The sequence below is a fragment of the Phytopseudomonas dryadis genome, assembly GCF_004327355.1.
Taxonomy (GTDB): Bacteria; Pseudomonadota; Gammaproteobacteria; order Pseudomonadales; family Pseudomonadaceae; genus Aquipseudomonas; species Aquipseudomonas dryadis.
In genome coordinates this window covers 1-112,769 of the sequence record NZ_QJUM01000007.1, presented here as the reverse complement: position 1 = coordinate 112,769, position 112,769 = coordinate 1, and the positions used below count along the sequence as shown (strand labels likewise).

The window sequence follows — 112,769 nt, the reverse complement described above, 5'->3', positions numbered from 1 at the left end:
TGGTCGAGGTAGCCGTCCTCGATGAAGCGCAGTTCGCCCAGCTCGGGGATCTGATCCGGCGAGGTGACCACGGTGAAGCCTCCGGCCTCGCGCTGGCCGAGCCACTTCTCCTGGTCGTCCGACAGATTCTTCTCCGTCCAGGCCGGCGCCCCCGGGACCTCGCCAGCGTCCATCTTCTGCTTGGCCACCTGGTGCAGGCGCGGATTGACGCCGGCATGCACGAGCACCTGATCGCCGTTCTTCATGGTCACCAGCAGCAGGTCATCCCACAGCATCAGGCGGTGGCCACTGGACGACAGCCATTCGCTCTCGACGTTGGCGATGTCCTTCTCCTCCCAGCGGTGGTTGCTTTCCGCCAGCGGCGGCTTGCCGTTCAGATAGGGGCCGCGGTACTCCTTGTAGGCGGCGATGGCGTCTTTATCGAGCTGTCCGCCCTTCTTCTGCGCCTCGCGCAACAGATCGTCGAACTCGTCATTGCCGGTCTGCCCGGGAACGCGTTCGGGGACAGAAGTTTCGATCTTGCTCATCGCAATTGGCACTCCATCTCATATCGGTGGACAAGGTCGCAAAACCGGCATGCGCTCCTTGTAAGCCAAAGAATGGCTATGGCAAATCTGCATGTGCCGGCAGGGCGAGGGTAGGCCGGGAAACGACGCGGCCCGGGCGATACACCCGATTTGTTTCATTCAAGCAATCGCGGTATCGATGCAACAACCCGAGCGCAACGGATTTCGCAGCTTTTCACAGTGCCTCATGCCCCTTCACGGAGCACGGGACGCCGCCTGGTCTCTCGCCGAGGCCGGCAACGAATCACCTCAGCGACATCAGGAGTGACGGCATGCCACAGCTGAACGCCTTTTTCGCCCTCCGGGCATACGGATTTCCGAACACCTTCCCGGTCGATATCCGAGATACCGAACGTCGCTCCCCCTCCCCGCAAAACCGGCCATTGACAATCAAGCAGTTAGCGAACCGATCGAGCGCACGCCGGGCGGCACGCTAATTGCGACTACATGGCCATACCTCTGATCGACACCGCTTTGTAGCGAAGCGGTGATACACAACAACAAACACGTTTGGGGGATTTCTTCTTGCCTATCCAATCTGCCGCAATGGCCCGTCCCGTCAGCAGGCCGCCAACCGGGCGGCACGACGAGCCGGTTCCAACTCCACCGCTGCCGCGCCCATGCGCGCAGCCGATGTCGTTGCGAAAACAACCATAATCCTCGAGGGACCATAGGCATGTACTCGACCACACTCGCTTCCATCACACCGGGCAAAGTGCCATTCGAGCGACCTCCGGTCGCCGCCGACGGCGCCCTGCGCTTCGGTTCGTTCGTCCTCTACCCGCGCCAGCACCTGTTGCTCAAACACGGTGAGCCGGTCAACCTCGGCAGCCGCGCCCTGGACCTGCTGATCGCCATGGCCTCGCGCTCCGGCGAGTTGCTGGAGAAGGCGGAACTGATCGCCTGCGCCTGGCCCAAGGTGATCGTCGAGGAGTGCAACCTGCGCGCCCAGATCGTCACCCTGCGCCGTGTGCTCAGCGAGGAAGAAAAGGGCTTCGAATACATCGTCACCGTGCCGGGGCGCGGCTACCGCTTCGTCGCCCGCACCGAACCGTGCGAGACGCCGCTGCAACCCGTCGCCTTCGACGAGCGCAAACAGGCGCTGCCGAGCCTGATCACTCAGCCACTGGGACGCGACAGCATCATCCAGCACCTCTGCGAACAGTTGCAGGAGGCACGCCTGGTATCGCTGGTCGGCCCCGGCGGCATCGGCAAGAGCACCGTGGCCCTGGCCGTGGCCAATCGACTGGAAGAGCGGCTGCCCCAGGGCGCCTGCTTCGTCGACCTCAGCGCCGCGACCGACGAGGCGCAGATTCCCCTGGCCCTGGCCGCCGCCCTGGGTCTCGAGCCCGGCGGCGACGATCCGCTGCGCGACGTGGTGCACCACCTGCAGCAACGTCGCCAGTTGCTGGTGCTGGATAACTGCGAGCAGGCGCTGGACCGCACCGCACAGGTGGTGGAAACCCTGCTCAAGTGGACATCCGAGTGCGCCATCCTCACCACCAGCCGGGAACCGCTGCACACCGAAGGCGAGCAGGTCGAGCGCCTGGAGCCGCTGCGACTGCCGGGCCTGAACGAACGGCCGGACAGCCGGCAGGCCCTCGCCTACCCGGCCATCGCCCTGTTCGTCGAGCGGGTGCAGGCCTATGACACCGCCTTCGTCCTGAACGACGCCGACGTCGACGACGTGATCGCCATCTGCCGCAAGCTCGACGGCATCCCCCTGGATATCGAGATCGCCGCCACCCGGGTCAGCGCCTTCGGCCTGGCGCCGCTGGCCGAACTGCTCGACGGCGACTTCCGCCTGCAGATGGAAGGCCGGCGCACGGCGCCGCCGAGGCATCGTTCGCTGCGCGCCACCCTCGACTGGTCGTACCGGACCCTGCAACCGGCCGAGCAGGCCATGTTGCGCCTGGTGTCGATCTTCAACGGCACCTTCACCCTCAACGCCGTGCGCGCCATCGTCGAAGGCGATGCGCAATTCACCGGAGACCCCCTGCCGCTGATCGAAAGCCTGGTGGACAAGTCGCTGCTCATCGCACACAAGGACGATGGCCTCAAGTACTACCGGATGTCCAAGACCGAGCGCCTCTACGCCCTGGAAAAACTCGAGGCGACCGGCAGCACCCAGCGCATCGTGGCGCGCCACGCGGCCTATGCCCTGGCCGTGGTGAAGAAGGCGGCCTGCCAGCTCGACGCCGTGGCCCCGGACGCCTGGAAGACCCTCTACGGCGCGGAAAGCGACACCATCCGCTCGGCCCTGACCTGGGCCTGTTCCACCGATGGCAATCAGTCGCTGGGCCTGGAGCTGACCCTGGCCGCCCTCGGCCTCGGCCCCTACCGCGAGCGCTCGCCGCGCGCCCACAGCGAAGTGGTACGCCCACAACCGCTGCTGCAAAAGCTGCGCTGAGCGGAAACAGACCGGGACATCGTCGGTGGACGGCGGCCACCACGACAGATCCTGACGGTCCGCCAGGCAGCCGGGTACAGGCGGCACCCGCCCCCTCGACGCGAATGGTCGAAAAAATCATCCTTGCGCCGCAAGCCCGAAGGCCAGTCCGTTAAGCGTTTGGCCCGCAAAACGGCGGTTCGCCCTGGCCCTGTGGGAGCCGCGACCCCGCGGCGATTGCTGGCCGTGACACGCTTTGTGCGATGGCCACGGCGTCTTCGCTGGCGCGGCCCGCCATGGCCGGCGCCGCTCAGATCAGCCGCGCCGCCACCAGGGCATCGGCCACCGACTGGAAAGTGTTGGCCGGGATCGGCTCGCCGATCACCGCGCGCTTGGCGATCGCCGCGGCCAGGGTGGCATCGGCGCTGCGCGGCAGGCCCAGGGCCAGCGACTGCGCCAGCAACGCCCCCGAGTCGGCCGCCGCCGCGCTGCACACCACCACCGGCACCGGGGTTTCGCCACGCACGTAGCGCACGCCGATCAGCCAGCCGCCTTCCACGCCGATCATCAGGGTGGCGTGCGCGAGGCCCACGCGGCGGCTGCTCAGGGTCTGCATCTCGCGGCGCTGGCGCTGGCGTTCACGCTTGATCAGCGGGTCGCCATCGACGTCCTTGCGTTCGCGTTTCTGCTCGCTGCGGGTCATGCGCATCTCGCGCTGGAACAGCCAGCGCTGCATGAGCACGTCGACCACGCCGATCACCAGGTAGGTCACCACCACCGTGGCCACCAGTGGCTTGAGCAACAGGAAGAACACCGACTCGATGCAGCCGGCGCCGCAGCGCGAGGATTCCATCAGCGCCTGCAGGGCGATGCGCCCGACCACGTAGAAGGCGATCGACAGCACCAGCACCTTGAACACGCCCTTGAGGAACTCCACCAGGTTGCGCATGGAGAAGATGCGCTTGGCGCCCTGGATCGGGTCGATGCGGCTGATGTCCGGCTTGATCGGTTCGCCGGAGAACAGCACGCCGCGCATGGTCACGATATTGGTCAGGATGACGCAGGCCACGGTCACCCCGAGGATCGGCAGCGCGGTGCGCAGCAACACCTGCTGGGCGCCGTCGAGCAGCCGTGGCCAGACCGTGGCGAAGGGTTCGACGTAGATGGTCGCGGCCAGCTCCAGCAGGGCGCGCACCCGCGCTTCGGCGACCGTGGCGAGGAAGGCGATGCACACCGTGCAGCCGAGTAGCACCACCGCCGAGACCATGTCCTGGCTCTTCGACACCTGGCCCTTTTCCCGGGCCTCGCGCAGCTTCTTGTCGGAGGCCGGCTGGGATTTCTCCTCGCTGCCGCTATTGCCCGCCACTAGGGCTCACCAAAGCCGGAGAGGGTCTTGAGCACCTCGACGGTGCCGCGGAACTCGGCCAGTTGCTCGAGCATCAGCGGGATCAGGAAGCCGCAGTAGATGACCATGAGAAAGGTGAAGATCAGGTTCTTCACCGACAGCGACAGGTCGAAGATATTCATCTGCGGCGCCATCCGCGACAGGTAGGCGAGCATCATGTCGGCCACCAGCAGGGCGATGATCAGCGGCGCCACCATCAACACGCCGATGCGCATCACCTGGTCGAGGATCGCCAGCACCGCATCCAGCGCCGAGACCGCGATCAGCGGCGTGAAGTCGGTGACCGGCCACAACTGATAGCTGTGGTAGAAGCCGTCGACCATCAGGATGAAACCACCGGACATGAAGAACAGGGTGATCAGGGTGACGCTGAGCAGGGTCGCGGTGACCCCCGCCTCGCCGGCGCCGGAGGGATCGACCAGTTGCGCCATGGTCGAGCCGCGCTGCAGGTCGACCAGCTCGCCGGCGACCTCGGCGGCCCAGAACGGGATGCCGAACAGCAGCCCGACGGTGACCCCGATGAGGAATTCCTTGATCATCAAGCCGGCGAGAAACAGGCTGCCGTAGTCCTGCAGCGCGGTCAGCGCGGAAAAGGTCGGCAGGAACATCGGCGTGGAAATCGCCACCGCCACGCAACTGCGCAGCATCCCGGTCAGGCCCAGGCGGTTGAACGCCGGGGTGATCATCACCAGGCCCAGCGCCCGGCACACCGCCAGCGCCGCCGCGCTGATCACCGGATAGGCGATCTCGGCGATGCTCAGGCCGAGTTCGGCATCCATGGAACTAGCGCGTCCAGGCGGGGAAGTTGTCCAGCACGTGGCCGGCCAGCGCCGCCACCTGGGCCGCCAGCAAAGGCCCGACGAGAATCAGCACCAGCATCACCGCGACCAGCTTGACCGCCTGCGGCAGGGTCTGGTCCTGGATCTGCGTCAGCGCCTGCAACAGGCCCACGCCGAGGCCGATGAGGATGGCCACGCCCAGCGCCGGGGCGCTGAGCAGCAGCACCGTCATCAGCGCCTGCTTCATCAGCGAAAGAAACACGTCCTGGCCCATGGCTCACCCGCCTCCGTAACTGAGGATCAGACCGTGCATCAGCCGCGACCAGCCGCTGACGGCGACGAACAGGAATATCTTCAGGGGAATCGAGATCAGGGTCGGCGAGACCATCATCATGCCCATGGCCATCAGCACGTTGGCCACCAGCAAGTCGATCACCAGGAAGGGGATGTACAGCAGGAAGCCGATCTCGAAGGCGCGGGTCAGCTCGGAACTGACGAAGGCGGGTATCAGCACCACCAGGTCGTCGTTGCGCAGCTCGGCGCGGGCCTGCTCCGACCACACGCTTTCCGTGGCCTGGACGAAGAACTCGCGCTCGGAGGGATTGGCGAAGCGCGACAGGTGCGTCTGCAGCGGCGTGCGCAGCGCATCGCCGAGATCGCGCAGCTCCTCGGTGTTCTGCAGGTTGATCGAACGCCCCTCCACCTCGCGGTACATCTCGCCGATCAGCGGCGTGGTGACGTACACCGCGAGGATCAGGGCGATGCCGTAGAGCACCAGGTTCGGCGGCGTCTGCTGCACGCCCAGGGCGTTGCGGATGAGAAACAGCACCACGGAGATCTTCAGGAAGCCGGTAAGCGTCACCACCGCCAGGGGAATCAGCCCGATCGTGGTGACGACCAGGATGATTTCCAGCAGATTCGGCTGGTAATCGGTCATAGGCTGGCAAAGCGCGTCAGGCGCACACCCAGGCCGCTGCCGATGGCCACCAGCTCGCCGCGACCGACGCAGCGGCCGTTGACCACCAGCTCGACGACCTCGCCGTCCTGCTCCGGCAGCGGCAGCACGCTGCCCTCGCCCAGCCCGCGCAATTGCGCCAGGGACAGTTCCAGGCTACCGAGCTGACACACCACCTGCAGCGGTACGTCGTCCAGTTGCCCCTCGTCGGCGTCTGGCCTCATGGCATTCTCCCTCGTCGGATTGATCGGTTTCAGGGCGTCGAGCAGGCGCAGGCCGTCGTCCTCGCGGCGCACCCGGGCCTGCCAACGCTCGGCCAGGCTCAGCCGCGCGTCCGCTGCCGGCGGCGTGTCGAGCATCACTACGTCGCCGGGGTTCAGGCTGCGCAGCTCGGCCAGGCTCAGGTGCTGGCGACCGGCTTCCAGGCGCACCGGCAAGCGCAAGGCCGGCAGCCCATGGGCGGCCTCGGGCAGATGCCGCTCCAGCAGCTCGGCGACACGCTCGGCCGCCGCCGTGCTCAGGGCCAGCGTCAGGCTACCGAGCGGCTGCTCGTCCAGGGTCAGGCGCAGGCCGATGCGCAACGCGCAGGGTTGCCCCCGGGCGACGAGGGTCAGTTGGTTGCCAAGCTCGGCTTCCAAGGGCTCCAGCAACGGCAGCAGGGCCTGCTCCAGCAACACGCCCTGCAGCAGCGCGGGCAGGCTGGCGAAGGGACGCTGCAGCGCCAGCGGGGCCAGCAGGCGCTGCAGCAGGGCCGGCTCGAGGCGCACACTGGCCGCCGCCTCCCCCAGTAGCAGCGGCAGCTCGAATTCGCCGTCGGCATCCGCCGCGGGGGTGACGAGTTCGAGGCGCAGCGCCTGCTCGCCCAGGCGGCCCTGCCAGGCCTGGCGACGACGCAACAGGCGATTGTGCAGATCGATATGCTCGGGATCGACGCGCGGCAGCTGCAACGCGGTGCAAGGCGGCACCGCCGCAGGCGCTAGCGTGGCGTGACAGGTCATGGCTGTTGCCCTCCCGGCATGCGCGGCCGGTCTTCGCCCAGGCTCTCCTCGACGGCCTCGGCAGCGCGCTGCTGCACACGAACCGCGCGTTGCAGCATGGGCTGCAGCGCCTCGCACTGGCGCTGGCGCAGGTACCAGTGTTGCTGTGCCTGGTCACGCTGCAACTGCAGCCCGCTCAGCTCGGCGGCCACGGCGTCGGCATGGCAGGCCAGACGCGCGCGCTGCGCCTCGAGCGCGTCGAGCAGGTCCAGGGCGGCGCGGTAGCGGCCTACCGGCAACGCGCCGGCGGCGAGCAGCGCCTGCAACTGCCTGGCTTCGCCTTCGAGCAGATCCAGCGCCGCGCCGGCCTCGGCCCGGGCCCGGGCGACGCGCTCGCCCGCCTCGCGGCACCGCTGTTGCCAGTTACCCAGTTGCAGCTCGGCGCGGCGCTCGCGCAGGCGCCGCAGTTGGTCGAGTTGCCGCAGTGCAGTGGCGCCACTCATGCCAGCACCTGGCGCAGGCGCTCGAGGGTATCGCCCAACGAGCTCGGCTCGGCCGCGTCCTGGCGCAGAAAGCCTTCGATCTGCGCCTGGCGGGCGATGGCCTCGTCCGCCAGCGGATCGCTGCCGGCCACGTAGTCGCCGGTGCGCAGCAGCAGTTCGATCTCGGCATGCCGCGCCATCAGCGCCCGCAGGTGGCCGGCCAGGCGGCGCTGCTCGGGGTCGACCACGCGATCCATCAACCGGCTGCGGCTGTGCAGCACATCGATGGCGGGAAAGTGGTTGCGCTGGGCCAGCTCGGCGCTGAGCACCAGGTGGCCGTCGAGGATCGAGCGCACTTCCTCGGCGACCGGATCGAGGGAGGCGTCGCCCTCGGTGAGCACGCTGTACAGGGCGGTGATGCTGCCCGTGGCCGCCGGGCCGGAGCGCTCCAGCAAGCGTGGCAGGGCGGAAAACAGCGACGGCGGATAACCGCGCCGGGTCGGCGGCTCACCGATCGCCAGGCCGATCTCGCGCTGGGCCCGGGCGAAGCGGGTCAGGCTGTCGAGCAGGAGCAATACGTGGCGGCCCTGATCACGGTGGTATTCCGCCTGGGCGGTGGCCACCAGCGCCGCCTTGACCCGCTCGGTGGCCGGGCGATCGGAGGTCGCCACCACCGCCACGGTACGCGCCCGCGCTTCGGCGCCGAGGTGCACGTCGAGCAGCTCACGCACCTCGCGGCCACGCTCGCCGATCAGGCCGATGACGATGACCTCGGCTTCGCTACGCCGCACGATGCTCGCCAGCAACGACGACTTGCCCACCCCGGGTTCGCCGAAGATGCCCAGGCGCTGGCCACGGGCCACGGTGAGCAGACCGTCGATGGCGCGGATGCCCAGGGGCATGGGCCGTTCGATCAATTGCCGGGTGAAGGGCGCGGGCGGCTCCGCCTGCAACGGGTAGCGCAGCAGGCCGGTGGGCGCCGGGCCGCCATCCAGGCAATCGCCCAGCGGGCCGATGACCCGGCCGAGCAGGGCATCGCCCACCAGCACCGCCTGGCTTTCGCCGGTGGCGACGATCTCGGTGCGGGTGGACAGCCCTTCCAGGGAACCGACCGGCGCGAGAATGGCCTGGTCACCGTCGAAACCGACCACCTCGGCATTCAGCACCCGGCCGCTGGCCGGGTCGCTGAGACGACACAGTTCGCCGATGCCGACGTTGGCCACGCTGGCCTGGATCAGGGTGCCGCGGATACTGCGGATACGCCCGCGCAACGGTCGCGGCTGGGCCTCGCCGAGGCGGGCGCTGAGCGTCGGCAGCAGGGCATCGAGGGAAGCGTTCATGGGCCGACCTCCAGGCGATCGGGCAGCAGCGCCTGACGCAACCCCTGCAGTTGCGCCTCCAGGCCCAGCTCGACGCTCGCCTGCGGGCTGCTCAGGCGCGCCTGCCCCGGCGCCAGCCCGGGGTCGCCCTCGACCTGCAGACGCTCGCCGAGATCGAGCAGGTGCGCGCGCACGGCATCGACCTGGGTCGGCTCGACCTGCAGGGTCAGGCGCTGCTCCTGGCGGAACGCGTTCAGCGCCTGGCGGGTGCAGTGGGCCAGGCGGGTGTCGTCGGCCAGCTCGCCGATCACCTGGCGCGCGATGCCCAGGGCCAGATCGGTCATCTGCGTCTCCAGGCCGGCCAGGTAGGCATCGACCTGCAGCGAGGTGCGCGCGAGCAGCTCGCTGGCCTGGCGCAGCCCCTCGTCGCGCCCGGCGTCGAAGCCTTCGCCGCGCGCCTGCGCGCGAACCTCGGCGAGCTCGCCGCGGGTGCGCTCGGCCTCTTCCTGCGCGGCACGCAGGAAGGCATAGCCGTCGATCCACTGCTCGGCCTGTTCGGCGCGCAGGATGCGCTGTCCGGGTTTGCCCGGCAGCGCGCTCATGCGGCGCCCTCGACAGCGCTGCCCGGCAGTTGCGCCGCCACCCGGCGAACCAGTTGCGGCGCGGACGGCGGGCCTTCCGCCAACCGCGCCGGCACCTCGAAACGCAGGCGCAGCCAGGCCTGCAGCGCCGGCGCCTGGGCGTCGAGCCAGGCACTCACACAGGCCTCGCCGTCCTCCTCGATCGCCGCCAGCAGCGCATCGCCCTGCAGCCGCGCATCGCCGCCAGCGAAGGCCTCGCGCTGGGTGACGGCGAAAGCGAAGACCTCGTTGCCGAGACGCGCCTTGAGCGCCTGCACCACACTGCCGCGGATTTCCCGCGACAACGCCGTCGCGTGCCAGCAGGCACCGCAGAACAGCGGCAGGCGGGCGAAACGCTCGGGCGGCAGCAACAGCACGGCGAGATCGGCGTCCTCGACCTGGTCGCCCGCCTCGGCCAGGGGCAGCAAGCCGTAGTAGGACGCCAGCAGTTCGCCGATACGCCCCTGGAACCGTGGTTGGCGCAGCAGCGCGGCGACCTGCTCACCGTTCACCGCGCCGAGCAGGCCCGCCTCGATGCATTCGTCACGCACGAACTGCAGCGGTTGCGCCAGTTGCGCGCGCCATGCCTGGCGCAGCCCCTGGCTCATGGGTTTTCCTTCAGCAGGTAGGTGGCCTGGCCCTGGCGTTCGCGCCACAGGTACCAGCCGAGGGCGCCGCCCATGCCCAGCAGCAGGAGCAGCCCGCCGAAGAACAGCAGGCGGGCCCGTGCCACGCTGGCGTCGAGCATCCACATGCCGAGAAAGGAGCTCAGGGGCGGACGGGCGTCGTCGCGCACGCTGCGCATCGCCGCCTTGATCGCGGTCACCGAGACCCCTTCGTAGCCCAGGCCGGAAATGCTGTTGGCGACCAGGGTCTTGATCTGTGGAATCAGTTGGTCGACGTCGGTGTCCGGCTCGTAGCGGATCAGCACCGAGGCCGAAGAGGGTGAAATCACCCGCTTGAGCAGGTCGTTGTCGGGCAGCACCACGTGCACCCGGGCCGACAGCACGCCATCGATCTGCGACACGGTATGCGACAGTTCCTCGCTCAGGGCGTAGACCATCTGCGCCCGCTCCTGCACCGGCGAGGACACCAGGCCGTTGTTCTTGAACACCTCGCCCATGTTGGAAAACTGCTGCTGCGGCAGGCCGGCCTCGTCGAGCAGGGCGACCGCCTCGGGCAGGCGCGACTCCGGCACGCTGACGGTGATGCGCCCGTCCTCCTGCACCTTGCGCTGGGCGGCGATGCCCTCGCGCAGCAGCGCGGCGACCATGCCGTTGGCTTCGCGCTCGCTGAGGTTGGTGTACAGGGCGGTGCCGTCACAGCCCTGCAACAACGCGACCAGGAGCAGAACCGGGATCAGGGCCAGGACGCGCATCGGTCACTGGCCCCTGAGCAAGGTATTGGCGGAGCCGGAAATCTGCGTGGCGCCGCGCACCACCATCTGGGTCTCGATGGAATAGTCGAACACCCGGCTCAGCGAACCGACCAGGCGATCGATCTGCGCCTCGTTGACCTTGCCCGGTTCCACGCCGGCGCCCTTCTCCACCGGAGATGCGCTGGCGTAGGGCGTAACGCGATCCACCGCGGCCTTTTCGGAAAAGCCGCGGGAGCGGTCGATGAAGCCGTTGAGGCGCTCCATCAGGTTTTCGCCGATCTGGTTCGGGCTGGCGCCCTGGGGCATGCCCTTGGCGTTGTTCGCCATGTGCTCGAACAGGTTCTGCGACGCCTGGGCCATGTCCGGCCCGGCGGCTGACGGTACCGCTGTCGCTACTGCTGCGCTCGCTGTCATGACCGTTCCCCGACCTTATTCTTCGTCGTCCGCGGTGGCTTCCTTGAGGATTTCCTGGGCCCTCGGCATGACGATGAACTGGCCGCCGAGGATGATCGCCTGGGTGATCATGTCGTTGGTCAGTTGCTCTTCGGCCTGGGCGCTTTCCAGCGCCGCATCGAACTCGGCCTCGGGAGTGTTCTGCGCGTTGCCGTTACCATCTACTGAGCCGACTGCCATGGGGATTCTCCTACTGGTTTGTTGCTACCTGGGTTATCGGAAACGGGTGAACGACCCCTTCCGGCCATCCACGAAGACTTCGCTTGCAGCTCTCCTCCCCTATTCGGCAGGAGTGTCCTTGACCACCTGGATACCGGCACTGCCGCGAAACACCCGTACACCGCGCTCGCGCACCACCACCGGCTCAGCGGCGACGGGCCGCTGCAACCGATCGATCCGTTGCTGGACCAGCGCCATGTAGGGCGGCGGTCCGGAAATCAACAGGCCATCGCCGTGGAAACTGCTGCGCAGGGACAGGTGCTTGCCCGACACCCCGAGTTCATCCAGCGAGCTCTGCAGTTCCTCGAGTTGGAAGCCGCCGGGCTCGAACTGGCGGATCTCGATCTCCTCCTCGCTGTTCACGTGCAGCATGTTGCCATCGAAAAACCAGGTCAGGCCGCTGCTGCCGCACAGCGCCTCGAGGAACTCGCCGGCACTGTCGCCACGCAGGTTGCTCTGGGCGCGCCCCTTGACCCTGGGCGAGATCGCCATCGGCAGGCCGAGGTTGCGGCCGAAGGCTTCCAGGGCGCCGCGCAGATCCTGATTGATCACCACATAGGCATAGGGCTGCGTGTACCAGTCGGCCTGCACCTCGGCGCGTGCCACACTCGCACTGCCGGCCAGCAGCAACGCCGCCAACAGCAGCGAACGCCTGACGCCGCCACTATCGGGGCAGCCGCGACGCGGAAACAACAGGCGCCGCGGAAAAATCACAAGATTTCTCAACCAGGCCACATACCGCGATCCGGGCAGACCGATAGAATGGCCCGCACATGCCGGTTCAACCCAGGAGCTCAACCTTTGCCACATACCCCCGTCAGCCGCCTGTTGCTGCTCGCCAGCCTCGCCCTCGGCAGTGCTTGCAGCAGTACCGCTCCTTCCACCACGGCGGTCGGCGACGACGCCTACCAGCGCCTGATGAAGCTGGCCGCGGACGTCGATGCGCGGGGCGACAGCGGCACCGCCGCGACCCTCTACCAGCGGGCCGCCGAACAACCCGGCGCGGGGTTCGAGGCCTGGCACCAGCTGGGTCGCGCGCGCCTGGACAGCGGCGACGCCGCGGGCGCCGAACAGGCCTATCGCAAGGCCCTGGCGCTGCAGCCGGACACCCCCCAGGGCCTGCTCGGCCTGGGCACCGCGCAATTGCGCCTGGGCTACCCGGAGCGGGCCCAGCCGCTGCTCGGCGCAGCCGCCGAGAGCCTGCGCGACGATGCCCGGGTGTTCAACCGCCTGGGTGTCGCCGAGGCCCTGCTGGGCAATACCGCGGCCATGCAGCGCGCCTTCGCCCGGGCACGCCTGCTCAGCCCCGACGACCTCGACGCACGCAGCAACCTGGCCCTGGCCTACGCCCTCAACGGCCAGACCCAGGCGGCCCTCGAGGAGATCGACGGCCTGGACCGCGAGCCCGCCGCGCAAGCGCGGCAGCAGCGCAACGTGCTGCTGATCCGGGTGCTGGCCGGGCAGAACGGCGAACTGGCCAAGGTGCGCCTGGACGACACCAACGCCGCCCAGCGCCAGGCGTTGATCGCCGAAGCCAGGCGCATCGCCGCCATCGAGGATGCGGCCGAACGCGCCCGGGCCCTGGGGCTGGCCGACGAGCGCTGAGTTCATTGCCCGCCTCCGGTGGCGCTCTGCGCCTGCTGTTCCTGGCGGCGCCGACGCTTCTCGTCGGTTTCGTAGCCTTCCAGATAGGACTGCGCCGCACGCCCCACCGGCGCGGCCAGGGTCGGCCCGGTCTGGCGGCCCTGCAGCAGATCGGCGCGGCGCTCGACCATCTGCAGCAGATTGGCGGCGTTGGCGCAGCCGGGCGCCAGGCGCAGCAGGGCCTGCTCATCGGGCGGAGCGTCCGCGTCGGCTACCCGCCGACAGGCATCGGCCACCAGCACGGTCTGCCCGTTGGCATCGGTGACGGCCTGGTAGCGATGCGAATAGGGCGGCGCCTCGAGCTCGGTCTGGCAGGCGCCGAGCAGCAGGCAGGTGGCCAACAGCGGCAGTCCGGCGCGGATCATCGCGGTACTCCCTTTCATTGCAGGTGGAAGCCGAAGGCGCCGCTGCCCGTGGAGCTGGCGACGCGGCTGGCGGGCGTACGGTCCAGCGGCGTGAGCAGGGCCTGGGTCTGCACCGGCTCGACCAGGTACGGGGTGATGAGGATCACCAGTTCGGTTTCGTTGCGCTGGAAACGCTTGGAGCGGAACAGGTTGCCGAGGATCGGCATGTCGCCGAGCAGCGGCAGCTTCTCCACGTCCTGGGCGTTTTCGCGCTGGAACAGGCCGGCGATGGCGAAGGTCTGCCCGCTGCCCACCTCGACCCGGGTGTCGGCGCGCCGTACGCGGAACGAGGGCACGCGGAAACCGGACACTTCCAGGGTGCTGCCGCCCATCAGGCTGCTGACTTCGGGGCGGACCTGCAGGCCGATGCGGTCATTGGGCAGCAGGGTCGGGCTGAACAGCAGGGAGACGCCGTAGGACTTGTACTCGATGCCGACCAGGTCGCTGTTGACCGGCACCGGCACCGGCACCTCGCCGCCGGCGAGAAAGCTCGCCGTCTCGCCGGTCATGGCGGTGATGTTCGGCTCGGCGAGAATCTCCAGCACGCCATGGCTCTGCAGCGCCTCGAGCACCGTATCGATGTTGAAATGGCCACTGTTGAGGCCGATGCCGATCAGGTTGGAAGCGCCGCTGGCCGCTTCCGCCGCCAGGTTGCCGCCGGTCAGCAGGCCGAAGGAGAAGGTGCCGTTGTTGAACAGCGCGTTCCAGCTCACCCCGTAGCGCAGCAGCTCCTCGCGGGACACCTCGGCGAAGCGCACGCGGATGTTGATCTGCGCCGAGCCGCCGTAGGTGGCGGTATTCACCGCGCCCTGCCAGTCCTGGCCGCTGGGGTCGAGCAGGGCGTTCAGATCCAGCGCCTCGCCGACATCGCGCACCTGGCCGCGGGCGGCCAGGCGGTTGCCGACGCCGGCCACCTCGGTGGCGCTCTGCGGATGGCGCGCACGCAGGGCGCTGCTCAGCGGCCGGGCGTTGCTGCCGACGTTCAGCTCGACGCTGGCGATCTCGCGATCGTCGCTGCCCAGGGCCACCAGTGTGGTGTGCCCGGTACGCTTGCCGAACACGTAGATCACCCCCGGCGAGATCACCTGCAGGTCGGCGATGCCCGGCTCGGCGATCATCACCGAATCCACCGGCTGGCCGAAGCGCATGATGCGCCCTTCGCCCGAGGCCAGGTCGATGCTGCCGCCGCTGGGCAACTGCGCCAGCGCCGGCCACGGCAGCCAGCAGATCAGCAGTAGCAGCGAACGCTGCCAGCCAGCCCTCACGAGGCACCCGCCAGGGACGCCGCCGGCGCCGTTTCCAGCGCTTCGGCGCGCGCCATCGAGGACGGGCTGATCACCTTGATCGCCTGCAGGCTGTATTCCGGAGCCAGTTCGGTAAAGGACAGCACGGCCATCTCCAGTTCGTCGCGAATACACAGGCGCAGGATTCTGCGGCGCAGTTCGGGGTGCACCACCAGGGTGGGCCTGAGGGTGTCGGGCAACTGCGCGCAGTGCTGGCGCAGCGCCTTGAGCAGGCCGCGGGTGACCTCGCGGGCGCGGATCTCGCCACGCCCGGTGTCCTGCTGGCGGGCCGCCTCGAGCAGTTGCGTTTCCAGGCCGGAGCCGAGGACGAAGGCGGCGATCACCCGGTTGCCGTCGGCATGCTGGTGGCTGATCTGCCGGGCCAGGGCGCCGCGCAGGTAATCGCTGAAGCGCCCGACATCGCCTTCGCGGGGGCCCCACTCGACCATCGCTTCGAGCAGCGCGCGGCGGTTGCGGATCGACACGCCCTCGGCCACCAGGCGGCGCAGGGCCTCGGCGATGCGCTGCAGGGGCACCACGCGCAGCGCTTCCTTGACCAGCTCGGCGTGGCTGTCTTCGAGCTGGGCGAGCAGTTGCCGGGTTTCCTGGATGCCGAGGAAATCCCCGGCATAACGGCGCATGGCCCGCGCCAGCACCTCACGCAGGATTTCGTCGGGGCGCAGGTAGCCGATGCCCGCCTCGTCCAGCTCGGCCTGCCGCGCGGCGTCGACCCAGACCCCGGGCCGCGCGCTCAGCGGCGAGGCCTTTTCCTCGCCCTGGATGTCCAGCAGTTGCAGGTGCAGCGGGTCGTCGCGCAGCAGCACCTGGGCGCTGGACAGTTCGCCCTGGTCCACCGGCACGCCTTCCAGCTCGATGCGGAAACGGCCACCGGCGGCGCCCATGTCGATCTGCACGGCCGGCAGCGGAAATTCGATGCCCAGTTCATTGTGCAGGTCGTGGCAAAGCTCCTCGAGACGCTGCCTGAACGGCTGCCGCGGCGCCACCTCGGCCAGCGCCGGCCCCAGGGACAGCAGGATGCGGCTGTCGCTCGGCAGCGGCGCCGTCTCCGCTTCTTCGGCGGGCTCGCGGTCCTGCGTGGTTTCGCTCGGCGCGGCTGGCGCCGCCTCCGCGGCGGCCGCCAGCCGCTCACGCTGGTGACGCCGCGCCAGCAGCCAGGCGCAGGTGCCGAGCACGGCGGCCAGGCCGAGGAACACCGCCGCCGGGAAGCCGGGAATGAACGCCACCGCGGCGAGGATCAGCGCGGTCAGGCTCAAGGCCCGCTGGCTGGCGCCCATCTGGCGGATGATCTCGGTGCCCAGGTCGGCCTCCTCGGCCTCGTTGTTGACCCGGGTGACCACGGTGCCGGCGGCGACCGCGATCAGCAGCGCCGGGATCTGCGCGATCAGGCCGTCGCCCACGGTGAGCAGCGAATAGGTGTGCCCAGCCTCGGCGAACGACATGCCACGCGACAGCATGCCGATCAGCAGGCCGCCGATCAGATTGACGAAGAGGATGATCAGGCCGGCGATGGCATCGCCCTTGACGAACTTCATCGAGCCGTCCATGGCGCCGAACAGCTGGCTTTCGCGCTGCAGGTCGGAACGCCGGCGACGCGCCTCGCCGGCGTCGATGTCGCCGTTGCGCAGGTCGTTGTCGATGCTCATCTGCTTGCCGGGCATGGCATCCAGGCTGAAGCGCGCGGCCACTTCGGCGACCCGTTCGGCGCCCTTGGTGATCACCACGAACTGCGCCACGGTGATGATCAGGAAGATCACCAGGCCGACCACCACCTCGCCGGCGATGACGAACTTGCCGAAGGCCTCGATGATGTGCCCGGCATCGCCGTGCAGCAGGATCAGCCGCGTGGTGCTGATCGACAGCGCCAGGCGGAACAGCGTGCTGAGCAGGATCAGCGCCGGCAGCGCCGACAGCTCCAGGGGCTTGCTGATGTAGAAGGCGACGATCAGCACCAGGATGCTCAAGGCGATGCTGATGCCGATCAGGGTATCGACCAGGTAGGTCGGCAACGGGATGATCATCATCACGATGGCCATCATCATGAACGCCACGATCACCACTTCGGTGCGTTGCGCGGCCATGCCCGCCAGGGCGCTGAGACGGTTCATCATAGGGCTTGCTCCAGACGTGCGCGGCGATAACGGGCAAAGCACTCACGCGCGGCGGCGGGCTGGCCGGCCCGCCACAGGGCGCGGCTGCGCAACAGCAGCCCGGTCGGCGACTCGCCCTCCAGGGCCTGCAGGCGATCCAGGGTCAGCAACGCCCGCGCGCCATCGCCGGTGGCGGTGAAGGCGGCCACCAGGCGCCGCAGCAGGGCACCGTCATCGGGGTCGATCTGCACCGCCAGCAACAGCAATACCAGTGCCCGCGGCGCCTGCCCGACGCGCAGATAGAGGTCGCCCAGCCCTTGCAGCAGATGGGCGGCGTCGCGATCGTCGCGCGGCATCATTCGCCCACCTCCACACGCTGCCGATCCAGCGCCTGGCGGGTGTCGATCTCCTCGCGCAGCAGGGCCATGGCCAGGGTTCGGGTTTCCCCCTCCAGGTCCAGCGAGGGCAGGATGCGTTCCAGGATGTCCTCGAGGATCTGCACCGGCCGCGAGCCGCAGAACAGGCTCGGCTCCACGCCGCCGGCGTGCGCCAGCCCCTCCAGCTCACCGCGCAGCGAGTGGCCGACGGCGTTGCGCGGGGCCCCCGGCTCGCGTACCGGGGGCAGGCCGACGACGGGGTCCGACGGCGCAACCGGGGCGGCATGGGCACTGCGCTGGGGCGCCAGCTCACTGCCGGAAACCAGCGGGCGCGTGTCGATCTTCATCGGTCAGCCCTCAGGCGTTTGCGGCGACTCGAGGGTCAGGGCGAAACGCTCGGCACCGAGCGCCAGCACCACCTGCCCGGCTTCGATGCGCTCGATCTTCCAGCCGCCTTCCAGCGGTGCCCCGGGGTACAGACGCGCCCCCGAGGCATTGATCACGTAGGGCTTCTCGCCGAACCACACGGCCTGGAAGTTGAGGCGTGGCCGCGCCGCGCTTTCGCGCACGTGGACATCGCCACGCAGCACGTACTGGCGGCCGTAACGGCCGTCGAAATACTGCTGCAGGGCGACCCAGTCCTGCTCCTGGCCGGCCTCGACGGTGCCGCTGGCCTGCAACTGGCCGACGCTGACGCTCAGTTGCAGGTTGTTCAGCCCGGCCGCTTCGGCCTGGCGGGCGAGATCGGCACGGGCCAGTTCCAGGGAGGCGCCACGCGTGCGCGCCTCCGGCTCGGCCAGCTCGCCGGCCACCTGCACCCGCATGGGCTCGGCCTCGAGCAGAGGGCCGTCGCGCAGCATCGCCAGGGCCCCGGCGCAGATGAACATGAAGGCCGCGGCGATGCCCCACTGGGCCTTGCCATACCAGACCGGATTGGCACTGGCGGCGCCGCGCGCGGTCTCGGCCAGGCTCAGACGGGCCTCACCGATACGCAGCTCCAGGGGCAGCCTGCCACGGTAGCCATGGCCGCGTGGCAACAGGGTCTCGCGCCCGGCCCGGAACACCCGGACATCGCCACCGCAGGCCTCGACGCCGACCTGGCGCCCGGAAAAACGCAGAATCAGGTGGCGTTCGGCGACGTCGGCGTCGCTGAGCACCAGGCTCGAGGTCTCGTCGGAGCCGATGCTGCAGACCGCCTCGTCGAGCACCAGGGAAACGCCGCGGTGAACGCCGGCGGTAACCTCCAGCCGGGGCAGGTCGCCACTGTTCGATGTGGACGGATGAGAGGCCATCGCTGTCATTTGACTCACCCAGTTGCGGCTCGCGGAAAGGATCGAAAATCGTTTGGCTGGCCGGTGCCCGGCGACGACAAGGGCTCAGCCGGAGTTCGGCGCAGACACAGGTCGCAGGCGACGCGAGCGCCGCCTGCGAACCCGGGTCAGTTCTGCGGACGCTGTTTGGTGGCGTCGAGTTCGGCCTTCTTGGCCGTGGTGATTTCAGTGATCTTGGCGGACTTCTCGATCGCCATATCGAACACCGCCGACATCTTGTCGATGGCGGCGTCTGCGTTGCCACTGCTTACTGGAGGAGTCTCAGCCATGGGATATCTCCGAACGAAATCAAGGGAAGTTGGCGGGCACCACAGCGGTGCGACCGGTTTCAGGAAAGCCACCTCGACGAGCGGGCTTTCCTGCAACGACTCGAAGCCTAGGGAGTGATCGCCGGGCGGTGTTGTTAAAGGTTGTTAAAGCTTGTTGGGATACGCCTCACATGGCGAAAGACGTGCGGATCGAGCGGATTTCCGGTATCGCTATGGCAAAAGGCTTACACGACAATGCGCAGGTTCGCTCTCGCCGACAAATCAATGACGCCGTAATCTGGACTCATTCCTGCAGCACAGGACGTGCTCAGGGTCATGGATGACGTGACCATAGCCAGGATGGCGGCCGACAGGATGTTGGCATTGGTCAGTACAAAACCCGCTTCGGCGGGTTTTTTATTACCCGCAAGAAATGCCGCGCATCAGGGCAGATCGCGCACCATCACCAGTGTCCGCTCGTCACCGTGCACGACCTCGCCATCCAGACTGGCCGTGCCGACGATGGCGTTATCGAGCTCGGCCACCCACACCTGGCGGAGCGCAAGCAGTCGTGCCACGCCGGCTGCGGTAAAATTGCCCGCTACGCGCTCGATCACCGCCAGCGCATCGCGTTGGCGCAAGGCCTGGACGATGACCCCGCTGATCGCTGCGGCGTGCGCACCGTCGGCGGCCCGCACGCGCAGGTCACTCATCCGCGGCCCGCAACGGCGGCCGGCGACGCTCACCCAGCTGCTGCAGCGTCCATCCCGACAGGCCGGCGGATACCACCTCGAACAGCGCAGCCCAGAGGTTGAAGGTCTGCTGCGCGCCGCCATCGAGCCACAGACCGGTGAAACGTCCCAATGCCAGGCTGAGGTAGAGCACCAGCAGCAACAGCAGAGCCGGGCGAGTCAGTTCACGCCGCCACAGGCCAAGCCCGAGAAAAACCGCCACGCCGATCGGCAAGGTGCCGTAGTGGGCGCGTACATCGGTCACCGCCGAGGCTTCCATCAGCAACATGCCGCTCATCGCGCCCATCTCGTGGGGGCGCAGAAAATAGGCGATGCCAAACCCGGCGAGCACCAGCATCTGCACAGCGAGCAATACACGGGCAATCGACATGAACAGGCTCCTTCCGGCGCTATGATCAGGTGAGCATAGGCCACCTGGCGCCTCGTTCGGCGCCGGCGCTTCGATCAGGCCTCCTGCCTCGCCGCCGGACGAGCAACGCATCCGCCGATGAGGCCGCGTACCAGACCATGGGCGAGCGGAAAGATCAGTGGCTAGAGCCAATGGCGCTTCCCGGCGCTATGCTCGCCCAACGTTCAGCAAGGATTCCCAGCATGCGCCCACTGTTTCTGCTCGCCGGCCTGTTCGCCGGTATCGTCCAGGCCGCCGAGCCCCTGACCATCGATGTGCACCGCGACGCCAACTGCGGCTGCTGCAAGGGCTGGATCAGCCACCTGCAGGCCAACGGCTTCCAGGTCAACGACCATGTCGAAAGCGACATGCAGGCCGTCAAGCAGCGCCTGGGCGTACCGCAACACCTGGGCTCCTGCCACACCGGCGTGATCGACGGCAAATTCGTCGAAGGCCATGTGCCGGCGGCGGACATCCTCAAACTGCGCCAACGCGCCGATCTGCTCGGTATCGCCGCACCGGGCATGCCCACCGGCTCGCCCGGCATGGAACGCGGCGACATCCGCGATGCCTACCAGGTCATCGGCCTGGACGAACAGGGTGGCGAAAGCGTGGTCAGCAGCTACCCGGGCAATTGAGCCCAACCGCAACAACCCGCAAGGATATCGACATGCGCTGGAAACGAGCACGACGCAGTGACAACGTGGTGGATGCCCGCGGCCGCGGCGGCGGCATGCGCTTCGGCGGTGGTCGCGGCCTGAGCCTGGGCGGCATCGCCGTGGTCGTGGTGGTCGGGCTGCTGCTGGGTCAGGACCCGTTGCAGATCCTCGGCCAGTTGGCGGGCCAGTCCACGCCCTACTCCAGCAGCCAACCGCAGCAGACCGCCGGCAACGACGAACAGTCGGAATTCGTCCGCGCGATCCTCGGCGATACCGAAGACACCTGGCGCGACATCTTCCAGTCCGCCGGGCGCCAGTATCGCGATCCGACCCTGGTGCTGTTCGACGGTGGCGTGGAATCCGCCTGCGGCTTCGCCAGTTCGGCGGTCGGCCCGTTCTATTGCCCGGGCGATCAACGGGTCTACCTCGACCTGAGCTTCTTCCGCGAGCTGGAACAGCGCTTCGCCGCCGCCGGCGACTTCGCCCAGGCCTATGTCATCGCCCACGAAGTCGGCCATCACGTGCAGACCCTGCTGGGCGTCTCGGCCAAGGTCGATGCCGCCCGCCAGCGGGGCGAGAAGCTGGAGGGCGCCAACGGCCTGCTGGTACGCCAGGAACTGCAGGCCGACTGCCTGGCCGGGGTCTGGGCGCACAATGCCCAGCGGCGCCTGGACTGGCTGGAGCCGGGCGACCTGGAGGAGGCCTTGAACGCGGCCAACGCCATCGGCGATGACCGCTTGCAGCAACGGGCACGCGGCCAGGTGGTGCCGGACTCCTTTACCCATGGCACCTCGGCGCAGCGCACGCACTGGTTCAAGGCCGGCTTCGACAACGGCCAGGTCGGCGCCTGCGACACCTTCGCCAGCGCACGCCTGTGAACCCCGGCACAATGCCTGATGCCAGTCAGTCAAGCGTTTGGCCCGCAAAACGGCGGGTTGCCCTGGCCCTGTAGGCGCTGCGACCTCGCAGCGAATAGCGGTCACACCACGGATTTTGCGGGATGACCGCATGCGTATCGCGCCGAGGTCGACGCTCCTACACGGGCGGCGGGCGTTCCCAGTTCCTAGAAAACCTTATAGGCACAACGCCTCCAGCGAAGCGCGAAACCCACCGGCCGCAGCCCAGGCCGCAAGCCAGGCGACGGTCGGGCGACGCGGTGGTTGCCTGGCGGTGACGCCCATCACCCCTGGCAGCGGCTGACAGCCGATGGGGTTATGGCTGTACGGGGCCCAGGCGCGCCGGGCATACTTGGCACCTTTTCGTACAGGGTTACCCTTCCATGCGCATTCTGGTTACCGGCGGCGCGGGCTTTATCGGCTCGGCACTGATTCGCCACCTGCTGAACGACACCGAGCACCAAGTGCTCAACCTCGACAAGCTGACCTACGCCGGCAATCTCGAGTCGCTGCAGTCGGTCGAAGACAACCCGCGCTACAGCTTCCTGCAGGCCGATATCGGCGATCAGCCGGTCGTGGCCGATGCCCTGCAGCGCTTCCAGCCCGACGCCATCATGCACCTGGCCGCCGAGTCCCACGTCGACCGCTCCATCGACGGCCCGGCCGCCTTCATCCAGACCAACATCGTCGGCACCTATGCCCTGCTCGAGGCCACCCGCGCCTACTGGCTGGGCCTGGACGAGCAGCGTCGCCAGGCGTTTCGCTTCCACCATATTTCCACCGACGAGGTATACGGCGACCTGCATGGCGTCGACGAGCTGTTCACCGAGCAGACGCCCTATGCGCCCAGCTCGCCCTACTCGGCGAGCAAGGCGGCATCCGACCACCTGGTGCGCGCCTGGCAACGCACCTACGGCCTGCCGGTGCTGCTGACCAACTGCTCGAACAACTACGGCCCCTACCACTTCCCGGAAAAGCTGATTCCCCTGGTCATCCTCAACGCCCTGGATGGCAAGCCGCTGCCGGTGTACGGCAACGGCCAGCAGGTGCGCGACTGGCTGTTCGTCGAGGATCACGCCCGGGCCCTGCTGCAGGTGGTCAGCCGTGGCCAGGTCGGCGAGACCTACAACATCGGCGGCCATAACGAGCAGAAGAACCTGGACGTGGTGCAGGCCATCTGCGACCTGCTCGACGAATTGCAGCCGCGGGCGGCAGGCTCCTACCGCGAACAGATCAGCTTCGTCACCGATCGCCCTGGCCACGACCTGCGCTACGCCATCGACGCCGGCAAGATCGAACGCGAGCTGGGCTGGACCCCCGAGGAAACCTTCGACAGCGGCCTGCGCAAGACCGTGCGCTGGTACCTGGACAACCTGCACTGGTGCCGCCGTGTACAGGACGGCAGCTATCAGCGCGAACGGCTGGGCGCGCCCCAGGAGCACAGGCAATGAAAGGCATCATCCTCGCCGGCGGCTCCGGCACCCGCCTGCACCCGATCACCCTGGGCGTGTCCAAGCAGTTGCTGCCGATCTACGACAAACCGATGATCTACTACCCGCTGTCGGTGCTGATGCTCGCCGGCATCCGCGAGATCCTGATCATCTCCACGCCCCACGACCTGCCGCAATTCGAGAAGATGCTCGGCGACGGCAGCCAGTTCGGCCTGCAGCTGAGCTATGCCGAACAGCCGACGCCAGACGGCCTGGCGCGGGCCTTCGTCATCGGCGAACGCTTCATCGGCGACGACTCGGTGTGCCTGATCCTCGGCGACAACATCTTCCACGGCCAGCACTTCACCGAGAAACTGCTGCGCGCCGCGGCGACGGACAAGGGCGCCACGGTGTTCGGCTACTGGGTCAAGGACCCCTCGCGTTTCGGCGTGGTCGAGTTCGACGAACAGGGCCAGGCCATCTCCATCGAGGAGAAGCCCGAACAGCCGCGCTCCCACTATGCGGTCACCGGGCTGTACTTCTACGACAACGACGTGATCGAGATCGCCAAGGCGGTCAAACCCTCGCCGCGCGGCGAACTGGAGATCACCGACGTCAACAACGCCTACCTGCAGCGCGGCGACCTGCGCGTCGAACGTTTCGGCCGCGGCTTCGCCTGGCTCGACACCGGCACCCACGACAGCCTGCTGGAAGCCTCGCAGTACGTACAGACCATCGAACATCGCCAGGGCCTGAAGGTCGCCTGCCCGGAAGAGATCGCCTACCAGCAGGGCTGGATCGATCGCGATCGGTTGCTCGCCCAGGCCAAGGCCTTCGGCAAGACCGGCTACGGCCAGTACCTGTTCAGCCTGGCAGAGGACAAGTAATGCAAGTCATCGAAACCACACTGGCCGACGTGTTCATCCTCGAACCCAAGGTGTTCGGCGACGATCGCGGTTTCTTCTACGAAAGCTTCAACGCCCGCGCCTTCCAGGAGGCCACCGGCCTGCAGCGCGACTTCGTCCAGGACAACCACTCGCGCTCGCAGCGCGGCGTGCTGCGCGGCCTGCACTACCAGGTGCAGCAGGCCCAGGGCAAGCTGGTGCGGGTCACTGCCGGCGAAGTCTACGACGTCGCCGTGGACCTGCGCCGCCGGTCGCCCACCTTCGGCCAGTGGGTCGGCGTGCACCTGTCCGCCGACAACAGGCGCCAGATGTGGATTCCGGAAGGCTTCGCCCATGGTTTCCTGGTGCTCAGCGAATTCGCCGAGTTCCTCTACAAGACCACCGATTATTACGCCCCCGCCCATGAGCGCTGCATCCGCTGGGACGATCCGCAACTGGCCATCGACTGGCCGCTGCAGGGCACGCCGCTGCTTTCCGGCAAGGATCAGCAGGGCCTGAGCCTCGAGCAGGCGCAGGTATTCCCATGAAGGTGCTGCTACTCGGCCAGCACGGCCAGGTCAGCCGCGAACTGCAGGCGAGCCTGGACGCACCGCTCGAGCTGCTGGTGCTGGGCCGCGAACGACTGGATCTGGCGGGCGAGGCCCGGCATATCCGCCAGCGCATTCGCGAGCTCCGCCCGCAACTGATCATCAACGCCGCCGCCCATACGGCCGTCGATCTGGCCGAAAGCGAGCCCGCAGCGGCCTTCGCGATCAATGCCAGCGCCCCCGGCGTATTGGCCGAAGAGGCCGCCGACCTCGGCGTGCCGCTGATCCACTACTCCACCGACTACGTGTTCGACGGCAGCAAGGCCGGCGCCTACGTCGAGAACGACGCACCCAACCCGCTCAGCGTCTACGGCCGCAGCAAACTGGCCGGCGAGCAGGCCATCGCCGCCGTCGGCGGCGCGCACCTGATCCTGCGCACCAGTTGGGTGTATTCCCTGCACGGGCGCAACTTCCTGCTGACCATGCAGCGCCTGCTGCAGGAGCGCGAGGAACTCAAGGTGGTCGCCGATCAGATCGGCGCCCCGACTTGGGCCGGCGATATCGCCGCGGCCAGCGGCCAGTTGATCCAGCGCTGGCGCAGCGGCCAGGCCGGCCCCTGGGGCCTGTACCATTTCACCGCCCGTGGCGAGACCTCCTGGTTCGGCTTCGCCGAAGCCATCGCCGCGTACCTGCGCGCCCAGGGCAAACAGGTCGCCGCGTTGACGCCCATTCCCAGCAGCGACTACCCGACCCCGGCCCCCCGCCCACTCAACTCGCGCCTGGATGGCTCGCACCTGGAGCGGCAATGGGGCGTACGCCTGCCAGACTGGCAGGCGGGTCTGGAGCAGTGCCTGGGCAGTTCACACTAGGCTGGAGGCTGGAGGCTGGAGGCTGGAGGCTGGAGGCTGGACAGGTTTTTGCTCGGGCCCTGCCCCGTCAAGCTTTTTCGTCCAGCCTTCAGCCTCCAGCGCTCTTATCGGCTCCTGGCCTTTAACGCTGTTAACGGCCCCAGGCTTTTGCCCCCATAATGCCCGGGTCTCCCATGAACACGATTCCCACGACGATGCCCAAACGCCCCCGCTGGCGCAGCCTGGCGTTACTGGCCCTGCTGCTGATCCCGCTGCTCTGGCCCTTGCAGCACCTGGCCGAGCGTTACTACCGCGCCGAGCTGACCGAGCAGAACCGCCAGACCCTCGACCTCTACGTCGCCAACCTGCTCGGCACCCTGCGCCGCTACGAAGTGCTGCCGCAGATTCTCGGCGACCTGCCGGGCCTGCGTACGGCGCTGGACAACCCGGGCGACACCCAGGCCCTGCTGACGGCCAACCAACTGCTCAAACGCGTACGCCAGCAGACCGGTGCCGACGTGATCTACCTGATGAACCCGGCCGGCGTCACCCTCGCCGCCTCCAACTGGGATCAGCAGGACACCTTCGTGCAAGGCAACTTCGCCTTCCGCCCCTACTTCCAGGAGGCCCTGGCCGGACGCCTGGGGCGCTTCTTCGGGCTCGGCACCACCTCGGGCAAGCGCGGCTACTACTTCGCCGCCGCCGTGTACGACGAAGCGCAGAAGATCGGCGTACTGGTGATCAAGGTCGACCTCGACCACACCGAAAGCCTATGGGGCACCACCCCGGAACAATTGCTGGTGACCGATGCCAACGGCGTGGTGATCCTCACCTCGCGCCCGGACTGGCGGTTTCACGCCAGCCGTCCGCTGGACAAGGCCGAGCGCGCCGCGATCGCCGCCATTCAACCCTACCCGACCCAGTCGCCGCCGCCCCTGCTGCTCAATGCCGAGGCCTGGCTGACCCAGAGCCGGGTACTGGAGGAAACCGGCTGGAGCGTCAGCATCCTCGCCCCGCGCGTGATCCTTGACCGCTCCGTACGCACGGTGGTGGCCATCGGCGGCGCCACCGTGCTGGTCCTGATCCTGCTGCTCGGCCTGCTGATGCAGCGGCGCCGCCACTACCTCGACCGCATCGCCCTCAACACCCGCGCACGCCAGGAGCTGGAGCTGCGCGTGCAGGAGCGCACCCAGGACCTGGAGCGCCTCAACAGCCGCCTGAAACAGGAAGTGCTGGAGCGCGAACAGGCCCAGCAGGAACTGGTACGGGCCCAGGACGAACTGGTGCAGGCCAGCAAGCTCTCGGCCCTGGGCACCATGAGCGCGAGCATCAGCCACGAACTCAACCAGCCCCTGGCGGCCATCCGCAGCTATGCCGAAAACGCCGGCGTGCTGCTCGACCATGCGCGCACCCTCGACGCCCGCGCCAACCTCAAACTGATCAGCCAGCTCACCGAGCGCATGGCCTCGATCATCGCCCACCTGCGCGCCTTCGCCCGGCGTGACCGGCATGCGCCGGAGAGCGTGGCCCTGCAGCCGGCCATCGACGACGCCCTGGCGCTGCTGGCCAAACGCCGGCGGGCGATGGACGTGGAATTGATCCGCGACCTGCCGGACGCGACCCTCTGGGTACAGGCGGGCGAAACCCGTCTGCGCCAGGTGCTGAGCAACCTGCTGGCCAATGCCCTCGACGCCCTCGGCGAACGCCCGCAGCCGCGTCGTATCTGGATCAGTAGCGAGACCGGCGACAACCTGGTCGAGCTGCACCTGCGCGACAATGGCCCTGGCTTCTCCGAGGCGGCCCTGGCCCATGCCCGCGAGCCGTTCTTCACCACCAAGACCAGCGCCCAGGGCCTGGGCCTGGGCCTGGCCATCTGCGACACCCTGATGCGCGCCCTCGGCGGCGAGTTGCTGCTGAGCAACCACCCCGACGGCGGCGCTCACCTGATCCTGCGCCTGCGCACCGCCGAAAACGGCGTCAACTTCCAGCCGCCAGAGGACTTTGCCGTATGACCACCATCGATGCCCGGACTCAGGTGCTGCTGATCGACGACGACCCCCACCTGCGCCAGGCCCTCAGCCAGACCCTCGACCTGGCGGGACTGAAGGTCGCCACCCTGGCCGATGCCCAAGGCCTGGCCGGACGCATCGAACGGGACTGGCCCGGCGTGGTGGTCAGCGATATCCGCATGCCCGGCGTCGATGGCCTGGAACTGCTGCAGCAACTGCACGAACAGGACGCCGAGCTGCCCGTGCTGCTGATCACCGGTCACGGCGACGTGCCCCTGGCGGTACAGGCCATGCGCGCCGGCGCCTACGACTTCCTGGAAAAGCCCTTCGCCAGCGAAGACCTGCTGGAAAGCGTGCGCCGCGCCATCGCCCTGCGCCGCCTGGTGCTGGACAACCGCAGCCTGCGCCTGGCCCTGGCCGACCGCCAGCAACTGTCGGCGCGCCTGGTCGGGCAGTCACCGGCCATGCAACGCCTGCGCGAACAGATCGGCGCCCTGGCCAGCATCAGCACCGACGTGCTGATCCTCGGCGAAACCGGCGCCGGCAAGGAAGTGGTGGCCCGCGCCCTGCACGACCTGTCGCACCGCCGCGACGGTCCGTTCGTGGCGATCAACGCCGGTGCGCTGGCCGAGTCGGTGGTCGAAAGCGAGCTGTTCGGCCACGAGCCCGGCGCCTTCACCGGGGCGCAGAAACGCCGTATCGGCAAGTTCGAGTTCGCCAACGGCGGCACCCTGTTCCTCGACGAGATCGAGAGCATGAGCCTCGAGGTACAGGTCAAGCTGCTGCGCCTGCTGCAGGAGCGGGTGGTCGAGCGGCTCGGTGGCAACCAGCTGATCCCGCTGGACATCCGCGTGATCGCCGCGACCAAGGAAGACCTGCGCATGGCGGCCGACCAGGGCCGTTTCCGCGCCGACCTGTACTACCGCCTCAACGTCGCGCCGCTGCGCATTCCGCCGCTGCGCGAGCGTGGCGAGGACATTCTGCTGCTGTTCCAGCACTTCGCCAGCACCGCCAGCGCCCGCCACGGCCTGCCGGATCGCGAACTGCAGCCGGGGCAGCGCGCCATGCTCCTGCGTCACCCCTGGCCGGGCAACGTGCGCGAACTGCAGAACGCCGGCGAACGCTTCGCCCTGGGCCTGGATCTGGGCCTGGAACTCTCCATCGACAGCCAGTTGCACAGCGCGCCCCTGAGCGGCAGCCTCAGCGAGCAGGTCGAAGCCTTCGAGCGGGCACTGATCGCCGCCGAGCTGACCCGCTCACACAACTCCCTGCGCAGCCTGGCCGAGGCCCTCGGCGTGCCACGCAAGACGCTGCACGACAAACTGCGCAAGCACGGCCTCAACTTCGCCGACGCTGGCGGAAGCTCGCCAGACGATATCGAGTGAATAGGCGGATTTATGCCGATTGCTTCCCGCATTCCCTGAAGCCCTCGTGAAAGCCGGCGAAGGCACGGCTGACGGCGTGTCTCGGCGACATTCAACAGTCCTTGCCGGACAAGGCTTTGCGCCGGACGCAAAGCTGTCCCGCGCGTTTTCGCCGCAGGCTGGCACAGCGTTTGCTCTAATCCCGATCAGCGAAAAACAAGTACAAGTCCAGGCTCATCGCTGCCAACCGATCCGGCCGCTCTCCACGGCAATCCTCGACTTGCTCTTGTTCGCTCGCTTCAGCGCCCCCGGCGCGAGGCATGCCATTCGACAACAAGATATCCAACAACAAGAGGAAGCATCCGCATGTTCAACTTCACCGCCAAGGCACTGGTCTGCGCCCTGTCCCTGAGCATCGCCGGCCTGGCCCAGGCCGCCGCTCCGATCTCCATCAAGTTCTCCCACGTGGTTGCCGAACACACCCCCAAAGGCCAGGGTGCCCTGCTGTTCAAGAAGCTCGTCGACGAGCGCCTGGCCGGCAAGGTGACCGTGCAGGTCTACCCGAACTCCTCGCTGTTCGGCGACGGCAAGGAAATGGAAGCGCTGCTGCTCGGCGACGTGCAGATCATCGCGCCGTCCCTGGCCAAGTTCGAGCACTACACCAAGCAGATCCAGATCTTCGACCTGCCGTTCCTGTTCGACGACATCAACGCGGTGGATCGCTTCCAGCAGAGCCCGGAAGGCAAATCCCTGCTGACCTCCATGGAAAGCAAGGGCATCACCGGCCTGGGCTACTGGCACAACGGCATGAAGCAGCTGTCGGCCAACAAGGCGCTGCATGAACCCAAGGATGCCCGCGGCCTGAAATTCCGCGTACAGGCTTCCGCCGTACTCGACGAGCAGTTCAAGGCCCTGCGCGCGGCGCCGCGCAAGATGAGCTTCGCCGAGGTCTACCAGGGTCTGCAGACCGGCGTGGTCAACGGTGCCGAGAACCCCTACTCGAACATCTACAGCCAGAAGATGCACGAAGTGCAGAAGTTCATCACCGAATCCGACCACGGCGTGCTGGACTACATGGTGATCACCAACACCAAGTTCTGGGACGGCCTGCCGGAAGACATCCGCACCGAGCTGACCGCGATCCTGGCCGAAGTCACCGTCGAGGTGAACAAGCAGGCCGAGGCGCTGAACCAGAACGACAAGCAGCGCATCATCGACGCGGGCACCACCGAAATCATCACCCTGACTCCCGAGCAGCGTGAACTGTGGCGTGAAGCCATGCGTCCGGTGTGGAAGAAGTTCGAAGGCGAGATCGGTGCCGACCTGATCAAGGCCGCAGAAAACGCCAACCAGGCCAACTGAGGCCGGGCCAACGGCCTGATCATCCGGCCGCGCCTATCTGGCGGCGACTCCAGAGCGGAGTCCGCCGCCCGCTTTACCGATAACGACATTCATCGCATGGCTGCAGCTTCGCTGCCGAGCCCTGGGTGCCACTGTCCCACTCGTCGCTTCGCGACCGCTCTACTGACGGAGATAATCCCATGCACGCTGTCGCTCGTGTCTGGAACCAGCTCGAGGAAGTAATGGTGGCATTCCTGCTTGCGGGCATGACCCTGGTCACCTTCTCGTACGTGATATTCAACAACCTCTACGGAATTTTCTATTCCCTGGGCGATACGCTGCCTTTCGCCAACGATGCCCTGTTCAGCATCGGCGACGGCATCCTCTACGTCGCCCAGGAAATGACCTGGAGCGTGGCCCTGACCAAGGCCATGTTCGGCTGGCTGATCTTCGTCGGTCTGGCCTGGGGCGTACGTATCGGCGCACACATCGGCGTCGATCTGCTGGTGCGCATGTTCAAGCCCTCCCTGCAGAAGGCCGTGGCGATCCTCGCCCTGAGCATCTGCCTGGCCTACTGCGTGCTGATGGCCTACTCCAGCGAGCAGTGGGTCGCCACTCTGTTCCGTGCCGGTATCGGCGCCGAGGATCTGGATCGCTTCGGCGTCCAGCAGTGGCACATCGTGATCATCGTGCCGATCGGTTTCACCCTGATGTTCCTGCGTTTCGCCCAGGTGCTGGTGCGTGTGATTCAGAACAAGCAACTGGGTTTTGGTGGCCACGGCGAAGTCGAAGACGCCATCAAACTCGCCGAAGAAACGGAGGCTAAACGATGACCATCGCATTTCTGTTCGTCGCCCTGTTCGCGCTGATGTTCATCGGCATTCCGGTGGCGATTTCCCTGGGTTTGTCCGGGGCCATGACCATCCTGCTCTTCAGCAACGACTCGGTGCGTTCGCTGGCGATCAAGCTGTTCGAGACCAGCGAGCACTACACGCTGCTGGCGATTCCGTTCTTCCTGCTCTCCGGCGCCTTCATGACCAGTGGCGGCGTGGCCCGTCGCCTGATCGATTTCGCCAACGCCTGCGTCGGTCATATCAAGGGTGGCCTGGCTATCGCGGCCATTCTGGCCTGTATGCTGTTCGCGGCACTGAGCGGCTCGTCGCCGGCCACGGTGGCGGCGGTCGGTTCGATCGTCATCGCCGGCATGGTGCGTTCGGGCTACAAGAAGGAGTTCGCCGCCGGCATCGTCTGTAACGCCGGTACCCTGGGTATCCTGATCCCGCCGTCGATCGTCATGGTGGTCTACGCCACCGCGACCGAAACCTCGGTGGGCAAGCTGTTCATGGCCGGTGTGGTGCCGGGCCTGCTGCTGGGCGTGTTCCTGATGGTCACCATCTACATCATCGCCCGGGTGAAGAACATGCCGTCGCTGCCGCGAGCGTCGATGGCCGAGATCATGGTAGCCGGGCGCAAGGCTGGCTGGGGCCTGGCGCTGATCGTGATCATCCTCGGCGGCATCTACTCGGGCATGTTCACCCCGACCGAAGCCGCTGCGGTGGCCGCGGTGTATGCGGCCTTCGTGGCGATCTTCATCTACAAGGACATGACCGTTCGCGAGTGCCCGAAGGTGTTCGTCGAGGCCGGCAAGCTGAGCGTGGTGCTGATGTTCATCATCGCCAACGCCATGCTCTTCGCCCACGTGCTGACCACCGAGCAGATCCCGCAGTCGATCACCGCCTGGGTGGTGGAGCAGGGCTTTTCGCCGATCGAGTTCCTGATCGTGGTGAACATCGTACTGCTGGTCGCCGGTACCTTCATGGAGCCGTCGGCGATCATCCTGATCCTGGCGCCGATCCTGTTCCCGATCGCCATGCAACTGGGCATCGACCCGATCCACCTGGGCATCATCATGGTGGTGAACATGGAGATCGGCCTGATCACGCCGCCGACCGGGCTCAACCTGTTCGTCACCTCGGCGGTCACCGGCATGCCGCTGACCCGCGTGGTGCGCGCGGTGTCGCCGTGGCTGCTGGTGATGCTGGCGTTCCTGATCCTGGTGACCTACGTGCCGTTCATTTCGCTGGGCCTGCCGAACTGGCTGGGCATGAACTGACGACTCTCGCGTTAAAACGAGCCCGGCCGATGTGCCGGGCTTTTTTGTCGCTGGAGGCTGGAGGCTGGAGGCTGGAGGCTGGAGGCTGGAGGCTGGAGGCTGGAGGCTGGAGGCTGGAGGCTGGAGGCTGGAGGCTGGACAGCGTTGTGGTCGGCCTCGCCACCGTCAAGCTTTTTCGTTCAGCCTTCAGCCTTTAGCGCCTTTATCGGCTTCTACCCCGCAGCCTGGCTTTTCGTCCAGCCTTCAGCCTTCAGCGCTCTTATCGGCTTCTAGCTCGTAGGCTCGTAGCCTGGGTCGATCCTGCAGTAACCTTGTATCAAGTCGTGACTTGCAAGTCATGGATCGCGTCAGCATAAGCATCCCGATAGCCGATCCTGCGCCTTTTGCCCGGCCTGGCGCACTCGCCTTGATCCGCTGACCCGGTACCCGTCCGCACCAGGCGCGTGCCGATCTAATTAGTTGAAGGAGTGTCTGCGTGAAATCTCGTCTGCCTGTGATCGTCGGTTTCGGTGGCTACAATGCCGCCGGCCGCAGCTCCTTCCACCACGGTTTCCGCCGCACCGTCATCGAGTCGATGGAACCCGCCGCGCGCGAGGAAACCCTCGCCGGCCTGGCCGTGATGATGAAGCTGGTCCGGGTCGTCGACGGCGTCTACCTCGATGAAGATGGCCAGACGCTGACCCAGGCCGAGATCGAGGCGCGCTTCACCCCGCAGATCCTGGCCTCGACCCTGGTGCGTCGCATCGACAAGCGGCACCTGGATGTCGATGCCGCGCCCTGGCAGAAGAGCCTGCCGATGGAAGCCGGCGAGACGCCGCTGACCTTCGTCACCCAGCGCAAGCACCTGCCCGAGCCGCTGCCGGCCAGCTGGAGCCTGGAAGAACTGGAAGGCAACCAGGTCCGCGTCACCCTGCTGCAAGGCTGCGAGGTGAAGGTCGACAGTTACCGCCCGCTGCCGGTCAAGTCCGCCGGCCAGTTGCCCAGCGGCTTCGAGCCCGGCGAGCTGTACAACTCGCACTTTCACCCACGCGGCCTGCAACTGTCGGTGGTCGGCGCCACCGATGCCTTGCGCTCCACCGGCCTGCCGTGGTCGCACATCCTCGACCATGTCCGCCCGGACGAAGTGGCGGTGTTCTCCGGCAGCATCATGAGCCAGGTCGACGAATTCGGCATCGGCGGCATGCTGCAGGCCCGCCTGCGCGGCAACCGGGTCACCGCCAAACAGTGTCCTCTGGGCCTGAACAGCATGCCGGCCGACTTCATCAACGCCTACGTACTGGGCAGTGTCGGTACTACCGGGGCGGTGACCGGCGCCTGCGCCACCTTCCTCTACAACCTGCAGAAAGCCATCGAGCTGATCAACTCGGGCAAGGCGCGGGTGGCCCTGGTCGGCAACAGCGAGGCCCCCCTGACGGCAGAGTGCATCGAAGGTTATGGCGCCATGGGTGCACTCGCCACCGAGGAAGGCCTGCGCAAGATCGAAGGCCGTGACGACGTCGACTTCCGCCGCGCCAGCCGTCCGTTCGGCGAGAACTGCGGTTTCACCCTGTCCGAATCCACCCAGTACCTGGTGCTGATGGACGACGAACTGGCCATCGAACTGGGCGCCGATATCCACGGCGCGGCCACCGACGTGTTCATCAACGCCGATGGCTTCAAGAAATCGATTTCCGCGCCCGGCCCGGGCAACTACCTGACCATGGCCAAGGCCGTGGCCGCCGCCTCCCAGCTGATCGGGCTCGACGGCGTGCGCCGGCACAGCTTCATCCATGCCCACGGCTCCAGCACGCCGGCCAACCGGGTGACCGAGTCGGAGTTGCTGAACCGGGTGGCGGCCGCCTTCGATATCCGCGACTGGCCGATCACCGCGGTCAAGGCGTTCGTCGGGCACTCCCTGGCGGCCGCCAGCGCCGACCAGGTGATTTCCGCCCTGGGCACCTTCAGGTACGGCCTGCTGCCAGGCATCAAGACCATCGACAAGGTCGCCGACGACGTGCACCAGGAGCGGCTGGCCATCAGCACCCGGGACCGCCGTTTCGACGAACAGACCCTGGACGTGGCCTTCATCAACTCCAAGGGCTTCGGCGGCAACAACGCCACCGGGGTGCTGCTGTCGCCACGCCTGGTCGAGAACATGCTGCGCAAACGCCACGGCGAGCAGGCCTTCGCCGCTTACCTCGAACGCCGCGCGGAGACCCGCGCCGCGGCCCAGGCCTACGACCAGCAGGCCCTGCGCGGCCAGTTCGACATCATCTACAACTTCGGCAACGACCTGATCGACGACCAGCAGATCGAGATCGGCACGCAACAGATCAAGGTGCCGGGCTTCGCCCAGCCCCTGGTGTACGCCAAGGACGAGCGCTACAGCGACATGCTCGACTGAAAGCCCAATACCGCCGCCCGTGTAGGAGCGCCGACCTCGGCGCGATGCGAGGGTGGCCATGCCGCAAAAATCGCGCTATGGCCACGATTCGCCGCGAGGGCGCGGCTCCTACAGAAAAGCGGCTATCCCATCCGGGTAGGAGCGTCGCCCTCGGCGCGATAGGGTTGTGGCCATCCAGTGGCATCTACGGCGCAGCCACCCGATCACCGCCAGGTCGCGGCGCCTGCAGGGCCAGGGCAAACCGCCGTTTTGCGGGCCAGATGCTCAACTGACCGGCATTCGCCGATCAGCCCAGGCGTTGCGCCTGCTCGAGCAGGGTGGAGCGCCATTCGGCGGCGGCCGGCAGGGCCAGGAAGAAGGGGTTGAGCAGCGACTCGCGGGCCTCGTAGCTCAAGGGCTCGCCCTGCAGGGTGAGCACCACGCCACCGGCGCCCTCGAGCACGCCCTGGGCCGCGGCGGTGTCCCACTGCGAGGTGGGCGCCAGGCGCGGGTAGCAATCGGCGCTGCCCTCGGCCAGCTGGCAGAACTTCAGCGAACTGCCGACACTGATGCGCTGCAACACGCCGCAACGCGCCTGCAGGGCCGCGAGCAGGCGCTCCTGCTCAGGGCTGCCATGGCGGCGACTGGCGACCACGGTGAGCCCCGTCGCCGGCGTCGCGCGCACCGTGATGGCCCGCCGCGCCCCGGAGGCCTCGGCACACCAGGCCCCCAGTCCGGCACCGCCGTAATAGCAGCGCCCATTGGCGGGAATACCGACCACCCCGAACACCACCCGCCCGCGCTCGATCAACGCGACGTTGACGGTGAACTCCTCGCTGTCGGCGATGAATTCCTTGGTGCCGTCGAGCGGGTCGACCAGCCACCAGCGCGTCCAGCCGGCACGCTCGTCCAGGGCGATGTCGGCCGCCTCCTCGGACAACACCGGAATCGAGGCATCCAGCGCCAGCAACCCCTCGGCCAGTACCTGGTGCGCGGCCAGGTCGGCGGCGGTCACCGGCGACGCATCGGCCTTCTCCGTGACCCGCACGCCCGTACGCCAGTACGGCAGGATCGCCGCGCCGGCCCGCGCGACCAGTTCCACCACCGCCGGCAGCAGGGGATGGCTCATGGCAGCAACTCGCCACGCTGCTCGAGCAGATCGCGCACCAGATAGAGCGCGGCCAGGGCCCGACCTTCGCTGAACTGCGGATGCTGGATCAGGCTCGACAGCTCGCGCAGGTTGACCTTGTCCACCCGCAGCGGCTCGGGCTCGTCGCCCGGCAGGCTCTTGGGGTACAGGTCGCGGGCCAGCACCACCTGGATCTTCTGACTCATGTAGCCCGGCGACAGGCTCAGTTCGGTCAGGTGCTCCAGCTTCTTCGCCGCGTAGCCGGCCTCCTCCTGGAGCTCGCGATTGGCCGCGTCGAGCACGTCCTCGTCCGGTTCGATCAGCCCCTTGGGCAGGGACAGCTCGTACTCGCCGGTACCGCCGCAGTATTCCTCGACCAGCACCACATGCTCGTTGTCGAGCAGCGCCACGATCATCACCGCGCCGTAACCCGAGCCCCTGCCGACCAGGCGCTCATAGGTGCGCTCGGCGCCATTGGCGAAGCGCAGCTGGATTTCCTCGACGCGGAACAAGCGGCTGCTGGCGACGATTTCTCGGGCGATGACAGTGGGCTTCTGACGCATGGGGCGTGTCCTTGGCGTGACCTGAACGGTTATCATACCGTGCCTTGTCCGATTCTCCGCCCAGGAGATTGCGTGACGACGACCGGCAGCGGATACAATCGCGACGCCGCGCACATCAGGAAGCCGCCAAGCCCATGATCCCCTTGCCCTGGCCCCGGATCGACACCGTCCTGCTGGACATGGACGGTACCCTGCTCGACCTGCACTTCGACAACCACTTCTGGCTGGAACACCTGCCCCAGCGCTACGCCGAGCACCACGGCATCAGCCGTGCCCTGGCCGACGCCGAACTGCAGCCGCTGTTTCGCCAGCACGCCGGCCAGTTGAACTGGTACTGCACCGACTTCTGGAGCCGCGAACTGGGCCTGTCGATCCGCGAACTCAAGCGCGAAGTGGCCGACCTGATCGCCCTGCGCCCCGACGCCGACACCTTCCTCGCCGCCATCCGCAGCGCCGGCAAGCGCGTGGTGATGATCACCAACGCCCACCGCGACTCGCTGTCGCTGAAGCTGGAGCGCATCGAACTGGCGCCCTATTTCGATCGCCTGATCAGCTCCCACGACTACGGTTTTCCCAAGGAGGACGGGCAATTCTGGTTCGCCCTGCAGCAGGACCTGCCCTTCGATCCGGCCCGCAGCCTGTTCATCGACGACAACCTGCCGATCCTGCGCAGCGCCCGACAGTTCGGCGTGGCCCACCTGCTGGCGGTCAGCGAGCCGGATAGCCGCAAAGGCGCGAAAGATACCGAGGAATTCACCGCGGTGCAGGATTACCGCGCTCTGCTGCAGGGCCTGTAAGAGCGACAAGCTTCAAGCCGCAAGCTAGAAGCTAGTTTGTAGGGTGGATGACGCTTTACCTACGCAGCCCGATCCACCCTACGACGGCTCTTTTTACGCACCATAAAGCTTCACCTCGTAGGATGGGTGAAACCCATCGGAATATTGATGGGTTTCACCCATCCTACGAGCTGCAGGGTCGCCTCAAGGACACCATCATTGAAACAGAGCAACGGCTAGTTTTCGTGGGAGGGGCTTTAGCCGCGAGCTCTTCGCGCTTCATCGATCCCATCGCGGCTAAAACGGATCGCCGCCCGGCCCCTCCCACGGTCACAGAACCTCATCCACGAATGGCCGTTAGCCAACGGGCGTCAGCGAGGCGCGAGCGGCTTATTGTGCGCACCAAAAGGCTTCAGCCTCGGCCCCGGTACGGTGCAATGACACCCAAGCCAATCGCCGAAAAACCAGATATAAAAACAAAAACCTTAAAAATCAATGTATTAAATTCTGGCACCGGTCTTGCTCTGACACCTCCCAACTTGGATACAAGATGGAATCTCAGAGCATGTCCAACGCCCCCATCGCCTTCACCCTCGCCGACTGGCAACAGGCCTACCGCGGCGCCGCACAGCCCGCCGACCTGTTGCACGCCCTGCTCGCGCACCTGGATCGCAGCGACAATGCCTGGATCGCCCTGGCCAGCGGCGCACAGCTCGACGCCCAATTGCACGAACTGCAGGGCCTGCTGGAAGCGGCCGGGGGCCAGCACGACAAGCTGCCGCTGTATGGCGTGCCCTTCGCCATCAAGGACAATATCGATGCCGCCGGCTGGCCGACCACCGCCGCCTGCCCCGAATTCGCCTATGCCGCCAAGCGGGACGCCACCGCCGTGGCCCGCCTGCGCGCCGCCGGCGCCGTCCTGATCGGCAAGACCAATCTCGATCAGTTCGCCACCGGCCTGGTCGGTACCCGCTCGCCCCATGGTGCCGTCGGCAACAGCTTCAACCCCGAGTATGTCAGCGGCGGTTCCAGCTCCGGCTCGGCCAGCGTGGTCGCGCGCGGCCTGGTGCCGTTCTCCCTGGGCACCGACACGGCCGGCTCCGGCCGGGTACCGGCGGGCTTCAACAATATCGTCGGGCTCAAGCCGACCAAGGGCTGGCTGCCCAACACCGGCCTGGTGCCGGCCTGTCGTACGGTCGATTGCATCTCGGTGTTCGCCCTCACGGTCGGCGACGCCGAAACCGTCGCCGACATCGCCGGCGGTTACGACGCCAAGGATGCCTACTCACGCATCAACCCCAACAGCGCCCCCGTCGGCATGAAATCCGCTCCGACTTTCGCCATGCCGGACAGCCTGGAGTTCTTTGGCGATACGCAGACTCAGGCGGTGTTCGAACAGGCACTGGAGAAGTTGCGAGCCCTGGGTGTGACATTGCAGCCCATCGACTTCGGCCCCTTCCGCGAGCTGGCCGAGCAGCTGTACTACGGGCCCTGGGTTGCCGAGCGCACGGTCGCGGTGGAGGGCGTGGCGCCGGAGCATATCGACCCGGTCGTGCGCGGCATCATCGACAACGGCCACAAGTACAGCGCCTGCGACGCCTACAAGGCCGAGTACCGGCGTGCCGAACTGAGCCGCGCGATCAATGACGCCCTGGCCGGTTTCGATGCACTGGTGGTACCCACCTCGCCGACCATCCGCAGTCTGGCCGAGATGCAAGTCGAGCCCGTGCTGTTCAACAGCCAGTTCGGCACCTACACCAATTTCACCAACCTCGCCGACCTGTCCGCCCTGGCCCTGCCCGCCGGCCTGCGTGAGGACGGCCTGCCCGCCGGTATCACCCTGCTCGCGCCGGCCTGGCACGACCATGCCCTGGCGGCCTTCGGCAAGCGCTGGCAAGCCAGCCTGGACCTGCCGCTCGGCGCCACCGGGCGGGCGCTGCCGCCGCAGCAGGCGAGCCTTGCAGCGTGCCCGGGCAGCGTGCGCCTGGCGGTGGTCGGCGCCCACCTGACCGGCATGCCGCTGAACTTCCAGCTGACCAGCCGCGCGGCGGTGCTGGTGGAACAGACCCTGACCTCCGCGGACTACCGCCTGCATGCCCTGGCCGGCAGCGTACCGCCGAAGCCGGGCCTGGCCCGCACGGCCGATGGCAGCTCGATCATCGTCGAACTATGGGACATACCGCTGGCACGCTTCGGCGAGTTCGTCGCCGAGATCCCGCCGCCCCTGGGTATCGGCAACGTGCAACTGGTCGATGGGCGCTGGGTGAAAGGCTTCATCTGCGAACCCTGGGCCTTGAGCGACGCCCGCGACATCACCAGCTTCGGCGGCTGGCGCGCCTTTGTCGCCAGCACGCGGACGTAAACCGCTGCCTCGCCCGCCGCGGCCGGGCCGCCCGGGGCCAGGCCCGCGAGATCCCGAGGTACACCAGCATGCAACTGGCCGGTTCCAGCCCAAGACGCCGCAAGGAACGCCCGGAAAACCTCGCCGGGCGCATCTACCTGCAGCTCAAGGACGACATTTTCGAGTTCCGCCTGCTGCCGGGCGACCGCTTCAGCGAAGGCGACGTGGCCGAACGCATGGCGGCCAGCCGCACGCCGGTGCGCCAGGCGCTCCATCGCCTGGAGCGCGAGGGCTACCTGGAGCTGTACTTCCGCAGTGGCTGGCAGGTCAGGCCATTCGACTTCGAGCATTTCGAGGAACTCTACGAGGTGCGCATCGTGCTCGAGCTGGAAGCGGTGAGACGGCTGTGCGTGCGCCCCATAGGCGAGCAGTCGCCTGCCCTGGAGGCACTGACGCGCACCTGGATGGTGCATCACGAGCAACGCCTGCATGACGGCGCCCTGGTTGCCCAGCTCGACGAGCGCTTCCACTGCCAATTGCTGGAGATCGCCGGCAACCGCGAAATGGCCCGATTGCACCGTGAGGTCAGTGAAAAGATCCGCATCATCAGGCGCCTGGACTTCACCCAGGCGCCGCGGGTGCACGCCACCTATGACGAACACGCGCGGATACTCGACGCGATCCTGGCGCGCCGCGGCGAAGAGGCACAGCTATTGCTGAGGACTCACATCGAGGTGAGCAAGGCACAAGTGCGCAAGATCACCCTGCACAGGTTGCACAGCGCCCGACAGCGGGCCATGCCGGCACCGCGGTGACCCGATGTCCCTCAATAACAACACAATCACTTAACCCGTTCGTGAATGGAGATCGCCCTATGCAACGTCGCAGCCTGATCAAGGCCTTCACCCTGTCCGCCTCCCTCGTCGCCATGGGCATGAGCTGGACGCTGCAGGCCGCCGAGACCATCAAGGTCGGCATCCTGCACTCGCTGTCCGGCACCATGGCCATCTCGGAGACCTCGCTGAAGGACATGGCGCTGATGACCATCGACGAGATCAACGCCAAGGGCGGCGTGCTCGGCAAGCAGCTCGAGCCGGTAGTGGTCGACCCGGCCTCCAACTGGCCGCTGTTCGCCGAGCGCGGTCGCCAGTTGCTGACCCAGGACAAGGTCGCGGTGACCTTCGGCTGCTGGACCAGCGTGTCGCGCAAATCGGTACTGCCGGTCTACGAGGAACTCAACGGCCTGCTGTTCTACCCGGTGCAGTACGAGGGCGAGGAAATGTCGCCGAACGTGTTCTACACCGGCGCCGCGCCGAACCAGCAGGCGATCCCGGCGGTGGAATACCTGCTCAGCGAAGACGGCGGTGCGGCCAAGCGCTTCTTCCTGCTCGGCACCGACTACGTCTACCCGCGCACCACCAACAAGATCCTGCGCGCCTTCCTGCACAGCAAGGGCGTGCAGGACAAGGACATCGAAGAGGTCTACACGCCGTTCGGCCACAGCGATTACCAGACCATCGTCGCCAACATCAAGAAGTTCTCCGCCGGCGGCAAGACCGCGGTGGTCTCCACCGTCAACGGCGACTCCAACGTGCCGTTCTATAAAGAGCTGGCCAACCAGGGCATCGAAGCCACCGACGTCCCGGTGGTGGCCTTCTCGGTGGGCGAAGAAGAACTGCGCGGTATCGACACCAAGCCGCTGGTCGGCCACCTCGCCGCGTGGAACTACTTCCAGTCGGTGGAGAACCCGGTCAACGAGCAGTTCGTCGCCAACTGGAAAGCCTACGCCAAGGCCAAGAAGCTGCCGAACGCCGACACCGTGGTCACCAACGACCCGATGGAAGCCACCTACGTCGGCCTGCACATGTGGGCCCAGGCGGTCGAGAAAGCCGGTACCACCGACGTCGACAAGGTACGTGAAGCCATGGCCGGCCAGGAATTCGCCGCGCCGAGCGGTTTCACCCTGAAGATGGACGAGAAGAACCACCACCTGCACAAGCCGGTGATGATCGGCGAAGTCCAGGACGACGGCCAGTTCTCGGTGGTCTGGGAAACCGACGGCCCGGTTCGCGCCCAGCCCTGGAGCCCATACATCGAAGGCAACGACAAGAAAGGCGACACCCCGGTGAAGTCCAACTGATCGATAGCTGAAAGCCAGAAGCTGGAAGCCGGAAGTCGATTGCCTGTCCTCCAGCTTCCGGCTTCGAGCTTCCGGCCCGCGGAGCTTTTATGCCAATTTACCTTCGGGTTCTGATCAGTCTGCTACTGCTGCTGCCCTTCACCGCCCAGGCTGGCGATGCGGCCGACTTCGTCGCCGGCAATGCTTCGCAGCAGGCCAAGCTGCTGGAAACCTGGGCCGCCGCGCCGGACAGCGCGCGCCTGCCGCTGCTCGAAGCCCTCAATCAGGGCCGCCTGGCCGCCGACAGCGACAAGACCCCGTTCATCGAGGAGGCCGACGGCTACCGTGCCGCCGAAGGCGACGGCGATCCCGCTGCGGCCCAGCCCACCGACACCCCGCGCAAACTGCGCCTGAACAATCGCCTGCGCGGCCTGGTGGCCGGCGCCCTGGCCAGCCACCGGCTGCTTGCCGAGGATGCCGGGCAACGCCTGGCCGCGGCGCGGCAACTGCAGAAGAGCGCCAAGCCGGCACAGCTGGCCCTGCTCGACGAACGCCTGGCGGCCGAGCAGGACGCCGCCGTGCGCGACGCCCTGACCCTGGCCCTGGCCAACCTGCAACTGGTCGACCCGAACCCGGCGGTGCGCCTGGCCGCCGTGCGCCTGCTCGGCGAAACCGGCGAGCCATTGGCCCGCACCCGCCTGGAGCTCCTGCTCGAGCCCGGCGTGGAGAGCGATGCCAGCGTACGCACCGCCGCGGAAACCAGCCTGGCCCAGGTCAAGCGCAAGCTGCTAGTCGGCGAACTGCTCGGCCAGGCCTTCAGCGGCATGAGCCTGGGCTCGATCCTGCTGCTCGCCGCCCTGGGGCTGGCCATCACCTTCGGCCTGCTCGGGGTGATCAACATGGCCCACGGCGAGATGCTGATGCTCGGCGCCTACTCCACCTACATGGTGCAGACCCTGTTCCAGCGCTTCGCCCCCGAGGCCCTGGCGCTGTACCCGCTGGCGGCGCTGCCGGTGGCGTTCTTCGTCACCGCCGTCATCGGCATGGCGCTGGAGCGCACGGTGATCCGTCACCTCTACGGCCGCCCACTGGAAACCCTGCTGGCCACCTGGGGCATCAGCCTGATCCTGATCCAGCTGGTGCGCGTGCTGTTCGGCGCGCAGAACGTCGAAGTGGCCAACCCCTACTGGCTGTCCGGCGGCATCCAGGTGCTGCCCAACCTGGTGCTGCCGTACAACCGCATCGTCATCATCGGCTTCGCCCTGTTCGTCGTCGTGCTCACCTGGCTGCTGCTGAACAAGACCCGCCTCGGGCTGAACGTCAGGGCGGTGACGCAGAACCGCAACATGGCCGCCTGTTGCGGCGTGCCCACCGGCCGCGTCGACATGCTCGCCTTCGGCCTCGGCTCGGGCATCGCCGGCCTCGGCGGCGTGGCCCTCAGCCAGATCGGCAACGTCGGCCCGGATCTCGGCCAGAGCTACATCATCGATTCGTTCCTGGTGGTGGTGCTCGGCGGCGTCGGGCAACTGGCCGGTAGCGTGATGGCGGCCTTCGGCTTAGGGCTAGCCAACAAGATCCTCGAGCCGCAGATCGGCGCCGTACTGGGCAAGATCCTCATCCTCGCGTTGATCATTCTGTTCATCCAGAAGCGTCCGCAAGGCCTCTTCGCATTGAAAGGACGGGTGATCGACTGATGAACCAACCCATGACCCTGACCCTGGCACAGAAAGCCGGCTCCACCCTGACCCTCGCCGTGCTCGGTCTGGTGCTCGCCGTGCTGGTGGCCATGCCGCTGCTGCACCTGCTGCCGGGCGACCACGCCCTGCACGTGTCGGCCTACACCCTGACCCTGGTCGGCAAGATCCTCTGCTACTGCATCGTCGCCCTCGCCCTCGACCTGGTCTGGGGCTATGCCGGCCTGCTGTCGCTCGGCCACGGCCTGTTCTTCGCCCTCGGCGGCTACGCCATGGGCATGTACCTGATGCGCGAAGCCGCCGGCGACGGCCTGCCGGCGTTCATGAGCTTCCTCGCCTGGACCGAGCTGCCCTGGTACTGGTACGGCACCAGCCACTTCCTCTGGGCCCTGTGCCTGGTGGTGCTGGCGCCGGGCCTGCTGGCCCTGGTGTTCGGCTTCTTCGCCTTCCGCTCGCGGATCAAGGGCGTGTACTTCTCGATCATGACCCAGGCCCTGACCTTCGCCGGCATGCTGCTGTTCTTCCGCAACGAGACCGGCTTCGGCGGCAACAACGGCTTCACCAACTTCCGCAGCATCCTCGGTTTCGAGATCACCGCGGCCAGTACCCGCGCCACCCTGTTCCTCGCCACCGTGGCCCTGCTGGTCGGCAGCCTGTACCTGGGCTGGCGCCTGGCGCAGAGCAAGTTCGGCCGGGTGCTGACCGCCCTGCGCGACGCCGAGAACCGCCTGATGTTCTGCGGCTACGATCCACGTGGCTACAAGCTGTTCATCTGGGTGCTCAGTGCGGTGCTCTGCGGCCTGGCCGGCGCCCTGTACGTGCCCCAGGTGGGCATCATCAACCCCAGCGAGATGGCGCCGACCCAGTCCATCGAAGCCGCCGTGTGGGTGGCCCTGGGCGGGCGCGGCACGCTGATCGGCCCGCTGCTCGGCGCCGGCCTAGTCAACGGCATGAAAAGCTGGTTCACCGTGGCCTTCCCCGAGTACTGGCTGTTCGCCCTCGGCGCCCTGTTCATCGTGGTCACCCTGTTCCTGCCCAAGGGCGTCATCGGCCTCATCAAGCGAGGGGAGAAATCATGAGAGTCGCTCCGATTCCCGAAGCCATGCTCGAACCGGTGTTCGACCCGGCCGGCAGCGGCCGTGACGCCATCGGCCTCGGCCAGAGCGCCGGTTCGGGCCTGAACGTCCGCCACGGCACCATCCTCACCCTGGAAGACATCAACGTCAGCTTCGACGGTTTCAAGGCGCTGACCGACCTGACCCTGTACATCGGCGTCGGCGAACTGCGCTGCATCATCGGCCCCAACGGCGCCGGCAAGACCACCATGATGGACGTGATCACCGGCAAGACCCGGCCGAACAGCGGCACCGCCTATTTCGGCGAAACCTTCGACCTGACCCAGATGAGCGAAGTGCAGATCGCCCAGGCCGGCATCGGCCGCAAGTTCCAGAAACCGACGGTGTTCGAGGCGCTGAGCGTGTTCGAGAACCTCGAACTGGCGCAGAAGACCGACAAGTCGGTATGGGCCAGCCTGCGCGCCCGCCTCAGCGGCGAACAGCGCGACCGCATCGACGAGGTGCTCGCCACCATCCGCCTGGAGGCCTCGCGCCAGCGCCCGGCCGGCCTGCTGTCCCACGGCCAGAAGCAGTTCCTCGAGATCGGCATGCTGCTGGTGCAGGACCCGCAGTTGCTGCTGCTCGACGAGCCAGTGGCGGGCATGACCGACGCGGAAACCGAATTCACCGCCGAACTGTTCACCTCCCTGGCACGCAAGCATTCGCTGATGGTGGTCGAGCACGACATGGGCTTCGTCGGCTCGATCGCCGACCACGTCACCGTACTGCACCAGGGCCGCGTGCTGGCCGAAGGCGCACTGCAGGACGTGCAGGCCAACGAACGGGTGATCGAGGTTTATCTGGGGCGGTAAAGCCGACAAAAACGCTGGAGGCTGAACGAGGGAGTCGCTTTTTCGTCCAGCCTTCAGCCTCGAGCCTCCAGCGGCTTTCAAAGGATTCAGAGCATGCTCAATGTCGAAAATCTGCATCAATACTACGGCGGCAGCCACATCCTCCGTGGCCTGTCCTTCGAGGCCAGGGTCGGCGAAGTCACCTGCCTGCTCGGACGCAACGGCGTCGGCAAGACCACCCTGCTCAAGTGCCTGATGGGGCTGATCCCGGCCAAGCAGGGCCAGGTCAACTGGGAAGGCAAACCAATCACCGGCTTCAAGCCGCACCAGCGCGTGCACGCCGGCATCGCCTATGTGCCCCAGGGTCGCGAGATCTTCGGCCGCCTCACGGTCGAGGAAAATCTGCTGATGGGGCTGTCGCGCTTCCCTGCCAGCCAGGCCAAGGAAGTCCCAACCTTTATCTACGAGCTGTTCCCGGTGCTGCTGGAGATGAAGCATCGCCGCGGTGGCGACCTGTCCGGCGGCCAGCAGCAGCAACTGGCCATCGGCCGCGCCCTGGCCAGCCAGCCACGCCTGCTGATCCTCGACGAGCCCACCGAAGGCATCCAGCCCTCGGTGATCAAGGAAATCGGCGTGGTGATCAAGAAGCTCGCCGCCCGTGGCGACATGGCCATCCTGCTGGTCGAGCAATTCTATGACTTCGCCGCCGAGCTGGCCGACCAGTACCTGGTGATGAGCCGCGGCGAGATCGTCCAGCAGGGCCGTGGCGAGACCATGGAGGCGGATGGCGTGCGCGGTTTGGTGGCGATCTAACCGCCGCCATCATGTCGGCGTAAAGGCGATAGCAGCCACAAGCTGCAAGCCTCAAGCTTCAAGTTAAAGGCAGAAGCGGCCGTTCGTAGGGTGGACGACGCTTCACCCGTCCACCGCTCCGCAATCGCAATGGTGGATGAAAAAAGCGTCATCCACCCTACGCGCTTGAGGCTGGAAAGCTGGACGAAAGAGCCTGTGCGGTTTGCTTGTCGTTCAGCCTCCAGCCTCTAGCGCTCTTATCGGCCGTCCGCTCCCGCCTTACAGCAGCCCTTCAATCGGCGAAATCCGGCTCCAGCCGGGCGATCTGGCGCTTGACGCTCTCCAGGTGCAGGCGCGCGCTTTCGGCGTTGCCTTCGAGCATGACCTGGCAGGCCTTGCGCGCCACCTCGTGGGGCACCGGTTTCAGGGGCCGGCCGCTGGCCATGGCCTTGAGCTGCACCTCGGCGGCGCGCTCCAGGTAGTAGAGGTCGTCCCAGGCCTCGGCGATGGAGGCACCCAGCACCAGCGGGCCGTGGTTCTTCAGCATCAGCACATCCGCATCGCCGGCGGCGCGGGCGATACGCTCGCCTTCGGCGTTGTTCAGCGCCAGGCCGTTGTAATGCTCGTCCACCCGCAGGCGCCCGTAGAACTTCAAGGCGGTCTGCCCGGCCCAGGCCAACGGATCGCCCTCGAGCATGCACAGGGCGGTGGCGTTGGGCATATGGGTGTGGAACGCCGCCTTGGCCCGCGGCTGCAGACGGTGCAACTGGGCGTGGATGAAGAACGCCGTGGCTTCCGGTGTGCCCTCCCCGGCCACCACACGGCCGTGGAAATCGCAGATCAGCAGCGACGAGGCGCTCACCTCGCTGAACGCCAGCCCGTTCGGATTGACCAGGAACAGGTCATCGTGACCGGGCACCACGAAGGAGAAGTGATTGCAGATGCCCTCGCCCAGGCCGAGGCGTGCGGCCATGCGCAAGCAGGCCGCCAGGTCGATGCGCGCCTGGCGAATCGCCGGGCTGTCGAGGGTGCCGGAGCGCTGATCGGCAGGGGTGGCGTTGACATCGAATACGTGAGCCATGGTCGCTGTCCTGTTGAGTGCGTGGACAAACCCTAACATCCTCGATCTGGCGCGCCAGTGACAGTCGCCGGGCGAACGTGGGGCCAGATGGCTGACCCGGCGATGCCAGCCATCTGGCCCTACTGCGGTGGGCCGCTTTGTTCCTATTGTGCATGACCTTGAAACCGCCGCCGGCCAAGCGACCGGCGCGCTTCGCCCATCACGAGGTCGCCATGAGCAGCCCAACGCAGATCAGCAACGACTATGTCCACGCCCTGGATCGCCAGTACGTTTTCCACTCCTGGTCGACCCAGGGCGCGCTCGACCCGCTGGTGATCGCCGGTGGCGCCGGGTGCACCTTGTGGGACTACGACGGCCGCGAGTACCTGGACTTCAGCAGCCAGTTGGTCAACACCAATATCGGCCACCAGCACCCCAGGGTGGTCGCCGCGATCAAGGCCCAGGCCGAACAACTGGTGACCATCGCCCCGGCCACCGCCAACCTGATGCGTGGCGAAGCGGCCAAGCGCATCCTCTCCCACGCGCCCGCCAACTTCAGCAAGGTGTTCTTCACCAACGCCGGCGCCGACGCCAACGAAAACGCCATGCGCATGGCCCGTACCTATAGCGGTCGCGACAAGATCCTCTCGGCCTATCGCTCCTACCACGGCAGCACCGGTTCGGCGATCGTCGCCACCGGCGATCCGCGCCGGGTGCCCAACGAGTTCGCCCGCGGCCACGTGCACTTCTTCAACCCCTACCTGTACCGCAGCGAATTCGACGCCGCCAGCGAAGCGGAGGAATGCAGCCGCGCCCTGCGGCATCTGCGCCGGGTCATCGAGTGCGAAGGGCCGGCCTCGATCGCCGCGATCCTGCTGGAAACCATTCCCGGCACCGCCGGCATCCTGGTGCCGCCCGAGGGCTACCTGAAAGGCGTGCGCGCCCTGGCCGACGAGTTCGGCATCCTGCTGATCCTCGATGAAGTGATGGCCGGCTTCGGCCGTACCGGCAGTTGGCTGGCCCTGGACAACTTCGCGGTGGTGCCGGACCTGATCACCTTCGCCAAGGGCGTCAATTCGGGTTACGTGCCGGCCGGTGGGGTGATGATCGCCCAGCCCATCGCCGAGTACTTCGACAGCCACTTCTTCCCCGGTGGCCTGACCTATTCCGGTCACCCGCTGGCCATGGCGGCCATCGTCGCCACCCTCGACGCCATGGCCGAGGAAGGCATGGTCGACAATGCCCGGCGGATCGGCCAGGAACTGCTCGGCCCGGGCCTCAAGGCGCTCGCCGGCAAGTACCCGCTGATCGGCGAGGCGCGCGGCATCGGCCTGTTCTGGGCGCTGGAATTCGTCGCCGACCCGGTGAAGAAAACGCCACTGGCGGCGCCGATCATGGCGCAGATGAAGGCCGCGCTGCTGGAGCGCGGGCTGCTGGCCTTCGTCGTGGAGAACCGCATCCACGTGGTGCCGCCGTGCATGGTCAATGCGGCCCAGGTGCAGCAGGCCCTGGCGATCTTCGACGAGGTGATCGGCGAATTCAGCCGCCGGCAGCCGTAGCTACCGTCACGCTGCTTGGCAGGCAAGAACACGCTCGACGCCAGTAGGAGCGTCGACCTCGGCGCGATGCGATGGCGGCCATCCCGTAGACTCCGTGGCGTGGCCACTATTCGCCGCAGGGGCGCGGCTCCTATGCGAACCTGGCCTCAGGCGCCTGGTCGCTCGCGGTATGGCGCGGGCTCTCGTCACTGCCGCTGCAGAACCTCGGCGAGGATACCGATGCCCGGCGCGATCAGCGGCACGTCGATGGCGTGAAAGCCCATGCGGAAGAAGCGTTGCGGCGGCGATTCGTTGAAGAAGAACTGCGCCCCCGGCTCGATCAGCACGCTCTGCTGGGCCGCGGCCCAGGCCAGCTTCTGGCTGTCGACGCCCGCCGGCGCGCTGAGCCAGAAGGCGCCGGCGCCGGCACTGCTGACATGCCGGCAACCCGCGAGCAGGCTATCCAGCGCCGCGTGCAGCGCCTCGCGGCGGCGCCCGTGCTCTTCGCGAAAACGCCGCAGGTGGGCGTCGTAGTGGCCCTGGGCGAGGAACTGGGCGAGCATGCGCTGGTTGTTCAGCGGCGGGTGCCGGTACATCAGCCGGCGCAGCGCGCGCAGCTCGTCGATCAGCTCGGCGTCGGCGACCAGGTAGCCCAGCCGCAGCCCCGGCGAAAAGGCCTTCGACAGGCTGCTCATGTACACCACCCGACCACTGCTGTCGCTGGCCTTGAGCGCCGGCTGCGCGTGGTTGTCGAGATTCAGTTCGGCGTCGTAATCGTCTTCGATGACGATCTGATCGTGCTGGCGGATCCGCTGCAGCAGCTGGCTGCGGCGTGCCGCGCTCATGCTCACCCCGGTGGGCACCTGGTGACCGGGCGTGACATACAGGTACTCGCAGCCGTCGAGGCGCTCGTCGACGCGCATGCCCTGCTCATCGACGTCCTGCAGGTGGATGTCCGCGCCCTGCAGGTCGAAGACGTTCCAGGCATCGCCGAAACCCGGGTTCTCCAGGGCCACGCGGGTGCCCTTGCCCATCAGCAGGGTCGCCAGCAGGTACAAGGCGTTTTGCGAGCCGAGGGTGATGAGGATTTCATCGGCGCCGGCCCAGATGCCGCGCTTGGGCAACACCCGGGTGCGCAGTTGCTCGATCAGCATGGCATCGTCCTGATCATGGCTGTCACGCAGCCACTCCGGGTTGCGCTCGCTGCGCATGCTGCTGCGCGAGACTTCACGCCAGCGCTCCAGGGGAAACAGGTCGGCGATCGGCTGGCCATAGATGAAGGGATAGGTGAAACGCCGCCAGTCGCTGGGGCGCAGCACGCCATGCCTCATACTCGGCTGCATCTTGAAGCGACCGCTCCATCCTGGTGCATCGACGGCCTGCGGGTTGGCGTCGCTGTGTGCCGGCGCCAGGCGCGCCAGCGCGACCTCACGCTGGCTGCCGCAGTAATCCGGGTGCAGGTAGTAGCCGCTGCGCGGGCGGCTGACCAGGTAACCGTTGTCGAGCAGGCTTTCGTAGACCAGGGCCACGGTGTTGCGCGAAATCGACAGTTGCTGCGACAGCCGCCGACACGACGGCAACGCTTCTTCCTGGGGAAATCCGCCGGCGAGGATGGCCGACACCAGCGACTCGCGCAGCTGTTCCTGCAGCCCGCGCTGGTGGTCGAAATCGAGGTGGAAGAAGTGGTCGATCATGGTCGCGGCCCACGGCATGCAGACCTGTCGACGAAGCAATTAGTGAGCCATGGCCAGGGGCGCGGACTGGCCAGGCGAATGTCCGCAACTGCACCTATCACCGGGTTCGACGCCTCTCTATGGTGAAAAACAGCCATCTGGCACGCCTGTCGCAAGTCCATCGCCCAGTCGACACACGGAGTTCCAACCATGACCCACGCACGCAACCAAGCAGCAACGCGCCTGAACGGACTCGGCCGCCTGAAGAAACTGGCCCTCGCCGGCCTGACCGGCTGCCTGCTGGCCAGCACGCTGAGCGCCCATGCCGATATCGCCGACATCGAGAAGCGCGGCTACATGAGTGTGGCCACCGAGGACGACTACGCCCCCTTCAACTTCATCGTCGACGGCAAACCCGAGGGTTTTCACAAGGAGCTGCTCGAAGACCTGAGGGCCTACGCGAAATTCGACGTACGCCAGGAAATCCTGCCCTGGACCGGCCTGCTCGCGTCCGTCGCCTCCGGCCAGTACGACATGGCTTTCACCGGCGCCCTGGTCACCGACGACCGCCTGCGCGTATTCAACTTCGCCCCGCCCTTCGCCTCGGCCCAGCACTTCTACGTCAAGCGCGCCGGTGACGAACGTCTCGGCGACATCGCCAGCCTGTGCGGCAAGACCGCCGGCCTGCAGGCCGGCAGCGCCCTGCTCGCACGCCTGCCGGAGCTGAAGAAGATGATGGCCGACGCCGGCTGCGAAATCGGCGATGTGGTCGAGTACCAGTCCTATCCGGAAGCCTATGCGGATCTGGCCAACGGCCGCCTGGACTACGTGATCAACGCGCTGATCTCGGTCAACGACCTGGTCAAGACCCGCGGCGACACCTTCGAGAAAGGCATCGCGGTATCCGGTGACGGCTTCGCCGCCTGGCCGGTGCCGAAGAAAAGTCCCGAGGTACTCGAGTTCCTCACCGGCTTCATGAACCACATCCGCGACAACGGTCGCCTGGCCGAACTGCAGAGCAAATGGTTCGGCGAAGCCTTCCCGGCCATGCCCAAGGAGCCGATCACCCAGGTCGATCAGTTCCACACGCTGGCCGGCATGGAATAAGCCGGCCGGACAGCTGGAGGCTGGAGGCTGGAGGCAAAGCATTGTGCGCGGTGTCGAGTCCGCGGGACAGCCACAGTTCTGCCTGCTGCCTGCGGCCGCTGGTTTCGTTTTCCACCACGTTGGCCCCCGCTTTGCTTCTGTTTCCAGGGCGAGCGGGCTGGACACCTCTGACACAACGGTTTGCCAGCTCGCACGCCTCACCCCGCCAGACACTCTCTCTTCGCCCAAGGAGCCCCCATGAACGGACAAGCCTGGCTATTGCTGCTGGAAGGTGCCTGGACGACCCTGTGGATCTCCGGCATCGCCATCGCCATCGGTGTTTTCGCCGGCCTCGGCATCGCCCTGCTGCGCATGGCCAGAATCCCCTTTCTCGAACAGCTGCTGGTGCTCTACACCAGCCTGGCCCGCGCCACACCGCTGGTCACCCTGGTGCTGTTCATCTTCCTGTCGGCGCCGATGTTCGGCGTCAACCTCGATCGCAACACGGCGGCGATCCTGGCCCTGACCCTCAACACCACGGCCTTCAACGCGGAGATCTGGCGCGCGGCGTTCATCAGTTTCTCCCGCGACCAGAAGGAAGCGGCCCTGGCCTGCGGCATGACCCATGGCGTGTTCCTGCGCCGCATCATGCTGCCGCAGATGCTTACCAGCAGCCTGCCCGGCCTGGTCAACGAAATGTCCTTCCTGATCAAGGGCAGCCCGGCCATCGCCATCATCGGCATCGTCGACCTGACCCGGGTGACCAACCGCATCGCCGCCGTCACCTACGACCCGTTGCCGCCGATCCTGGCCGCCGCGCTGCTGTACATGCTGATCATCGGCGTGCTGCTCAAGCTGCAGGCGATTGCCGAGAAGAAAGCCAACCGGCTGGCCATGTAAGGAAATTTCAGCATGACCGAATGGAGCATTATCTGGGACGCCCGCGAAGCCTTCTTCAACGGCTTCCTCAACACCCTGTTGCTGTTCGTCCTGTCCAGCGTCTGCGCTTTCGTACTCGGCTGCGCGATGCTCTACAGCCTGGAAGAACGTACGCCACTGTCGACCCTGGTGCGCTGGCTGGTCAACGGCATGCGCATGCTGCCGTTCCTGATCCTCGCCTACCTGCTGTACTACGGCCTGCCGCGCCTGGGATTGCGTCTGGATGCCTGGACGGCCGGCCTGATCGCGCTGATCGTCTACCACGGCGCCTACTTCGCCGAGATCCTGCGCGGTAGCCGCCTGGTACTGCCAGCGGGCCATGTCGAGGCGGCCATGGCCCATGGCTTCACGCCGTTCAAGCTGTTCATGCGCATCATCCTGCCGCAACTGGTGATCAAGACCCGGCCACTGCTGGGCAATCAGTTGATCATCGCCCTCAAGGACACCGCCTTCCTGACCATCATCACCGTGCAGGAGCTGACCGCCGCCGCCAACTCGGTGCAGGCCACCTACTTCATCCCCACCGAAGCCTTCTTGGTGGTCATCGTGCTGTACTGGCTCATCAGTATCTGCCTCGAACTGGCGCTCAAGTGGGCCGCACGCTTCGGCGCAAAACGAGGATTCGAACATGGCTGACATCCCGGCTGTACGCATTCACAACCTGTCCAAGAGCTTTTCCGACATCGAAGTGCTGCGCGACATCGAGCTGACCGTGAACAAGGGCGAGGTGGTCAGCGTGCTGGGCTCCTCCGGCTCGGGCAAGTCGACCATGCTGCGCTGCATCAACTGGCTGGAGGAGCCGGATCGCGGCAGCATCCACATCGCCGGCCAGCGCATCGGCGTCAACGAGCAGGCCGGGCGCAAGATGACCAACCGCGAACTGGCGGCCATCCGCGCCAAGACCGGCATGGTGTTCCAGGGCTTCAACCTGTGGCCGCACCTCAGCGTGCTGCACAACGTCATGGAGGCCCCGGTGCACGTCAAGGGCATGGCCAAGGAACAAGCCCGCGCCATCGCCATCGAATTGCTGGAAAAAGTCGGCATGGGCGACAAGCAGGACAGTTATCCTTACACCCTCTCCGGCGGTCAGAAGCAGCGTGTGGCGATTGCCCGCGTACTGGCCATGAGCCCGGAGGTGATCCTGTTCGACGAGCCCACCTCGGCACTCGATCCGGAGCGGGTCGGCGAAGTGCTGACGGTGATGAAGAACCTCTCCGCGGAGGGCTACACCATGATCGTGGTCACCCACGAAATGGAATTCGCCCGCGCGGTATCGGATCAGGTGGTGTTCCTGGAAAAGGGCAAGATCATCGAGAAATCCGCCCCGGAGAAATTCTTCAGCAACCCGGAGACGGAACGGGTACGCAAGTTCCTCGAACTCTCCGCCTGACGGACATGGGCCGCTGCGGCGGCCGTTACTGACACCCCTGACAAGAGGCAGAACATGACCAAGGTAGTTTTCATCACCGGCGCAACCTCCGGCTTCGGCCGTGCCACGGCACGCCGCTTCGCCGAAGCGGGCTGGGCGCTGGTGCTCAGCGGCCGTCGCCTGGAGCGCCTGGAAGCGCTCAAGGCCGAGCTCGAAAGCAAGGTACCGGTGCATATCGCCGCCCTCGACGTGCGTGACGCCACGGCCGTGCAGGCCCTGGTCGACGCACTGCCCGCACCGTTCGACAAGGTTCACGCGCTGATCAACAACGCCGGCCTGGCCCTGGCCCCGGAACCGGCGCAGAAGGTGGCGCTGGAGGACTGGCACACCATGATCGACACCAACATCACCGGCCTGGTCAACGTCACCCATGCCGTGTTGCCCAAACTGCTGGAAACCGGCAAGGGCGCCAGCATCGTCAACATCGGCTCGGTGGCCGGCGAATGGCCGTATCCGGGCGGCCACGTCTACGGCGCCAGCAAGGCGTTCGTCAAACAGTTCAGCTTCAACCTGCGCTGCGATCTGATCGCCACCGGCGTGCGCGTCACCGACATCGCCCCGGGCATGGCCGAAACCGAGTTCACCCTGGTGCGCACCAAGGGCAACCAGGCCGCTTCCGACGCCCTGTACAACACCACCACGCCGCTGACCGCCGAAGATATCGCCGAGCAGATCTTCTACGTCGCCACCCTGCCCGACCATATCAACATCAACCGCCTGGAAATCATGCCCAGCCGTCAGGCCTGGAGCCCGTTCGCCGTCGACCGCGACAAGTGACGGCAACGCCGGGCGCGCCCTGCGCCCGGCCTCCCTCTGGGAGCTGCCGCCACTCCATCCAGGATCGTTCAGTCAGGCAGAGCCGGGCCACGGCTCTAACAGGCCGTTGAAAAACGTAGGCGAGGCAGCCGATGCGAGGCAAAAACAGGCGAGAAAGCGGAGTTTACGTGCTGTAAATGAGCATTTTGATTGGACTCGCACACGAGCCTGTTTTTAACGAAGCAGCGGCAACGCAGGTAGTTTTTCAACAGCCTGCTAACGGCTGCGGCTCATCCGCGCCAGGCGCTGGGACAGCTCCTCGACGCCACGACCCAGTTCGCGCAAGGCCCCGGAGTCACGCGCCCCCTCTTCGCTGGCACCGTGGATACGCACCGCCAGTTCACTGATCTCATGGGTCACGTGGCTCTGTTCCTGGGCGGCCACCGCGATCTGCTGGGCGCGCTGGACGATGTCCTCGAAGCCGCTCACCGTCCCCTCCAGCGTGGCCGCAACGCCGTTGGCCTGCTCGACCGCCTCGCGGGTGCGTCCGACACCGGCCTGCATGGTGGCGACCGCCTGCCCGGAGGCCTCTCGCAACTGGCCGATCATGACCTGGATCTCGTTGGCCGATGCCTGGGTGCGTCCCGCCAGCGTGCGCACTTCGTCCGCCACCACGGCGAAACCACGGCCCTGCTCACCGGCGCGGGCGGCCTCGATGGCGGCATTGAGAGCGAGCAGGTTGGTCTGCTGTGAAATGGAGGTGATGACGTCGAGCACACTGCCGACGCGCTCGATATCCAGCCCCAGGCGAGCGATGGCCGATTCGGCCTGGCCGATCTCCTGCGCCAGCGCCTGGATCGACTCGCTGTTGCCACGCACGCTGCCCTGGCCCTGACGCGCCGCCAGCAGTGAGCGATCGGCCGTGTCCGAACAATCCGTGGTATTACCCGCCACTTCCTGCGCGCTGGCCGACATTTCGGTAATGGCAGTGGCCAGCAAGGCATTGTCCTCGCGCTGGGTCTCGGCACGTTCGGCGATCGTCACCGACAAGCGCGCCAGCTCCGAAGCCTGCCCCTCGAGCACCCGGGACTCCTCGGCGATATCGAGCAGCATGGCCCGCAGCGAACCGGCATAGCGATTGACTGCCGCACGCAAAGCGCCGATCTCGTCAGCCCGCTGCACCTGGAGTTCGGCGCCGCCGCCTTGGCCGAGCTGCTCGATCTGCCCGGTGGTCTCCTCGATCTGGGCGAGCAGGCGCCGACCGGCCAGCCAGGCCAGTCCCAGCAACAGGGCCAGCAAGGGCAGCAGGAACAGCAGGATCTCGCCCGTCAGGCGCTGGGACAGGCCGGTGACCTGACGCTCCGGCGTGACCAATCCCAGCTGCCAGCCGGTGTTGCCGAGGGGCTCGAAGCTGATGTAGGCAGGCCCCTGCAGTTGCTCGTCGCGCTCCAGCACCGAGGTCTGTTGCCCCGAACGGGCCGCCTGCAACGCCGCCTGCAAAGGCTGGATGGCCGGGTTGCGGGCGACCAGGGCGGCCAGGGTCGGTAGTTCGCCGGTCGCCTCGACCCCGGGGAAGAACAGGAGATTGCCCGCCTGATCGACGACGAAGGCGTAACCGCCAGTGACGTTGCCTTCGCGCTGCAGGAACTGCGCGAGGCCGTCGAGGCGCAGGTCGAGCGTCGCCACACCGGCGAACTGCCCCGCGATCCGGTAAGGCACGCTGCAGGTGGTCATGGCCACGCCCGTCACGCTGTCGAGGTAGCCTTCCGACCAGACACAACGACCAGCCGCGGCCGAGCGGGCCGCGCTGTACCAGGATTCGCCCTGATAGGCAGCGGCTGCGGCCGCGTTGTAGTCGTCGCTGTATTCGAGCTGACCACCGGCGTTACGCGCCCAGAAGAAACTGCGTCGCTGCACGCCGGCTTCGAATGCCCCCGGCTCGGGCCACAGGCCGCCCCCGGCGATGGCCTGGTCGCCCTGGCTGTCGATCACCCCGGGCAGGCTGTCGCGTACCAGTTGCGCGTCACGCGGCAAGGCCTCGGCCAGGTGCGCCAGGGCCGCCGTGGTGCCCTGAATCTCGCTCAGTTGCAAAGCGAGCTGGCGCGCCAGGGCAGCCGCCGCCTGCTCGGCGGCGGTGACCCCTGCCGCCATCAGTTGCGGCTTGCCGCGCAGGGTCATCACCGAATAGACCGCCAGACTGGTCAGGCTCAACAGCAGCAAGACTCCCCAGGTCATCCGTTTCGCCACGCTTACCGGTAGTAATGTCATGACAGGCTCCGATCGGTTTCCGGGCGTAAAGCAACTCAGCCGCTCTCGATCATCATAGCTGGGGCCGCCGCATGCGACGCCGACAATGGCTTGGCCGACCCCTTCCCGGCGCAGAATCCGCCGGGATGAGTCCCACGCCAGCGATGTCGCCATTTAGCCGGGCCAGCCGCTGGCAAGCACCAACTTGGCCACCTGATCAGGAATCAATGCACCACTACAGGGCAAAAACGAATCCGCCGTGCCCCGCGCCCGTCACTCGATGCGCCAGTGTGGGGCCAATGCCGGTGCACGGCCGCACAAGGCACGGCTATTGCTCGATAATCCACCATCGCCATCGTGCGCACCCGGATCGACCACCGCCCCAATGAATGCGCCCGCACCGCTGTTCACCCCCAACTGGCATGCCGAACTGCAGCTGGCCTATGCCCGTGTCGGCAACGCCACGCGTCCGGTGCTACGCCGCCACCAGGGCCCGCTACGGGTGCAGAAACATCTGTATGCCGAGGGCGAGCAGGTCTGCCAGCACATCATCGTCCACCCGCCCGGCGGCATCGCCGGCGGCGATCGCCTGCACATCGCGGCCCGGGTCGGCGAAAACGCCTGGGCACAGCTGACCAGCCCCGGTGCGGCCAAGTGGTACCGCGCCAACGCGCCGGCCCGCCAGCAGCTCGACCTGCAGGTCGAAGCGGGCGCCACCCTGGAGTGGCTACCCCAGGAAACCATCGTCTATTGCGCCGCCCAGGCCGAACTGCACACCCGCATCGACCTGCACGGCGATGCCCGCCTGCTGTACTGGGACATCGTCGCCCTCGGTCGTCCCGCCAGCGCCGAGCGCTTCGACCAGGGCCACCTGCACGCACACCTGGACATTCGCCGCGACGGCCAGCTGCTCTGGCACGAGCGCCAGCGCATCGGCGGCGGCGATGCCCTGCTCGACTCGCCCATCGGCCTGGACGGCTGGCCGGTATTCGCCACCCTGCTGATCACCGGAGAAGCCGATGCCGAACTGCTCGAACGCTGCCGCGAGCTGCCCACGGCGAATGGCACCCGGGTTCGCGGCGACCTCAGCCAGTTGCCCAGCCTGCTGGTGGCCCGCTGCCTGGCCCGGGAAACCTTGCACGCACGGGCCTGGTTGATCGATCTTTGGCACCTGCTGCGTCCGGCCCTGCTCGGCCGCCATGCCGTGCCGCCGCGTATCTGGAGCACCTAGGGGAAAATGTCCCCACACAAGAAAGCAGGATGGATTAGCCGAGGGCGTAATCCGTCGTTGCCAGTATCGGATCGCGCTTCGCCAGGCTGCGAGCCCCCGATCCAATCCACGAAATGGAGCACATGATGGACCTTTCACCCCGCGAAAAGGACAAGCTGCTGATCTTCACCGCCGGCCTGGTCGCCGAGCGGCGCCTGGCCAGGGGCGTCAAGCTCAACTACCCGGAAGCCATGGCCTACATCTCCGCGGCGCTGCTCGAGGGCGCCCGCGACGGCCGCACGGTGGCCGACCTGATGCACTACGGCACCACCCTGCTGGCGCGTGAGCAGGTGATGGAAGGCGTACCGGAGATGATCCCGGAAATCCAGATCGAAGCCACCTTCCCGGACGGCACCAAGCTGGTCACCGTCCACCAACCGATTGCCTGAGTGCCGCCATGCCTGCCCTTATCCGTGCTGCCGTTGCCGAAGACCTGCCCGGCATCCTCAGCATCTACAACGATGCCGTGCTCAACACCACGGCGATCTGGAACGAACAGCCGGTGGACCTGGCCAACCGCCAGGCCTGGTTCGAGAGTCGCGCCCGGCAGGGCTATCCGCTGCTGGTCGCGGTGAACACCGCGGGCGAGGTGCTCGGCTATGCCTCGTTCGGCGACTGGCGCCCCTTCGAGGGCTTTCGCCATACCGTCGAGCATTCGGTGTACATCCGCAACGATCAGCGTGGCCAGGGCCTGGGGCCCCTGCTGATGCAGGCGCTGATCGGGCAGGCGCGCGAATGCGGCAAGCACGTGATGGTCGCCGCCATCGAAAGCGGCAATCTCGCCTCGATCCGCCTGCATGAGCGCCTCGGTTTCGCCAGCACCGGGCAGATGCCGCAGGTGGGCTGCAAGTTCGGTCGCTGGCTGGACCTGACCTTCATGCAACTGACCCTCACCCCCGAACGGGGCGTGCCCTGATGCTGCAGCTGCTGTCGCTCGACGAACATGGCCTGGACGCACAGCGCCCGGGGCTGATCGCACTGCTCCTCGATGCCGTGGCCCATGGCGCTTCGGTGGGTTTTCTCGCCGACCTCGATGCCGCACAGGCCAATGCCTATTTCGACGAGGTGCGCCAGGGCCTGGGCAACGGCACGCAACTGCTCTGGATCGCCCAGGAAAACGCCCGCATTCTGGGCAGCGTGCAACTCGGCCTGTGCCAGAAGGCCAATGGCCTGAACCGTGCCGAAGTACAGAAACTGCTGGTGCTGAGCAGCGCACGACGCCGCGGCATCGCCGCCCTGCTGATGCAACAACTGGAGAGCCGCGCCCGACAACTGCAACGCGGGCTGCTGTACCTCGATACGGAAGCCGGCAGTGGCGCCGAGCCTTTCTACCGCGCCATCGGCTACCACTGTATCGGCGGTCTGCCCGATTACGCCTGCGGTCCCGATGGCCAGTATCGGGCCAACGCCATCTACTACAAGACCCTGTCGAGGAGAGACCGATGATTCCCGGCCAGTACCAGATCCAGGACGGCGAGATCGAACTCAACGCCGGCCGCCGTACCCTGTCCCTCAGCGTGGCCAACAGCGGCGACCGCCCCATCCAGGTCGGCTCGCACTACCACTTCTTCGAAACCAACGATGCGCTGATCTTCGATCGGGCCAGCACCCGGGGCATGCGCCTGAACATCGCCGCCGGCACCGCGGTGCGCTTCGAACCGGGCCAGAGCCGCGAGGTGGAACTGGTCGAGCTGGCCGGCGAGCGCCGCGTGTTCGGCTTCGCCGGTCGGGTGATGGGAAGGCTGTAAAGACGAAAAGAGCGCTGGAGGCCATAGGCCGGACGAGAGCCGCTTTTTCGTCCAGCCTCCAGCCTTCAGCCTCAAGCGAATTGGAAGGAGCTGAAAACATGAAGATATCCCGTAGCGCCTACGCCGACATGTTCGGCCCCACCGTCGGCGACAAGGTGCGCCTGGCCGACACCGAGCTGTGGATCGAAGTGGAGAAGGACTTCACCACCTACGGCGATGAAGTGAAATTCGGCGGCGGCAAGGTCATTCGCGACGGCATGGGCCAGAGCCAGCTCTGTGCGAAAGATGTGGTCGACACGGTGATCACCAACGCGCTGATCGTCGATCACTGGGGCATCGTCAAGGCCGACGTCGGCCTCAAGGACGGGCGCATCCAGGCCATCGGCAAGGCCGGCAACCCGGACATCCAGCCGGACGTGAGCATCGCCATCGGCGGCGCCACCGAAGTCATCGCCGGCGAGGGCATGATCCTCACCGCCGGCGGCATCGACACCCATATCCACTTCATCTGCCCGCAGCAGATCGAAGAAGCCCTGATGAGCGGCACCACCACCATGATCGGCGGCGGCACCGGGCCGGCCACCGGCACCTTCGCCACCACCGTCACCCCCGGTCCCTGGCACATGGCCAATATGCTCAAGGCCGCCGACGCCTTCCCGATGAATATCGGCTTCACCGGCAAGGGCAACGTGTCGCTGCCCGAACCGCTGATCGAGCAGATCGAGGCCGGCGCCATCGGCCTCAAGCTGCACGAGGACTGGGGCACCACCCCCGCCGCCATCGACAACTGCCTGGCGGTGGCCGACCGATACGACATCCAGGTGGCGATCCACACCGACACCCTCAACGAATCCGGCTTCGTCGAAACCACCCTGGGCGCGTTCAAGGGCCGCACCATCCATACCTACCACACCGAAGGCGCCGGCGGCGGCCACGCCCCGGACATCATCAAGGCCTGCGGCCTGCCCAACGTGCTGCCCAGCTCGACCAACCCGACCCGGCCGTTCACCCGCAACACCATCGACGAACACCTGGACATGCTCATGGTCTGCCACCACCTCGACCCGAGCATCGCCGAGGACGTGGCCTTCGCCGAAAGCCGCATCCGCCGCGAGACCATCGCCGCCGAGGACATCCTCCACGACCTCGGCGCATTCAGCATGATCAGCTCCGACAGCCAGGCCATGGGCCGCGTCGGCGAAGTGATCACCCGCACCTGGCAGACCGCCGACAAGATGAAGCAGCAGCGCGGCGCGCTGGCCGAGGACGCGCCGGGCAACGACAACTTCCGGGTCAAGCGCTACATCGCCAAATACACCATCAACCCGGCGATCACCCATGGCATCAGCCATGAAGTCGGCTCCATCGAGGTGGGCAAGTTCGCCGACCTGGTGCTCTGGCGCCCGGCCTTCTTCGGCGTCAAGCCGACCCTGATCCTCAAGGGCGGCGCCATCGCCGCCAGCCTGATGGGCGACGCCAACGCCTCCATCCCCACCCCGCAGCCGGTGCATTACCGGCCGATGTTCGGCAGCTATGCCGGCATGCGCCACGCCACCAGCCTGACCTTCATCAGCCAGGCCGCGGCGGATGCCGGCGTACCGCAGAAACTCGGCCTGCAGAAACGCATCGGCGTGGTCAAGGGCTGCCGCGAGGTGCAGAAGAGCGACCTGATCCACAACGACTACCTGCCGAACATCGAGGTCGACCCGCAGAACTACCAGGTCAAGGCCGACGGCCAGTTGCTCTGGTGCGAACCGGCCGAGGTGCTGCCCATGGCGCAGCGTTACTTCCTGTTCTGAATACGAGGAGCGCGAAGCGTAGGTTGGGCTGAGCGCAGCGAAGCCCAACACTCCGTGCATACGCTGCCCCCGGGCTACACTCCAAGGGTCACTCACTTCACCAAGGACGGTGAACATGCGCTATCGACGCACCTGGGTGCCGGGCGGCACCTACTTCTTCACGGTCAACCTGGCCGACCGCTCGCAGAATCTGCTGACAGAACGGATCGACCTGCTACGCAACGCCTTGCGCGAGGTGCGCAAAGGCCATCCCTTCGGCATACCCGCCATGGTTATATTGCCTGACCACCTGCACTGCATCTGGCGGTTGCCCGAAGGCGACTGCGCCTATGCGACCCGCTGGGCATTGATCAAATCGACTTTTTCACGGCAGTTGCAAAGCACGGAGCCGATCTCGCTGTCACGCCACCTGAAGCGTGAGCGCGCCATCTGGCAACGGCGTTACAAGGAGCACTGCATCCACGATCAGGACGATCTGCAACGGCATATCGACTACATCCACTTCAACCCGGTCAGGCATGGGTATGTCACCCATCCCGGTGACTGGCCGTACTCATCCCTTCACCGCCATATCGGGCAAGGGCTGGTCCCGGCAGACTGGACGGGGGAGATAATGGAGTCACAGCCGGGGCTGAACGCGGAGCAGTCCAGGAACAGGCCATTCGCTATCGTTGGCAGGCTGGATGAATAGGGCTGCGGCGCTCCGCATCGCGGCGCCAGTCTCGTGGGCAAATGTGAACGAGATCATCGCAACGACGACCCCAAGGCACTACCTTACCGAGCCAGTCGACCCGAGCGTAACGGTGGTCATCGTCCGGGGGACCTGGCGCCCCTGGTCCTGTCGACGGATTCAGCACATGGAAGAACGGAGCAACGAACGGAATGTCCAGCCCCTCCAGCAATCGCCTCAAGGCCTCGCTTTTCATCTTTGTCGGCGCGGTTCTCCTGATCATCGCCGCCTTCCAGGGCGTCTCACGCCTGCAATTCATAAAGATCGCGAGCACCACGGAAGGCCGGGTAAGCGCCCTCAATGCCGGCGGCTCCCACCCCCAGATAGACTTCATTGATCAGCGCGGCGAAGCTATTTCCTATGCTCAAGGCGGTTCATATTCGGCTATCGCACAGGGATTCAGGTCGAGGTTCTCTATCTGCGCGACAACCCGGCCAACACCGCCGTGGTGAAAGATATCGGCGCGCTCTGGGGAGCCGTCCTGCTGTTCGCTCTACTCGGCACAGGCTTCACCATCGCTGGCGCGGCCAGCCTGAAAACGCCTCCAGAAGCGGGGCACGATTGATCGCATAAGGACGTCTCCAGCCTTGTCGGACTTACCCGTGCTCCCAGTGCCTGGAACTATGTGAACGCCAGTGGCGCGCTCCTCGGCGTCCAGGCAGGTATTGGCGGCGGCTCAGCGCAACTGGCTGTCCTTGCTGCCACGGCGGTTGTAACCGCTGAATTTCGCCTGTTCCTCGTCCTGCTCGCTCTGGCAGGCGACGCACAGGCGCACCCCGGGAATGGCCTTGCGCCGGGCCTCGGGGATGGGCGCGTCGCAGGCTTCGCAATGGCTCAGGCTTTCGCCCTTGGGCAACTGGCTGCGCGCGCGCTGCACGGCATCCTCGATGGTGCTGTCGATCTGTTCCTGCACGGCGCCGTCTTGCGCCCAACCGGTAGCCATAACGTTCTCCCGTTCAAGGTGCCGAACCTGAAGATAGGAGCGGGCGAGCGGACTTGGCAAGCGGCGGCCGACGGCGTGCCTCGCACTGCCTCAGCCCGATGCCGCGTCGCTCACTCCTTGACGTTCATGAAGTCCTCGGCCCAGGCCATGTAGTCTTCGGGCTGGGTGTACTTGTGCGACAGTTCCGAGGCGCTCAGGTCGCTGGCCACGGCGTCGCGCTGCTCGCGCAGGCAATCGTAGGTGGCCTTGATCGCGGCGAAGTAGGCGGCATGTCCGTTGACCACGATACGCACGCCCAGGCTGGCCAGACGCGCGTTGTCGCGCAACTGCGGATTGCCATAGGTGACCAGCATCAGCGGTACGCTGAGGTGCTCGGCGATCCTTTCCAGATGGGCGAAATCCTCGACGCCGACCATGCAGATGCCATCCGCACCGGCCTGTTGATAAGCCACGGTACGGCGGATCACTTCGTCGATGCTGAGTACGCCGGCGTTGGTCCGGGCGATGATCGCCAGGTCCGGATCGACGCGCGCCTCGAGGGCCGCGCGTACCTTGCCGACGCCTTCGGCGACGCTGATCAGGTCGGTGGACTTGCGATTGAACTGGGCCGGCAGCAACGTGTCTTCAATGGTCAGTGCGGCGATACCGGCACGCTCCAGCTCGACCACGGTGCGCATCACGTTCAGCGCGTTACCGTAGCCGTGGTCGGCGTCGGCGATCACCGGCAGGCGCGAGACACGGCCGATGCGGGTGGCCTGTTCGACGAACTCGCTGAGGGTGATCAGGGCGAAGTCCGGCGCCGCCAGCACCTGCAGGGAAGCCACCGAACCACCAAGGATACCGACCTCGAACCCCAGATCGCCGGCGATGCGCGCCGACATCGGATCGAACACCGAAGCGGTGTGGTAGCAAGCATCGGAGGTGAGCAGGGAGCGGAAGGCGCGGCGCAATTCATGGTGGGAAGCACGTTGCATGTTCGGCATAAGGCATTGTCCAAAACGTCAGATGAATCGGGGCTGCACGAGCGGGGCCATTGAGCATGGCTCGTCTGTCTCGCTGCAGCCGGCAGAAACGAATACAAGCGCGCTGCTCCGCCCGGGAGACGCGCCGCGGGTAACGGCTCAGGTCGTGCCGGCGCACGTTCGCCATGCACTACAGGTGGAAAACCGCCAGGGGCCTCCGGTCGTGCCATATAGCAGCAATTATCCAGCCAACTCGGTGCCGGGCTTACGGCGGTTCGACGCCGGGTAGCCATTGGCGGAAAATCGCCGAAAAACTGCCATCGCGGCGCATTTCCGCCAACTGCTGCTGCCACTCGGCGATGATCGCCGGGTCGGTATCCAGGGAAAAGGCGATGTAATAAGCCGTCTCCATGAAGGGCATGTGCGGCTGCACGTCGGCGGGGGTGAGCCCGGCGGGGGCCAGCATGTCCTCGAGCAGTATGTCCTCCAGGGCGATGAGCTTGACCCGGCCATGGCGGAACATGCTGACCATGATATCGGGTGTCGGCACGCCATAGAGATTGTCCAGGCCCATGCGGCTCAGCACTTCGTAACTGTACCATTGCTTGGGCACCGCGAGCGGGCCGCTGGCCGCCACCGCGTCGAGGTCATCGATGCGCAACTGGCGTGCCTTGAGCGAGTAGAAACGCCCCTTGCCCTGCAGGATCGGCCCGACCCACTGGAAGCGCTTCTCGCGGTCGACGGTGCGCACCATGGCGAACAGGCCCACATCGGGCTCACGCTGGGCGATGCTGTAGGCGCGTGTCCAGGGCAACACCTGGATCGTCGCCGGCCGGCTGGTGCGCGCGATCAGGGCACGTACCACGTCGACCCCGAAACCACGCAACTCGCCGTCTTCCTCGAAAGCCGTAGGACGCGCGCTCTCGGTGAAGATGCGCAGCTCGGCGCAGACACCGCCGGCCCACAGCATCAGCCCGCAGAGCAACACAGCGTAACCATGCAACAGGGCCATCGGCCGCTCCCTTCGTGCTGCAGCTGGATCATCGATTGGCCACTGGCAATCAGGATGTCAGGGCTCTGTCGCCACTCTCGCAGCCCCTGGAAAGTGAAAAAACCAGACAGCAATATCAGCTAATCTACCGCAGTACGCGATCCATTTCAGCCACTAAGCAGGGCAATCTGCCATGTCACGAAAGCCGGCATTTAGCCCTAATGCCGATCGGATAAGTTTTTTGCAGGAGCAGAGCGGCAAACCGCCGCCCGTGCAGGAGCGTCGACCTCGGCGCGATGCGATGGCGGCCATCGCACGAAGCCTGTCACGGCCACCCATCGCCGCGGGGTCGCGGCTCCCACAGGGCCTGGCAAACCGCCGCTTTGCGGCCAAACGCTTGACTGACTGGAGTCAGGCACCAGCCCGGCAAATGCGCCACGGAACAACTTTGTCATGATCCAACCGACAATCGGGCTGGCAGAGCGGGGCCAGTCAGGCGATCATCGCGGTTCTTCTTCGCACACTGAACGACATGACCGACGCCACCCATACCCCGCCCGCGACACACAAACCGCGCCCGCTGATCGATCTGCTGATCAGCATCCTGATCCCGTCGCTGATTCTCATGAAGCTCAGCGGCGAAGCGCGCCTGGGCCCGGACGGTGCGCTGCTGCTGGCGCTGGCCTTCCCCCTGGGCTGGGGCGCCTTCGAACTGATCAAGTACCGCAAATTCAACTTCGTCGCCCTGCTCGGCCTGGTCAGCGTGATCCTCACCGGCGGCATCGGCCTGCTGCACCTGAACACCCAGTGGCTGGCGATCAAGGAAGCGGCGATCCCCGGTCTGATCGGCATCGCCGTGCTGGTATCGACCCGCACCCGCTACCCGCTGATCCGCACCATGCTGTTCAACAAGGCCGTGCTCAACGTCGACAAGATCCACGAGCGCCTGGAACAGGGCGGCCATACCGAACGCTTCGAGGCACGCCTGCTCAGGGCCACCTACTGGCTCAGCGGCACCTTTTTCTTCTCCTCGGCGATGAACTACGTACTGGCCAAATGGATCGTCACCAGCCCGGCCGGCAGCGAGGCCTTCAACGACGAGCTGGGGCGCATGACCCTGCTCAGCTACCCGATGATCGCCATCCCGTCGATGATCATGCTGATGGCCATCTTCTACTACCTGTGGCGCACCATCCACGGCCTCACCGGCCTCAAGCTGGAAGAGATCATGGCCAACGCCGAGGCGGACAAGCCATCCTGACGGCCTGGCGCCTTGCTGGATATCTACGCCTATCTGGGGCTGTTCGTCGCCGCGTTCGGCGCGGCGACGCTGCTCCCTTTGCAGTCCGAGGCGTTGCTGGTGGCGCTGCTGCTCGGCGCCGCCCAGCCGATCTGGGCACTGCTGCTGGTCGCCAGCGCGGGCAATGTGCTCGGTTCGCTGGTCAATTGGTGGCTCGGCCGCTATCTCGAGCGTTTTCGCGGGCGCCGCTGGTTCCCGGTCAGCGATAAACGTCTGCAGCAGGCCCAGGCCTGGTATGGCCGTTACGGACGCTGGTCATTGCTGCTCAGCTGGTTGCCGGTCATTGGCGATCCACTGACCCTGGTGGCGGGCATCATGCGCGAACCACTGTGGCGTTTCGTGCTGATCGTAAGCCTCGCAAAAACTACCCGTTATGCCGTGCTGGCCGCGCTGACACTGGGTTTGGCCGGCGGAAACGACACACTCGGTAACGGCCTGTAAAGCGGTGCCAGTTGAGCATCGGGCCCGCCTCCGTGATACTGCGCACCCTGTACACCTACATCGCGGCAGGATATGCCCCGGGATAAGGTATGAACGATGGTTGCGACAGCTCATCGAATGCAGAGCCGACTGTCCATAGAGACGTGAAACAGGGGATCGCAGTTGCAAGGTACCAAACCCACGATGAAACGCAGTGACCTGATCTGGACGCTGATCGGGTTGTGTGCCGTGGTGGCGTCCTGTTTCTTGCTCTACCGCGAAGTACGCAACATTTCCCTCGACGAGATCGCCGAAAGCCTCAAGGCCATTCCGCACCTCAACTGGCTACTCGCCGGTGCCGCCACCCTGGGCGCCTATTGCGCCCTGGCCTGGTACGACCGCATCGCCATCGCCCACCTGGGCAAGAAGATTTCCTGGCGCTTCATCACCCTCTGCTCCTTCACCACCTATGCCCTGGCCCACAACATCGGCGCCTCGGTGTTCTCCGGCGCGGTCGTTCGTTACCGCGCCTACCGGACCAAGGGCCTGACGCCCCATGAAATCGGCATTCTGATCGTCTTCTGTTCCTTTACTTTCGCCCTCGGCACCCTGCTGGCCAGCGGTTGTGTGCTGGTGCTGCAGCCGGATCTGATCCATCGCGTGCTGGACGTCACCCCGCTGGTTTCCATCGCCGTCGGCTCGTTCCTGCTGCTGCTGGTCGGCCTGTACGTGCTGGGCTCGTGGCTGCAGTTCAAACCCTGGAATTTCGGCAAGCTGCACGTCGAATACCCGCGCCTGCGCATCGTTGGCCGCCAGTTGCTGGCCGGCCCGCTGGAGCTGGCCTGCGCCGCGGCGATCATCTATTTCGCCCTGCCCGCCGCGTACAACCCGGGCTATCCGGTGGTGCTCGGCGTGTTCCTCGCCTCCTTCTCCCTGGCGCTGCTGTCCCATGCCCCGGGCGGCCTGGGCGTGCTGGAAGTCAGCTTTCTCGCCGCGCTGCCGGAGATTCCCGCCTCGGACGTGCTGGCCGCGCTGATCGTGTTCCGCGGCTTCTACCTGCTGCTGCCTTTCGCCCTGTCGCTGATCGTGGTGCTGGGCTTCGAGTGGGGCCAGTGGCGCCTCAAGCGCGACGACGCACAGACACCGCCCCTGCCCTGACAACCGGAGCAGCATTCCAGCGCGCACTGACATAGAATGCGCGGCCGTTTTTCCGGAACAGTGCGAGCATGTCTTTTTCCACACCCGCCCGCGCCTGCGGCATCGACTTTGGCACCTCCAACTCCACGGTAGGCTGGCTGCGCCCCGATAGCGACCCGTTGATCGCGCTGGAAGACGGCAAGATCACGCTGCCCTCGGTGGTGTTCTTCAATATCGAGGAGCGTCGTCCGGTCTACGGACGCCTGGCCCTGCAGGAATACCTCGAAGGCTACGAAGGCCGCCTGATGCGCTCGCTGAAAAGCCTGCTCGGTTCCAAGCTGCTGAAAAGCGAGACCACGGTGCTGGGCAGTTCGCTGCCGTTCAAGGACCTGCTCGGTTTCTTCATCGGCGAGCTGAAGAAACGCGCCGAAGCGGTCGCCGAGCGACCGTTCGAGGAAGTGGTGCTGGGCCGTCCGGTGTTCTTCGTCGACGACGATCCCGCCGCCGATCAGGAAGCGCAGAACACCCTGGTCGCCGTGGCGCACAAGCTCGGCTTCAAGGACGTGTCCTTCCAGTACGAGCCGATTGCCGCCGCCTTCGACTACGAATCGGGCATCCAGCGCGAAGAACTGGTGCTGATCGTCGATATCGGCGGCGGCACCTCGGACTTCTCCCTGGTACGCCTGGCCCCCGAGCGGCGCGCCCTGGCCGAGCGCCAGGACGACATCCTGGCCACGGGCGGCGTGCATATCGGCGGCACCGATTTCGACAAGCAACTAAGCCTGCAGGGCGTGATGCCGCTGTTCGGCTATGGCAGCCGGATGAAGAGCGAGGCGCTGATGCCCACCAGCTTCCACCTCAACCTGGCCACCTGGCACACCATCAACGCGCTGTACGCACCAGCCTCGCAGAGAGCGCTGCAGAACATGCGCTACGACATCGTCGAGCCGATCGGCATCGATCGTCTGTTCAGGCTGATCGAACAGCGTGCCGGACACTGGCTGGCCATGCAGGTGGAAGAGAGCAAGATCGAACTGACCGAACGCGCCAACCGCCCCATCGACCTGCAACGCATCGAGCCCGGCCTGGTGGCGGAGCTGACCCGCGAGCTGTTCGAAAGCGCCATCGAACCGCTGCTCGAGCGTATTCGCGGCAGCGTCACGCAGTTGCTCGGCAACGCCGGCGTGACGGTCGAGCAGGTCGACACGGTGTTCTTCACCGGCGGCTCCAGCGGCATCCCGGCGCTGCGCCAGAGCGTCGCCGCCCTGCTGCCCAACGCCCGGCATGTGGAAGGCAACAACTTCGGCAGCATCGGCAGTGGCCTGGCCATCGAAGCGAAGAAGCGCTACGGCTGACCGGCACCGCCGAAGGTACTGGGCCACAGGGGCGCGACTGTCTTATATTCTCGTGGCCCCTTGACCCTTGCCAGGACGTGCCTGAATGCACACCCTCGAACGCATCTATCCGCTGAACATGGATCGACAGCTGGCCGCCGACCAGGCCACGCTCGACCTGCACATCCAGCGCTACGAGTTCGCCAGCCGCTCGCTGCATGGCCAACGCGTGCTCGATATGGCCTGTGGTTGCGGCTATGGCAGCGCGCTGCTGGCCGAGCGACACCCGGACAAGCAGATCACCGGCATCGACCTCGATCCCGAGGCCATCGCCTACGCCCAGGCCCATTACCAGAAGCCCAACCTGCGCTACCTGTGCACCAATGCCGAAACCTTCGCCGACAACGAGGGTTTCGACAGCATCGTCAGCCTGGAAACCATCGAGCACCTGCCCGACCCGGTTCGCCTGGTGGACAACTACGTCAGCCTGTTGGCCAAGGGCGGGCGCATCATCGCCTCGGTGCCGACCACGCCAACCCTGGATGGCAACCCGCATCACCTTCACGACTTCAGCCCGCGCAGCTTCTTCAGGCTGTTCCGCCGCCATGGCCTGAAGCCCTGGGAACGTTTCGAGCAGATCCAGCGCTGGGAGTTTTCCGGGCTGTTCAAGAAGCCCAGGAAAGCCGCACGCCAGCACCGCTCGGAAGGCGTCGGCAACGCCGTACTGGCGTATTACCGCAGCCACCCGCTGTACCTGTTCAAGCGGCTTTTCTCGATCCTGCGTTACGGCGCCAGCAACCGCTATCTGACCTGCCGCTTCAGCCTCGACTAGGCTGTACGCCCGCAAAGGCCGATAGGAGCGCTAAAGGCTGGAGGCTGAACGACAAGCAAACCGCACAGGCTCTTTCGTCCAGCTTTCCAGCCTCAAGCGCTTTTGATCGAAGGCCGAAGGCCGCTTCGCCTTAACGCGGTGCAACGGGCTTCTTCACCGGCTTCTTGCCTTTGCCCTTAGCCCCGGCACGCTCCCTGGCAGCCTGCTGGTTGCGCGCCTGGGCGGCGGCCTTGGCCTGCTCGCGCTTGTCCCACGGATTGCCGCCATCGCTGCCGCGCGGCGGCAGGCCGGTGTGCTGGGTCAGGATGCGCGTACTGCCATTGCCGGCGGCGGCCTTGCCGAGCTTCTTGCTGCCGGCCGGGGTGGAGTTCTTGCGCCGTGCGCTCTGGTATTCGTCGACCTTGGGCTGGTAGGCCGGGATCAACTGGTGCTTGCCGTTGCCGATCAGGTCGGCACGGCCCATGCGCTCCAGGGCTTCGCGCAGCATCGGCCAGCCCTTGGGGTCGTGGTAGCGCAGGAACGCCTTGTGCAGGCGCCGCTGCTGCTCGCTCTTGACGATTTCCACGGCATCGCTCTTGTAGGTGACCTTGCGCAGCGGGTTCTTGCCCGAGTGGTACATGGCCGTGGCGGTGGCCATCGGCGACGGATAGAAGGCCTGCACCTGGTCGGCGCGGAAGTCATTGCGCTTGAGCCACAGGGCGAGGTTCATCATGTCCTCGTCGGTGGTACCCGGGTGTGCGGCGATGAAGTACGGGATCAGGTACTGCTCCTTGCCCGCTTCCTTCGAATACTTCTCGAACATGCGCTTGAAGGTGTCGTAGCTACCGATGCCCGGCTTCATCATCTTGTCCAGCGGGCCGCGCTCGGTGTGCTCGGGGGCGATCTTCAGGTAGCCGCCGACATGGTGGGTGACCAGTTCCCGTACGTACTCCGGCGACTCGACGGCGAGGTCATAACGCAGCCCCGAGGCGATCAGGATCTTCTTCACCCCCGGCAACGCGCGGGCCTTGCGGTACAGCTCGATCAAGGACGAGTGGTCGGTATTCAGGTTCTCGCAGATACCCGGGAACACGCACGACGGCTTGCGGCAGTGCTTCTCGATCTCCGGGTCCTTGCAGGCGATGCGGTACATGTTGGCGGTCGGCCCGCCGAGGTCGGAAACCACGCCGGTGAAGCCCGGCACCTTGTCGCGCATCTCCTCGATCTCGCGAATGATCGAGTCGTGAGAGCGGTTCTGGATGATCCGACCCTCGTGCTCGGTGATCGAACAGAAGGTGCAGCCGCCGAAACAGCCGCGCATGATGTTCACCGAGAAACGGATCATGTCGTAGGCCGGGATCTTCTCCTTGCCATAGGCCGGGTGCGGCACGCGCGCATAGGGCATGCCGAACACGTAGTCCATTTCCTCGGTGGTCATCGGGATGGGTGGCGGGTTGAACCACACGTCCACATCGCCGTGCCGCTGCACCAGGGCGCGGGCGTTGCCCGGGTTGGTCTCCAGGTGCAGCACGCGGTTGGCGTGGGCATAGAGCACCGGGTCGTTGCGTACCTTCTCGAACGACGGCAGGCGGATCACCGTCTTGTCGCGCTCCAGGCGCGGGTGCGCGAGCAGTTGCACCACCTTGGCTTCGTTCGGGTCTTCGACCGGGCCTGAGCCGGCCGCTCCCTTTTCCTGCTCGATGGCGCAGGCCTGGGTGTCCTGGGTGTTGACGTAGGGGTTGATGATCTTGTCGACCCGGCCCGGGCGGTCGATCCGCGTGGAATCGAGCTCGAACCAGCCCTGGGGCGTATCACGACGGATGAACGCGGTACCGCGGATGTCCGAGATGTCCTCGATCTTCTGGCCATAGGCCAGGCGCTGGGCGATCTCGACCACGGCGCGCTCGGCATTGCCGTACAGCAGGATGTCGGCGCAGGCATCGATCAGGATCGAATGACGCACCTTGTCCTGCCAGTAATCGTAGTGGGCGATACGGCGCAGCGAGGCCTCGATGCCGCCGAGCACGATCGGCACGTGCTTGTAGGCTTCCTTGCAGCGCTGGCTGTACACCAGGCTGGCGCGATCCGGACGCTTGCCGGCCAGGCCGCCGGGCGTATAGGCGTCGTCGGAACGGATCTTCTTGTCCGCGGTGTAGCGGTTGATCATCGAGTCCATGTTGCCGGCGGCCACGCCGAAGAACAGGTTCGGCTCGCCGAGCTTCATGAAGTCGTCCTTGGACTGCCAGTTGGGCTGGGCGATGATGCCCACGCGAAAGCCCTGGGCCTCCAGCAGCCGGCCGATGATGGCCATGCCGAACGAGGGATGATCCACATAGGCATCACCGGTGACGATGATGATGTCGCAGGAATCCCAGCCGAGCTGATCCATCTCTTCCCGGCTCATCGGCAGGAAAGGCGCCGGGCCGAAACACTCGGCCCAGTATTTGGGATAGTCGAACAGCGGCTTGGCGGCGTGCATGGCGATGACCATTTTTTTCTGCAATTTCACGGGGCGCGGAATATAGCACAAATTTTAACCAAACCCGACTGCCGCGCTGGGTCAAGAAAGTGCTTTCCGATGGCATGCAAAGTGAGTGAATGGCGGTCACCAATCGCTATACTCTCGAGCCAGACGACGGCGGTCGAACGACGGCCCACAAGGACCACAAGGAGCGCCTGCTTGCAGCGATTAGGGCCTGTTCGCGTTTCACTGTTCCTGGTACTGATGCTGGTCTGCCTGAGCGCCCCTGTTCGCGCCGAGCCGATCATCCTCGATGCACACAGCAGCGGCCTGTCCCTGAACGGGCACATCGAACTGCTCGAGGATCACGGTGCCCGGCTGCAGATCGCCGACATAGCCGACCCTGCCGTGCAGCAGCGCTTCGCCGCCGCCCAGGGCAAGGCCAGCGTCGGCCAGAGCCGCGACCCCTGGTGGATCAAGGTGACCCTGCAACGCCAGGAGGACGCGCCAAGGCAGTGGTGGCTCGAGGTCGCCTCCGTCACCCTGCTCGATCTGCAGCTGTACCTGCCCGATGCCGAGCAGGGCTGGCGCCTGCGTCAGTCCGGCGAACGGGTCGCCTTCGCCGAAGGCCGCGACCATGCCCACCGGCGCATGTTGTTCCAGTTGCCGGAACTCGACGAGCAACCGCTGACCTTCTACCTGCGCAGCTACGATCCGGCCGGCAACTCCTTTCCCCTGACAGTCTGGCAACTCGACGATCTGAACACCCGGGTCATAGACGAAAACCTCTGGCTGGGCGTGATCTATGGCGTCATCACCGCCCTGCTGCTGTACAACCTGTTCATCTTCTTCAGCCTGCGCGACGCCGCCTACTTCTGGTACGTGCTGACCACCGCGGGCGCCCTGCTGATGATCGTCAGCATGACCGGCCACGGCTTCCAGTACCTGTGGCCTGGCGCGGCGGTGCCCTTCTGGCTGGATCGCATCAGCCTCCCGGCGCTCTGGGGCTTCGGCGCCTGCCGCTTCACCCAGACCCTGCTGCAGACCCGCCGCCATGTGCCCTGGGCCCACCACCTGCTGAGCCTGAGCTGCCTGTTGTACGTCGTCGCCGTCCTGGTCGATGCCTTCGGCCTGCGCGGCTTCGGCGCCTGGGTGTTCGTCGTGCTGTCGCTGACCAGCATTCCGGCGGCACTGTGGGCCTCGGCGGTACGCTGGCGCCAGGGCTACTTTCCCGCCTGCCTGTATTTCTGCGGCTACGGCATGATCCTGGCCAGCGTCAATCTGCTGTTGCTGCGCGCCACCGGGATCATCCAGCCGGCCGCCTGGAACGCCTACGTATTTCCCATTGCGGTGGCGGCCGAATCGATCCTGTTCTCCTTCGCCCTGGCCTATCGCATCCAGTTGCTCAAGAACGAAAAGGCCGAGGCCCTGCAACAGGCGGATCGCGAAAAGACCGCGCGCCTGGCCCAGGTTCAGGCCAGCGCCGACGAACTGCAGATCGCGGTGGAACGACGCACCGCCGAGCTCAAGGCCACCAACGAGCGCCTCTCCCTGCGCGAGCGTGAGCTACGCCACGCGGCCTTCCACGACCCACTGACCGAGCTGCCCAATCGCCGCCACCTGATCGAGCGCTGCGAAAGCGCCCTGATCGACGCCCGGCGCCGGGACGAAGGCCTGGCGCTGCTGCTGATCGACCTGGACCATTTCAAACCCATCAATGACCGCCATGGCCACGATGCTGGCGACCTGATGCTGCAATCCATCGCCAGGCGCCTGCGCGAGCATGTGCGCGGCAACGATACCGTGGCGCGCCTGGGTGGCGACGAGTTCGCCGTACTGATCTGCGCCGAGGATGCCGAACGCCACGCCCACGAAGTCGCCGGGCGCCTGCTGGCCGAACTGGCCAGGCCGGTCGACTATCGCGACCGGCAACTGACCGTCACCATCAGCATCGGCGTGGCCCTGTACCCGCAGCACGCCGATCAGTTCGCCAGCCTGTACAAGGCCGCCGACGAAGCCCTGTACCAGGCCAAGGCCGCCGGGCGTTCGAGCACGGCGATCTATGGCAGGCCGCAGAGTGTCCCTCAACCGCCGACATAACGCCGCGGCACCCGGGCACTGATCCCGGCGAGCAGCGCCGCGGAACGGCAACCGACGGCGCGGGCCACCTCGTCCACCGGCAACAACGCGCCCCATAGCTGCACCTCGTCACCGACCCGCGCATCGGGCAGGGCGCCGAGATCGACGCAGAGCATGTCCATCGCCACCCGGCCGACCAGCGGCACGCGCCGCCCGCGCACCAGCAGCGGGGTACCGCCCGGCGCCTGCCCGGGGTAGCCGTCGGCATAGCCACAACTGACCACGCCGATGCGCGACGGCGCCGCACCTCGGCCAACGCAGCCGTCAGTTGCCAGGTCGCGCACGGCCATCAGCCGCGCGTTCAGGCTCAGCGCCGGCTGCAGGCCCAACTGCGCGGCGTCCCGGTCGGTGAAAGGCGACGCGCCGTACAGCATCAATCCCGGCCGGACCCAGTCCATATGCGCTGCCGGCAGGCTGAGCGTCGCCGCCGACGCGGCCAGCGAGCGCTGGCTGAACGGCAGGTCCAGCAGTTCCGCAACACACGCCATCTGCCGCGCGATAACGGCGTCGACCGGCGCTTCGGCACAGGCCAGCTGGCCGAGCAGGTTGACCTCGGCCACCTGCGGCGCGCCATGCAGACTCGCCGCGACCTCGCGGAGCGCCCAGGGCGCAAAACCTGGCTGACAGGGCTCGCTGCCCAGTGCCAGCCAGACCCGCAGCGGCTGCGACAGCGTCGCGCCGAGCAGCGCCTGAACCTGTTCACGGCTGTGCAACAGCAGATCCAGGCTCAGGTGTGCCGCCATCGGCAGCGCCTCGCCGGTGAAACAGCCTTGCAGCACCAGAATCCGGGCCTGCCCGTGCATGGCGCGCACCTCCGCCGCTTCCTCCAGCGTGGCCACGGCAAAGCCGTCGGCGTCGGCATGCAGCGCCGTCACCACCTCGCGCACGCCATGGCCGTAGGCGTTGGCCCTGACCACCGCGAACACCTTGCTCCCCGGCGCGCAGCGCCTGGCAACGGCATGGTTGTGGCGGATGGCGGCCAGATCGACAAGGGCGCATAGCGGGCGCATGGTGATGTCCTGCACATGAAAAACGGGGGCCCAGTGTGCGTCAGCGGGCGCTCGCGCTCATTGAGCGATGTCAGTTCGGCGGCGCGCTATTCGTCGTCGAACTGGTAGCTGCCCGGCGCCAGGTTCTCGAAGCGCGAATACTTGCCGAGGAAGGCCAGGCGCGCCGTGCCCAACGGGCCGTTACGCTGCTTGCCGATGATGATCTCGGCCACGCCCTTGAACTCGGTCTCGGGGTGATACACCTCGTCGCGGTAGACGAACAGGATGATGTCGGCGTCCTGCTCGATCGCCCCGGATTCACGCAAGTCGGAGTTGATCGGGCGTTTGTTCGGGCGCTGTTCCAGTCCGCGGTTGAGCTGTGACAAGGCGATCACCGGACAGTTGAACTCCTTGGCCAGCGCCTTGAGCGAGCGCGAGATCTCGGAAATCTCGTTGACCCGGCTATCGCCACTGGAGCCGGGAATCTGCATCAGTTGCAGGTAGTCGACCATGATCAGGCCGATCTCGCCGTGCTCGCGGGCCAGGCGCCGGGTGCGCGCGCGCATTTCCGACGGCGAGATACCCGCGGTGTCGTCGATGAACAGCTTGCGATCGTTGAGCAGGTTGACCGCCGAGGTCAGGCGCGGCCAGTCGTCGTCGTCCAGGCGCCCGGCCCGCACCTTGGTCTGGTCGATACGCCCGAGGGAGGCGAGCATACGGATGACGATGGATTCCGAAGGCATCTCCAGGGAATACACCAGGATCGACTTGTCGCTGCGCATCAGCGCGTTTTCCACCAGGTTCATGGCGAAGGTGGTCTTGCCCATGGACGGCCGGCCGGCGACGATGATCATGTCCGCCGGCTGCAGGCCGCTGGTCAGGTCATCCAGATCGGTGAAGCCGGTGGACAGCCCGGTGATCGCATCGCCGTTATTGAACAGCTCGTCGATACGGTCGATGGCCTTGACCAGGATGTCGTTGATGCCCACCGGGCCACCGGTCTTCGGCCGCGCCTCGGCGATCTGGAAGATCAGCCGTTCGGCCTCGTCGAGGATTTCCTCGCCGGTACGGCCTTCCGGCGCGTAGGCGCTGTCGGCGATCTCGTTGCTGATGCCGATCAGCTTGCGCAGGGTGGCGCGCTCGCGAATGATCTGCGCATAGGCCTTGATGTTGGCCACCGACGGGGTGTTCTTGGCCAGTTCGCCGAGGTAGGCCAGGCCGCCAACCTGGGACAGTTGCCCTTCCTTGTCCAGCTGCTCGGACAGGGTCACCACATCGAAGGGGTGGTTGCGCTCGGCCAGCTTGAAGATGGCGCGGAACACCAGGCGGTGGTCGTGGCGGTAGAAATCGCCATCGGAGACCTGATCGAGTACCCGTTCCCAGGCATTGTTGTCGAGCATCAGCCCGCCGAGCACCGCCTGCTCGGCCTCGATCGAGTGCGGCGGCACCTTCAGGGCAGAGGTTTGCAGGTCGTACTGTTCGGGAATGCTGATCTCGTTCATAAGGCTCTGGGCAGAATGCTTGCGTTGAAAAACAAAAGGCACGGCATCGCTTTCGCAATGCCGTGCCCGATGTTAGCGGGACTGCACCTGAGTGCAAGCCCGCCGAGCAGCTTACTTAGAGCCTTTCTACGATCTCGCGAGCTAGAGCCATGCAAGGCCTAGGCGGCCCCGCAAAAACAGGCGAGGATGCGGAGTTTACGAGCTGTAAATGAGCAATCCGAGCCTGTTTTTAACACCGCAGGGCCGACGCGCAGCAGATCGTAGATAGGCTCTTAGGCGGCTACCACTACTACCTTGACAGTCGCTTCGACATCGCTGTGCAGGTGCACGGCCACGTCGTATTCGCCGATCTGGCGAATGGTACCGTTGGGCAGACGAACTTCGGCTTTGGCCACTTCGACGCCGGAGGCGGTCAGGGCGTCAGCGATGTCGTGGGTGCCGATGGAGCCGAACAGTTTGCCTTCATCGCCCGCGGTAGCGGTGATGGTGACTTCCAGTTCAGCCAACTGAGCGGCACGAGTTTCAGCGGATGCTTTCTTCTCGGCAGCCAGTTTTTCCAGCTCGGCGCGACGGGCTTCGAACGCAGCGAGGTTGGCCTCGGTAGCGGCAGTCGCCTTGCCCTGCGGCAGCAGGAAGTTGCGGCCGTAACCAGCCTTGACGCTAACTTTGTCGCCCAGGTTGCCCAGGTTGGCGATTTTTTCCAGCAGGATCAGTTCCATTTGGTAATAACCTCTTAACTTTTAACCTTCACCGTTCGTGGGGCCCGAACCAGGCTTGCTCGCCAGGCGACCACGAAAATCAAACAGACTGTCGACGATGGCCAGAACCACCAGCAAGGGATAGGTCACCTGCATGAACAGCAGCAGCGTGATGTACAGCCCGACCAGCCAGAACCTGGACAGTCGCCCCTGCGCCACCAGCCCGTGCAACAGGGCTATGGCGGCGAACGCCAGCGGAACACTGCACAGCGGCGTCAGCATGGCCATCTCGATACCCAGACTGGGCCCGAGCAGCATGCCGGCCAGCAGCAACATCGCCAGCATCGGCGGGAATCTCAGTTCGCGAAACTCGGAACCGAAACCTCCCGGGTTGTACAACGACGCCTGCCAGAACCGCCCGAGCATCAGGCTAAGCAGGCTGACCACTTGCAGCAGAGCCGCCAGCAATCCGGTCAGTACCGGTGCGATGAGACTCTTCAGGCGCGCTTGATCGTCCACCGACATCTGCTGGTGAACCCCATCGAGCATCTGCGGCAGCAGCTTGTTCAGCTCCGCCGCCATGGCTTCGATGGGCTCGCGAAACGTAGCGCCCAATACCAGTCCATACACCAGGCCCAGCGCAATGCTGCACAGCAGCACGCGACTCCAGGGCCAATTGGCGCGCAACAACAGCGCCAACCCCAGCGCACCGAGCAGCACCAGAAGGGTGCGCGGTTCGCCGAAGTACCACCAGCCAACGGCTGGCAGCAAAGCCCAGGCGAGGATGCCGAGGGCATCGCTCAGACCACGCCGCAGGAGCACCAGGCAACCGGCGGCGGCACTTAACCAGAACAGCAGCGGCAATGCCGCGGAACCGACCACCACCAGGGTGGCCTGCATACGGCCGCGCATAATGAATTCAGCCAAGGCGCGCATGCGTTCTATCCCTTACTACTTGTCGATCGTCCGATCTCAGCGGCCGTGGCTGTCGGTGTAGGGCAGCAGGGCCAGGAAGCGGGCGCGCTTGATAGCGGTAGCCAGCTGACGCTGATAACGAGCCTTGGTACCGGTGATACGGCTAGGAACGATCTTGCCGGTTTCCGAGATGTAGGCTTTCAGGGTGTTGAGATCTTTGAAATCGATCTCTTTCACGTCTTCAGCGGTGAAACGGCAGAATTTACGACGACGGAAGAAACGTGCCATGGGATTGGCTCCTCAATAGATCCGTGGATTACTCGTCAGCGTTGTCGCTGTCGTTGTTGTCACTGTCATCGCCATCGTTGGATTCGGCGTTTTCAGGACGGTCACGACGCTCACGGCGCTCACTGCGGTTTTCTTCGGCCTTGAGCATCTCGGACTGACCGGTGACGGCTTCGTCGCGACGGATGACCAGGTTACGGATCACGGCATCGTTGTAGCGGAAGTTGTCTTCCAGCTCGGCCAGGGCCTTGCCGGTGCACTCAACGTTCAGCATCACGTAGTGAGCCTTGTGAACGTTGTTGATGGCGTAGGCCAGTTGACGACGGCCCCAGTCTTCCAGGCGGTGGATCTTGCCGCCGTCTTCTTCGATCAGCTTGGTGTAACGCTCGACCATGCCGCCGACTTGCTCGCTCTGGTCCGGGTGAACCAGAAAGATGATTTCGTAATGACGCATGAATGCTCCTTACGGGTTGTAGCCTGCCGCGAAATGCGATCAGGCAAGGAGTGAATGACTCTGTGGGTCTTGCCGCAAGCGGGGAGGCGCGCAAACGCCTGCCGTGACAGCAAGGGGCGACATTCTAGAGAAGCCCCCCACCTCACGCAAGGTGAACTGGTGAAAAAATGAGCAAGAAGCTGGAGGCTGGAGGCTGGAGGCTGGAGGCTGGAGGCTGGAGGCTGGAGGCTGGAGGCTGGACAGCGTTTTGCTCGGCCCTGACCCGGTCAAGCTTTTTCGTCCAGCCTTCAGCCTCCAGCGCTGTTCTCGGCTTCTAGCCTTTCTCGTTCAGCCTCCGGCTGCTTTTCGCTTCGCGCTCCTCTGGCGTAGCGCCTCGAACAGACAGACGCCGGTCGCCACCGAGACATTCAGGCTGCTGACGCTACCCGCCATGGGCAGCTTCACCAGGTAGTCGCAGTGCTCGCGGGTCAGCCGGCGCATGCCCTTGCCCTCGGCGCCCATGATCAGCACCGTGGGCCCGGTCAGGTCCTGCTGATACAGCTCCTGCTCGGCCTCGCCGGCCGTGCCGACCACCCACAAGCCGCGCTGCTGCAGCTTTTCCAGGCTGCGCGCCAGGTTGGTCACGGCCACCAGCGGGATGACTTCGGCCGCCCCGCAGGCGACCTTGCGCACCACCGGCGTCAGGGTCGCGGACTTGTCCTTGGGCACGATCACCGCCAGCGCCCCGGCCGCATCGGCGGTACGCAGGCAGGCGCCGAGGTTGTGCGGATCGGTGACGCCATCGAGCACCAGCAGCAAGGGTGGCCCTTCGGCACGGTCGAGCAGTTCCTCGAGCATGGCCTCGCCCCACACCTGGCTGGGGCTGACCTCGGCGACCACGCCCTGATGCACGCCCTCGACCCAGGCATCCATCTCGCGGCGCTCGCACTGGCCGACCGCGACCCGCGACCGAGCGGCCAGTTCGAGCAGCGGCTGCACTCGCGGATCGCTGCGCCCGTCGGCCAGCCAGACCTGCTTCACCCGCTTGGGGTGATGGCGCAGCAAGGCTTCGACGGCATGCACGCCGTAGATCTTTTCCAGCTGGCTCATGACTTGGTCTTGCCCTTCGACGGCCCCTTGCGCTGCCTGCTCGGCTTGGCGTCCTTGGCTGGCGCCTTGCCCGACTTGGATTCGGCCAGCAGGGCCTTTTTCACGTCGCGGCTTTTCTGCACGTCGGTGTTGCCCGGCGCGGCACCCCGCCCACCCTTGGCCGTGCGTGCGCTGTCGGCGCCCTCACGGCGCTTGCGCCCGGCCGGGGCCTCGGTGACGCTCTGCGCCATCTCGAAGTCGATCTTGCGCTCGTCCAGGTCGACGCGCATGACCTTGACCTCGACGCTGTCGCCCAGGCGGAAATTGCGCCCGGTACGCTCGCCGGCCAGGCGGTGGTGCACGGGATCGAAGTGGTAGTAGTCGCCCGGCAGCGCGGTGACGTGCACCAGGCCTTCGACGTAGATGTCCTTGAGTTCGACGAACAGACCGAAGCCGGTCACCGCGGTGATCACGCCCGGGAAGGTCTCGCCCACGCGATCCTTCATGAACTCGCACTTGAGCCAGTTGACCACGTCGCGGGTGGCCTCGTCGGCGCGCCGCTCGGACATCGAGCACTGCTCGCCCAGCTGCTCCAGCGCCGCCTCGTCGTACGGATAGATGCGTGCCTTGGGCATGCTTGCCGCCCCCACACGCTTGACATGGGGGGTGTCCTGCTTGGAGCGGATCACACTGCGAATGGCACGGTGGATCAGCAGATCCGGGTAACGCCGGATCGGCGAGGTGAAGTGCGCATAGGCCTCATAGTTGAGCCCGAAGTGACCCTGGTTGTCGGCGCTGTACACCGCCTGACTGAGCGAGCGCAGCATCACGGTCTGGATCAGGTGGTAGTCGGGACGCTCGCGGATGCTTTCCAGCAGCGCCTGGTAGTCCTTCGGCGACGGGCCGTCCTTGGACTTGCCGCGGTGCAGGGAAAGGCCCAGCTCGGTGAGGAACGCCTTGAGTTTTTCCAGACGCTCCGGCGGCGGGCCGTCGTGCACCCGGTACAGTGCGGGAATGCCGTGCTTCTGCATGAACGCCGCCGTGGCCACGTTGGCCGCCAGCATGCATTCCTCGATCAGCTTGTGCGCATCGTTGCGCTGGGTCGGGCGGATTTCGGCGATCTTGCGCCCGGAACCGAAGATGATGCGGGTCTCCTGGGTCTCGAAATCGATGGCGCCACGCTCATGGCGCGCCGCCAGCAGCACCTGGTACAGCGCATACAGTTGCTTGAGGTGCGGCAGCACGTCCTTGTACTCGCTGCGCAGGGCCTTGCCTTCGCTGCTCTTGGGCTGCTCGAGCATGGCACTGACCTTGTTGTAGGTCAGCCGCGCATGGGAGTGGATCACCGCCTCGTAGAACTGGTAGTCGGTCATCTTGCCGGTCTTGGAGAGGGTGATCTCGCAGACCATGGCCAGCCGATCCACCTGCGGGTTCAGCGAGCACAGGCCGTTGGACAGCTCCTCCGGCAGCATCGGGATGACCCGCTCGGGGAAGTACACCGAGTTGCCACGCACCTGGGCCTCGGCGTCCAGCGCCGAGTCGACCTTGACGTAGTGGGAGACGTCGGCGATGGCCACGTAGAGCTTCCAGCCACCGGAGAACAGCCGCCAGTTGCTGCCGTTCTTCTCGCAGTACACCGCATCGTCGAAATCGCGCGCGTCCTCGCCGTCGATGGTGACGAAGGGGATGTGGCGCATGTCGACGCGCTTTTCCTTGTCCTTCTCCTCGACTTCCGGCTTGAGCTTGCGCGCTTCCTTGACCACGGCCTCGGGCCAGACATGGGGAATATCGTAGCTGCGCAGCGCCACGTCGATTTCCATGCCCGGCGCCATGTAGTTGCCGACCACTTCGACCACGTCGCCCTGGGGCTGGAAGCGCGGCGTCGGCCAGTGGGTGATCTTCACCTCGACGAACTGGCCCTGCTTGGCTCCGGCATTGCGCCCCGGCGTGACCAGCACTTCCTGCTGGATCTTGGGATTGTCGGCGACCACGAAGCCGATGCCGCTTTCTTCGTAGTAACGGCCGACGATGCTTTCGTGCCCCCGGGAAATCACCTCGACGATGGCGCCCTCGCGGCGCCCCCGGCGATCGAGCCCGGAAACCCGGGCCAGCGCCCGGTCGCCATCGAACACCAGACGCATCTGCGCCGGGCTGAGGAACAGGTCGTCACTGCCATCGTCCGGCACCAGGAAGCCGAAGCCGTCACGGTGACCGCTGACGCGGCCCAGGATCAGATCGAGCTTGTCCACCGGCGCGTAGGTGCCGCGGCGGGTATAGATGAGCTGGCCGTCGCGCTCCATGGCGCGCAGGCGGCGGCGCAACGCTTCGGTCTGCTCCTCGGTGGTCAGGCCGAACTCATCGAGCAGTTGCTCGCGGTTGGCGGGAGAGCCGCGCTCGGCGAGGTGCTGCAGAATCAGCTCGCGACTTGGAATGGGGTTTTCATATTTTTCCGCTTCACGAGCGGCCTCGGGATCGAGGGATTGCCAATCGGCCATATAGAGGTCATTCACCTTATGTACAAATTCGGTTTGCCATGTGCCTATTGAAGCGCGAAAGCGCCCTCCGGGTCAGCTTTCGGCGACAATAATTTTTCACCAGCGGGGCTTTACAAGGCAAAAGCGCGACCGTATAGTTCGCGCCCACAGCGTCGAGCAGACGTTGTAACACGGAAACAGATGAGCAATCATCCGTTTCAGTGCCCAGGTGGCGGAATTGGTAGACGCGCTGGTTTCAGGTATCAGTGATCGCAAGATCGTGGAAGTTCGAGTCTTCTCCTGGGCACCAAACTCTAGAAGCACGATCTGATCGTGCTTCACAACGGATGCAACGCTCCGTGTCGGCAACGACGAAGATTGCACGCCCAGGTGGTGAAATTGGTAGACACGCCAGCTTCAGGTGCTGGTGACCTTACGGTCGTGGAAGTTCGAGTCTTCTCCTGGGCACCAATTGAAAAAACCGAGCCAATGGCTCGGTTTTTTATTGCCCGGAAGAAAGGCTGGACGCTGGACAGCGTTGTGCTCGGCCTCGCCACCGTCAAGCTTTTTCGTTCAGCCTTCAGCGCCTTTATCGGCTCCTACCCCGTAGCCTGGGTTGAGCGCAGCGATACCCAGGTGAACCCTTCCCGGGTGTCGCTCCGCTCGACCCGGGCTACCAGGCTCACTTGTCGCTTGAAGCTTGCAGCTTGCAGCTTGCCGCTGCTCCTTCAGACCTTGAACTGGCCCAGGCTGGCCTTCAACTGCCCTGCCAGGCCATCGAGCACTCGGCCGCTGGCGGCCGTCGCCGCCACCGCTTCGGCCGCGCGCTGCGCCTCGGCATGAATCACTTCGACCCGCCCGCGCACCGCATCGGCTCCTTCGGCCTGATGCGCCGCGGCCTGGGTCGCGGCGTTGATCGCGCCATGCACGTCCTCCACCGAGCTCTGCACCGCCTGCTGTATCCGCGCGCTCTCGCGCAGCGCCGCCAGGCCCTGGTCGGCCTGCTGGCCCGCCTGACCGATGGCGCCGACAGCTTCGCGGGCGCCCTGCTGCAAGGCGACGATATGCGACTGGATATCGCCGGTGGACTGCTGGGTCTTGCTGGCCAGCGCCCGCACCTCATCGGCCACCACGGCAAAACCGCGCCCGCTCTCGCCGGCGCGCGCAGCCTCGATGGCGGCGTTCAGGGCCAGCAGATTGGTCTGCTCGGCGATCGAGCGGATCACCGTCAACACCACCTCGATCTGCTCGCTCTGCTTGGCCAGGCGCTCGATCACCGCCGAACCGGCATCCACCCGCTGCACCAGTTCCTCGATGGAAGCGCCGACGCGCGTGCCGATGGCGGCATTGTCCTGGGTCGCCTGACGGATCGCCTCGACCCGTTGCAAGGCCTCCTGCATGGCGCGGCTTTCAGCCTGCGCCTCGTCCGCCATCGAGGCCAGGGCCTGCAGGCTGGCCGCCACTTCGTCACGCTGCCTTTCGGCCGCCGACTCCGCCGCCGCGCTGCGCGTCGCCAACGCACCGATTTCCTGCCCGGTACGCACCGCCACCTCGCCCGCCTCGCGCACGATGGGATGCAGCTTGGCGACGAAGCGATTGACCGCCGACGCCATCTCGCCGACCTCGTCACGGCTGTCCAGCTCGATACGCCGGGTCAGATCGCCCTCGCCGGCCGCCAGGTCATCCATGGCGTCGATCAGCGTACGCAGCCGCACCACCACCCGCCGACCGAGCACGATCGCCAGCGCCAGCAACACCCCCAGGCCGACCACCGCCAGCCCCAGGCCGATGCGCCAGCGCAGATTGCTCGCCGCCTCGCCGACCGCCGCACTGGTATTGGCCGACATGCCCTGGGCCGCCTGCTGAGCCGCGGCGAGGCGTGCCGTCAGCGCGGCGGCGCTATCGGTGGAGGCGCCCGCCAGGCTGTCCGCGACCAATTGCCCGCCACTGGCGATCAGCGCCTCGAAGCGTGCATCGACCGCCGCCAGCTCCGTATCGATGGAAGCGGTGGAGACGCCCATCAGCACCTTGCCGATCTCGACGCCATTGGGATTGATACTCGCCTCGACGAAGTACACCGCAGGATCGCTCTTGGCGGCGTCAAGCACCTTGTCCAGGGCGCGCTCACCGGCACCTTTCTCGAGCATGACCTTGATCTGCTCGTTCTGCCGGTTCAGATAGCGGGTCAGGTGGTTGCCTTCGGCATCGTCATAGATGACGAACAGGACATTGGGGTTACGCTGCGCCCGCCGGGCGAATTCCGACAGTGCCGGCGTATCGGCGTCCCACATGGCCCGCGGCGCCACGGCCGCGAGCAACTGCGCCAAATCATTGGCGGAATCCTTCAGGCCTTTCTCCAGACTGGCGCGCATCTGCGCCTGTTCTTCGCTCAGGCGCGCCGAGAGCCCGGCGGAAAGACTCTCGCGGGTACGCACGGAAAGCCCGCCCAGGCTGGCCGAAACCTCGCGATTGGCCTCTTCCAGTTCGGCGGAAAGGCGCCCGGCATCGCTGCCCAGCTGACGCTCCAGATCTGTCACTAGGCCCTCTACCGTGCCGCGGGTCAGCGCCAGCACCAGCAGCACCTGGACGAACAGCGCGACCCCCAATGCAACGAACACCGGCAGCAACAGACGGCTGCGCAACAGCGACAGAACAGCGAACACGGGCAAATCCTCCGACCGCCAGAGCTGGCGTCAACATCAAGGTAGGATCAAGATAAAGCAAGGCTCATGCCGTATGCCGGCATTTTGCCACGCTCGGCGAATTACCTTATCTCATATACGCGAACGGGCCGCACCCGGCGACCCGTTCGCTACACCCTGACTGCCCGCCGCGTATCCCCGCGTACGGGGATCGCGCCCGCCTCAGGCGAAGGGGTGACGCAGCACGATGGTCTCGTTGCGATCCGGCCCGGTGGAAATGATGTCGATGGGCGCGCCCACCAGTTCTTCCACGCGCTTGATGTAGGCGCGGGCGTTGGCCGGCAGCTCTTCCAGGGACTTGACGCCCAGGGTCGACTCGCTCCAGCCCGGCACTTCCTCGTACACCGGCTGCAGACCGAGGTAGCTGTCGGCATCGGTCGGCGCATCGACCAGCACGTCACCGTTCTGATCCTTGTAGCCGACGCAGATACGGATGCTCTCCAGGCCGTCGAGCACGTCCAGCTTGGTCAGGCACAGACCCGAGATGCTGTTGATCTCGATGGCGCGACGCAGGATCACCGCATCGAACCAGCCGCAGCGACGGGCGCGGCCGGTGGTGGCGCCGAACTCGTGGCCACGCTTGGCCAGGAACGCGCCGGTCTCGTCGAACAGCTCGGTGGGGAACGGACCGGAACCGACCCGGGTGGTGTAGGCCTTGGTGATGCCGAGGATGTAATCCAGGTACAGCGGACCGAAACCGGAACCGGTGGCGATACCGCCGGCGGTGGTGTTGGAACTGGTCACGTAGGGGTAGGTGCCGTGGTCGATATCCAGCAGCGAGCCCTGGGCGCCCTCGAACATGATGTCCTTGCCGGCGCGACGCAGTTCGTGCAACTCGGCCGTGACGTCGACCATCATCGGCTTGAGCTGCTCGGCGTACGCCATGCACTCGTCGAGCGTCTGCTGGAAGTCGATGGCCGGCTCTTTGTAGTAATTGACCAGCACGAAGTTGTGGTAGTCGAGCAGTTCGCCGAGCTTGGCGGCGAAACGCTCGCGGTGGAACAGGTCGCCGATGCGCAGGCCGCGGCGCGCCACCTTGTCTTCGTAGGCCGGGCCGATGCCGCGACCGGTGGTGCCGATCTTGTGCTCGCCACGGGCCTTCTCGCGCGCCTGATCCAGCGCCACGTGATAGGACAGGATCAGCGGACAGGACGGGCTGATGCGCAGACGCTCGCGTACCGGCACGCCCTTTTCTTCGAGCTTGACGATTTCCCGCATCAGCGCATCGGGAGCGACCACCACGCCGTTGCCGATCAGGCATCGCACGCCTTCGCGCAAGACCCCGGAAGGAATCAGGTGCAGTACGGTCTTCTCACCGTCGATCACCAGCGTGTGGCCCGCGTTGTGCCCACCCTGGTAGCGCACGACAGCCGCCGCGTGCTCGGTCAGCAGATCGACGATCTTGCCTTTGCCCTCATCACCCCACTGGGTGCCCAGGACGACGACATTCTTACCCATAACACTTGTCCTCTTCGCGCAAGCTTGATGCCGGCCATGGCCGGCGAAAGTAATTCAGGATAGACGACCGCGGCGGCCCGTCAGGCCAGGGCCAGCACTTGCCAGCGGCCGTCCTGCAACAACAGCTGGCGGTCGCAACCGGCCGCGTCGGCATCGGCGAGCGCCTGGCCGGGCAGCGCCTGCACCACCCGCACCCCCTCGCCACGCAGACGCCGCACCGCCTGCCACAGATAGACATCATGACTGTCCGGCGCCCAGACGCCGCCCGGCTGCTCGTCGAGCGGCATGCGGCCCAGGCTGACCAGGGTTTTCAGATCGGTGGAAAAGCCGGTAGCCGGACGCGCGCGACCGAAGTCGGCGCCGATGTCGTCATAGCGGCCACCCTGGGCAATCGACTGACCGACGCCCGGCACGAACGCGGCGAACACCACGCCGGTATGGTAGTGGTAGCCACGCAGCTCACCGAGATCGAAGTACAGCGGCAATTCGGGATAACGCAGGCTCAGCGCATCGGCGATGGCCAGCAGGTCATCCAGCGCGGCATGCACCTCGTCCGGCGCCTCGACCAGGCAGGCCTGCGCCAGATCCAGCACCTCGCGCCCACCGCACAGCTCGGCCAGGGCACGCAGCATGCGGCTCAGGGACTCCGGCAAGGCCTCGGTCAGCGCGTCGATTTCATCCGTCGCCTTGCGCTGCAGCGCATCGAACAGCTGCTGCTCGACCTCGCCGGACAGCTCCGCGGCGCGCGCCAGGCCGCGGTAGATGCCGACATGCCCCAGGTCCATGTGCACATCCGGCACCTCGGCCAGCTCGAGGGTATCGACCAGCAGGCTGATCACCTCGACATCGCTGGCCGGGCTGGCGTCGCCATAGAGTTCGGCGCCGAGCTGAATCGGACTGCGCGAGGTGGTCAGCGCGCGTGGCTGCGCATGCAGCACGCTGCCGGCGTAGCACAGTCGGCTCGGCCCCTCGCGACGCAGGGTATGCGCATCGATGCGCGCCACCTGCGGCGTGATATCGGCGCGAAACCCCATCTGCCGACCGGACAGCGGGTCGGTTACCTTGAAGGTGCGCAGATCCAGGTCCTGGCCGGCCCCGGTCAGCAGCGATTCCAGGTATTCGATATGTGGCGTCACCACGAATTCGTAGCCCCAGCGCTGGAACAGATCCAGCACCTGACGGCGTGCCACTTCGATGCGCGCCGCTTCCGGCGGCAGTACTTCCTCGATGCCATCTGGCAGCAGCCAGCGGTCTACCGTTGCCATTTCGCCATTCCCCTCTTGATCCGGGCGGCACAAGCCTTCAGTGAAGCAGATAAAGGAAAGCTGAAGTCGGCAGCAGGCCGATCAGCCCCAGACACGGGCGCCGAAGCGATCGATGAATCGATTGCACGAGACCCCCACGCCAATGGCGCGGACAGAGGCAAGGCCGATGGCCTTGATAGACAGAACGTAACGCTCAGTTCGTGCCGCATGATTCCCACAGGCGCAAAAAAGCCGGGATTTTCCCGGCTGCCGCATCATACCACGCCCTAAGCCTCAAGCCACAAGCCCAAGCGACAAGCGAGCACCGGGCTTCGACTTGCCGCTTGCAGCTTGCAACTCAGGGCCTGGATTTTTCCAAGTAACGGAAGAAATCGCTGCCCGGGTCCAGCACCAGCACGTCACGCTTGTCCGCGAAGCTTTCACGGTAGGCGCGCAGGCTGCGGTAGAACGAGTAGAACTCCTGGTCCTGAGCGTAAGCCTGCGAGTAGATGGCCGCCGCCTGGGCATCCCCCTCACCGCGCAGTTCTTCGGCCTGACGATAGGCCTCGGCCAGCAACACCCGCTGCTGACGATCGGCATCGGCCCGGATACCTTCGGCCAGTTCCTTACCCTTGGCGCGGTGTTCGCGCGCCTCACGCTCACGCTCGGAACTCATCCGATCGAACACGCTGCGGTTGACTTCCTTGGGCAGGTCGATGGCCTTGACGCGCACGTCCACCACCTCGATGCCCAGCTCACGCTGGGCCGCGCGGTTCAGCGAAGCGGTCACGTCCGCCATCAGCGCATCACGCTCGCCGGAGACCGACTCGTGCAAGGTGCGCTTACCGAACTGGTCACGCAGCGAAGCCTCCAGACGACGCGACAGACGCTCATCGGCAATCTGCTTCATGCCCGAGGTCGCCGTGTAGTAACGCTCGGCATCGAGCACCCGCCACTTGGCGTAGGCATCGACCATCAGCGCCTTCTTCTCCAGGGTCAGGAAGCGCGAGTTGACGGTATCCAGCGTCAGCAGACGGGCATCGAACTTGCGCACCTGGTTGACGTAGGGAATCTTCACGTGCAGGCCCGGCTGCACATCCGGCTCGACGATCCGGCCGAACTGCAGCAATACCGCCCGCTCGGTCTGCGCGACCACGTAGAAGCTGCTCCAGGCGATCAGCGCCAGCACCACGCCCACGATCAGGGTCACCAATGATTTATTGCCCATCAGCGGCTCTCCCTTGTACGCATGTCGGACTGACGCAGGTCATTGCCCACGCGCGCGCCCAGATCGCCAGCACCGGCGCCGGAAATGCTGCTCGGCGCGCCGCTGTTGCCACCGCGGCTGTCGATCATCTTGTCCAGCGGCAGATAGAGCAGGTTGTTCTGCCCCTTGTCGCCGGTCACCAGTACCTTGCTGGTCTTGCTCATCATCTCTTGCATGGTGTCCAGATACAGGCGCTCGCGGGTGACCTCCGGCGCCTTGCGGTATTCCGCCACCAGCGCGGTGAAGCGGTCGGCCTCACCCTGGGCCCTGGAAATCACTTCGTCACGGTAACCACTGGCATCCTCGATCAGACGCTGGGCCTGACCACGCGCCTCGGGCACCACACCATTGGCGTAGGTTTCCGCCTGGTTCTTCTCGCGCTGCTCGTCTTCACGGGCGCGGATCACGTCGTCGAAGGCTTCCTGAACCTCGCGCGGCGCCGCGGCGCTCTGCAGGTTCACCTGGGTGACGGTGATACCGGTGCGGTAGGTGTCGAGGAAACGCTGCAGGCGCTCGTGCACTTCGCTGGCCATCAGCTCACGGCCTTCGGTCAGCACCTGATCCATTTCGGTGGAGCCGACCACGTGGCGCACGGCGCTGTCGGTGGCGTGCTGCAGGCTGGTTTCCGGCATGTCGACGTTGAGCACGAAGTCCTGCAGGTTGCTGATCTTGTACTGCACGGTCAGCGGTACTTCGATGATGTTCTCGTCTTCGGTCAACATCTGCCCCTGCTTGCTGTAGGCACGCTCGCGGGTGACGTTTTCCTGGAACTTGCGATCGATCGGCGGGAAGTAGATGTTCAGACCCGGACCAACCGTCTCATGGTATTTACCGAAACGCAGCACGACGGCCTGTTCCTGCTCATCGACCACGTAGATAGCGCTGTACAGCCAAAAGGCAGCGAGCACGGCCAGGCCGACGAACAGCAGGCCGAAACCGCCGCCCTTGCCGCTGGAACCGGAGCCATTGCTGTCGCTGCCACGTTTCTTGCCGCCACCGAACAGGCCATTGAGGCTGTCCTGCAGCTTGCGGAAGGCTTCGTCGAGATCCGGCGGCCCCTTGCGGTCGCCGCCCTTGCGGCCACCCCAAGGATCCTGATTGTTCGAGTTGCCACCCGGCTCATTCCAAGCCATAGCGCTCTCCATACTGATAAAGCAAAGACGCGCCAACGGCGCGCCCGCCAATGCTACCGAATGCCCGCTCTCAGCGGCAAAATCACTGTCGCGGGCTTTATTGCAAAGTGTGTTGCTCGATGAATTCTAGCGGCTGCAGACCTTCCCGGCTGACCAATCGATTCAGTTCGACCCGCGGCAGACGCACCGACAGCAGACTGCTGCCATCGTCGGCATAGGCCTCGTGCTGCACCGCGCCCTGCTCGAACAGCTGGGCACGCAAGCGCGCCAGTTGCTGCGGCAGTTGCAGGGTCGCCACGAACAGGTCATCGCCGAGCAGTTCGGCCACCGCCTGCCCGAGCAGCGGCAGGCCACGACCGTCACGGGCCGACAACCATACACGTTGCGGCCGACCATCGGCATCGCGCTGAATCTGCGGCTCGACACCTTCAAGCAGATCGAGCTTGTTGTAAACCTCGAGAATCGGCAGATCCTGCGCGCCGATCTCGCCGAGCACCGCCAGCACCTGCTCGATCTGCGCCGTGCGCTCGGGCTCGTGCGCATCGATCACGTGAATCAGCAGGTCGGAGTTGCTCGATTCCTCGAGCGTGGCGCGGAACGCCTCGACCAGCTTGTGCGGCAGATGACGGATGAACCCCACGGTATCGGCCAGCACCACCGGCCCCAGATCGTCGAGCTGCAGACGGCGCAGGGTCGGATCGAGGGTGGCGAACAACTGATCGGCCGCGTACACGTCCGACTCGGTGAGGGCGTTGAACAGGGTGGATTTGCCGGCGTTGGTATAGCCGACCAGGGATACGGAAGGAATGTCGGCGCGCCTGCGACCGCGACGGGCCTGCTCACGCTGACTGCGCACCTTCTCCAGCTTCTGCTTGATCTGGCGGATGCGCACCCGCAGCAGACGCCGGTCGGTTTCCAGCTGGGTTTCACCCGGACCGCGCAGGCCGATACCGCCCTTCTGCCGCTCGAGGTGGGTCCAGCCGCGCACCAGGCGCGTGCTCATGTGATCGAGCTGCGCCAGCTCGACCTGCAGCTTGCCTTCATGAGTGCGCGCGCGCTGGGCGAAGATGTCGAGGATCAAGCCGGTGCGATCCAGCACGCGACACTCGAAGACGCGCTCGAGGTTACGCTCCTGACTGGGCGTGAGGACATGGTTGAAGATGACCAGATCGGCCTCGCAGGCCTTAACCTGGTCGCGCAGCTCTTCAACCTTGCCACTGCCTATGAGGTACTTCGCCGTGGGCCGATTGCTCGGCACACTGAGAAACGCCACCGCATCGGCGCCGGCCGACAGGGCCAGCTCCTGAAACTCCTGCGGATCTTCGCTTGCCTCTGAGTTCTGGCTATCCAGATGAACCAGGATGGCCCGCTCCCCCCCTTCATGGCGCTCGAAGAACAATGCAGCCCCCTAGGGTCAGGCGTTACCAGGCTCGGACTCGGCCTGCTCGGATTCGGAAGCGCTCGGCAGACGGACCGGACGGCTCGGAACCACGGTGGAGATCGCATGCTTGTAGACCATCTGGCTGACGGTGTTCTTCAGCAGGATGACGAACTGATCGAAGGATTCGATCTGGCCCTGCAGCTTGATGCCGTTGACCAGATAGATGGAAACCGGGACGCGTTCCTTACGCAGGGTATTGAGGTAAGGGTCTTGTAGCGAATGCCCTTTTGACATGTGCCGCACTCCTTTAATGGATCGATAATCGAATAGTTTTTTTGAATGAGATTGAACCAGCAAACGGCTTTAAGGCTGCCTTCCCCCAAGGATAGACGGCCAACGGCAAGGTCTCAGGCCAATATGGAGACCGCCGCCAAGTATTTCAAGGCACGCGGCAGATTGTCGCAATCCAGGCTGTCCAGCCAGTGCACCCCGTCCCAGCCACGCAACCAGGTGAACTGTCGCTTGGCCAGCTGGCGAGTGGCGATGATACCGCGCTCGCGCATCAGCGAAGCGCTCAGATTGCCTTCCAGATGTTCCCAGACCTGCCGATAACCCACTGCCCGTATAGACGGCAGCCCCACGTGCAAGTCACCTCGTCGATGCAGGCGTTCGACCTCGGCAACGAAGCCCTGTTCCAGCATCCGGTCGAATCGTTGCGCAATTCGCTCGTGCAGAACCTGACGCCGTGCCGGCGCCACGGCCAACTGCGCCACAGTATAGGGGAATCGACCGGCCTCTGGCGCGTCATTCCCCGGATTCTGTTCGGCCTGCCGCAGACGGTGCTCGGTCATGGTCGAACCGCTGACGCGAAACACCTCCAGGGCCCGGGTCAGACGCTGCGGATCGTTGGGATGGATGCGCGCCGCCGATTGCGGATCCACCGCCCGCAGCTCCTCGTGCAGCACCTCCCAGCCCTCGGCCAGCCCCCGCGCCTCCAGTTCGGCCCGCACCTCGGCATCGGCCCCCGGCATATCGGCCAGACCGTCGAGCAGGGCCTTGTAATAGAGCATGGTGCCGCCCACCAGCAGCGGAATCCGCCCACGGGCGCTGATAGCGGCCATGGCGGCCAGGGCATCGCGGCGGAACTCGGCCGCGGAATAGGATTCGGCCGGATCGCGGATATCGACCAGGTGATGGGGAAACTCGGCCAGCACGTCCTTGTCCGGCTTCGCCGTGCCGATGTCCATGCCCCGGTAGACCAGGGCCGAATCGACGCTGATCAGCTCGCACGGCAGCGCGCGGGCCAGGGCCAGGGCCAGATCGGTCTTGCCGGCGGCGGTCGGGCCCATCAGGAAGATGGCGGGGGGCAGCGAAGACATCGGTAAAACTCGGCTGAAGGGAAGACAGAAGGCTGAACGGAAAGCGGCTCTACGTCCAGCTTCGCGCCTCGGGGCCGTTAGCGGGTATCACTGCCCGCGCAGGAACAGTTTGTCCAACTGGTCCATGCTCATCTGCGTCCAGGTCGGCCGCCCATGGTTGCACTGGCCACTGCGCTCGGTGTGCTCCATGTCACGCAGCAGCGCGTTCATTTCCGGCAGGGTCAGGCGCCGGTTGGCGCGCACCGAGCCGTGGCAGGCCATGGTGCCGAGCAACTCGTTGAGGTGGGCCTGGATGCGATCGCTGGTGCCGTACTCGAGCAGATCGGACAACACATCGCCGACCAGCCGCGTGGCCTCGGCCTGCTTGAGCAGCGCCGGAATCTGCCGGATCGCCAGGGTTTCCGGGCCCAGACGCTGCAGCTCGAAGCCGAGCTTCTGGAACCACTGGCCATGCTCTTCGGCGCAATCCGCCTCGCGCTGGCTCACGGCAATGGATTCGGGCACCAGCAAGGGTTGCCCGCGCAGCCCTTCACTGGCCATGGCCACCTTCAGGCGTTCGTAGGTGATGCGCTCATGGGCGGCGTGCATGTCGACCACCACCAGACCATTGGCGTTTTCAGCGAGGATGTAGATCCCCTTGAGCTGGGCGATGGCATAGCCCAGGGGCGGGATATCGCCCTGTGCTTCCGGCAGCACGACCGGCACACGGGTCGCCGGCATCGGCGCGAAGAACTCGCGGTACACGCCTTGCGCCTCGGCGGCCGGCAGCGCCGCCTCGCTGCGCTGGCCCTGATAGCCGGCGCCCGGCGAGCGCCAGACCGACTCGACCGGACGCTCCAGCACACTGGCGGCCAGGCCCATCTCACCCTGGGGGCCGAACTCGCCAGCCGCCTGCCCGGTGGGCCGCAACAGGGTCTCGACCGTGGCCGGCGTGGCCAGCTGATCTTCCGGACGGACTTCGCCAAGCGCCCGATGCAGGGTGCCGTAGAGGAAGTCGTGCACCATGCGCCCATCGCGAAAACGCACTTCATGCTTGGTCGGGTGCACGTTGACGTCGACCGACGCCGGATCGATCTCCAGGAACAGCACGAAGGTCGGATGCCGGCCATTGAACAGCACGTCGCGGTAGGCCTGGCGCACGGCGTGGGCGACCAGCTTGTCGCGCACCATGCGCCCGTTGACGTAGAAATACTGCAGATCCGCCTGACTGCGCGAGAAGGTCGGCAGACCGACCCAGCCCCACAGATGCAGGCCGTTGCGCTCGATCTCGATGGGCAGGGCCTGCTCGAGAAAGCCCGAACTGCACACCGCCGCCACCCGCCGGGCACGGCTGACGTCGTCATTGGCCTCGTGCAGGGACAGCACGCTCTTGCCGTTGTGGCGCAGGTGGAAGGCCACATCGAAACGGGCCAGGGCCAGGCGCTTGATCACTTCCTGCAGGTGATCGAACTCGGTCTTTTCCGCCTTGAGGAACTTGCGCCGCGCCGGGGTGTTGAAGAACAGGTCGCGCACTTCCACCGAGGTCCCGACCGGATGCGCCGCCGGCTGTACCCGGGGCTGCATGTCGCGGCCCTCGGTTTCCACCTGCCAGGCCTGCTCGGCATCGGCGGTGCGCGAGGTCAGCGTCAGGCGCGCCACGGAGCTGATCGAGGCCAGCGCCTCGCCGCGAAAACCCAGGCTCATCACCTGCTCGAGATCCTCCAGCTCGCGAATCTTGCTGGTGGCATGCCGGGCCAGGGCCAGGGGCAGATCGTCCGGGGCGATGCCGCTGCCGTCGTCACGCACGCGCAGCAGCTTCACGCCGCCCTGCTCGACGTCCACTTCGATACGCCTGGCACCGGAGTCCAGGCTGTTCTCCAGCAGTTCCTTGATCACCGAGGCCGGCCGCTCGACCACCTCCCCCGCGGCGATCTGGTTGGCCAGGCGCGGGCTGAGGAGCTGGATACGCATCATCTCGCTCATGGTTGTGCCGCCAGCGCGGTGGCGGGAATCTGCAGGGTCTGGCCGACCTTGATCACATCGGACTTCAGCGAATTGGCGCTGCGCAGGGTGGCCAGGCTGATCTGGTAACGCTGGGCGATCAGCGCCAGGCTCTCGCCGGAGCTGACCACGTGCTCGCGCGGCCCCTGGACGATGCGGCCGTTGTCGCGCAGCCAGGCGACATAGGTGCCGGGCGGCGGGTTCTGCTCGAAGAACTGCTTGACGCCGGTGACGATGGAGCGCGACAGGGTCTTCTGGTGACTGGCCGAGGCCAGCTTGCGCGCCTCGTTGGGATTGGAGATGAACCCGGTTTCCACCAGGATCGAGGGGATGTCCGGGGACTTCAGCACCATGAAGCCGGCCTGTTCGACACGGCGCTTGTGCAGCGGCGTGATCTGGCCCATCTGGCTCAGCACCTTCTGTCCAACGTTGAGGCTGGACGACAGCGAAGCGGTCATCGACAGGTCGAGCAGCACCCCGGCGAGCATCCGGTCCTTGTCTTCGAGGCTGACATTGCCGGCCCCGCCGATCAGGTCGGACTGGTTTTCCGCGTCGGCCAGCCAGCGCGCGGTCTCCGAGGTGGCGCCGCGATCCGACAGGGCATACACCGACGCGCCGAAGGCTGCGGCACGCGGCGCCGCGTCGGCGTGAATCGAAACGAACAGGTCCGCGCCCTTCTTGCGCGCGATTTCGGTGCGCTTGCGCAGCGGGATGAAATAGTCGCCCGTGCGCACCAGCTCGCCACGGAAGCCCTTCTCGGCGTTGATCTGGCGCTGCAGCTCCTTGGCGATGGCCAGGGTCACGTGTTTTTCGAACTGGCCCTTGACCGGCGACAAGGCGCCGGGGTCTTCTCCGCCGTGGCCGGCGTCGATGGCGATCACGATATCGCGCTTGCCACCCGCGATGGGCGCCAGCTTGGGCGGCGCCTGGGTCGGCGTGACCGGTACCGGCGGCGCCGTGGTCACGGTGGTGGACGGCAGGCTCGGCGCGGCATCCGAGGCCTGATCGAACAGGTCGACGACCAGGCGGTGGCCGTACTGCTGGTTCGGCGCCAGGGTGAAGCTCTTGGGCGTCACCTGGGCGGACAGGTCGATGACCACGCGCAGCTCATCGGCCGAGCGCTGGGCCGAACGCACCGCGGTGATCGGGGTATTGCTCAGGGGCAGCTTGTCCAGCTCGGTGGTGAGCTTGGCGCCGTTGACATCGATGACGATGCGATCCGGCGCGGTCAGGGTGAACACGTTGTGCTGCACCGGCCCGGACAGGTCGAAGACCAGCCGCGTGTTGTCCGGCGCCCGCCACAGGCGAACGCTGCGCACATCCGAGGCGGCCAATACTTCGGCAGCCATGACCGCCAACACCAGCCCGACCGCGATGAAACGCGCGCCTATGCGCATACCCGCCCCCACTCTCTTGTTCATGCTCCAGTGGCCAACGCGGCGCACCAGTTGTCGCCTTTCGCGCTATTGCTGCGAAACAGCAGCGAACGTCCGCGCTCTCGCGGGGTAATGGTAATGTCCAGATCGGCCTTTGGCAAAACGCCCGCACCACGCTGGGGCCACTCGACCAGACATAGCGCGTCGCCCTCGAAATAGTCGCGGATACCGAGAAACTCCAGCTCCTCCGGATCGACCAGCCGATAGAGGTCGAAATGAAACGCCCTGAACGAGCCGATCTGGTACGGCTCGACCAGGGTGAAGGTCGGGCTTTTCACCGCGCCGACATGGCCCAGGCCACGGATGATGCCGCGCGACAGGGTGGTCTTGCCCGCGCCCAGGTCGCCCTGCAGATAGATCACCCCACGCGCCTCGCTGATCTGAGCGATACGCGCCCCCAACGCCAGCATGGCCTCTTCATCGGCGGCGAACAGTTCTAATTCGGACAAACGGGTTGCTCCACAACGGCTGACTGCAAAACCGATAATTCCTGCAACACATGGCGGATAGCGTCGCACAGATCGCTCGCCGCCAGACCATTTCCTTTGCCCGCCAGATGCTCGCCGGCGCAGGCATGCAGCCATACCCCCAGGCTCGCGGCATCCAGGGGCGAGCAGCCCTGGCCGATCAGCGCGCCGATCAGCCCCGCCAGTACGTCGCCGAGCCCGGCGCCGGCCATCACCGGATCGCCACGGTCACACAACAGCAACCGGCCCGACGGATCACTGACCAGGGTACCAGCGCCCTTGAGTACGCACACTGCCTGGTAACGCTGTGCCAGGCGCCGCGCCGCGGCCGGACGATCGCCCTGCACCTGTGCGCTGGAGATGCCCAGCAAGCGCGCCGCCTCGCCCGGGTGCGGCGTGATCACGCAGGCGGGGGGCAGCGTCACCGCTCCGGCCGCCAGCAGATTGAGCGCATCGGCATCCCAGACCTGCGGCACGTCGCAGACCGCCGCCGCCGAAAGCAGGCTGCGCCCCCAGGCACCCTGGCCAAGGCCGGGGCCCACGACCCAGACACTCACCTTCGCCGCCAGGGCGTGCAACTGATTGGCCGAGGCGACCGCCAGCGTCATCACCTCCGGCAGGCGCGCCTGGGCCGCGCCCACATGCTCGCCACGGGTGGCCAGCGAGACCATGCCCGCGCCACCGCGCAAGGCACTCTGCGCCGACAGCAGCGCGGCGCCGCCGGTACCTCGGTCGCCGCCAACCACCAGCACATGGCCCAACTGCCCCTTGTGCACGGTAGGCGCACGCGGCGACAGACGCGGCAAGCACTCGCCAGCCAGGCGCTGCGCCAGGCAATCCTGTTCGGCGACCAGCGCCGCATCGGCCTGCAGATCGTCGAACAGCAGCTCGCCCACCCAGTCCGGCGCCATGCCGACGAACAGGCCGATCTTCAGGCCGACCAGGGTGACCGTCAGTTGCGCTTTCACGGCCACCCCCAGTACCTGGCCGGTATCGGCGCACAGCCCGGAGGGAATATCCACGGCCAGTACCGGCAAACCGCTACGGTTCAGCGCCTCGATGGCCCGCGCATAGGGGTCGCGCACGGCCCCCTGCAAGCCGGTCCCCAGCAGCGCATCGACCACCACGCCCTGCAGCGGCGCAGTTTCGTCCCATGCCTGAACGCTGACACCGGCGGCCCGGGCCTGGTCTCGGGCCAGTGCGGCATCGCCCTGCAGGCGCTGCGGGTCGGTCACCGCCAGCACGCGCACCTGCCAGCCGGCGCGCAGGGCCAGCGCCGCCAGCAGGTAGCCATCGCCGGCATTGTTGCCGTGCCCGGCCAGTACCGTGAGCGCGCCGGCATCCGGCCACTTGCGCCGCAAGGCCCGCCACAGGGCGTAGGCAGCGCGCTGCATGAGCACAGACCCCGGCGTGCCGGCGGCGATCAGCCGGGCATCCAGCGCCCGTACCTGGGCGGCACTGTAGAGGGCGTTGGGCAGATGGCCTGGAGAATGCAGCATGCGTGAGCTCCGATGTCTGGCAGAATTATACGCACCGCAACCCAGGTTCCCGTACAGCATGAGTCACGTCGCCCTCGATCTCGCCAGCCTGGCCCAGTCCATCAAGGACTGGGGCCGTGAGCTGGGCTTCCAGCAGGTCGGCATCGCCGGGCTGGAGCTGGGCGAGCACGAGGCACACCTGCAGCGCTGGCTGGATGCCGGCTATCAGGGCGAGATGGACTATATGGCCGCGCACGGCCGCAAACGTTCACATCCCGACGAACTGGTGCCCGGCACCCTGCGCGTGGTGTCGCTGCGCATGGACTACCTGCCCGGCGATACGCAGATGGCGCAGCGCCTGGGCGAGCCGGAAAAGGCCTACGTATCGCGCTACGCCCTCGGTCGGGATTACCACAAGCTGATCCGCAAACGCCTGCAACAATTGGCCGAGCGCATTCAGCAGGTCATCGGTCCGTTCGGCTATCGCGCCTTCGTCGACAGCGCCCCGGTGCTGGAAAAAGCCATCGCCGAACAGGCGGGACTGGGCTGGATCGGCAAGAACACCCTGGTGCTCAACCGCAAGGCCGGCAGCTACTTCTTTCTCGGCGAGCTGTTCGTCGACATCCCCCTGCCGGAAGATCCGCCCCACGGCAGCGAACACTGCGGCCGCTGCAGCGCCTGCCTGGACATCTGCCCCACCGCGGCCTTCGTCGGCCCCTACGTGCTCGACGCCCGGCGCTGCATTTCCTACCTGACCATCGAACTGAAGGGCTCGATCCCCGAGGAACTGCGCGCGCCGATCGGCAACCGGGTGTTCGGCTGCGACGACTGCCAGATGGTCTGCCCCTGGAACCGCTTCGCCCGCCCCAGCGAACAGCACGACTTCCAGCCCAGGCACAGCCTGGACAACGCCGAACTGGCGCAACTGTTCCGCTGGAGCGAAGACGAGTTTCTCAGCCGCACCGAAGGCTCGCCCCTGCGCCGCGCGGGCTACGAACGCTGGCTACGCAACCTGGCCGTGGGCCTGGGCAATGCGCCGTCGAGCATTCCGGTACTCGAAGCCCTCAACGCCCGCCGCGACCACCCCTCGGCGCTGGTGCGCGAGCATGTCGAGTGGGCGCTGGGGCGGCATGGGGTGGTTTCTTAGCTGGACGCTGGACAGGCGTTGTGGTTGGCCTCGCCACCGTCAAGCTTTTTCGTTCAGCCTTCCGCGCTCTTATCGGCCTCTGGCTCGTAGCCTGGGTTGAGCGCAGCGATACCCAGGTGAAACCTTCCCGGGTGTCGCTGCGCTCGACCCGGGCTACCCGGCTTTTCGTCCAGCCTTCAGCCTCCAGCGCTTTTTTCGACTTCCAGCTTCAAGCTTCCAGCCGCCTTTCCTCCTCACACCTTGAGCAGGTGCTGGCGGTAGTACTTGAGTTCGGCGATGGACTCGCGGATGTCGTCCAGGGCCTGGTGGCTGCCCTTTTTCAGGAAACCGTCCTTGATCGCTGGCGCCCAGCGCTCGGCGAGGATCTTCAGGGTCGAGACATCCAGGTAACGGTAATGAAAGTAGGCCTCCAGAGCCGGCATGTACTTGTAGAGAAAGCGCCGATCCTGGCCGATGCTGTTGCCACAGATCGGCGACTTGCCTTTCGGCACCCACTGCTCGAGGAAGGCGATGGTCTGCGCCTCGGCCTCGGCCTGGCCGATGCGGCTGTCGCGCACGCGCTGGGTCAGGCCGCTCTCGCCATGGGTGCGGGTGTTCCACTCATCCATGGCCGCCAGCAGGTCGTCGCTCTGATGCACGGCGATCACCGGACCCTCGGCCAGCACGTTGAGGTCACTGTCGGTGACAATGGTGGCCATCTCGATGATGACATCCGTCTCGGGGTCGAGCCCGGTCATCTCCAGGTCGATCCAGATCAGGTTCTGAGGATTCTGCATGCTGCGCTCCTTGGTAGAGTCGCCAGTTTAGCCTGAAAGGCAGCGGCAAGCTGCAAGCAAGGCGTGCTGGCAGTGAGACGGTTTTTTGTAGGAGCCGCGCCCCCGCGGCGATCGGTGGCGCACCGCGGCTTCTGCTGGACGGCCACGATCGCTTCGACCCGAGGTTAGGGCTCCTACAGTGGAACCCTCTGACCCCGACGGGTTATTGCCCGCTGAAAATCACGACGACATGCGCTTTTACCTGCCGCCTGCGGCCACTGTTTTACCCTCCCGCGCCGCTCTTCTCCCAGACCAGCAGCCGCGAAGCGCGCCAGTCATCCAGTTCGATGACCCGCTGTGGCGCCACCCCGGGAATGTCGAAGCTGTTGCTGACCAGCCAGGCGCCAGCCGGCAGCTCGGCGTCGACCTTGGCCCACAGCCTGGCCATGGGCGCCGGCGAGAGAAAGCAGTAGGCGACGTCGAAGCCGGACAGCTCGGTATGCCACAGGTTTTCATAACGGATCCGGCAATTGCGCCGCCCCAGGCAGCGCAGACGGGCGATGACATAGGGCAGCGGCGCGGTTTCGACACCGACGAATTGCGCCTGGGGAAAGCGCCGGGCCAGCCACAACAGAGTGCCGGCCGGGCCACAACCGAGATCGACGAACGAAAAGTGCGCACCACGCTGTTCGAGCAGGCTGGCCAGCTCGCGGCGACTGCCCGCACCAGTGAGGTACAGCGGCACCCGCTCGCCGAAGCTGTTCCAGTTCAGCAGCAGCAAGAGCACGAAACCGACGAGAAACAGCCAGGACGGCAGCGGCGCACCGCTGGCCAGCAACAGCGCCGGGACGAAGGCCAGGTTCAACCACCACCACCAGCGCGACAGCCCCAGCCAACGCGCCAGGCTGGCGGCCAGCAGCCCGTGCAGCAGGCCGGCCGCCAGCCAGCTCGGGCGCCAGGTGGAAACCTGGGCCATGGCGTGGATCGTCGCGGCCAGCGCCAGTGTCACGCTCAGTTGGATCAACAGCGCCAGCAGCGCCGGATAGCGCTCGCCCAGACGGCGCAACGCGCGAAGAGAGGGGGCCATGCAGGGGACTCGTGCGCAAGACAGGCGGCCAGTCTACCGCTCACATGGCGAAAATACCCATCTGCCGGCGTGCTAGACTGCCAGCCGTTTTTCAGCGTCTCTCAACTCGGAAGCCCCATGGCCAAACGCCAACTCAACCGCCGGCAGAACTGGCGTATCGAAAAGATCCAGGGCGAGCGCGCCGCGCGTGCGGCCAAACGCGAATCGCGCGTGATGGAAACCCTGGAGGGCGGCGACCTGGGCCCGGAGCAGACCGGGCTGGTGATTGCCCACTTCGGCGTGCAGGTCGAGGTCGAAGCGACGGATGGCGAACTGGCGGGGCAGGTGTTCCGCTGCCACCTGCGCGCCAACCTGCCGACCCTGGTCACTGGCGACCGCGTAGTCTGGCGCCCCGGCAACCAGGGCATCGGCGTGATCGTCGCGCAACTGCCGCGCGACACCGAGCTGTGCCGACCGGATACCCGCGGCCAGTTGAAGCCGGTGGCGGCCAACGTCGACCTGATCGTCATCGTCTTCGCACCGCTGCCCGAGCCCCACGCCAACCTCATCGACCGCTACCTGGTGGCCGCCGAACACGCCGGCATCCGCCCGCTGCTGCTGCTGAACAAGGCCGACCTGATCGATGCGCAGAATGAAAGCGCACTGAACACCCTGCTCGGCGTCTACCGCCAACTGGGCTACCCCTTGCTGGAGGTGTCCGCCCGCGAAGGCGATGGCATGGAGCAACTCAAGCAGCGCCTGGACGGGCATATCAGCGTGTTCGTCGGCCAGTCGGGCGTGGGCAAGTCGTCGCTGGTCAACAGCCTGCTGCCGGGGGTCGATACCCGGGTCGGCGCCCTCTCGGAACTGACCGGCAAGGGCACCCACACCACCACCACCGCGCGCCTGTTCCACTTCCCGGGCGGCGGCCAGTTGATCGACTCGCCGGGGATCCGCGAGTTCGGCCTGGTGCACGTCAGCCGTGACGACGTGGAGGCGGGGTTCATCGAGTTCGCCGAGCTGCTAGGACATTGCCGCTTCCGCGACTGCAAGCATGACCGCGAGCCCGGCTGCGCCTTGCTCGAGGCGCTGGAGGACGGGCGCATTCAGCCGCAGCGCATGAACAGCTACCGGCATATCCTCGCCAGCCTGCCGGAACCCCAGTACTGACCGGCAGGGACCGCGTGGCTCGCGGCGCTTGCCACAGCTCAGCTCACTGCTGATCCAGCTTCAGGACCCCGTCCTCGAAGATATTCAGGCGCTCGCGCAGCTCACCGCTCGGCAACGGCTGTTGCGTGGCCGCGCCAGCGCCGGCTGCGGGCGTGTCGGGCGGGCTCTGTTCGGCGGCGCCATTGGCACCGCCCTGCTCGCCTTCGATGGTGCGCTGGGCCTTCTTGGTCAGCACGGTGATATCGATACGCCGGTTCACCGGATTGAAGGGGTCGTCGCGATCGAACAACGCCGATGAGGCGTAACCGACCACCCGCGCCACCTGCTCGTCATCGTAGCCCCCGGCGATCAGCACCCGCCTGGCGGCATTGGCGCGGTTGGCCGACAGCTCCCAGTTGCCGAAACCGCCGGCTCCGGCGAAGGGCTTGGCGTCGGTATGCCCGCTGATGCTGATCTTGTTCGGCACCGCCTTGATGGTATCGGCCATGGCCAGCAGGATGTCCTCGAAATAGGGCTGCAGCTGGGCGCTGCCGAGGGCGAACATCGGCCGGTTCTCGGCGTCGACGATCTGGATGCGCAGGCCGTCCTGGGTGATCTCGAACAGGATCTGATCCTTGAAGCGCTGCAACTGCGGATTCTCCTCGACCTTGTTCTGCAACTCCTGCAGCAGCAGCTCGAGACGCTCGCGTTCCAGCTCCTCGGTCATGGCTTCGGCTTTTTCCGCGTCGAGCTCCGACTGATCCTGGATATCGACATCCGCCTGATCGCCCGGCGCATCCTGCGGCAGATCGTTGAGCGTGCGATCCGGCGAAGGCGTCGGCGAACCGCCGAGATCGATCACATAGGGACTGGCACTCTCGGAAAAGCCGATGGGGTCCTTGAAGTAACCGGAAATCAGCTTCTTCTGTTCGGGCGTGGCCGAGGACATCAGCCACATCACCATGAAGAACGCCATCATGGCCGTGGCGAAGTCGGCGAAGGCGATTTTCCAGGCACCGCCGTGGTGGCCGCCGACAACCTTCTTGACCCGCTTGACGATGATCGGCTGGTTATTTTCCATCGCGCTTAGTTCCCACGCATCGCCTGTTCAAGCTCGGTGAAGCTCGGACGGTGCGCCGGGTACAGGGTCTTGCGCGAGAACTCCACCGCCAGCGACGGCGGCATCCCGGACGCGGAGGCGACCAGGCCGGCCTTGATCGCCTCGTAGACGTTCAGCTCTTCCTTGGCATCGTGTTCCAGCGCCGCGGACAAGGGCCCGAAGAAGCCATAGGCGGCGAGAATACCGAGGAAGGTACCGACCAATGCGGTACCGACCTTCTCGCCGATCTGCGCGTTATCCGCCTCGGCGAGGATCGACATGGTGATGACGATCCCCAGCACCGCCGCGACGATACCCATCGCCGGCATGCCGTCGGCGATCTTCGAGACGGCATGGGCGGGGTGTTCGAGCTCGTCCTTGAGGCTGCTCAGTTCCATGTCGAACAGGCCTTCGAGCTCGTGCGGCGCCATGTTGCCGGAGGACATGATGCGCAGGTAATCGCAGACGAAAGCCACCATGCGCTCGTCATTGAGCACCGCCGGGTACTTGCTGAAGATGGGGCTGGCGGCGGGGTCCTCGAGGTCGGCCTCGATCGCCATCATCCCTTCGCGGCGGCTCTTGTTGAGAATCTCATAGAGCAGGCGCAGCACTTCCAGGTAGTAATCATGGGTGTAGCGCGACTTGAACATCTTCAGCGACTTCTTGAAGACGGTCATGAACATGCTGCCCGGGTTCGACTGCAGGAACGCCCCGAGGGCGGCGCCGCCGATGATCATCACTTCGAAGGGGTGCACCAGCGCCATGATGTGGCCGCCAGACAGAACGAAACCGCCGAACACGCTGGCGAAGACAACAAGGATGCCAATGATTTTTGCCATAGAAAGGAACTTACGGAAGTGAGAAGAAAGGGCAGCGCAAAACAACCCTTCTATTTATCGGAAGATTTGCGCGAGACTATAGTCAGTTAAGTCGAAAAAAAGCCAGCCTGGCACGATTCCCATGCCCACTGCTCTGCCGCTACCGCTACCGCGCACCCTCGATGCCTGGCTGAAACAGCTGGACGGGCAAGTGCTGCCCATTCCGCTGCAGAATCACCGGCAGGTGCGCCACGCCCTGACCGACAGCCGCCGCTCACTGCGCGAGATCGCCGACCTGATGCAGGGCAGCCCGGCGCTGGTGCTGTGCGTGTTGCGCGAGGTCAATCGCAAGGGCAGCGGCCAGGGCGAAGCGGCGGAAAGCCTGGAAATAGCCCTCAGCCGTCTCGGCCTCAAGCGGGCCGAAGAACTGCTGGCGCGCATTCCGGCCAAGGCTCTGCCCGACATTCCCCAGTCGCTGCGGCAGATCCAGTTGATCAGCCAGCACGCCGCCCAGCAGGCCAGCGGCCTGTTCGGCGCACGCCTGGCCAGGCTTTGGCAGGAAATCCACTGGGGTAGCCTGCTGTTCCTCTCGCCGGTGTGGACGCTGCTGGCCGCTCACCCGCAGCTGTTCCAGGCCTGGGAACAGCGGGTGCTGATACAGGGCCAACGCGCCTCGCGGGTCGAGCAGGACCTGCTCGGCGTATCGCTGTTCGAACTGTGCCTGGCGCTGGTCGAACACTGGCGCCTGCCGGCCTGGATCGTCCAGGGCTACCGGCTGCTGGTCAACGACCGGCGCATGCTGGCCGGAGCCCTGCGCCTGGCGCGCCTGCACGACGCCCCCTTGCGCCAGCAGCAGGCACTCGACGCCGACGCGGCCCTGCAACGCTGGCTGACCCAGCCGGCCAACAGCATCCTGCTGGCCAACGTGCTGGCGGTATCGGCGCACAACGCCTGGAGCGGCCGGGAAAGCCGGCGCTGGCAGCGACTCACCAGCCTGTACCTGCAGATGCCCCTGGCCGAACTGCATCAGCATATCCACCAGAACGCGGCGCAGAGCGCACGCCAGCAAGCCACCCGTGGTCTCTGGCATCCGGCCGAAGCCCTGCTGTGGCCCTGGAATACCCGCCACTTCCAGGTACTGCCACCGGTCACCGCCGCTGCGCAAGCGCTCAACTGGCGCCAGCGCTGCGAACAGTTGCTGGCCCAGCCCAGTGCCTTCAACAATGTCCAGCAGCTCACCACGTGCGCCAGCCAGGCCTTGCAGGCTGCCGGCATGTCGCGCCTGGTGCTGTTGCTCGCCGACCGCAACCACAGCCGCCTGCAGGTGCAACAGCATGCCGGTGTCGACGCCAGCGCCGCCGGGCTGGTCCTCGATCCCGGCCAGAGCCAGGTACTGCGCCGCCTGCTGCAGGCACCTGCGCAGCTACGCCTGATCCCGACCAATATCGCCCAGTTCTCGGCGCTGCTGCCCGGCGCCCTCAAGGCCCTGTTTCCCAGCGAACACCTGCTGATCCGTTCCCTGGCCAGCAACGGGCGGGTGGTCATGATCGTCCTCGCTGACCAGAATGCCGGCCCCATCAGCGACATCAGCCTGCAGGGCTTCAGCAAGACCGCGCAATGTATCGAGCGGGCTCTGGACACGTTCAGCAAACGTAACCGCTGAGCCTGACCACAGGGCCCCGGGGCTTTGCGCTACAATCCCAGTCTTTATCTTCGACAAGAGGCCCTGCATGACTGCCTTCGACGAACTGCCGCTGGTCATCGAGCCCGCCGACCTGGCTACGCGCCTGGAGGCACCGCAACTGATCCTGGTCGACCTGACCAGCAGTGCCCGCTATGCCGCCGGACACATTCCAGGCGCCCGCTTCGTCGATCCCAAGCGCACGCAACTGGGGCAACCGCCAGCGCCCGGCCTGCAGCCCGAGCGGGCGCAACTGGAGCAACTGTTCAGTGAGCTGGGCCACAACCCGGATGCCGTCTACGTGGTTTACGACGACGAAGGTGGCGGCTGGGCCGGGCGCTTCATCTGGCTGCTGGATGTGATCGGCCACGGCCACTATCACTACCTCAACGGCGGCCTGCTCGCCTGGGAAGCGGAACAGCGCCCCCTGAGCCAGGACCTGCCGGAGCCGGCCAGTGCCAGCGTGTCGCTGGTCTTGAGCGCAGCACCGACGGCCAGTCGCGAATACCTGCAATCGCGCCTGGGCGCCAGCGACCTGGGCATCTGGGATGCGCGCTCGGCCGAGGAGTATCGCGGGGAGAAAGTGCTCGCGGCGAAGGGCGGCCACATCCCCGGCGCCACCCACTTCGAGTGGACCGCCGGGATGGATCGAACCCGCGCCCTGCGCATCCGCGAGGATATCCAGCAGCAGCTGGAGCAACTCGGCCTGAGCGCCGACAAGGAAATCATCACGCACTGCCAGACCCACCACCGCTCCGGCTTCACCTATCTGGTGGCCAAGGCGCTGGGCTACCCACGGGTCAAGGCCTATGCCGGCTCCTGGGGCGAGTGGGGCAATCACCCGGACACGCCGGTCGAACGCTGAGCCCGCCGTTACGCTCTAACGGTACAGAAACGGGCTGCTGCGCCAGCCCGGTTGGCGCAGCGCGCTGCGAAAGGGCGAGCGGAGCGAGTCGTGCTCACGCCAGCCCGCCCACGGCTCCAGCCCATACAATCCGCCCGGCCAGCGACGGCCGCGCACTCAAGGAAAGACGATGAAAGAACGCCTGTTTATCCTCAGCCAGTACCTGATTCCGCACCACCTGCTGTCGCGCCTGATCGGCTGCGCCGCGGAGTGCCGCGCAGCCTGGTTCAAGAACCGCCTGATCACCTGGTTCGCCAGGCAGTACCGGGTCGACATGAGCGAAGCCCAGATCGAAGACCCGACCGCCTTCGAGCATTTCAACGCCTTCTTCACCCGCGCCCTCAAGGACGGTGCGCGTCCGCTGGACGCGACGCCAGGCGCGGTTCTCAGCCCGGCCGACGGCGCCATCAGCCAGCTCGGCCGCATCGAACACGGTCGCGTGTTCCAGGCCAAGGGCCACAGCTACAGCGTCACCGAACTGCTGGGGGGCGACAGCGAGCGGGCCGCGCCTTTCATGGGCGGCGACTTCGCCACCGTGTACCTGTCGCCCAAGGACTACCACCGCGTGCACATGCCCCTGGCCGGCACCCTGCAGGAAATGGTCTATGTGCCCGGTCGTCTGTTCTCGGTGAACCAGAGCACCGCCGAGAACGTCCCCGAACTGTTCGCCCGTAACGAGCGCGTGGTCTGCCTGTTCGACACCGAGCGCGGGCCGATGGCCGTGGTGCTGGTCGGCGCGATGATCGTCGCCTCCATCGAAACCGTGTGGGCCGGCCTGGTCACGCCACCCAGGCGCGAGCTGAAGACCCAGCGTTACGACGAAGCGGCACGGGCACCGATCCAGCTGGACAAGGGCGCCGAACTGGGCCGTTTCAAGCTGGGCTCCACCGCCATCGTCCTGTTCGGCCCCGGGCAGGTGCAATGGGCAGCCGAGCTGGGCGCCAACAGCCCGGTGCAGATGGGGCAGTTGCTGGCCACCCCCCACGGCGGCTGAATCGGCAGTGGCTGCCCGTGGTTTCCGGCGCTGCCCGGCCGTACCTGACCAAGTGACGCAGCACAATGGCTGCGACACGGGTCAGATACTGCTAGAGTTCGGGTCACGATCCCCCGAAAGGTTCGCTCGCATGCAGGCGTTGGAGTACCCGAGTTAGATGGATAAACAGAGTCCCCACCTTTTGCTCCGCGTCCCTACGCCGACCAAACAGGGCCTGTCCTTCTGCGATACCACGCCCCGCGACCTCAAGCGCTGGATCGCCGGTCTACCGAAAGCCAATATCGGCGAAACCGCGCGCCAGCTCTACCAGGCCCTGATCGAACTCAACCAGTTGCGCACCCCCTCGGAAAACCGCCTGCAACTGCTCGAGATGCTGCGGCCGGAGGTGTACTTCGTCTGCCAGCACCTGGAACGGCACTTTCTCAACCAGGCCATCGTCCTCGACGAACGCCCGCGCAAGGTCGCCAACCTGTGTCAGGCCCTGCAGAACCACCTCGCCGTCGGCTACAAACTGATCATTTCGCGCCTCGCCTCGAAGACGGGCCGTGAGCGCAACCAGTTGCTCAGCGTGGCCCTGCAGCGCGCCATCCACGGCCTCAATGGCCCGCTGATCCGGACCAGCCAGTTGTACTGCCCGGTTCCCGAAGGCCTTTGGCTGGAACTGCACCAGCTCTATCAGATAGCCCGCCAGAAGGACCTGCAGAAAGTCCTCATTCGCGACCCGCTGGCCCGCCATACCCAGGGCCTGAGCGTGGAGCAGAGCTATACCGTGGCACTGCTGCTCGGCTGCGCGCGCTGCAACCAGATGCGCCAGAGCGCCATCGCCCGCCTGGCCGAAGTGCTCGAGCCCTGGAGCACCCTGGTCAGGCTGCAGCCCGGCGGCGGCGCCTCGAGCATCTTCGCCGTCGCCCCCCAGCTCGACGGTCCGCCGCGCTATACCTCGCTGTTCCAGCCGAGCGAGCTGCAAGGCGCGCTGGGGATAGATCCGCACCCTCTGGTCGATGCGATCAAGAAATACCTGCTGCTCGGCCCGGAAGAGCGCAGCAAATCCCGCCTGCTGGTGCCCGAGGGCTTCAGCGTCGACATGTTGCAGCATGTGGCGGCGGCCTGGGGCGACATCTCCGAGCGCACCTTCCAGCGCACCCCGGGCCAGGGTTCGATGACCCTGTGCATCGGTATGAGCGCGCTGAACTACTACCTGGCCAACCGCCGCGCATTCAGCGAAATCCTCAAGCTGCCGGTGGAAAGCGCCGCGGTGTTCAAACCGATCAGCAGCAACGACTCGGATGTCTGGGCCAACGCCTTCGACGCGCAGCGGATCAACGACTGGGAACACGGCCTGCCCTTCGAGGAAATCGAATACCGCAAGCCGTCCTCTCCCGAAGAGCCTCAGGAACCCAACACCGGCGAAAGCTACCCGACCTACGTGCTGCCTATCATCAATCACAGCCCCGGCGGCTACTGCCTGTCGTGGCCCAAGGAAGTGCCCAGTCAACTGCAGGCCGGTGAACTGCTGGGCGTGCAGGACACCCCCGAGCAGGGCTGGAGCGTGGCCGTGGTGCGCTGGATTCGCCAGGTACGTGGCGGCGGCACGCAGATGGGCATCGAACTGATCGCGCCGCACGCACAGTCCTGCGGCCTGCAGCTGGTGCGCAAGGCCGAGCAGAGCAGCCAGTACCTGCGCGCCCTGCTGCTACCGGAGATATCCGCCATTTCCCGCCCCGCCTCACTGATCACGCCGCGCCTGCCCTTTCAGGAAGGCAGCAAGGTGATGCTCAACATCAATGGCCAGGAACGCCGCGCGGTACTGAGCCACAAACAGACCAGCACCGGTAGTTTCAGCCAGTTCGAATACCGCGATGTCGAGCATAAAAAAGCTGATCACGCGACACCCGTCACAGGCTCTGGAAGCCATGCGCCGACCGGGGAGGAAGACTTTGACTCGCTCTGGAAGTCGCTGTAGATTGCCAGCACTCCCTCTTTTCCCGCCTTTTCCTGCTTTTTCTACGCAGATTCGACATCGCTAATGGCCATCGAAAAAAAAACCATCCGCCTGCTGATTCTCGAAGACTCGCAGAACGAGGCCGAACGTCTCGTCAGCCTGTTCCGCAACGCCGGCAACGCGACCCGCGTTCACCGCCTGACCTCCAGCGACGACCTGCTCGAAGCCCTGCAGCACAGCTGGGACCTGCTGATCTGCGCGCCGACCTGCGAACACCTGGAGCCCCATGAGGCCCTCGCCGCGATCCGCCGTCAGGCCAAGGACATCCCGGTCATTCAACTGCTCGCCGACAACGAATCCGACAGCGTTACCGAGGCGCTGTCCCTGGGCGCCCAGGATGCATTGCCGCAGGGCGAGGACGAGCGCCTGGTGCTGATCGCCCGGCGCGAACTGGGTAACCTCGAGGAACGCCGGGCGCGCCGCGCCGCCGAGGTCGCCCTGCGTGAAGCGGAAAAACGCTGCCAGTTGCTGCTCGAGAGCTCGGTCGACGCCATTACCTATGTGCACGACGGCATGCACATCTATGCCAACCGCGCCTACCTCGAGCTGTTCGGCTACGACGACGGCGAAGAACTCGAAGGCATGCCGATGATCGACCTCATCGCCAGCGCCGACCAGGCCACCTTCAAGGATTTCCTCAAGCACTACCAGAGCCTGGAGGGCAGCGCCGAGCTGACCTGTTCGGGCGTCAAGGCCGACGGCAGCAGCTTCGCCGCGCGCATGAACTTCTCGCCCGCCACCTACGATGGCGAACCGTGCATCCAGGTGGTGATCCGCGCCGAAAGCGGCAATGCCGAACTGGAAGAGAAGCTGCGCGAGATCAGCAGCCAGGATCTGGTCACCGGCCTGTACAACCGCATCTACTTCATCGAGCTGATGGATGCCGCCGCCTACCACGCGGTTCACGACGAACAGCCGGCGAGCATGTCCTACATCCGCGTGGATCGCTATACCGCCCTGCTCGGCGAAGTCGGCCTGGCCGGTATCGACCTGCTGCTCACCGACCTGGCCAACCTGCTGCGCGCGCACTTCCCGCAAGATGCCCATCTGGCGCGTTTCGGTGACGACGTGTTCGCCGTGCTGCAGCCCGGGCAGTCCCCGGAGCAGTGCCGCGGCATCCTGGAAACGCTGCTGAAGAAAGTCGAAGGGCACCTGTTCGACATCAACGGGCGTACCGCGCAGACCACCCTGTCGATTGGCGTCGCCGGTCTCAACGAGACCACTCCGAAGGCTCAGGAAGTGATCGACCGCGCCCAGCGCTGCGCCGACGAACTCGACGAAGGCAACACCCTCAAACTGTACGATCCCGCCGATGAACTGGCCGCGGCGGCGAGCCGCGGCAACGTCGTGGCCATGGTGCAGCAGGCCCTGGAACAGAACAGTTTCCGCTTGCTGTTCCAACCGATCATCAGCCTGCGCGGCGACGATCACGAGCACTATGAAGTGCTGCTGCGCCTGCTCAGCCCGAGCGGCGAGGAAGTACCACCGGGCGAATTCCTCGGCGCCGCCAAGGAAGCGGGCCTGGGCGAGAAGATCGACCGCTGGGTGATTCTCAGCTCGATCAAATTGCTCGCCGAGCACCGCAGCAAGGGCCACGCCACGCGCCTGTTCGTGCACCTGTCCAGCGCCAGCCTGCAGGATCAGACCCTGCTGCCATGGCTCAGCGTCGCCCTGAAAGCCGCGCGCCTGCCCGCCGACGCCCTGGTGTTCCAGTTCAGCGAACCGGATGCCATCGCCTACCTGAAACAGGCCAAGGCACTGACCCAGGGGCTCAAGGACCTGCACTGCCACGTGGCCCTGAGCCAGTTCGGCTGCGCCCTGAACCCGTTCAACACGCTCAAGCACCTGCCCATCGACTTCGTCAAGGTCGACGGCTCCTTCTCCCAGAACCTGTCCGACGCGGCCAATCAGGAAGCGCTGAAAACCCTGCTGGCCAGCCTGCACGGCCAGGCCAAGCTGACCATCGTGCCGTTCGTGGAAACCGCCAGCGTGCTGGCGACGCTGTGGCAGGCCGGGGTCAACTACATCCAGGGCTACTACCTGCAGGGCCCCAGCCAGTCGATGAACTACGACTTCTCAGCCGACGAATAGCTGGCTGGAGGCTGGAGGCTGGAGGCTGGAGGCTGGAGGCTGGAGGCTGGAGGCTGGAGGCTGGAGGCTGGAGGCTGGAGGCTGGAGGCTGGAGGCTGGAGGCTGGAGGCTGGAGGCTGGAGGCTGGAC

Annotated in this window: 104 protein-coding genes, 2 tRNA genes and 1 pseudogene (1 of these 107 running past the window's edge); 51 read left to right on the top strand and 56 right to left on the bottom strand. The window is 66.0% G+C overall.

Going from position 1 to position 112,769, the window contains the following annotated elements; translation table 11 throughout:
• On the bottom strand, nt 1-527 hold the beginning of the coding sequence (locus tag DNK34_RS25400; protein WP_165497278.1) for a hypothetical protein. It extends 2,851 nt beyond the left edge of the window; the window shows 527 of its 3,378 coding nt (coding positions 1-527); its start codon is at nt 525-527; the stop codon falls past the left edge of the window.
• Nucleotides 528-1,242: 715 nt separating this feature from the next.
• Between DNK34_RS25400 and DNK34_RS08005 the strand changes: the two genes are divergently transcribed.
• Nucleotides 1,243-2,976: an ATP-binding protein gene (locus DNK34_RS08005; RefSeq protein WP_131173259.1), complete on the top strand. Its 1,734-nt coding sequence runs from the start codon at nt 1,243-1,245 to the stop codon at nt 2,974-2,976.
• Between the two features lie 289 nt (nt 2,977-3,265).
• Here DNK34_RS08005 and DNK34_RS08000 read toward each other — a convergent pair whose 3' ends face one another.
• The 13 genes from DNK34_RS08000 to DNK34_RS07940 all read right to left on the bottom strand — a co-directional run bounded on the left by DNK34_RS08000 (nt 3,266) and on the right by DNK34_RS07940 (nt 12,256).
• Nucleotides 3,266-4,321 carry an EscU/YscU/HrcU family type III secretion system export apparatus switch protein gene (locus tag DNK34_RS08000; RefSeq protein WP_131173260.1) on the bottom strand — a complete coding sequence of 352 codons (1,056 nt, stop codon included), beginning with the start codon at nt 4,319-4,321 and terminating at the stop codon, nt 3,266-3,268.
• Nucleotides 4,321-5,139, bottom strand: coding sequence for a type III secretion system export apparatus subunit SctT (gene sctT, locus DNK34_RS07995; RefSeq protein ID WP_131173261.1), 819 nt, complete (start codon nt 5,137-5,139; stop codon nt 4,321-4,323). Before sctT ends, DNK34_RS08000 begins: the two co-directional genes overlap by 1 nt.
• A 4-nt stretch (nt 5,140-5,143) precedes the next feature.
• On the bottom strand, nt 5,144-5,413 hold the full coding sequence (locus tag DNK34_RS07990) for an EscS/YscS/HrcS family type III secretion system export apparatus protein (RefSeq protein WP_131173262.1): 270 nt from the start codon (nt 5,411-5,413) through the stop codon (nt 5,144-5,146).
• A gap of 3 nt (nt 5,414-5,416) precedes the next feature.
• Nucleotides 5,417-6,076 (bottom strand): type III secretion system export apparatus subunit SctR, encoded by a 660-nt coding sequence (gene sctR, locus DNK34_RS07985; protein WP_131173263.1) that lies wholly within the window; start codon nt 6,074-6,076, stop codon nt 5,417-5,419.
• On the bottom strand, nt 6,073-7,092 hold the full coding sequence (sctQ, locus tag DNK34_RS07980) for a type III secretion system cytoplasmic ring protein SctQ (RefSeq protein ID WP_131173264.1): 1,020 nt from the start codon (nt 7,090-7,092) through the stop codon (nt 6,073-6,075). The genes sctR and sctQ overlap by 4 nt, the downstream gene beginning before the upstream one ends.
• On the bottom strand, nt 7,089-7,574 hold the full coding sequence (locus DNK34_RS07975; RefSeq protein WP_131173265.1) for a hypothetical protein: 486 nt from the start codon (nt 7,572-7,574) through the stop codon (nt 7,089-7,091). The genes sctQ and DNK34_RS07975 overlap by 4 nt, the downstream gene beginning before the upstream one ends.
• On the bottom strand, nt 7,571-8,893 hold the full coding sequence (locus DNK34_RS07970; RefSeq protein ID WP_131173266.1) for a FliI/YscN family ATPase: 1,323 nt from the start codon (nt 8,891-8,893) through the stop codon (nt 7,571-7,573). Before DNK34_RS07970 ends, DNK34_RS07975 begins: the two co-directional genes overlap by 4 nt.
• Nucleotides 8,890-9,474 carry a type III secretion system stator protein SctL gene (sctL, locus tag DNK34_RS07965; RefSeq protein ID WP_131173267.1) on the bottom strand — a complete coding sequence of 195 codons (585 nt, stop codon included), beginning with the start codon at nt 9,472-9,474 and terminating at the stop codon, nt 8,890-8,892. Before sctL ends, DNK34_RS07970 begins: the two co-directional genes overlap by 4 nt.
• Nucleotides 9,471-10,100, bottom strand: a complete 630-nt coding sequence (locus DNK34_RS07960; RefSeq protein ID WP_131173268.1) for a type III secretion protein — start codon at nt 10,098-10,100, stop codon at nt 9,471-9,473. The genes sctL and DNK34_RS07960 overlap by 4 nt, the downstream gene beginning before the upstream one ends.
• Entirely contained in the window at nt 10,097-10,870 is a 774-nt protein-coding gene (sctJ, locus tag DNK34_RS07955) for a type III secretion system inner membrane ring lipoprotein SctJ (RefSeq protein WP_131173269.1), read from the bottom strand. The genes DNK34_RS07960 and sctJ overlap by 4 nt, the downstream gene beginning before the upstream one ends.
• A 3-nt stretch (nt 10,871-10,873) precedes the next feature.
• On the bottom strand, nt 10,874-11,197 hold the full coding sequence (locus DNK34_RS07950) for a hypothetical protein (RefSeq protein ID WP_207390796.1): 324 nt from the start codon (nt 11,195-11,197) through the stop codon (nt 10,874-10,876).
• Nucleotides 11,198-11,299: 102 nt separating this feature from the next.
• The gene (locus DNK34_RS07945) at nt 11,300-11,503 is read right to left on the bottom strand and encodes a hypothetical protein (RefSeq protein ID WP_131173271.1); all 204 of its coding nucleotides are present in this window, start codon (nt 11,501-11,503) and stop codon (nt 11,300-11,302) included.
• A gap of 99 nt (nt 11,504-11,602) precedes the next feature.
• Nucleotides 11,603-12,256, bottom strand: coding sequence for a type III secretion protein (locus DNK34_RS07940; protein ID WP_242675195.1), 654 nt, complete (start codon nt 12,254-12,256; stop codon nt 11,603-11,605).
• Between the two features lie 87 nt (nt 12,257-12,343).
• Between DNK34_RS07940 and DNK34_RS07935 the strand changes: the two genes are divergently transcribed.
• The gene (locus tag DNK34_RS07935) at nt 12,344-13,147 is read left to right on the top strand and encodes a tetratricopeptide repeat protein (RefSeq protein ID WP_242675292.1); all 804 of its coding nucleotides are present in this window, start codon (nt 12,344-12,346) and stop codon (nt 13,145-13,147) included.
• A gap of 2 nt (nt 13,148-13,149) precedes the next feature.
• Here DNK34_RS07935 and DNK34_RS07930 read toward each other — a convergent pair whose 3' ends face one another.
• From DNK34_RS07930 to DNK34_RS07895, 9 genes are all read right to left on the bottom strand, one after another.
• Nucleotides 13,150-13,551 (bottom strand): hypothetical protein, encoded by a 402-nt coding sequence (locus DNK34_RS07930; RefSeq protein WP_242675193.1) that lies wholly within the window; start codon nt 13,549-13,551, stop codon nt 13,150-13,152.
• Nucleotides 13,552-13,565: 14 nt separating this feature from the next.
• On the bottom strand, nt 13,566-14,831 hold the full coding sequence (locus DNK34_RS07925; protein ID WP_242675196.1) for a type II and III secretion system protein family protein: 1,266 nt from the start codon (nt 14,829-14,831) through the stop codon (nt 13,566-13,568).
• Between the two features lie 20 nt (nt 14,832-14,851).
• Nucleotides 14,852-17,002: a type III secretion system export apparatus subunit SctV gene (gene sctV / locus DNK34_RS07920; RefSeq protein WP_242675293.1), complete on the bottom strand. Its 2,151-nt coding sequence runs from the start codon at nt 17,000-17,002 to the stop codon at nt 14,852-14,854.
• Entirely contained in the window at nt 16,999-17,337 is a 339-nt protein-coding gene (locus tag DNK34_RS07915; RefSeq protein ID WP_131173407.1) for a tetratricopeptide repeat protein, read from the bottom strand. The genes sctV and DNK34_RS07915 overlap by 4 nt, the downstream gene beginning before the upstream one ends.
• Nucleotides 17,337-17,705, bottom strand: a complete 369-nt coding sequence (locus DNK34_RS07910) for a hypothetical protein (RefSeq protein ID WP_131173274.1) — start codon at nt 17,703-17,705, stop codon at nt 17,337-17,339. Before DNK34_RS07910 ends, DNK34_RS07915 begins: the two co-directional genes overlap by 1 nt.
• A 3-nt stretch (nt 17,706-17,708) precedes the next feature.
• On the bottom strand, nt 17,709-18,650 hold the full coding sequence (locus DNK34_RS07905) for a SctD/MshK family protein (RefSeq protein WP_242675191.1): 942 nt from the start codon (nt 18,648-18,650) through the stop codon (nt 17,709-17,711).
• 146 nt (nt 18,651-18,796) lie between these two features.
• Entirely contained in the window at nt 18,797-18,958 is a 162-nt protein-coding gene (locus DNK34_RS25395) for a hypothetical protein (RefSeq protein WP_165493604.1), read from the bottom strand.
• A gap of 422 nt (nt 18,959-19,380) precedes the next feature.
• Nucleotides 19,381-19,650: a hypothetical protein gene (locus DNK34_RS07900; protein WP_131173276.1), complete on the bottom strand. Its 270-nt coding sequence runs from the start codon at nt 19,648-19,650 to the stop codon at nt 19,381-19,383.
• Nucleotides 19,643-20,059: a DUF4345 domain-containing protein gene (locus DNK34_RS07895; RefSeq protein WP_131173277.1), complete on the bottom strand. Its 417-nt coding sequence runs from the start codon at nt 20,057-20,059 to the stop codon at nt 19,643-19,645. Before DNK34_RS07895 ends, DNK34_RS07900 begins: the two co-directional genes overlap by 8 nt.
• Before the next feature lie 221 nt (nt 20,060-20,280).
• Here DNK34_RS07895 and DNK34_RS07890 point away from each other — a divergent pair, with 221 nt between their 5' ends.
• From DNK34_RS07890 to DNK34_RS07835, 12 genes are all read left to right on the top strand, one after another.
• Entirely contained in the window at nt 20,281-20,715 is a 435-nt protein-coding gene (locus tag DNK34_RS07890; RefSeq protein ID WP_131173278.1) for a DUF411 domain-containing protein, read from the top strand.
• 32 nt (nt 20,716-20,747) lie between these two features.
• The gene (gene ypfJ, locus DNK34_RS07885; RefSeq protein ID WP_131173279.1) at nt 20,748-21,614 is read left to right on the top strand and encodes a KPN_02809 family neutral zinc metallopeptidase; all 867 of its coding nucleotides are present in this window, start codon (nt 20,748-20,750) and stop codon (nt 21,612-21,614) included.
• Between the two features lie 401 nt (nt 21,615-22,015).
• Nucleotides 22,016-23,083, top strand: a complete 1,068-nt coding sequence (gene rfbB / locus DNK34_RS07880) for a dTDP-glucose 4,6-dehydratase (RefSeq protein WP_131173280.1) — start codon at nt 22,016-22,018, stop codon at nt 23,081-23,083.
• Entirely contained in the window at nt 23,080-23,949 is an 870-nt protein-coding gene (rfbA, locus tag DNK34_RS07875; RefSeq protein ID WP_131173281.1) for a glucose-1-phosphate thymidylyltransferase RfbA, read from the top strand. The genes rfbB and rfbA overlap by 4 nt, the downstream gene beginning before the upstream one ends.
• Nucleotides 23,949-24,494, top strand: coding sequence for a dTDP-4-dehydrorhamnose 3,5-epimerase (rfbC, locus tag DNK34_RS07870; protein ID WP_131173282.1), 546 nt, complete (start codon nt 23,949-23,951; stop codon nt 24,492-24,494). Before rfbA ends, rfbC begins: the two co-directional genes overlap by 1 nt.
• Entirely contained in the window at nt 24,491-25,363 is an 873-nt protein-coding gene (gene rfbD / locus DNK34_RS07865) for a dTDP-4-dehydrorhamnose reductase (protein ID WP_131173283.1), read from the top strand. Before rfbC ends, rfbD begins: the two co-directional genes overlap by 4 nt.
• 173 nt (nt 25,364-25,536) lie before the next feature.
• Nucleotides 25,537-27,354 (top strand): sensor histidine kinase, encoded by a 1,818-nt coding sequence (locus DNK34_RS07860; RefSeq protein ID WP_207401568.1) that lies wholly within the window; start codon nt 25,537-25,539, stop codon nt 27,352-27,354.
• Entirely contained in the window at nt 27,351-28,736 is a 1,386-nt protein-coding gene (locus DNK34_RS07855) for a sigma-54-dependent transcriptional regulator (protein WP_131173284.1), read from the top strand. Before DNK34_RS07860 ends, DNK34_RS07855 begins: the two co-directional genes overlap by 4 nt.
• A gap of 345 nt (nt 28,737-29,081) precedes the next feature.
• Nucleotides 29,082-30,077: a C4-dicarboxylate TRAP substrate-binding protein DctP gene (dctP, locus tag DNK34_RS07850; protein WP_131173285.1), complete on the top strand. Its 996-nt coding sequence runs from the start codon at nt 29,082-29,084 to the stop codon at nt 30,075-30,077.
• A gap of 179 nt (nt 30,078-30,256) precedes the next feature.
• Entirely contained in the window at nt 30,257-30,889 is a 633-nt protein-coding gene (locus DNK34_RS07845) for a TRAP transporter small permease (protein WP_131173286.1), read from the top strand.
• The gene (dctM, locus tag DNK34_RS07840) at nt 30,886-32,169 is read left to right on the top strand and encodes a C4-dicarboxylate TRAP transporter large permease protein DctM (protein ID WP_131173287.1); all 1,284 of its coding nucleotides are present in this window, start codon (nt 30,886-30,888) and stop codon (nt 32,167-32,169) included. Before DNK34_RS07845 ends, dctM begins: the two co-directional genes overlap by 4 nt.
• 475 nt (nt 32,170-32,644) lie before the next feature.
• Entirely contained in the window at nt 32,645-34,552 is a 1,908-nt protein-coding gene (locus DNK34_RS07835) for a beta-ketoacyl synthase (protein ID WP_131173288.1), read from the top strand.
• Between the two features lie 286 nt (nt 34,553-34,838).
• Here the strand turns inward: DNK34_RS07835 and cysQ are convergent, their stop codons facing one another.
• Both cysQ and nudE read right to left on the bottom strand, forming a co-directional pair.
• The gene (cysQ, locus tag DNK34_RS07830; protein ID WP_131173289.1) at nt 34,839-35,660 is read right to left on the bottom strand and encodes a 3'(2'),5'-bisphosphate nucleotidase CysQ; all 822 of its coding nucleotides are present in this window, start codon (nt 35,658-35,660) and stop codon (nt 34,839-34,841) included.
• The gene (gene nudE, locus DNK34_RS07825; protein WP_131173290.1) at nt 35,657-36,223 is read right to left on the bottom strand and encodes an ADP compounds hydrolase NudE; all 567 of its coding nucleotides are present in this window, start codon (nt 36,221-36,223) and stop codon (nt 35,657-35,659) included. The genes cysQ and nudE overlap by 4 nt, the downstream gene beginning before the upstream one ends.
• 134 nt (nt 36,224-36,357) lie before the next feature.
• On the opposite strand from nudE, the gene yrfG reads away from it, so the two are divergent.
• The 8 genes from yrfG to urtE all read left to right on the top strand — a co-directional run bounded on the left by yrfG (nt 36,358) and on the right by urtE (nt 45,872).
• Nucleotides 36,358-37,020, top strand: coding sequence for a GMP/IMP nucleotidase (yrfG, locus tag DNK34_RS07820; protein WP_131173291.1), 663 nt, complete (start codon nt 36,358-36,360; stop codon nt 37,018-37,020).
• A gap of 544 nt (nt 37,021-37,564) precedes the next feature.
• Entirely contained in the window at nt 37,565-39,361 is a 1,797-nt protein-coding gene (gene atzF, locus DNK34_RS07815; protein ID WP_207401569.1) for an allophanate hydrolase, read from the top strand.
• Nucleotides 39,362-39,429: 68 nt separating this feature from the next.
• On the top strand, nt 39,430-40,155 hold the full coding sequence (locus DNK34_RS07810; RefSeq protein WP_131173293.1) for a GntR family transcriptional regulator: 726 nt from the start codon (nt 39,430-39,432) through the stop codon (nt 40,153-40,155).
• Nucleotides 40,156-40,214: 59 nt separating this feature from the next.
• Nucleotides 40,215-41,480, top strand: a complete 1,266-nt coding sequence (gene urtA / locus DNK34_RS07805) for an urea ABC transporter substrate-binding protein (protein WP_131173294.1) — start codon at nt 40,215-40,217, stop codon at nt 41,478-41,480.
• A gap of 89 nt (nt 41,481-41,569) precedes the next feature.
• Nucleotides 41,570-43,153: an urea ABC transporter permease subunit UrtB gene (gene urtB, locus DNK34_RS07800; protein WP_131173295.1), complete on the top strand. Its 1,584-nt coding sequence runs from the start codon at nt 41,570-41,572 to the stop codon at nt 43,151-43,153.
• Entirely contained in the window at nt 43,153-44,232 is a 1,080-nt protein-coding gene (gene urtC / locus DNK34_RS07795; RefSeq protein WP_131173296.1) for an urea ABC transporter permease subunit UrtC, read from the top strand. The genes urtB and urtC overlap by 1 nt, the downstream gene beginning before the upstream one ends.
• On the top strand, nt 44,229-45,080 hold the full coding sequence (gene urtD / locus DNK34_RS07790) for an urea ABC transporter ATP-binding protein UrtD (protein WP_131173297.1): 852 nt from the start codon (nt 44,229-44,231) through the stop codon (nt 45,078-45,080). Before urtC ends, urtD begins: the two co-directional genes overlap by 4 nt.
• A 93-nt stretch (nt 45,081-45,173) precedes the next feature.
• On the top strand, nt 45,174-45,872 hold the full coding sequence (gene urtE, locus DNK34_RS07785) for an urea ABC transporter ATP-binding subunit UrtE (RefSeq protein WP_131173298.1): 699 nt from the start codon (nt 45,174-45,176) through the stop codon (nt 45,870-45,872).
• A 271-nt stretch (nt 45,873-46,143) separates the two neighbouring features.
• Here the strand turns inward: urtE and DNK34_RS07780 are convergent, their stop codons facing one another.
• Nucleotides 46,144-46,932, bottom strand: a complete 789-nt coding sequence (locus tag DNK34_RS07780) for an aldolase (protein WP_131173299.1) — start codon at nt 46,930-46,932, stop codon at nt 46,144-46,146.
• Nucleotides 46,933-47,144: 212 nt separating this feature from the next.
• Here DNK34_RS07780 and DNK34_RS07775 point away from each other — a divergent pair, with 212 nt between their 5' ends.
• Complete coding sequence (locus DNK34_RS07775; protein WP_131173300.1) at nt 47,145-48,470, top strand: aspartate aminotransferase family protein; 1,326 nt, start codon at nt 47,145-47,147, stop codon at nt 48,468-48,470.
• A gap of 185 nt (nt 48,471-48,655) precedes the next feature.
• Here the strand turns inward: DNK34_RS07775 and pdxR are convergent, their stop codons facing one another.
• On the bottom strand, nt 48,656-50,143 hold the full coding sequence (gene pdxR, locus DNK34_RS07770; RefSeq protein ID WP_131173301.1) for a MocR-like pyridoxine biosynthesis transcription factor PdxR: 1,488 nt from the start codon (nt 50,141-50,143) through the stop codon (nt 48,656-48,658).
• A 189-nt stretch (nt 50,144-50,332) separates the two neighbouring features.
• Here pdxR and DNK34_RS07765 point away from each other — a divergent pair, with 189 nt between their 5' ends.
• The 5 genes from DNK34_RS07765 (at nt 50,333) to DNK34_RS07745 (ending at nt 54,353) form a co-directional block, all read left to right on the top strand.
• A complete protein-coding gene (locus DNK34_RS07765; RefSeq protein ID WP_131173302.1) occupies nt 50,333-51,229 on the top strand; it encodes a transporter substrate-binding domain-containing protein in 897 nt (298 codons plus the stop codon).
• 237 nt (nt 51,230-51,466) lie between these two features.
• Complete coding sequence (locus tag DNK34_RS07760) at nt 51,467-52,108, top strand: amino acid ABC transporter permease (RefSeq protein ID WP_131173303.1); 642 nt, start codon at nt 51,467-51,469, stop codon at nt 52,106-52,108.
• A 12-nt stretch (nt 52,109-52,120) separates the two neighbouring features.
• Nucleotides 52,121-52,783, top strand: a complete 663-nt coding sequence (locus DNK34_RS07755; protein ID WP_131173304.1) for an amino acid ABC transporter permease — start codon at nt 52,121-52,123, stop codon at nt 52,781-52,783.
• A complete protein-coding gene (locus DNK34_RS07750; RefSeq protein ID WP_131173305.1) occupies nt 52,776-53,537 on the top strand; it encodes an amino acid ABC transporter ATP-binding protein in 762 nt (253 codons plus the stop codon). The genes DNK34_RS07755 and DNK34_RS07750 overlap by 8 nt, the downstream gene beginning before the upstream one ends.
• A gap of 54 nt (nt 53,538-53,591) precedes the next feature.
• Entirely contained in the window at nt 53,592-54,353 is a 762-nt protein-coding gene (locus DNK34_RS07745) for an SDR family NAD(P)-dependent oxidoreductase (RefSeq protein ID WP_131173306.1), read from the top strand.
• A 255-nt stretch (nt 54,354-54,608) separates the two neighbouring features.
• Here the strand turns inward: DNK34_RS07745 and DNK34_RS07740 are convergent, their stop codons facing one another.
• On the bottom strand, nt 54,609-56,567 hold the full coding sequence (locus DNK34_RS07740; protein WP_242675294.1) for a methyl-accepting chemotaxis protein: 1,959 nt from the start codon (nt 56,565-56,567) through the stop codon (nt 54,609-54,611).
• A 397-nt stretch (nt 56,568-56,964) separates the two neighbouring features.
• On the opposite strand from DNK34_RS07740, the gene DNK34_RS07735 reads away from it, so the two are divergent.
• From DNK34_RS07735 to DNK34_RS07700, 8 genes and pseudogenes are all read left to right on the top strand, one after another.
• A complete protein-coding gene (locus DNK34_RS07735) occupies nt 56,965-57,810 on the top strand; it encodes an urease accessory protein UreD (protein ID WP_131173308.1) in 846 nt (281 codons plus the stop codon).
• 125 nt (nt 57,811-57,935) lie between these two features.
• Nucleotides 57,936-58,238, top strand: a complete 303-nt coding sequence (gene ureA / locus DNK34_RS07730) for an urease subunit gamma (protein WP_131173309.1) — start codon at nt 57,936-57,938, stop codon at nt 58,236-58,238.
• A gap of 8 nt (nt 58,239-58,246) precedes the next feature.
• Nucleotides 58,247-58,765: a GNAT family N-acetyltransferase gene (locus DNK34_RS07725; RefSeq protein ID WP_131173310.1), complete on the top strand. Its 519-nt coding sequence runs from the start codon at nt 58,247-58,249 to the stop codon at nt 58,763-58,765.
• Nucleotides 58,765-59,295, top strand: a complete 531-nt coding sequence (locus tag DNK34_RS07720; protein ID WP_131173311.1) for a GNAT family N-acetyltransferase — start codon at nt 58,765-58,767, stop codon at nt 59,293-59,295. Before DNK34_RS07725 ends, DNK34_RS07720 begins: the two co-directional genes overlap by 1 nt.
• Nucleotides 59,292-59,597, top strand: coding sequence for an urease subunit beta (locus DNK34_RS07715; RefSeq protein ID WP_131173312.1), 306 nt, complete (start codon nt 59,292-59,294; stop codon nt 59,595-59,597). The genes DNK34_RS07720 and DNK34_RS07715 overlap by 4 nt, the downstream gene beginning before the upstream one ends.
• Nucleotides 59,598-59,695: 98 nt before the next feature.
• Entirely contained in the window at nt 59,696-61,396 is a 1,701-nt protein-coding gene (gene ureC, locus DNK34_RS07710) for an urease subunit alpha (RefSeq protein WP_131173313.1), read from the top strand.
• Between the two features lie 115 nt (nt 61,397-61,511).
• Nucleotides 61,512-62,087: an REP-associated tyrosine transposase gene (locus DNK34_RS07705; protein ID WP_242675295.1), complete on the top strand. Its 576-nt coding sequence runs from the start codon at nt 61,512-61,514 to the stop codon at nt 62,085-62,087.
• Nucleotides 62,088-62,278: 191 nt separating this feature from the next.
• Nucleotides 62,279-62,691, top strand: a pseudogene (locus DNK34_RS07700) (DUF3592 domain-containing protein).
• Between the two features lie 111 nt (nt 62,692-62,802).
• On the opposite strand, the gene DNK34_RS07695 reads toward DNK34_RS07700, so the two are convergent.
• The 3 genes from DNK34_RS07695 to DNK34_RS07685 form a co-directional block, all read right to left on the bottom strand.
• A complete protein-coding gene (locus DNK34_RS07695) occupies nt 62,803-63,069 on the bottom strand; it encodes a DksA/TraR family C4-type zinc finger protein (RefSeq protein WP_131173315.1) in 267 nt (88 codons plus the stop codon).
• A 110-nt stretch (nt 63,070-63,179) separates the two neighbouring features.
• Entirely contained in the window at nt 63,180-64,043 is an 864-nt protein-coding gene (locus tag DNK34_RS07690; RefSeq protein ID WP_131173409.1) for an isocitrate lyase/PEP mutase family protein, read from the bottom strand.
• A gap of 253 nt (nt 64,044-64,296) precedes the next feature.
• On the bottom strand, nt 64,297-65,043 hold the full coding sequence (locus DNK34_RS07685; RefSeq protein ID WP_131173316.1) for a substrate-binding periplasmic protein: 747 nt from the start codon (nt 65,041-65,043) through the stop codon (nt 64,297-64,299).
• 511 nt (nt 65,044-65,554) lie between these two features.
• Between DNK34_RS07685 and DNK34_RS07680 the strand changes: the two genes are divergently transcribed.
• The 5 genes from DNK34_RS07680 (at nt 65,555) to DNK34_RS07660 (ending at nt 70,045) form a co-directional block, all read left to right on the top strand.
• Nucleotides 65,555-66,283, top strand: a complete 729-nt coding sequence (locus DNK34_RS07680; RefSeq protein ID WP_131173317.1) for a VC0807 family protein — start codon at nt 65,555-65,557, stop codon at nt 66,281-66,283.
• Between the two features lie 12 nt (nt 66,284-66,295).
• Entirely contained in the window at nt 66,296-66,763 is a 468-nt protein-coding gene (locus tag DNK34_RS07675; RefSeq protein ID WP_207401570.1) for a YqaA family protein, read from the top strand.
• A gap of 183 nt (nt 66,764-66,946) precedes the next feature.
• On the top strand, nt 66,947-67,900 hold the full coding sequence (locus DNK34_RS07670) for a lysylphosphatidylglycerol synthase transmembrane domain-containing protein (RefSeq protein ID WP_131173318.1): 954 nt from the start codon (nt 66,947-66,949) through the stop codon (nt 67,898-67,900).
• A gap of 68 nt (nt 67,901-67,968) precedes the next feature.
• On the top strand, nt 67,969-69,234 hold the full coding sequence (locus DNK34_RS07665; RefSeq protein WP_131173319.1) for an Hsp70 family protein: 1,266 nt from the start codon (nt 67,969-67,971) through the stop codon (nt 69,232-69,234).
• An 85-nt stretch (nt 69,235-69,319) separates the two neighbouring features.
• A complete protein-coding gene (locus DNK34_RS07660; protein ID WP_131173320.1) occupies nt 69,320-70,045 on the top strand; it encodes a class I SAM-dependent methyltransferase in 726 nt (241 codons plus the stop codon).
• 130 nt (nt 70,046-70,175) lie between these two features.
• On the opposite strand, the gene DNK34_RS07655 is transcribed toward DNK34_RS07660, so the two are convergent.
• Entirely contained in the window at nt 70,176-72,503 is a 2,328-nt protein-coding gene (locus DNK34_RS07655; protein ID WP_131173321.1) for a YgiQ family radical SAM protein, read from the bottom strand.
• A 246-nt stretch (nt 72,504-72,749) separates the two neighbouring features.
• Between DNK34_RS07655 and DNK34_RS07650 the strand changes: the two genes are divergently transcribed.
• Complete coding sequence (locus DNK34_RS07650) at nt 72,750-74,585, top strand: diguanylate cyclase domain-containing protein (RefSeq protein WP_131173411.1); 1,836 nt, start codon at nt 72,750-72,752, stop codon at nt 74,583-74,585.
• Here the strand turns inward: DNK34_RS07650 and alr are convergent.
• The 8 genes from alr to rnr all read right to left on the bottom strand — a co-directional run bounded on the left by alr (nt 74,570) and on the right by rnr (nt 83,030).
• Nucleotides 74,570-75,634 (bottom strand): alanine racemase, encoded by a 1,065-nt coding sequence (alr, locus tag DNK34_RS07645; RefSeq protein ID WP_131173322.1) that lies wholly within the window; start codon nt 75,632-75,634, stop codon nt 74,570-74,572. The genes DNK34_RS07650 and alr overlap by 16 nt on opposite strands.
• 86 nt (nt 75,635-75,720) lie before the next feature.
• Complete coding sequence (gene dnaB, locus DNK34_RS07640; RefSeq protein WP_131173323.1) at nt 75,721-77,115, bottom strand: replicative DNA helicase; 1,395 nt, start codon at nt 77,113-77,115, stop codon at nt 75,721-75,723.
• Between the two features lie 272 nt (nt 77,116-77,387).
• Nucleotides 77,388-77,834: a 50S ribosomal protein L9 gene (rplI, locus tag DNK34_RS07635; RefSeq protein WP_131173324.1), complete on the bottom strand. Its 447-nt coding sequence runs from the start codon at nt 77,832-77,834 to the stop codon at nt 77,388-77,390.
• A 21-nt stretch (nt 77,835-77,855) separates the two neighbouring features.
• A complete protein-coding gene (locus DNK34_RS07630) occupies nt 77,856-78,749 on the bottom strand; it encodes a hypothetical protein (RefSeq protein WP_131173325.1) in 894 nt (297 codons plus the stop codon).
• Between the two features lie 36 nt (nt 78,750-78,785).
• Nucleotides 78,786-79,016 (bottom strand): 30S ribosomal protein S18, encoded by a 231-nt coding sequence (gene rpsR / locus DNK34_RS07625; protein ID WP_003246847.1) that lies wholly within the window; start codon nt 79,014-79,016, stop codon nt 78,786-78,788.
• 28 nt (nt 79,017-79,044) lie between these two features.
• Nucleotides 79,045-79,467: a 30S ribosomal protein S6 gene (gene rpsF / locus DNK34_RS07620; RefSeq protein ID WP_131173326.1), complete on the bottom strand. Its 423-nt coding sequence runs from the start codon at nt 79,465-79,467 to the stop codon at nt 79,045-79,047.
• 327 nt (nt 79,468-79,794) lie between these two features.
• Entirely contained in the window at nt 79,795-80,556 is a 762-nt protein-coding gene (gene rlmB / locus DNK34_RS07615; protein WP_131173327.1) for a 23S rRNA (guanosine(2251)-2'-O)-methyltransferase RlmB, read from the bottom strand.
• Nucleotides 80,553-83,030 carry a ribonuclease R gene (rnr, locus tag DNK34_RS07610; RefSeq protein WP_131173328.1) on the bottom strand — a complete coding sequence of 826 codons (2,478 nt, stop codon included), beginning with the start codon at nt 83,028-83,030 and terminating at the stop codon, nt 80,553-80,555. Before rnr ends, rlmB begins: the two co-directional genes overlap by 4 nt.
• 202 nt (nt 83,031-83,232) lie before the next feature.
• On the opposite strand from rnr, the gene DNK34_RS07605 reads away from it, so the two are divergent.
• Nucleotides 83,233-83,319, top strand: a tRNA-Leu gene (locus DNK34_RS07605).
• A gap of 74 nt (nt 83,320-83,393) precedes the next feature.
• Nucleotides 83,394-83,480: transfer RNA gene (locus DNK34_RS07600), tRNA-Leu, on the top strand.
• A gap of 257 nt (nt 83,481-83,737) precedes the next feature.
• Here DNK34_RS07600 and DNK34_RS07595 read toward each other — a convergent pair.
• The 12 genes from DNK34_RS07595 to DNK34_RS07540 form a co-directional block, all read right to left on the bottom strand.
• Nucleotides 83,738-85,672: a methyl-accepting chemotaxis protein gene (locus DNK34_RS07595; RefSeq protein ID WP_131173329.1), complete on the bottom strand. Its 1,935-nt coding sequence runs from the start codon at nt 85,670-85,672 to the stop codon at nt 83,738-83,740.
• Between the two features lie 201 nt (nt 85,673-85,873).
• Entirely contained in the window at nt 85,874-87,169 is a 1,296-nt protein-coding gene (locus DNK34_RS07590; RefSeq protein WP_131173330.1) for an adenylosuccinate synthase, read from the bottom strand.
• 80 nt (nt 87,170-87,249) lie between these two features.
• Nucleotides 87,250-88,434, bottom strand: coding sequence for an ATP phosphoribosyltransferase regulatory subunit (locus DNK34_RS07585; RefSeq protein ID WP_131173331.1), 1,185 nt, complete (start codon nt 88,432-88,434; stop codon nt 87,250-87,252).
• A gap of 337 nt (nt 88,435-88,771) precedes the next feature.
• Entirely contained in the window at nt 88,772-89,641 is an 870-nt protein-coding gene (gene hflC, locus DNK34_RS07580) for a protease modulator HflC (protein ID WP_131173332.1), read from the bottom strand.
• Complete coding sequence (gene hflK, locus DNK34_RS07575; RefSeq protein ID WP_131173333.1) at nt 89,641-90,813, bottom strand: FtsH protease activity modulator HflK; 1,173 nt, start codon at nt 90,811-90,813, stop codon at nt 89,641-89,643. The genes hflC and hflK overlap by 1 nt, the downstream gene beginning before the upstream one ends.
• A 97-nt stretch (nt 90,814-90,910) precedes the next feature.
• On the bottom strand, nt 90,911-92,212 hold the full coding sequence (hflX, locus tag DNK34_RS07570) for a ribosome rescue GTPase HflX (protein ID WP_131173334.1): 1,302 nt from the start codon (nt 92,210-92,212) through the stop codon (nt 90,911-90,913).
• Nucleotides 92,213-92,227: 15 nt separating this feature from the next.
• On the bottom strand, nt 92,228-92,488 hold the full coding sequence (hfq, locus tag DNK34_RS07565; protein WP_042554464.1) for an RNA chaperone Hfq: 261 nt from the start codon (nt 92,486-92,488) through the stop codon (nt 92,228-92,230).
• Nucleotides 92,489-92,601: 113 nt separating this feature from the next.
• The gene (gene miaA / locus DNK34_RS07560) at nt 92,602-93,573 is read right to left on the bottom strand and encodes a tRNA (adenosine(37)-N6)-dimethylallyltransferase MiaA (RefSeq protein WP_131173335.1); all 972 of its coding nucleotides are present in this window, start codon (nt 93,571-93,573) and stop codon (nt 92,602-92,604) included.
• 87 nt (nt 93,574-93,660) lie between these two features.
• The gene (gene mutL, locus DNK34_RS07555; RefSeq protein ID WP_131173412.1) at nt 93,661-95,526 is read right to left on the bottom strand and encodes a DNA mismatch repair endonuclease MutL; all 1,866 of its coding nucleotides are present in this window, start codon (nt 95,524-95,526) and stop codon (nt 93,661-93,663) included.
• A 5-nt stretch (nt 95,527-95,531) separates the two neighbouring features.
• A complete protein-coding gene (locus DNK34_RS07550; RefSeq protein WP_411269282.1) occupies nt 95,532-96,962 on the bottom strand; it encodes an N-acetylmuramoyl-L-alanine amidase in 1,431 nt (476 codons plus the stop codon).
• A gap of 8 nt (nt 96,963-96,970) precedes the next feature.
• Nucleotides 96,971-97,438, bottom strand: coding sequence for a tRNA (adenosine(37)-N6)-threonylcarbamoyltransferase complex ATPase subunit type 1 TsaE (gene tsaE, locus DNK34_RS07545; protein ID WP_131173336.1), 468 nt, complete (start codon nt 97,436-97,438; stop codon nt 96,971-96,973).
• Entirely contained in the window at nt 97,426-98,955 is a 1,530-nt protein-coding gene (locus tag DNK34_RS07540) for an NAD(P)H-hydrate dehydratase (RefSeq protein WP_131173337.1), read from the bottom strand. Before DNK34_RS07540 ends, tsaE begins: the two co-directional genes overlap by 13 nt.
• A 58-nt stretch (nt 98,956-99,013) precedes the next feature.
• Here DNK34_RS07540 and queG point away from each other — a divergent pair, with 58 nt between their 5' ends.
• Entirely contained in the window at nt 99,014-100,081 is a 1,068-nt protein-coding gene (gene queG, locus DNK34_RS07535) for a tRNA epoxyqueuosine(34) reductase QueG (RefSeq protein WP_131173338.1), read from the top strand.
• A gap of 233 nt (nt 100,082-100,314) precedes the next feature.
• On the opposite strand, the gene orn is transcribed toward queG, so the two are convergent.
• Nucleotides 100,315-100,857 (bottom strand): oligoribonuclease, encoded by a 543-nt coding sequence (gene orn, locus DNK34_RS07530; protein WP_131173339.1) that lies wholly within the window; start codon nt 100,855-100,857, stop codon nt 100,315-100,317.
• A gap of 262 nt (nt 100,858-101,119) precedes the next feature.
• Nucleotides 101,120-101,923: a class I SAM-dependent methyltransferase gene (locus tag DNK34_RS07525; protein WP_131173340.1), complete on the bottom strand. Its 804-nt coding sequence runs from the start codon at nt 101,921-101,923 to the stop codon at nt 101,120-101,122.
• 117 nt (nt 101,924-102,040) lie between these two features.
• Between DNK34_RS07525 and rsgA the strand changes: the two genes are divergently transcribed.
• Nucleotides 102,041-103,072 carry a small ribosomal subunit biogenesis GTPase RsgA gene (rsgA, locus tag DNK34_RS07520; RefSeq protein ID WP_131173341.1) on the top strand — a complete coding sequence of 344 codons (1,032 nt, stop codon included), beginning with the start codon at nt 102,041-102,043 and terminating at the stop codon, nt 103,070-103,072.
• Between the two features lie 43 nt (nt 103,073-103,115).
• Here the strand turns inward: rsgA and motB are convergent, their stop codons facing one another.
• Complete coding sequence (motB, locus tag DNK34_RS07515) at nt 103,116-104,132, bottom strand: flagellar motor protein MotB (RefSeq protein WP_131173342.1); 1,017 nt, start codon at nt 104,130-104,132, stop codon at nt 103,116-103,118.
• Between the two features lie 5 nt (nt 104,133-104,137).
• Nucleotides 104,138-104,989, bottom strand: a complete 852-nt coding sequence (gene motA / locus DNK34_RS07510) for a flagellar motor stator protein MotA (RefSeq protein ID WP_131173343.1) — start codon at nt 104,987-104,989, stop codon at nt 104,138-104,140.
• Nucleotides 104,990-105,110: 121 nt separating this feature from the next.
• On the opposite strand from motA, the gene DNK34_RS07505 reads away from it, so the two are divergent.
• The 5 genes from DNK34_RS07505 to DNK34_RS07485 all read left to right on the top strand — a co-directional run bounded on the left by DNK34_RS07505 (nt 105,111) and on the right by DNK34_RS07485 (nt 112,640).
• Nucleotides 105,111-106,631 carry an HDOD domain-containing protein gene (locus tag DNK34_RS07505; RefSeq protein ID WP_131173344.1) on the top strand — a complete coding sequence of 507 codons (1,521 nt, stop codon included), beginning with the start codon at nt 105,111-105,113 and terminating at the stop codon, nt 106,629-106,631.
• A gap of 67 nt (nt 106,632-106,698) precedes the next feature.
• A complete protein-coding gene (locus DNK34_RS07500; protein ID WP_131173345.1) occupies nt 106,699-107,514 on the top strand; it encodes a rhodanese-like domain-containing protein in 816 nt (271 codons plus the stop codon).
• Between the two features lie 169 nt (nt 107,515-107,683).
• On the top strand, nt 107,684-108,547 hold the full coding sequence (gene asd / locus DNK34_RS07495; protein WP_131173346.1) for an archaetidylserine decarboxylase: 864 nt from the start codon (nt 107,684-107,686) through the stop codon (nt 108,545-108,547).
• Between the two features lie 157 nt (nt 108,548-108,704).
• Nucleotides 108,705-110,510 (top strand): molecular chaperone, encoded by a 1,806-nt coding sequence (locus DNK34_RS07490; RefSeq protein ID WP_131173347.1) that lies wholly within the window; start codon nt 108,705-108,707, stop codon nt 110,508-110,510.
• Between the two features lie 63 nt (nt 110,511-110,573).
• Nucleotides 110,574-112,640 (top strand): EAL domain-containing response regulator, encoded by a 2,067-nt coding sequence (locus DNK34_RS07485; protein ID WP_131173348.1) that lies wholly within the window; start codon nt 110,574-110,576, stop codon nt 112,638-112,640.
• Nucleotides 112,641-112,769: the final 129 nt, after the last annotated feature.

What these genes read in the sequence shown, in the direction of transcription:
- DNK34_RS08005 (WP_131173259.1), top strand. Translation starts at nt 1,243, where the DNA reads ATGTACTCGACCACACTCGCTTCCATCACACCGGGCAAAGTGCCATTC.
- sctT (WP_131173261.1), bottom strand. Translation starts at nt 5,139, where the DNA reads ATGGATGCCGAACTCGGCCTGAGCATCGCCGAGATCGCCTATCCGGTG.
- DNK34_RS07990 (WP_131173262.1), bottom strand. Translation starts at nt 5,413, where the DNA reads ATGGGCCAGGACGTGTTTCTTTCGCTGATGAAGCAGGCGCTGATGACG.
- sctR (WP_131173263.1), bottom strand. Translation starts at nt 6,076, where the DNA reads ATGACCGATTACCAGCCGAATCTGCTGGAAATCATCCTGGTCGTCACC.
- sctQ (WP_131173264.1), bottom strand. Translation starts at nt 7,092, where the DNA reads ATGACCTGTCACGCCACGCTAGCGCCTGCGGCGGTGCCGCCTTGCACC.
- DNK34_RS07975 (WP_131173265.1), bottom strand. Translation starts at nt 7,574, where the DNA reads ATGAGTGGCGCCACTGCACTGCGGCAACTCGACCAACTGCGGCGCCTG.
- DNK34_RS07970 (WP_131173266.1), bottom strand. Translation starts at nt 8,893, where the DNA reads ATGAACGCTTCCCTCGATGCCCTGCTGCCGACGCTCAGCGCCCGCCTC.
- sctL (WP_131173267.1), bottom strand. Translation starts at nt 9,474, where the DNA reads ATGAGCGCGCTGCCGGGCAAACCCGGACAGCGCATCCTGCGCGCCGAA.
- DNK34_RS07960 (WP_131173268.1), bottom strand. Translation starts at nt 10,100, where the DNA reads ATGAGCCAGGGGCTGCGCCAGGCATGGCGCGCGCAACTGGCGCAACCG.
- sctJ (WP_131173269.1), bottom strand. Translation starts at nt 10,870, where the DNA reads ATGCGCGTCCTGGCCCTGATCCCGGTTCTGCTCCTGGTCGCGTTGTTG.
- DNK34_RS07950 (WP_207390796.1), bottom strand. Translation starts at nt 11,197, where the DNA reads ATGGCGAACAACGCCAAGGGCATGCCCCAGGGCGCCAGCCCGAACCAG.
- DNK34_RS07945 (WP_131173271.1), bottom strand. Translation starts at nt 11,503, where the DNA reads ATGGCAGTCGGCTCAGTAGATGGTAACGGCAACGCGCAGAACACTCCC.
- DNK34_RS07930 (WP_242675193.1), bottom strand. Translation starts at nt 13,551, where the DNA reads ATGATCCGCGCCGGACTGCCGCTGTTGGCCACCTGCCTGCTGCTCGGC.
- sctV (WP_242675293.1), bottom strand. Translation starts at nt 17,002, where the DNA reads ATGATGAACCGTCTCAGCGCCCTGGCGGGCATGGCCGCGCAACGCACC.
- DNK34_RS07915 (WP_131173407.1), bottom strand. Translation starts at nt 17,337, where the DNA reads ATGCCGCGCGACGATCGCGACGCCGCCCATCTGCTGCAAGGGCTGGGC.
- DNK34_RS07910 (WP_131173274.1), bottom strand. Translation starts at nt 17,705, where the DNA reads ATGAAGATCGACACGCGCCCGCTGGTTTCCGGCAGTGAGCTGGCGCCC.
- DNK34_RS07905 (WP_242675191.1), bottom strand. Translation starts at nt 18,650, where the DNA reads ATGGCCTCTCATCCGTCCACATCGAACAGTGGCGACCTGCCCCGGCTG.
- DNK34_RS25395 (WP_165493604.1), bottom strand. Translation starts at nt 18,958, where the DNA reads ATGGCTGAGACTCCTCCAGTAAGCAGTGGCAACGCAGACGCCGCCATC.
- DNK34_RS07900 (WP_131173276.1), bottom strand. Translation starts at nt 19,650, where the DNA reads ATGAGTGACCTGCGCGTGCGGGCCGCCGACGGTGCGCACGCCGCAGCG.
- DNK34_RS07895 (WP_131173277.1), bottom strand. Translation starts at nt 20,059, where the DNA reads ATGTCGATTGCCCGTGTATTGCTCGCTGTGCAGATGCTGGTGCTCGCC.
- DNK34_RS07890 (WP_131173278.1), top strand. Translation starts at nt 20,281, where the DNA reads ATGCGCCCACTGTTTCTGCTCGCCGGCCTGTTCGCCGGTATCGTCCAG.
- ypfJ (WP_131173279.1), top strand. Translation starts at nt 20,748, where the DNA reads ATGCGCTGGAAACGAGCACGACGCAGTGACAACGTGGTGGATGCCCGC.
- rfbB (WP_131173280.1), top strand. Translation starts at nt 22,016, where the DNA reads ATGCGCATTCTGGTTACCGGCGGCGCGGGCTTTATCGGCTCGGCACTG.
- rfbA (WP_131173281.1), top strand. Translation starts at nt 23,080, where the DNA reads ATGAAAGGCATCATCCTCGCCGGCGGCTCCGGCACCCGCCTGCACCCG.
- rfbC (WP_131173282.1), top strand. Translation starts at nt 23,949, where the DNA reads ATGCAAGTCATCGAAACCACACTGGCCGACGTGTTCATCCTCGAACCC.
- rfbD (WP_131173283.1), top strand. Translation starts at nt 24,491, where the DNA reads ATGAAGGTGCTGCTACTCGGCCAGCACGGCCAGGTCAGCCGCGAACTG.
- DNK34_RS07860 (WP_207401568.1), top strand. Translation starts at nt 25,537, where the DNA reads ATGAACACGATTCCCACGACGATGCCCAAACGCCCCCGCTGGCGCAGC.
- DNK34_RS07855 (WP_131173284.1), top strand. Translation starts at nt 27,351, where the DNA reads ATGACCACCATCGATGCCCGGACTCAGGTGCTGCTGATCGACGACGAC.
- dctP (WP_131173285.1), top strand. Translation starts at nt 29,082, where the DNA reads ATGTTCAACTTCACCGCCAAGGCACTGGTCTGCGCCCTGTCCCTGAGC.
- DNK34_RS07845 (WP_131173286.1), top strand. Translation starts at nt 30,257, where the DNA reads ATGCACGCTGTCGCTCGTGTCTGGAACCAGCTCGAGGAAGTAATGGTG.
- dctM (WP_131173287.1), top strand. Translation starts at nt 30,886, where the DNA reads ATGACCATCGCATTTCTGTTCGTCGCCCTGTTCGCGCTGATGTTCATC.
- cysQ (WP_131173289.1), bottom strand. Translation starts at nt 35,660, where the DNA reads ATGAGCCATCCCCTGCTGCCGGCGGTGGTGGAACTGGTCGCGCGGGCC.
- nudE (WP_131173290.1), bottom strand. Translation starts at nt 36,223, where the DNA reads ATGCGTCAGAAGCCCACTGTCATCGCCCGAGAAATCGTCGCCAGCAGC.
- yrfG (WP_131173291.1), top strand. Translation starts at nt 36,358, where the DNA reads ATGATCCCCTTGCCCTGGCCCCGGATCGACACCGTCCTGCTGGACATG.
- atzF (WP_207401569.1), top strand. Translation starts at nt 37,565, where the DNA reads ATGTCCAACGCCCCCATCGCCTTCACCCTCGCCGACTGGCAACAGGCC.
- DNK34_RS07810 (WP_131173293.1), top strand. Translation starts at nt 39,430, where the DNA reads ATGCAACTGGCCGGTTCCAGCCCAAGACGCCGCAAGGAACGCCCGGAA.
- urtA (WP_131173294.1), top strand. Translation starts at nt 40,215, where the DNA reads ATGCAACGTCGCAGCCTGATCAAGGCCTTCACCCTGTCCGCCTCCCTC.
- urtB (WP_131173295.1), top strand. Translation starts at nt 41,570, where the DNA reads ATGCCAATTTACCTTCGGGTTCTGATCAGTCTGCTACTGCTGCTGCCC.
- urtC (WP_131173296.1), top strand. Translation starts at nt 43,153, where the DNA reads ATGAACCAACCCATGACCCTGACCCTGGCACAGAAAGCCGGCTCCACC.
- urtD (WP_131173297.1), top strand. Translation starts at nt 44,229, where the DNA reads ATGAGAGTCGCTCCGATTCCCGAAGCCATGCTCGAACCGGTGTTCGAC.
- urtE (WP_131173298.1), top strand. Translation starts at nt 45,174, where the DNA reads ATGCTCAATGTCGAAAATCTGCATCAATACTACGGCGGCAGCCACATC.
- DNK34_RS07780 (WP_131173299.1), bottom strand. Translation starts at nt 46,932, where the DNA reads ATGGCTCACGTATTCGATGTCAACGCCACCCCTGCCGATCAGCGCTCC.
- DNK34_RS07775 (WP_131173300.1), top strand. Translation starts at nt 47,145, where the DNA reads ATGAGCAGCCCAACGCAGATCAGCAACGACTATGTCCACGCCCTGGAT.
- pdxR (WP_131173301.1), bottom strand. Translation starts at nt 50,143, where the DNA reads ATGATCGACCACTTCTTCCACCTCGATTTCGACCACCAGCGCGGGCTG.
- DNK34_RS07765 (WP_131173302.1), top strand. Translation starts at nt 50,333, where the DNA reads ATGACCCACGCACGCAACCAAGCAGCAACGCGCCTGAACGGACTCGGC.
- DNK34_RS07760 (WP_131173303.1), top strand. Translation starts at nt 51,467, where the DNA reads ATGAACGGACAAGCCTGGCTATTGCTGCTGGAAGGTGCCTGGACGACC.
- DNK34_RS07755 (WP_131173304.1), top strand. Translation starts at nt 52,121, where the DNA reads ATGACCGAATGGAGCATTATCTGGGACGCCCGCGAAGCCTTCTTCAAC.
- DNK34_RS07750 (WP_131173305.1), top strand. Translation starts at nt 52,776, where the DNA reads ATGGCTGACATCCCGGCTGTACGCATTCACAACCTGTCCAAGAGCTTT.
- DNK34_RS07745 (WP_131173306.1), top strand. Translation starts at nt 53,592, where the DNA reads ATGACCAAGGTAGTTTTCATCACCGGCGCAACCTCCGGCTTCGGCCGT.
- DNK34_RS07740 (WP_242675294.1), bottom strand. Translation starts at nt 56,567, where the DNA reads ATGACCTGGGGAGTCTTGCTGCTGTTGAGCCTGACCAGTCTGGCGGTC.
- DNK34_RS07735 (WP_131173308.1), top strand. Translation starts at nt 56,965, where the DNA reads ATGAATGCGCCCGCACCGCTGTTCACCCCCAACTGGCATGCCGAACTG.
- ureA (WP_131173309.1), top strand. Translation starts at nt 57,936, where the DNA reads ATGGACCTTTCACCCCGCGAAAAGGACAAGCTGCTGATCTTCACCGCC.
- DNK34_RS07725 (WP_131173310.1), top strand. Translation starts at nt 58,247, where the DNA reads ATGCCTGCCCTTATCCGTGCTGCCGTTGCCGAAGACCTGCCCGGCATC.
- DNK34_RS07720 (WP_131173311.1), top strand. Translation starts at nt 58,765, where the DNA reads ATGCTGCAGCTGCTGTCGCTCGACGAACATGGCCTGGACGCACAGCGC.
- DNK34_RS07715 (WP_131173312.1), top strand. Translation starts at nt 59,292, where the DNA reads ATGATTCCCGGCCAGTACCAGATCCAGGACGGCGAGATCGAACTCAAC.
- ureC (WP_131173313.1), top strand. Translation starts at nt 59,696, where the DNA reads ATGAAGATATCCCGTAGCGCCTACGCCGACATGTTCGGCCCCACCGTC.
- DNK34_RS07705 (WP_242675295.1), top strand. Translation starts at nt 61,512, where the DNA reads ATGCGCTATCGACGCACCTGGGTGCCGGGCGGCACCTACTTCTTCACG.
- DNK34_RS07695 (WP_131173315.1), bottom strand. Translation starts at nt 63,069, where the DNA reads ATGGCTACCGGTTGGGCGCAAGACGGCGCCGTGCAGGAACAGATCGAC.
- DNK34_RS07690 (WP_131173409.1), bottom strand. Translation starts at nt 64,043, where the DNA reads ATGCAACGTGCTTCCCACCATGAATTGCGCCGCGCCTTCCGCTCCCTG.
- DNK34_RS07685 (WP_131173316.1), bottom strand. Translation starts at nt 65,043, where the DNA reads ATGGCCCTGTTGCATGGTTACGCTGTGTTGCTCTGCGGGCTGATGCTG.
- DNK34_RS07680 (WP_131173317.1), top strand. Translation starts at nt 65,555, where the DNA reads ATGACCGACGCCACCCATACCCCGCCCGCGACACACAAACCGCGCCCG.
- DNK34_RS07670 (WP_131173318.1), top strand. Translation starts at nt 66,947, where the DNA reads ATGAAACGCAGTGACCTGATCTGGACGCTGATCGGGTTGTGTGCCGTG.
- DNK34_RS07665 (WP_131173319.1), top strand. Translation starts at nt 67,969, where the DNA reads ATGTCTTTTTCCACACCCGCCCGCGCCTGCGGCATCGACTTTGGCACC.
- DNK34_RS07660 (WP_131173320.1), top strand. Translation starts at nt 69,320, where the DNA reads ATGCACACCCTCGAACGCATCTATCCGCTGAACATGGATCGACAGCTG.
- DNK34_RS07655 (WP_131173321.1), bottom strand. Translation starts at nt 72,503, where the DNA reads ATGCACGCCGCCAAGCCGCTGTTCGACTATCCCAAATACTGGGCCGAG.
- DNK34_RS07650 (WP_131173411.1), top strand. Translation starts at nt 72,750, where the DNA reads ATGCTGGTCTGCCTGAGCGCCCCTGTTCGCGCCGAGCCGATCATCCTC.
- alr (WP_131173322.1), bottom strand. Translation starts at nt 75,634, where the DNA reads ATGCGCCCGCTATGCGCCCTTGTCGATCTGGCCGCCATCCGCCACAAC.
- dnaB (WP_131173323.1), bottom strand. Translation starts at nt 77,115, where the DNA reads ATGAACGAGATCAGCATTCCCGAACAGTACGACCTGCAAACCTCTGCC.
- rplI (WP_131173324.1), bottom strand. Translation starts at nt 77,834, where the DNA reads ATGGAACTGATCCTGCTGGAAAAAATCGCCAACCTGGGCAACCTGGGC.
- DNK34_RS07630 (WP_131173325.1), bottom strand. Translation starts at nt 78,749, where the DNA reads ATGCGCGCCTTGGCTGAATTCATTATGCGCGGCCGTATGCAGGCCACC.
- rpsR (WP_003246847.1), bottom strand. Translation starts at nt 79,016, where the DNA reads ATGGCACGTTTCTTCCGTCGTCGTAAATTCTGCCGTTTCACCGCTGAA.
- rpsF (WP_131173326.1), bottom strand. Translation starts at nt 79,467, where the DNA reads ATGCGTCATTACGAAATCATCTTTCTGGTTCACCCGGACCAGAGCGAG.
- rlmB (WP_131173327.1), bottom strand. Translation starts at nt 80,556, where the DNA reads ATGAGCCAGCTGGAAAAGATCTACGGCGTGCATGCCGTCGAAGCCTTG.
- rnr (WP_131173328.1), bottom strand. Translation starts at nt 83,030, where the DNA reads ATGGCCGATTGGCAATCCCTCGATCCCGAGGCCGCTCGTGAAGCGGAA.
- DNK34_RS07590 (WP_131173330.1), bottom strand. Translation starts at nt 87,169, where the DNA reads ATGGGTAAGAATGTCGTCGTCCTGGGCACCCAGTGGGGTGATGAGGGC.
- DNK34_RS07585 (WP_131173331.1), bottom strand. Translation starts at nt 88,434, where the DNA reads ATGGCAACGGTAGACCGCTGGCTGCTGCCAGATGGCATCGAGGAAGTA.
- hflC (WP_131173332.1), bottom strand. Translation starts at nt 89,641, where the DNA reads ATGGGCAATAAATCATTGGTGACCCTGATCGTGGGCGTGGTGCTGGCG.
- hflK (WP_131173333.1), bottom strand. Translation starts at nt 90,813, where the DNA reads ATGGCTTGGAATGAGCCGGGTGGCAACTCGAACAATCAGGATCCTTGG.
- hfq (WP_042554464.1), bottom strand. Translation starts at nt 92,488, where the DNA reads ATGTCAAAAGGGCATTCGCTACAAGACCCTTACCTCAATACCCTGCGT.
- miaA (WP_131173335.1), bottom strand. Translation starts at nt 93,573, where the DNA reads ATGTCTTCGCTGCCCCCCGCCATCTTCCTGATGGGCCCGACCGCCGCC.
- mutL (WP_131173412.1), bottom strand. Translation starts at nt 95,526, where the DNA reads ATGATGCGTATCCAGCTCCTCAGCCCGCGCCTGGCCAACCAGATCGCC.
- DNK34_RS07540 (WP_131173337.1), bottom strand. Translation starts at nt 98,955, where the DNA reads ATGCTGCATTCTCCAGGCCATCTGCCCAACGCCCTCTACAGTGCCGCC.
- queG (WP_131173338.1), top strand. Translation starts at nt 99,014, where the DNA reads ATGAGTCACGTCGCCCTCGATCTCGCCAGCCTGGCCCAGTCCATCAAG.
- orn (WP_131173339.1), bottom strand. Translation starts at nt 100,857, where the DNA reads ATGCAGAATCCTCAGAACCTGATCTGGATCGACCTGGAGATGACCGGG.
- DNK34_RS07525 (WP_131173340.1), bottom strand. Translation starts at nt 101,923, where the DNA reads ATGGCCCCCTCTCTTCGCGCGTTGCGCCGTCTGGGCGAGCGCTATCCG.
- rsgA (WP_131173341.1), top strand. Translation starts at nt 102,041, where the DNA reads ATGGCCAAACGCCAACTCAACCGCCGGCAGAACTGGCGTATCGAAAAG.
- motB (WP_131173342.1), bottom strand. Translation starts at nt 104,132, where the DNA reads ATGGAAAATAACCAGCCGATCATCGTCAAGCGGGTCAAGAAGGTTGTC.
- motA (WP_131173343.1), bottom strand. Translation starts at nt 104,989, where the DNA reads ATGGCAAAAATCATTGGCATCCTTGTTGTCTTCGCCAGCGTGTTCGGC.
- DNK34_RS07505 (WP_131173344.1), top strand. Translation starts at nt 105,111, where the DNA reads ATGCCCACTGCTCTGCCGCTACCGCTACCGCGCACCCTCGATGCCTGG.
- DNK34_RS07500 (WP_131173345.1), top strand. Translation starts at nt 106,699, where the DNA reads ATGACTGCCTTCGACGAACTGCCGCTGGTCATCGAGCCCGCCGACCTG.
- asd (WP_131173346.1), top strand. Translation starts at nt 107,684, where the DNA reads ATGAAAGAACGCCTGTTTATCCTCAGCCAGTACCTGATTCCGCACCAC.
- DNK34_RS07490 (WP_131173347.1), top strand. Translation starts at nt 108,705, where the DNA reads ATGGATAAACAGAGTCCCCACCTTTTGCTCCGCGTCCCTACGCCGACC.
- DNK34_RS07485 (WP_131173348.1), top strand. Translation starts at nt 110,574, where the DNA reads ATGGCCATCGAAAAAAAAACCATCCGCCTGCTGATTCTCGAAGACTCG.